Source organism: Pseudomonas sp. PB120 (genome assembly GCF_009761815.1).
In the GTDB taxonomy this organism is placed as follows: Bacteria; Pseudomonadota; Gammaproteobacteria; order Pseudomonadales; family Pseudomonadaceae; genus Aquipseudomonas.
In genome coordinates this window covers 1-115,343 of sequence record NZ_RWIN01000038.1, presented here as the reverse complement: position 1 = coordinate 115,343, position 115,343 = coordinate 1, and the positions used below count along the sequence as shown (strand labels likewise).

Annotated in this window: 80 protein-coding genes and 1 tRNA gene (1 of these 81 running past the window's edge); 25 read left to right on the top strand and 56 right to left on the bottom strand. The window is 61.0% G+C overall.

Annotated elements, in window-relative coordinates:
- Nucleotides 1-183, top strand: the 3' portion of a protein-coding gene (locus EJA72_RS06880) for an efflux RND transporter permease subunit (RefSeq protein WP_157710737.1). The gene continues 3,027 nt to the left of window position 1, outside the view; 183 of the gene's 3,210 nt are visible here — the last part of the coding sequence; its start codon lies beyond the left edge, outside the window; its stop codon occupies nucleotides 181-183.
- Nucleotide 184: 1 nt separating this feature from the next.
- Nucleotides 185-1,615 (top strand): efflux transporter outer membrane subunit, encoded by a 1,431-nt coding sequence (locus EJA72_RS06875; protein ID WP_157710736.1) that lies wholly within the window; start codon nucleotides 185-187, stop codon nucleotides 1,613-1,615.
- A gap of 175 nt (nucleotides 1,616-1,790) precedes the next feature.
- On the opposite strand, the gene EJA72_RS06870 is transcribed toward EJA72_RS06875, so the two are convergent.
- The 3 genes from EJA72_RS06870 to EJA72_RS06860 all read right to left on the bottom strand — a co-directional run bounded on the left by EJA72_RS06870 (nucleotide 1,791) and on the right by EJA72_RS06860 (nucleotide 5,180).
- Nucleotides 1,791-3,581: a SulP family inorganic anion transporter gene (locus EJA72_RS06870; RefSeq protein WP_157710735.1), complete on the bottom strand. Its 1,791-nt coding sequence runs from the start codon at nucleotides 3,579-3,581 to the stop codon at nucleotides 1,791-1,793.
- 30 nt (nucleotides 3,582-3,611) lie between these two features.
- Complete coding sequence (gene ppk2, locus EJA72_RS06865) at nucleotides 3,612-4,433, bottom strand: polyphosphate kinase 2 (RefSeq protein ID WP_157710734.1); 822 nt, start codon at nucleotides 4,431-4,433, stop codon at nucleotides 3,612-3,614.
- A gap of 84 nt (nucleotides 4,434-4,517) precedes the next feature.
- The gene (locus tag EJA72_RS06860; RefSeq protein ID WP_157710733.1) at nucleotides 4,518-5,180 is read right to left on the bottom strand and encodes a hypothetical protein; all 663 of its coding nucleotides are present in this window, start codon (nucleotides 5,178-5,180) and stop codon (nucleotides 4,518-4,520) included.
- 282 nt (nucleotides 5,181-5,462) lie between these two features.
- Here EJA72_RS06860 and EJA72_RS06855 point away from each other — a divergent pair, with 282 nt between their 5' ends.
- Complete coding sequence (locus EJA72_RS06855) at nucleotides 5,463-7,187, top strand: monovalent cation:proton antiporter-2 (CPA2) family protein (RefSeq protein WP_157710732.1); 1,725 nt, start codon at nucleotides 5,463-5,465, stop codon at nucleotides 7,185-7,187.
- Between the two features lie 22 nt (nucleotides 7,188-7,209).
- Here EJA72_RS06855 and EJA72_RS06850 read toward each other — a convergent pair whose 3' ends face one another.
- The 7 genes from EJA72_RS06850 to EJA72_RS06820 all read right to left on the bottom strand — a co-directional run bounded on the left by EJA72_RS06850 (nucleotide 7,210) and on the right by EJA72_RS06820 (nucleotide 18,512).
- Nucleotides 7,210-8,856, bottom strand: a complete 1,647-nt coding sequence (locus tag EJA72_RS06850; RefSeq protein ID WP_178129149.1) for a fatty acid--CoA ligase — start codon at nucleotides 8,854-8,856, stop codon at nucleotides 7,210-7,212.
- Between the two features lie 51 nt (nucleotides 8,857-8,907).
- Nucleotides 8,908-10,686, bottom strand: a complete 1,779-nt coding sequence (locus EJA72_RS06845) for an acyl-CoA dehydrogenase C-terminal domain-containing protein (protein WP_157710829.1) — start codon at nucleotides 10,684-10,686, stop codon at nucleotides 8,908-8,910.
- A gap of 61 nt (nucleotides 10,687-10,747) precedes the next feature.
- Nucleotides 10,748-13,237, bottom strand: coding sequence for an RND family transporter (locus EJA72_RS06840; protein ID WP_157710730.1), 2,490 nt, complete (start codon nucleotides 13,235-13,237; stop codon nucleotides 10,748-10,750).
- A 30-nt stretch (nucleotides 13,238-13,267) separates the two neighbouring features.
- Entirely contained in the window at nucleotides 13,268-14,341 is a 1,074-nt protein-coding gene (locus EJA72_RS06835) for a YCF48-related protein (RefSeq protein WP_157710729.1), read from the bottom strand.
- 68 nt (nucleotides 14,342-14,409) lie between these two features.
- Nucleotides 14,410-15,768 carry a DUF1329 domain-containing protein gene (locus EJA72_RS06830; RefSeq protein WP_157710728.1) on the bottom strand — a complete coding sequence of 453 codons (1,359 nt, stop codon included), beginning with the start codon at nucleotides 15,766-15,768 and terminating at the stop codon, nucleotides 14,410-14,412.
- A 39-nt stretch (nucleotides 15,769-15,807) separates the two neighbouring features.
- A complete protein-coding gene (locus EJA72_RS06825; protein ID WP_157710727.1) occupies nucleotides 15,808-17,817 on the bottom strand; it encodes a DUF1302 domain-containing protein in 2,010 nt (669 codons plus the stop codon).
- Nucleotides 17,818-17,945: 128 nt separating this feature from the next.
- Nucleotides 17,946-18,512, bottom strand: a complete 567-nt coding sequence (locus tag EJA72_RS06820) for an alpha/beta hydrolase (protein ID WP_178129126.1) — start codon at nucleotides 18,510-18,512, stop codon at nucleotides 17,946-17,948.
- Nucleotides 18,513-18,761: 249 nt separating this feature from the next.
- Here EJA72_RS06820 and EJA72_RS06815 point away from each other — a divergent pair, with 249 nt between their 5' ends.
- A complete protein-coding gene (locus EJA72_RS06815; RefSeq protein ID WP_157710726.1) occupies nucleotides 18,762-19,790 on the top strand; it encodes an AraC family transcriptional regulator in 1,029 nt (342 codons plus the stop codon).
- Between the two features lie 663 nt (nucleotides 19,791-20,453).
- Here EJA72_RS06815 and EJA72_RS06810 read toward each other — a convergent pair.
- The 7 genes from EJA72_RS06810 to EJA72_RS06780 all read right to left on the bottom strand — a co-directional run bounded on the left by EJA72_RS06810 (nucleotide 20,454) and on the right by EJA72_RS06780 (nucleotide 26,852).
- A complete protein-coding gene (locus EJA72_RS06810; protein WP_157710725.1) occupies nucleotides 20,454-21,464 on the bottom strand; it encodes a YeiH family protein in 1,011 nt (336 codons plus the stop codon).
- Nucleotides 21,461-21,787: a Rieske 2Fe-2S domain-containing protein gene (locus EJA72_RS06805; protein ID WP_157710724.1), complete on the bottom strand. Its 327-nt coding sequence runs from the start codon at nucleotides 21,785-21,787 to the stop codon at nucleotides 21,461-21,463. The genes EJA72_RS06810 and EJA72_RS06805 overlap by 4 nt, the downstream gene beginning before the upstream one ends.
- Nucleotides 21,784-22,455, bottom strand: a complete 672-nt coding sequence (locus tag EJA72_RS06800; protein ID WP_178129124.1) for a DsbA family oxidoreductase — start codon at nucleotides 22,453-22,455, stop codon at nucleotides 21,784-21,786. Before EJA72_RS06800 ends, EJA72_RS06805 begins: the two co-directional genes overlap by 4 nt.
- On the bottom strand, nucleotides 22,452-23,780 hold the full coding sequence (locus EJA72_RS06795) for an MFS transporter (RefSeq protein WP_157710723.1): 1,329 nt from the start codon (nucleotides 23,778-23,780) through the stop codon (nucleotides 22,452-22,454). The genes EJA72_RS06800 and EJA72_RS06795 overlap by 4 nt, the downstream gene beginning before the upstream one ends.
- Before the next feature lie 90 nt (nucleotides 23,781-23,870).
- Nucleotides 23,871-24,923 (bottom strand): 3-keto-5-aminohexanoate cleavage protein, encoded by a 1,053-nt coding sequence (locus EJA72_RS06790; protein WP_157710722.1) that lies wholly within the window; start codon nucleotides 24,921-24,923, stop codon nucleotides 23,871-23,873.
- A gap of 87 nt (nucleotides 24,924-25,010) precedes the next feature.
- Nucleotides 25,011-25,859, bottom strand: coding sequence for a TauD/TfdA family dioxygenase (locus EJA72_RS06785; protein WP_157710721.1), 849 nt, complete (start codon nucleotides 25,857-25,859; stop codon nucleotides 25,011-25,013).
- 12 nt (nucleotides 25,860-25,871) lie between these two features.
- Nucleotides 25,872-26,852, bottom strand: a complete 981-nt coding sequence (locus tag EJA72_RS06780) for a quinone oxidoreductase (protein ID WP_157710720.1) — start codon at nucleotides 26,850-26,852, stop codon at nucleotides 25,872-25,874.
- A gap of 200 nt (nucleotides 26,853-27,052) precedes the next feature.
- On the opposite strand from EJA72_RS06780, the gene EJA72_RS06775 reads away from it, so the two are divergent.
- From EJA72_RS06775 to EJA72_RS06760, 4 genes are all read left to right on the top strand, one after another.
- Nucleotides 27,053-28,591, top strand: a complete 1,539-nt coding sequence (locus tag EJA72_RS06775) for an efflux transporter outer membrane subunit (protein ID WP_157710826.1) — start codon at nucleotides 27,053-27,055, stop codon at nucleotides 28,589-28,591.
- Nucleotides 28,584-29,723: an HlyD family secretion protein gene (locus tag EJA72_RS06770; RefSeq protein WP_157710719.1), complete on the top strand. Its 1,140-nt coding sequence runs from the start codon at nucleotides 28,584-28,586 to the stop codon at nucleotides 29,721-29,723. The genes EJA72_RS06775 and EJA72_RS06770 overlap by 8 nt, the downstream gene beginning before the upstream one ends.
- On the top strand, nucleotides 29,713-30,738 hold the full coding sequence (locus EJA72_RS06765) for a DUF2955 domain-containing protein (protein ID WP_157710718.1): 1,026 nt from the start codon (nucleotides 29,713-29,715) through the stop codon (nucleotides 30,736-30,738). Before EJA72_RS06770 ends, EJA72_RS06765 begins: the two co-directional genes overlap by 11 nt.
- A 75-nt stretch (nucleotides 30,739-30,813) precedes the next feature.
- Entirely contained in the window at nucleotides 30,814-33,201 is a 2,388-nt protein-coding gene (locus EJA72_RS06760) for a DUF3772 domain-containing protein (RefSeq protein WP_157710825.1), read from the top strand.
- Between the two features lie 110 nt (nucleotides 33,202-33,311).
- Here EJA72_RS06760 and EJA72_RS06755 read toward each other — a convergent pair.
- From EJA72_RS06755 to fdnG, 7 genes are all read right to left on the bottom strand, one after another.
- Nucleotides 33,312-33,407 (bottom strand) — tRNA-Sec (locus tag EJA72_RS06755).
- 6 nt (nucleotides 33,408-33,413) lie between these two features.
- Complete coding sequence (selB, locus tag EJA72_RS06750) at nucleotides 33,414-35,321, bottom strand: selenocysteine-specific translation elongation factor (RefSeq protein WP_178129122.1); 1,908 nt, start codon at nucleotides 35,319-35,321, stop codon at nucleotides 33,414-33,416.
- The gene (gene selA / locus EJA72_RS06745) at nucleotides 35,318-36,748 is read right to left on the bottom strand and encodes an L-seryl-tRNA(Sec) selenium transferase (protein WP_157710717.1); all 1,431 of its coding nucleotides are present in this window, start codon (nucleotides 36,746-36,748) and stop codon (nucleotides 35,318-35,320) included. Before selA ends, selB begins: the two co-directional genes overlap by 4 nt.
- A 233-nt stretch (nucleotides 36,749-36,981) precedes the next feature.
- Nucleotides 36,982-37,908: a formate dehydrogenase accessory protein FdhE gene (fdhE, locus tag EJA72_RS06740; protein WP_157710716.1), complete on the bottom strand. Its 927-nt coding sequence runs from the start codon at nucleotides 37,906-37,908 to the stop codon at nucleotides 36,982-36,984.
- Between the two features lie 4 nt (nucleotides 37,909-37,912).
- Nucleotides 37,913-38,566, bottom strand: coding sequence for a formate dehydrogenase subunit gamma (locus EJA72_RS06735; RefSeq protein WP_157710715.1), 654 nt, complete (start codon nucleotides 38,564-38,566; stop codon nucleotides 37,913-37,915).
- A complete protein-coding gene (fdxH, locus tag EJA72_RS06730; RefSeq protein WP_157710714.1) occupies nucleotides 38,563-39,498 on the bottom strand; it encodes a formate dehydrogenase subunit beta in 936 nt (311 codons plus the stop codon). Before fdxH ends, EJA72_RS06735 begins: the two co-directional genes overlap by 4 nt.
- A complete protein-coding gene (fdnG, locus tag EJA72_RS06725; RefSeq protein ID WP_157710713.1) occupies nucleotides 39,499-42,564 on the bottom strand; it encodes a formate dehydrogenase-N subunit alpha in 3,066 nt (1,021 codons plus the stop codon).
- A 298-nt stretch (nucleotides 42,565-42,862) separates the two neighbouring features.
- Between fdnG and EJA72_RS06720 the strand changes: the two genes are divergently transcribed.
- The 4 genes from EJA72_RS06720 to EJA72_RS06705 all read left to right on the top strand — a co-directional run bounded on the left by EJA72_RS06720 (nucleotide 42,863) and on the right by EJA72_RS06705 (nucleotide 47,121).
- On the top strand, nucleotides 42,863-44,008 hold the full coding sequence (locus tag EJA72_RS06720) for a MalY/PatB family protein (RefSeq protein WP_157710712.1): 1,146 nt from the start codon (nucleotides 42,863-42,865) through the stop codon (nucleotides 44,006-44,008).
- Nucleotides 44,009-44,082: 74 nt separating this feature from the next.
- Complete coding sequence (locus EJA72_RS06715) at nucleotides 44,083-44,940, top strand: SDR family oxidoreductase (protein WP_157710711.1); 858 nt, start codon at nucleotides 44,083-44,085, stop codon at nucleotides 44,938-44,940.
- Nucleotides 44,941-44,967: 27 nt separating this feature from the next.
- Nucleotides 44,968-46,305, top strand: a complete 1,338-nt coding sequence (locus tag EJA72_RS06710; protein ID WP_157710710.1) for a sodium:proton antiporter — start codon at nucleotides 44,968-44,970, stop codon at nucleotides 46,303-46,305.
- A 339-nt stretch (nucleotides 46,306-46,644) separates the two neighbouring features.
- Nucleotides 46,645-47,121 (top strand): hemerythrin domain-containing protein, encoded by a 477-nt coding sequence (locus tag EJA72_RS06705; RefSeq protein WP_157710709.1) that lies wholly within the window; start codon nucleotides 46,645-46,647, stop codon nucleotides 47,119-47,121.
- An 80-nt stretch (nucleotides 47,122-47,201) separates the two neighbouring features.
- Here the strand turns inward: EJA72_RS06705 and EJA72_RS06700 are convergent, their stop codons facing one another.
- From EJA72_RS06700 to EJA72_RS06685, 4 genes are all read right to left on the bottom strand, one after another.
- The gene (locus EJA72_RS06700; RefSeq protein ID WP_157710708.1) at nucleotides 47,202-49,124 is read right to left on the bottom strand and encodes a PAS domain-containing sensor histidine kinase; all 1,923 of its coding nucleotides are present in this window, start codon (nucleotides 49,122-49,124) and stop codon (nucleotides 47,202-47,204) included.
- Between the two features lie 104 nt (nucleotides 49,125-49,228).
- Entirely contained in the window at nucleotides 49,229-50,137 is a 909-nt protein-coding gene (locus tag EJA72_RS06695; RefSeq protein ID WP_157710707.1) for a zeta toxin family protein, read from the bottom strand.
- Nucleotides 50,138-50,263: 126 nt separating this feature from the next.
- Entirely contained in the window at nucleotides 50,264-52,543 is a 2,280-nt protein-coding gene (locus EJA72_RS06690; protein WP_157710706.1) for an ATP-dependent DNA helicase, read from the bottom strand.
- Nucleotides 52,540-54,207: a VRR-NUC domain-containing protein gene (locus EJA72_RS06685; RefSeq protein WP_157710705.1), complete on the bottom strand. Its 1,668-nt coding sequence runs from the start codon at nucleotides 54,205-54,207 to the stop codon at nucleotides 52,540-52,542. Before EJA72_RS06685 ends, EJA72_RS06690 begins: the two co-directional genes overlap by 4 nt.
- 212 nt (nucleotides 54,208-54,419) lie before the next feature.
- Between EJA72_RS06685 and EJA72_RS06680 the strand changes: the two genes are divergently transcribed.
- A complete protein-coding gene (locus tag EJA72_RS06680) occupies nucleotides 54,420-54,644 on the top strand; it encodes a YgdI/YgdR family lipoprotein (RefSeq protein ID WP_157710704.1) in 225 nt (74 codons plus the stop codon).
- Nucleotides 54,645-54,766: 122 nt separating this feature from the next.
- Here EJA72_RS06680 and EJA72_RS06675 read toward each other — a convergent pair whose 3' ends face one another.
- The 5 genes from EJA72_RS06675 to EJA72_RS06655 form a co-directional block, all read right to left on the bottom strand.
- Nucleotides 54,767-55,225, bottom strand: coding sequence for a transposase (locus EJA72_RS06675; RefSeq protein ID WP_157710703.1), 459 nt, complete (start codon nucleotides 55,223-55,225; stop codon nucleotides 54,767-54,769).
- Nucleotides 55,226-55,315: 90 nt separating this feature from the next.
- A complete protein-coding gene (locus tag EJA72_RS06670; protein WP_157710702.1) occupies nucleotides 55,316-56,401 on the bottom strand; it encodes a polyamine ABC transporter substrate-binding protein in 1,086 nt (361 codons plus the stop codon).
- A 45-nt stretch (nucleotides 56,402-56,446) separates the two neighbouring features.
- Nucleotides 56,447-56,788: a cupin domain-containing protein gene (locus tag EJA72_RS06665; protein WP_157710701.1), complete on the bottom strand. Its 342-nt coding sequence runs from the start codon at nucleotides 56,786-56,788 to the stop codon at nucleotides 56,447-56,449.
- A 42-nt stretch (nucleotides 56,789-56,830) separates the two neighbouring features.
- Nucleotides 56,831-58,237: an FAD-binding oxidoreductase gene (locus tag EJA72_RS06660; RefSeq protein WP_157710700.1), complete on the bottom strand. Its 1,407-nt coding sequence runs from the start codon at nucleotides 58,235-58,237 to the stop codon at nucleotides 56,831-56,833.
- A 50-nt stretch (nucleotides 58,238-58,287) separates the two neighbouring features.
- A complete protein-coding gene (locus tag EJA72_RS06655) occupies nucleotides 58,288-59,103 on the bottom strand; it encodes a nuclear transport factor 2 family protein (protein WP_157710699.1) in 816 nt (271 codons plus the stop codon).
- Nucleotides 59,104-59,357: 254 nt separating this feature from the next.
- Here EJA72_RS06655 and EJA72_RS06650 point away from each other — a divergent pair, with 254 nt between their 5' ends.
- Nucleotides 59,358-59,630, top strand: a complete 273-nt coding sequence (locus tag EJA72_RS06650; RefSeq protein ID WP_157710823.1) for a DUF1652 domain-containing protein — start codon at nucleotides 59,358-59,360, stop codon at nucleotides 59,628-59,630.
- A 173-nt stretch (nucleotides 59,631-59,803) separates the two neighbouring features.
- Here the strand turns inward: EJA72_RS06650 and EJA72_RS06645 are convergent, their stop codons facing one another.
- Nucleotides 59,804-62,275, bottom strand: a complete 2,472-nt coding sequence (locus tag EJA72_RS06645) for a UvrD-helicase domain-containing protein (protein WP_178129120.1) — start codon at nucleotides 62,273-62,275, stop codon at nucleotides 59,804-59,806.
- 236 nt (nucleotides 62,276-62,511) lie between these two features.
- Between EJA72_RS06645 and EJA72_RS06640 the strand changes: the two genes are divergently transcribed.
- Nucleotides 62,512-63,207: a pirin family protein gene (locus tag EJA72_RS06640; protein WP_157710698.1), complete on the top strand. Its 696-nt coding sequence runs from the start codon at nucleotides 62,512-62,514 to the stop codon at nucleotides 63,205-63,207.
- Nucleotides 63,208-63,432: 225 nt separating this feature from the next.
- On the opposite strand, the gene pgm is transcribed toward EJA72_RS06640, so the two are convergent.
- From pgm to EJA72_RS06620, 4 genes are all read right to left on the bottom strand, one after another.
- Complete coding sequence (pgm, locus tag EJA72_RS06635) at nucleotides 63,433-65,079, bottom strand: phosphoglucomutase (alpha-D-glucose-1,6-bisphosphate-dependent) (protein WP_157710697.1); 1,647 nt, start codon at nucleotides 65,077-65,079, stop codon at nucleotides 63,433-63,435.
- 109 nt (nucleotides 65,080-65,188) lie between these two features.
- Nucleotides 65,189-66,589, bottom strand: a complete 1,401-nt coding sequence (locus EJA72_RS06630; RefSeq protein ID WP_157710696.1) for a PLP-dependent aminotransferase family protein — start codon at nucleotides 66,587-66,589, stop codon at nucleotides 65,189-65,191.
- A 34-nt stretch (nucleotides 66,590-66,623) separates the two neighbouring features.
- Complete coding sequence (locus EJA72_RS06625; protein ID WP_157710695.1) at nucleotides 66,624-68,087, bottom strand: hypothetical protein; 1,464 nt, start codon at nucleotides 68,085-68,087, stop codon at nucleotides 66,624-66,626.
- Nucleotides 68,088-68,648: 561 nt separating this feature from the next.
- Nucleotides 68,649-69,671, bottom strand: a complete 1,023-nt coding sequence (locus tag EJA72_RS06620; RefSeq protein WP_157710694.1) for a zinc-dependent alcohol dehydrogenase family protein — start codon at nucleotides 69,669-69,671, stop codon at nucleotides 68,649-68,651.
- Nucleotides 69,672-69,939: 268 nt separating this feature from the next.
- Between EJA72_RS06620 and EJA72_RS06615 the strand changes: the two genes are divergently transcribed.
- Together EJA72_RS06615 and EJA72_RS06610 are read left to right on the top strand one after the other, a co-directional pair.
- Nucleotides 69,940-70,854: a LysR family transcriptional regulator gene (locus tag EJA72_RS06615; protein ID WP_157710693.1), complete on the top strand. Its 915-nt coding sequence runs from the start codon at nucleotides 69,940-69,942 to the stop codon at nucleotides 70,852-70,854.
- Between the two features lie 152 nt (nucleotides 70,855-71,006).
- Nucleotides 71,007-72,551 carry a Fic family protein gene (locus tag EJA72_RS06610; protein WP_157710692.1) on the top strand — a complete coding sequence of 515 codons (1,545 nt, stop codon included), beginning with the start codon at nucleotides 71,007-71,009 and terminating at the stop codon, nucleotides 72,549-72,551.
- A gap of 23 nt (nucleotides 72,552-72,574) precedes the next feature.
- Here EJA72_RS06610 and EJA72_RS06605 read toward each other — a convergent pair whose 3' ends face one another.
- The 15 genes from EJA72_RS06605 to EJA72_RS06535 form a co-directional block, all read right to left on the bottom strand.
- A complete protein-coding gene (locus EJA72_RS06605; RefSeq protein ID WP_157710691.1) occupies nucleotides 72,575-73,834 on the bottom strand; it encodes a type II toxin-antitoxin system HipA family toxin in 1,260 nt (419 codons plus the stop codon).
- Complete coding sequence (locus EJA72_RS06600; protein ID WP_157710690.1) at nucleotides 73,827-74,144, bottom strand: helix-turn-helix domain-containing protein; 318 nt, start codon at nucleotides 74,142-74,144, stop codon at nucleotides 73,827-73,829. Before EJA72_RS06600 ends, EJA72_RS06605 begins: the two co-directional genes overlap by 8 nt.
- Before the next feature lie 167 nt (nucleotides 74,145-74,311).
- On the bottom strand, nucleotides 74,312-75,295 hold the full coding sequence (locus EJA72_RS06595; RefSeq protein WP_157710689.1) for a LysR family transcriptional regulator: 984 nt from the start codon (nucleotides 75,293-75,295) through the stop codon (nucleotides 74,312-74,314).
- A gap of 57 nt (nucleotides 75,296-75,352) precedes the next feature.
- Nucleotides 75,353-76,300, bottom strand: coding sequence for a peptidylprolyl isomerase (locus tag EJA72_RS06590; protein ID WP_178129118.1), 948 nt, complete (start codon nucleotides 76,298-76,300; stop codon nucleotides 75,353-75,355).
- On the bottom strand, nucleotides 76,297-76,776 hold the full coding sequence (locus EJA72_RS06585) for a YbjN domain-containing protein (RefSeq protein WP_157710688.1): 480 nt from the start codon (nucleotides 76,774-76,776) through the stop codon (nucleotides 76,297-76,299). The genes EJA72_RS06590 and EJA72_RS06585 overlap by 4 nt, the downstream gene beginning before the upstream one ends.
- Before the next feature lie 19 nt (nucleotides 76,777-76,795).
- Nucleotides 76,796-77,437: a DNA repair protein gene (locus EJA72_RS06580; protein WP_157710687.1), complete on the bottom strand. Its 642-nt coding sequence runs from the start codon at nucleotides 77,435-77,437 to the stop codon at nucleotides 76,796-76,798.
- Between the two features lie 17 nt (nucleotides 77,438-77,454).
- Nucleotides 77,455-79,158, bottom strand: a complete 1,704-nt coding sequence (locus EJA72_RS06575; RefSeq protein WP_157710686.1) for a putative porin — start codon at nucleotides 79,156-79,158, stop codon at nucleotides 77,455-77,457.
- A gap of 39 nt (nucleotides 79,159-79,197) precedes the next feature.
- Complete coding sequence (locus EJA72_RS06570; protein WP_157710685.1) at nucleotides 79,198-79,905, bottom strand: energy transducer TonB; 708 nt, start codon at nucleotides 79,903-79,905, stop codon at nucleotides 79,198-79,200.
- A gap of 2 nt (nucleotides 79,906-79,907) precedes the next feature.
- On the bottom strand, nucleotides 79,908-80,333 hold the full coding sequence (locus EJA72_RS06565; RefSeq protein ID WP_157710684.1) for a biopolymer transporter ExbD: 426 nt from the start codon (nucleotides 80,331-80,333) through the stop codon (nucleotides 79,908-79,910).
- 11 nt (nucleotides 80,334-80,344) lie between these two features.
- Nucleotides 80,345-82,144 carry a DUF2341 domain-containing protein gene (locus tag EJA72_RS06560; protein ID WP_157710683.1) on the bottom strand — a complete coding sequence of 600 codons (1,800 nt, stop codon included), beginning with the start codon at nucleotides 82,142-82,144 and terminating at the stop codon, nucleotides 80,345-80,347.
- Between the two features lie 18 nt (nucleotides 82,145-82,162).
- The gene (locus EJA72_RS06555) at nucleotides 82,163-83,752 is read right to left on the bottom strand and encodes a ShlB/FhaC/HecB family hemolysin secretion/activation protein (RefSeq protein WP_372240685.1); all 1,590 of its coding nucleotides are present in this window, start codon (nucleotides 83,750-83,752) and stop codon (nucleotides 82,163-82,165) included.
- A gap of 446 nt (nucleotides 83,753-84,198) precedes the next feature.
- Entirely contained in the window at nucleotides 84,199-96,681 is a 12,483-nt protein-coding gene (locus EJA72_RS06550; protein ID WP_157710682.1) for a filamentous haemagglutinin family protein, read from the bottom strand.
- A gap of 310 nt (nucleotides 96,682-96,991) precedes the next feature.
- Nucleotides 96,992-97,933, bottom strand: coding sequence for a FecR family protein (locus tag EJA72_RS06545; RefSeq protein ID WP_157710681.1), 942 nt, complete (start codon nucleotides 97,931-97,933; stop codon nucleotides 96,992-96,994).
- Between the two features lie 37 nt (nucleotides 97,934-97,970).
- A complete protein-coding gene (locus tag EJA72_RS06540; RefSeq protein ID WP_157710680.1) occupies nucleotides 97,971-98,516 on the bottom strand; it encodes an RNA polymerase sigma factor in 546 nt (181 codons plus the stop codon).
- Entirely contained in the window at nucleotides 98,513-99,151 is a 639-nt protein-coding gene (locus EJA72_RS06535; protein ID WP_157710679.1) for a secretin and TonB N-terminal domain-containing protein, read from the bottom strand. Before EJA72_RS06535 ends, EJA72_RS06540 begins: the two co-directional genes overlap by 4 nt.
- A gap of 237 nt (nucleotides 99,152-99,388) precedes the next feature.
- Between EJA72_RS06535 and EJA72_RS06530 the strand changes: the two genes are divergently transcribed.
- From EJA72_RS06530 to EJA72_RS06515, 4 genes are all read left to right on the top strand, one after another.
- Entirely contained in the window at nucleotides 99,389-99,733 is a 345-nt protein-coding gene (locus tag EJA72_RS06530; protein WP_157710678.1) for a hypothetical protein, read from the top strand.
- Nucleotides 99,734-100,017: 284 nt separating this feature from the next.
- Nucleotides 100,018-101,271 (top strand): multidrug efflux RND transporter periplasmic adaptor subunit MexE, encoded by a 1,254-nt coding sequence (mexE, locus tag EJA72_RS06525; RefSeq protein ID WP_157710677.1) that lies wholly within the window; start codon nucleotides 100,018-100,020, stop codon nucleotides 101,269-101,271.
- Between the two features lie 15 nt (nucleotides 101,272-101,286).
- Nucleotides 101,287-104,469, top strand: coding sequence for an efflux RND transporter permease subunit (locus EJA72_RS06520; RefSeq protein ID WP_157710676.1), 3,183 nt, complete (start codon nucleotides 101,287-101,289; stop codon nucleotides 104,467-104,469).
- Nucleotides 104,466-105,887, top strand: a complete 1,422-nt coding sequence (locus EJA72_RS06515; protein ID WP_157710675.1) for an efflux transporter outer membrane subunit — start codon at nucleotides 104,466-104,468, stop codon at nucleotides 105,885-105,887. The genes EJA72_RS06520 and EJA72_RS06515 overlap by 4 nt, the downstream gene beginning before the upstream one ends.
- Nucleotides 105,888-106,100: 213 nt before the next feature.
- Here the strand turns inward: EJA72_RS06515 and EJA72_RS06510 are convergent, their stop codons facing one another.
- The 3 genes from EJA72_RS06510 to EJA72_RS06500 are packed head-to-tail and all read right to left on the bottom strand — an operon-like array spanning nucleotide 106,101 to nucleotide 109,402.
- The gene (locus EJA72_RS06510) at nucleotides 106,101-107,060 is read right to left on the bottom strand and encodes an HlyD family secretion protein (protein ID WP_157710674.1); all 960 of its coding nucleotides are present in this window, start codon (nucleotides 107,058-107,060) and stop codon (nucleotides 106,101-106,103) included.
- A gap of 4 nt (nucleotides 107,061-107,064) precedes the next feature.
- A complete protein-coding gene (locus EJA72_RS06505) occupies nucleotides 107,065-107,265 on the bottom strand; it encodes a DUF1656 domain-containing protein (protein ID WP_157710673.1) in 201 nt (66 codons plus the stop codon).
- Nucleotides 107,255-109,402, bottom strand: coding sequence for an FUSC family protein (locus EJA72_RS06500; protein ID WP_157710672.1), 2,148 nt, complete (start codon nucleotides 109,400-109,402; stop codon nucleotides 107,255-107,257). The genes EJA72_RS06505 and EJA72_RS06500 overlap by 11 nt, the downstream gene beginning before the upstream one ends.
- A 338-nt stretch (nucleotides 109,403-109,740) precedes the next feature.
- Here EJA72_RS06500 and EJA72_RS06495 point away from each other — a divergent pair, with 338 nt between their 5' ends.
- From EJA72_RS06495 to EJA72_RS06480, 4 genes are all read left to right on the top strand, one after another.
- Entirely contained in the window at nucleotides 109,741-110,640 is a 900-nt protein-coding gene (locus tag EJA72_RS06495; RefSeq protein ID WP_157710671.1) for a bestrophin family protein, read from the top strand.
- 75 nt (nucleotides 110,641-110,715) lie between these two features.
- Nucleotides 110,716-111,771, top strand: coding sequence for a tetratricopeptide repeat protein (locus tag EJA72_RS06490; RefSeq protein ID WP_157710670.1), 1,056 nt, complete (start codon nucleotides 110,716-110,718; stop codon nucleotides 111,769-111,771).
- A 305-nt stretch (nucleotides 111,772-112,076) separates the two neighbouring features.
- Entirely contained in the window at nucleotides 112,077-113,579 is a 1,503-nt protein-coding gene (locus EJA72_RS06485; RefSeq protein WP_157710669.1) for an ATPase domain-containing protein, read from the top strand.
- Nucleotides 113,579-115,237, top strand: a complete 1,659-nt coding sequence (locus tag EJA72_RS06480; RefSeq protein ID WP_157710668.1) for an ATP-binding protein — start codon at nucleotides 113,579-113,581, stop codon at nucleotides 115,235-115,237. The genes EJA72_RS06485 and EJA72_RS06480 overlap by 1 nt, the downstream gene beginning before the upstream one ends.
- Nucleotides 115,238-115,343: the final 106 nt, after the last annotated feature.

Here is a 115,343-nt window from a genome sequence, read left to right as displayed (position 1 = left end):
GTGATTGGCGGCATGCTGGCGGCGACCGTGATCGCGATCTTCTTCATCCCGCTGTTCTACTACCTGGTGGAAAGGATGTTCGGCGAAAAGGACAAACCCGACACGGTCGTTCAACCGAAAGAATTGCCATCGCCAGGGCAGCTTCCCGACGGTGCTGCGCAAAACCGGCATGAGGGGGATTGAGATGTACAGATCCCCTCTCCCGCTGTTGCTGTGCCTTGGCCTCGTGGGTTGCATGGTCGGCCCGGATTACCAACATCCTGAGATCGACACCCCGGCGGCGTATCGTTATGCGGACAAGGAAGCGAAGAATCTTTCCAATACGCTGTGGTGGGAGCAGTTCCAGGACCCGGTGCTCAATGACTTGATCCGCATCGCGCTGCAGGAAAACAAAGACATCAAGATTGCGGCGGCACGGGTCGAACAGTTCCAGGGCCGCTATGGCGAAACGCGTTCGCTGTTGTTTCCGCAAGTCGGCCTCGGCGCGCAAGGCCAGCGCACCCGCTCGCCTCGGGACAACGGCCCGGTCCCGCTGGACCCGTCCGTCGACCCGGTGTTCAACAACTACCAGGCCGTGCTTAATGTGAATTGGGAGCTGGATGTCTGGGGTCGCCTGCGCCGGCTGAACGAATCTGCACGCGCCGATCTGCTGGCGTCGGAGGAAGGCCGCCGGACCGTGATCCTTAGCCTGGTGTCGTCGGTGGCCTCAAGTTACGTCACCCTGCGTGACCTTGATCGGGAACTGGAAATTGCCCGCACGACTGCCAAGGTGCGGGGCGATTCCTACGAGATTTTCAAACTGCGCTACGGGGCCGGCACCATTTCCGAGATGGAGCTGGCGCAGAACCAGTCGGAGTACGAGCGCACCCTGGCCTCGGTTGCGCAATTCGAACCTCTGGTGGCGCAACAGGAAAACGCACTGGCCGTGCTGCTGGGCCGTAATCCAGGACCGATCATTCGCGGACGCGATCTTGGCCAACTGGCGCTGCCATCGGTGCCGGCCGGGTTGCCCTCTGATTTGCTGGAACGACGTCCCGACCTGCGCCAGGCCGAGCTGAATCTGATTTCAGCCAACGCGCAAATCGGTGCCGCCAAGGCCCAGTACTTCCCGACCATTTCCCTCACCGGGCTGCTGGGTTCCGTCAGCAATCAACTCTCGGACCTGTTCACCGGGCCCGCCGCTACGTGGTCTTATGGCCTGGCCGCAAGCATGCCGATCTTCACCGCTGGTGGAATCGCCGGCCAAGTGCAACAGGCCGAAGCCTTCCAGAAACAAGCCTTGCTGAGCTACCAGCAGTCGATTCAATCGGCGTTCAGGGACGTGGAAAACGCCTTGATCGCCTCCACTAAATCCCGCGAGCAAATGGCCTCCCAGGACCGGCAGGTCGAGGCACTGCGCACTTACGCGCGGTACGCGCGGTTGCGTTATGACAACGGCTACACCAGCTACATCGAAGTCCTCGACGCCGAGCGCAGTCTGTTTGATGCCGAGCTGAATTACACCCGCACCCGAGCCACGGTGTTTACCTCGATGATTGATTTGTACAAGGCCACTGGCGGCGGTTGGGTGGCCGAGGCGGACCAGCTGACGGCGGTTGAAAAGCCTCGGCAATAAGGATTTTTGGGCACATCCCCATTGTGGCGAGGGAGCTTGCTCCCGCTGGGGCGCGTAGCGGCCCGCTTTTCCCTGAAAAATGGGGCCTGCTACGCAGTCCAGCGGGAGCAAGCTCCCTCGCCACAGAGATTTCGACTGCTTTCAGATTTGCTGAGGTGAACAGTCATACGGCTGTCTAATCGCGATCCTCGTCCTGCACTTTCGCCCCCTCCACCGGATGCAACTTCAGATAACGATTGACCGCGACGCCAATCGTTGGAAAAAACGCCGCTTCGCCCAACCGCTCGAATACACCGAATCGCTTCAACTTGTCCTTCACGGGGTCTTTCATCTCGGCCACGCACAACTTGATACCGGCTGCGCGCAGGGTTTCGTCCAGTTCCATCAGCATGTCGGCGGACGTCACGTCCACGCTGGTGATCGGCTCTGCTGCAACCACCAGCCATTTCACGGGCGTAGGCGATGTCGCGACCGCGTTAAGCGCTTGATCATTGAACAGCTCGGCGTTGGCGAAAAACAACGGCGCATCCCAGCGAAACAGCACCAGGCCAGGCATAACGCGAGCGTGCGGATAACGCTTGAGGTCGTGATAGCCCTGCACACCGTCAGCGCGACCCAGTACCGCCGAATACGGACGCCACGCATCCCACAGGAACTCGATCACCGCAATCACGATGGCCAGGCCAATGCCCTGAATGGCGCCCAACACGGCGACACCGACCGTACACACGATAGACAGCCAGAATTCCCAGCGCTGGATGCGATAGATCCGTCGCAGGTCCGCGACCTCGATCAGGCCAATGGCCGAGGCGATCACGACAGCCGCCAAGGCGCTGGTGGGCAGGTTTTGCAGCAGGTCCGGTGCGACAAGCAGCAATATGGCCACCGCCAACGCGCCGACGACTCCGGTCAGTTGCGTCCTGGCGCCGGCCGCCTCAGCCACCGGTGTGCGCGATGAACTGCTGCTGATCGGGAAGCCCTGGAACAACCCGGCGGCCAGGTTGGCGACGCCAAGTCCGACCATTTCCTGATTCGGGTCGACATAGGTTCGGGTGCGTGCCGCATACACCCGGGACAGCACGCTGGTGTCGGCAAACGACACCAGCGCCACCGCACAACCGCCAAGCACGACCGGGACGATATCGTCGAAGGTGATCAGCGGAATGGCGAACGCCGGCAGGCCTTGTGGCAGCGAACCGAGCACCGCCACATTGTGCGCCGTCAGCCCCAGCACACCCACCGCGACCGTGGCACCCGCCACCGCAATCAGGATGCCCGGCACGCGTTTTTTGTCCTTGAGCAACAGGATCACCGCCAGTGTGGCGGCACCGATCGCGAACGTGACCCAGTTGGTTTTTCCCTGCATCACCGCGGTGGCAATGGCCCACAGGTTTCTCAGCGGGCCGTCAGTCTGGATCGAAAAGCCGAAAAACTTCGGCAGCTGGCTGATCAACACGGTCAGCGCAATGCCGTTCATGTAGCCGTAGCGGATCGGCTTGGACAGCAACTCGGTGACGAAGCCCAAACGCGCCACGCCAGCGAGGATGCACACAGCCCCCGAAACGATCGCCATCATGCCGGCCAGCGCCACCGCGCGTTGTGGATCACCACCGGACAGCGGCAAGACCACCGCCAGGATGACGGCGGCCAGCGAGGAGTCCGGCCCCAGCACCAGAATCCGGCTTGGCCCGAACAGCGCGTAGGCCAGCAGCGGAATGATGGTTGCATAGAGGCCATAGATACCCGGTACCCCCGATGCCACTGCATAGGCGATACCGACCGGCACCAGCATCGTGGTCAGCACCAGCCCCGCGACAATATCGTGCTGCAACCAGGCGGCTTTGTACCCGCGCAGCGTTTGCAGCCCCGGCAGCCAACGAACCCAGCCGGTTTGCTCGTTGCCCTTCGCCCTGTGCGCAATCCGGCCAGCTTCCGGGACGGACGGCGACGTATCCGAATCACTCATGGGTTTCGAGCTCCTTTGGGGAAGCGTCCGTCAGAATTTTTCAGGGATACGCCGGAACGGATAATCCGGGTCACGATAGCCACCCGGTTTCTGCCGCTTGGGCAAGATCACTTTTTCCCGTGGCACATCTTTGTAGGGGATGCGGCTGAGCAAGTCGGTAATGATGTTGAGGCGGGCCCGGCGCTTGTCGTTCGAGTCGGCGACCAGCCAGGGCGCGAATTCGGAATCGGAGGCCTTGAACATCTCGTCTCGTGCGCGCGAGTAGTCATACCAGCGGCTGTAGGACTTGAGGTCCATGGGGGTCAGCTTCCAGATTTTGCGGCCATCCTTGATGCGTGCTTCGAGCCGGCGGGTCTGTTCCTCGGGGCTGACCTCCAGCCAATACTTGAGCAGGATGACGCCCGAGTTGACGATGGCGTGTTCCACCAGCGGCAAAGACTTGAGGAAAGCGACGGCTTGTTCTTCGGTGCAGAACCCCATCACACGTTCAACGCCCGCGCGGTTGTACCAGCTGCGATCAAAGATCACCACTTCGCCAGCGGCAGGCAGGTGCGGCAAGTAGCGTTGCACATACATCTGGCTCTTTTCGCGGTCGGTGGGCGCCGGCAAAGCCACCACGCGAAAGACCCGCGGGCTCACCCGTTCGGTAAGGGCCTTGATCGTCCCGCCCTTGCCGGCACCGTCGCGACCCTCAAAGACAATGCAGATCTTGATGCCTTTGAATTTGACCCACTCCTGCAACTTGACCAGCTCGACGTGCAGCCGGCGCAACTGCTCAAGGTAGTCCTTGTTCTTCAGTTTCGCGCCTTCCGTGGAGCGCCCCTTTGCAGTGCCCTTTTTTTCCTTTGCCATGACCAGACCTCACGCATGTTGTCACTGATTAACGACAGAACGACCTTAGAGCGCCGGTTGCAGGCGCTTCGAGATGCAGGCTTTTTATCCGCCCAGCGCGATGATCGCGGCGATCAGCAGCGCACCGGTGATGGTCAGCACAATCGCCCCTTGCCACGGTTTTGCGCCGGCGTAGCGCGCCAGCATCCAGCCCGCCACAAACAGCACCGCGAGGCCAATCAGGTTGGAAATGCGCACGGCAAGGTTTGTGTCCTCGAGCAACAGAAACGGCACGACAAGCGGAAACGTGGCGAGCACGACCAACAGAAAAACACCGAGTGCCCCTTTGAAATCGTCCAGCGTCAGGCGCGGCAGCCTCGGTGTAGCGGGTGCCTCGACCAGGCGGCGGCGCAGCAATTCGAGCCCGTCGGCGCCGGCCGCTGACGCGAGACGCGCAGGCAGTGCATCCGCAACGAGCGCCCGCCCGGTGGCCTCGTCCGCGCCGCTGCGCACCGTGGCGAGCAGCGTACGGTTGCGGGTGCGCTCGATCAGCGCTCGTAACAGGTACATCACCGCGTCGGCGAGCCCCCAGGCGAGGTTGCAGCCGAGGGCGGCGATCATCATCAGGCGTTCCGCTTCCCGGTCAGCGGTGACCACGCTGATCGTTCCGGTGAAGGTCATCGCCATGAGGAGGCCGAATATCACCTCCGTGACGCGCTCGACCGGGTCGAGCACTCGGGCAGGTTTCTGTTCTTCACTACTGTCCATGCGTCCAACCCTGGCAGGTCAAAAGCCGCTGTTGTGTCCTTTGAGGCCGGGGTCATGAGTCGCCACCCGGCGAATTTTTGAGGCTGTCTTTTCCAGCCCCCTATGAGTGTAGTTTGAAACGATTTTGCTGCTGCGATGTCGCGCACAAACCTGGCCCTGCCATCTGTGCCGACTACACTCCTGCCAGTACCGACGCAGAACGTTCGCCTTGAACCTCATTCGCACAGTGTTTGCGACTGGCTGTCGCTTCGCTTGAGCGATCAGCGCCGCCACGGAGCTTTTATGTTCGTCAGCCTGTTGATCATCCTCACCGCTTCCCTGGTCGTCATTTCCGTGTTCCATCGTCTGCGCTTGCCGCCGGTGCTGGGCTATCTCTGCGTGGGGCTGATCGTTGGGCCGACGGCCTTCGGCTGGGTACACGACAGTGAAGCGTTGCCACTGCTCGCGGAACTGGGCGTGGTTTTTTTGCTGTTTTCCCTGGGGCTGGAGTTTTCGTTGTCGAAAATGATCGCGCTGCGGCGTGTGGTGTTTGGCCTCGGCAGCCTTCAAGTGGTGGTGTCCGGTGGCGTGCTGGGCGCCATTCTGATGCTGATCGGCATGCCCCCCGCGCCTGCGTTTTTACTCGGTGGCGGCCTGGCGTTGTCATCGACCGCCATTGTCAGCAAAGAACTGGTCAGCCTCGGCGAGATTTTCAGCAGCCACGGCCAGAACGCAATCGGCGTGTTGCTGTTCCAGGATGTGGTGGCGGTGTTGCTGCTGACGATGGTCCCCGTGTTTGCCGGCAACAGCGAGCAAGCCTGGTATTGGGCGTTGCCCCTGACGCTGGGCAAGACCGTGGTGTTGTTCGTTGGCCTGTCATTGGCCAGTCGCTGGGTGTTGCCACGGCTGTTCCATGAAGTGGCCGCGGCACGTTCCGCTGAACTGTTCGTACTGCTGGCGCTGGTGATCGTGCTGCTGACGGCCGGGCTGACGCACTTGATTGGTCTCTCCCCTGCCCTGGGCGCCTTTCTCGCCGGCATGCTGCTGGGGGAAAGCCATTACCGGCACCAGATCGAGGCAGACCTGCGCCCGTTCCGCGACATTTTGCTTGGCGTGTTCTTCATCAGTATCGGCATGCTGATCGACTTGCGATTGTTTGTCAGTCACGGCCTGCTGATCCTCGCGCTGACCGTGGGTTTGCTGCTGATCAAGGGCTGTGTGGTCGCCTTGCTGGTCAAGTTGCGCGGCAGCGACAGTGAAACCGCCTGGCGCAGCGGCCTCGCATTGGCCCAGGGCGGCGAGTTCTGTTTTGCCTTGATGTCGCAAATGCAGCTGAACAACCTGCTGCCCGTTGACCTGGGTAAATTGTTGCTGGCAGCGACGTTCTGCTCAATGGTGGTCACGCCGACACTGCTGCGCGCCGCGCCCGGCATCGCCACACGCCTGCATCGCAAACCCAACGAAGAGGCGAAACTGGAGGAAATCAGTGCCCTCAACGCTGAGGCGCAGGGGCATGTGGTGATTTGTGGTTATGGTCGTGTGGGGCAATCCATTGGCCGCATCCTGCTCAAAGCCAACCAGCCTTATATCGCGCTGGATAACGACCCGGTGCGCGTTCGGGAAGCCGCGGTCGCGGAAAGTTGCGTGCACTATGGCGATTCCCACCGGGGCGAACTGCTGGTCGCGGTGGGGCTGGAGCGCGCGAGTCTGATGGTCATCGCCGTGGACAAGCCCGACATCGCCTTGCAAGTGCTACAGGAGGCGCGCCGAATCAACCCGACCGTGCCGATCCTGGTCCGCACCCGGGACGACAGCCTGATCCCCGAGTTGAAAGCGGCCGGTGCCAGCGAAGTGGTGCCCGAATTGCTCGAATCCAGCCTGATGCTCGCCTCCCATGCGCTGGTGCTGTTGGGGTTCCCCGGGCCGCAGGTGCAGGAACGAGTCGCTCAGGTGCGACTCGATCGCTATCGCCTGCTGCACGGTTTTTACCCCGGCGCGGAAGACGAAGAAACGGGCGACGCAAAGTAAACCGCCGCCCCTGCCCGCGCTCCTATTGGCTCAGCGCCTGTTCGCGGATCAGCCGCTTGTTGATTTTGCCGACGCTGGTTTTGGGGATTTCGGCAACGACCTGGATCTGCCTGGGGATTGCCCACTTATTGATCCGCCCGCTCTCGACGTACTGCTGCAGATGGGCCTCCAGCAGTTGCCGGGTCACGCTTTCGCCCGGCGCACAGACGACCAGCGCCACTGGACGCTCGCCCCACTGCGGGTCAGGGATGCCGACAACCGCCACAGAGGTGATGGCGGGATGCTCGCTGATCAGGCTTTCCAGCTCCAGCGAACTGATCCACTCGCCGCCCGTCTTGATCACGTCCTTGATCCGGTCCTTGATCTCCACCACACCCATGGCGTCGATGGACGCGATATCGCCGGTGTGCATCCAGCCGTTTTCCCACAGCTGAGCCCCTTGATCGGGCTCTTTCAGGTAGCCCTGCGTCAGCCACGGCGCACGGACGACGATCTCGCCCACGGCCTCGCCATCCTGAGGGGCCTCGTTGCCGTTGGCGTCGATGATTCGCAAATCCACCATCGGCACCGCCACGCCTGTCTTGATGCGGGCGGCCACCTGCGTGTGCGCCGGTTGTTCGAGTTCGGCGTCACTCAAATGAGTCAGGCAGAGCAACGGGCAGGTCTCGGACATGCCGTAGCCGGCATGCACGCGCATGCCCCGGGCCGTCGCCTGGGCGGCAAGGCCATGGGTCAAGGCACTGCCGCCGAGGAGCATTTTCCAGCCGCCAAAATCGGTATCAGCCGCTTCATCACACCCCAGGAGCATTTGCAGAATCGTCGGCACGCAATGGGAAAAACTAACCTTTTCTTCGCGGTACAACCGGACCAGACTGTTGGGCTCATAGCGGCCTGGGTAAACCTGCTTGACCCCCATCAACGTGGCGACATAGGGCACGCCCCAGGCATGCACATGAAACATCGGGGTCATGGGCATGTACACATCGTCGGAGCGCAATAACGGCGAGCTGTGGTACACACCGAGGGTGCCCACGGCGTTCAGCGTATGCAGCACCAACTGGCGGTGGGAAAAGTACACGCCCTTGGGATTGCCGGTGGTGCCGGTGGTGTAGAACAGCGTGGCGACCGAGTTCTCGTCAAAGTCCGGGAAATCGAAGTGAGGCTCGGCGTCCGCCAACAGGCTTTCGTATTCACCCAGCACCGGTAACGAGGTCGATGGCGCCACGGCGTCACTGAGCTGAATGTAGCCTTTGACCGTCGTCAGCTGGTCATGAACCTGCTCGACCAAGGGCAGGAAATCATCATGCACCAACACCAGATCATCCTCGGCGTGGTTCATGGTGTAGACAATCTGCTCCGTCGAGAGCCGGATGTTGACTGTGTGCAACACCGCGCCAATCATCGGCACTGCGAAAAAACACTCCAGGTACCGGTGGCTGTCCCAATCCATCAGCGCCACGGTATCCCCGGGCTTGACGCCTGCTTTGGTCAGCGCGTTGGCCAGTTGCCGGATGCGAGCGTTCAACGTTCGATAGTCGTAGCGCAGCTTGTCCGCGTAAACGATTTCCTGATCGGGTGCGTAGCGCGCACCCGAGAGCAACAGGCTCTTGATCAACAACGGATAGCTGTACGCCCCCTGTGCGGGGGGAATTATTTTTGTGGTTGCCACGGTGAAGTCTTCCTGATGCTGTTGACTGGAGATCATCTCCGGTTCACGGGGTCAGAACTGTGATGCATCGAGCAGGTAAAGCGATTCGCTCCCCGCCCGAACCGACGCCGCCAGCGAATGAACGCGGGGCAACAGACGCGCAAAGTAGAACCGTGCGGTACCCAGCTTGCTGGCGTAGAAATCGTCCTGCGCTTCCTTGCCCTGCGCGGCCTGGGCCATCAACGCCCACATGTAGGCGTAGGCCGTGTAACCGAAGGCGTGCAGGTACTCGACCGAGGCCGCGCCGATTTCGTTGGGGTTGTTTCGCGCACGGTCCAGCAACCAGGCGGTGAGTTCATCGAGGTTGTGCAAGGCACTGTTCAGCGGCTGAGTGAACTCGGCCAGCTCGGCGCTTGCGGTGGCGGTGAACTGGCGGATTTCATCGGCAAACAGCTTGTAGAGTTCACCGCCGGTGCCGACCACTTTGCGCCCGGCCAGGTCCAGCGCCTGGATGCCGTTGGTGCCTTCGTAGATCTGGGTGATGCGCACATCGCGCACCAGTTGCTCCTGGCCCCACTCGCGAATGTAGCCGTGGCCGCCAAACACTTGCTGGCCATGGATTGTGGCCTCCAGGCCCAGATCGGTCAGAAACGCCTTGGCCACTGGCGTCAACAAGGCGACCAGTGCTTCGGCGCGCTTGCGTGTTTCCAGGTCTTCGCTGTACTTGGCGGTGTCGAGTTGCATCGCCACATAGGTAGAAAACGCACGACCGCCTTCGTTGCAGGCTTTCATGGTCAGCAGCATGCGGCGCACGTCAGCGTGCACGATGATCGGGTCGGCCGGTTTTTCCGGGGCTTTCGGCCCGGTCGCCGAGCGACTTTGCAAGCGGTCGCGGGCGTAGGCCAGCGCATTCTGATAAGAGCGTTCAGCCGTGGCCAGCCCCTGAATGCCGACGCCCAGGCGCTCGTAGTTCATCATGGTGAACATCGCCGCCAGGCCCTTGTTCGGCGCATCGACGATCCAGCCCGTGGCGCCGTCGAAATTCATCACGCACGTCGCCGAGGCCTTGATCCCCATCTTGTGTTCGATGGAGCCGCAGGACAGCGAGTTCTTCTGACCCAGGCTGCCATCGGCATTGACCATGACTTTGGGCACCAGGAACAGCGAGATGCCCTTGGGGCCGGCCGGCGCATCGGGCAGCCTGGCCAGCACCAGGTGAATGATGTTCTCGGTCAGGTCGTGCTCGCCGCCCGTGATGAAGATCTTGGTACCGCTGATGGAGTAGGAACCATCCGCCTGAGGCTCTGCACGGGTGCGGATGATGCCCAGGTCCGTGCCGGCGTGCGGCTCGGTGAGGCACATCGAACCGGTCCAGACGCCGGCATACAGGTTGGGCAGGTAAGTCACTTTCAGCGTTTCGCTGGCATGCGCATTGAGGGCCAGGCAGGCGCCGGCGGTCAGCATCGGGTAAAGGCCGAACGACAGGTTGGCCGCATTGACCAGCTCTTCGACCTGGGCGCCGATCACTTTGGGCATGCCCATGCCACCGTACTGCGGGTCACCGCCGACGCCGACCCAACCGCCTTCGGCGAAGGCGCGATAAGCCTCGGCAAAGCCGCTGGGCGTGCTGACAGTCCCGTCGTGCCAGGAACAGCCCTGCTCGTCGCCACTGCGATTGAGCGGCGCGATCAGCTCGGCCGTGATCTTGCCCGCTTCTTCAAGGACGGCATTGGCGGTCTCTTCATCCACCACCTCGGCCAGGGCCGGCATGGCCGCCCACAGCCGGGAAACGTTGAACACTTCGTTGAGTACGAACCGAATGTCGCGCAGGGGCGCAGTGTAGTCAGACATATTGAAATACTCAGGCAATGTCAGGGCCTGCAACAGGCCCTGGTCAATGGAAATGCCACCCTTACGAGTGAGCACCGACAAGCGCCGTCTCACGTTCAACGGGGCTTGATGGAACGGGGGCGATGTTTCGCAGCAGGAAGCAGGACAGTGCCGGGATGAGGATCAAGGCACCGAGCATGTTCCAGATGAACATGAAGGTCAGCAGGATGCCCATGTCGGCCTGGAACTTGATCGGCGACCAGGCCCAGCACACCACGCCCGCCGCCAGGGTGATGCCCACCAGACCCACCACCCGACCGGTGAACGACACCGCGTTGCGGTAAGCCTTGGCCAACGGCATGCCCTGGCGCTGGTAGTGCAACTGCACGCTGAGTAGGTACAACGCGTAATCCACGCCGATCCCGACCCCCAGCGCAATCACCGGCAAGGTCGCCACTTTCACGCCGATGCCCATCATCACCATCAGCGCCTCGCAAAGGATCGACGTCAGTACCAGCGGCAGCAGCGCCACCAGCGTGGCGCGCCAGCTGCGGAAGGTGATCAGGCAGAACAGCGTCACCGCCGCGTACACGTAAAGCAGCATCGTGTGGTTGGCTTCACGCACCACAATGTTGGTCGCCGCTTCAATGCCGGCAGTACCGGCGGCCAGCAGGAACTGGCGATCATCGGTGCTGTTTGCCTTGGCGAACTTGTCGGCGATGGCGACCACCGCGTCCAGGGTTTCAGCTTTGTGATCCTTGAGGAAGGCGATCACCGGCATCACCGAACAGTCGGTGTTGAACAACTCCGGCGCGTTGACCGACGCCTGCTGCGCGGCATAGTTCAGGACGTTCTGGTTGCGCTGGATGCTGTTCAGCTTGGGATTGCCCTCGAACGAACCGGCCGTGATCTGCCGAACCGCGTTGACCAGCGATGAAGTCGCTTGCACGCCCGGGTACTGTTGCAGCTCCCACGCCAGGCGGTCGGCGAGGATCAGCGTCTGATAATTCAGGCAGCCTTCGGGCGCCGTTTTGATCATGACCGCAAACAGGTCGCTGGACAGTGCGTAGTGGCTGGTGATGTAGGCGTTATCGCGGTTGTAGCGAGAGTCCGCGCGCAACTCCGGGGCGCCGCTGTCGAGGTCGCCGATTTGCAGGTGCTGGCTGACCGCGAAACCTGCGATGCCCAGCGCCACCGCGCCGAGCACGATGCCCGTGGCCCATTTGCGCGTGGTGAAGCGGTCGAGGAAATCCCACAGTTTGCCGAAACCGCGGCTCTGCGCGGCACGGGTGTCGATCTTCAGCGCACGCTCGGCAGCCTTGGCGCCCACGCCGATGTACGACAGCGCCACCGGCATCAGCAGCAGTGAAGTAAAAATCAGCACCGCAACGCCAATACTCGCGGTAATGGCCAGGTCCTGAATCACCGGGATGTCGATCAGCATCAGCACCATGAAGCCGACCGCATCGGCCAGCAACGCGGTGACACCAGCAATGAACAGGCGGCGGAAGGTGTACCGCGCAGCCACCAGTTTGTGGGTGCCCCGGGCAATGTCCTGCATGATGCCGTTCATCTTCTGCGCCGCGTGGGACACGCCGATCGCAAAAATCAGGAACGGCACCAGCACCGAATACGGATCGATGGCATAACCCAGCCAGGCCACAATGCCCAGTTGCCAGACCACCGCCGTCAGCGAGCAGAAAATCACCAGCAGCGTGCTGCGCAGGCAACGGGTGTACAGGTAAATGATGACGAACGAGGTGACCACGGCCAGGCCGAAAAACATCATCACCTGGATCAGGCCGTCGATCAGGTCGCCGATCAACTTGGCAAACCCGATCACGCGGACCTTGTATTTGCCCTTGCCCTCCTCTCCGGCCTTGCGTGCCTTGCTGTCGCCGGCAAATTCAATCTTGTCGCGCAGTTTTTCTTCCAGCTGCTGCGCGAACTGGTAGTAATTGATGCTGTGACCGGTCGCCGATGCCTTGTCCATCAAGGGGACGATCAACATGCTCGACTTGAAATCGCTGGCCACCAGGCTGCCGACGATGCCGGCGCGGTTGATGTTCTGGCGCAACCGTTCGATGTCAGCCGGCGAACCGCGATACGCATCGGGCATCACCGGGCCGCCCTGGAAGCCTTCCTCAGTGACTTCATTCCAGCGCACCGCCGGGCTCCACAAGGACTTCATCCAGGCGCGGTCAACGCCCTCGCTGAGGAACAGTTCGTCGTTGACCTGTTTGAGCACGGCCAGATAATCGGGATCGAAAATGTCACCCTGGGTGTTTTCCACCACCACCCGCACCGAACTGCCCAGGCCCCGCAGGGATTTGCGGTTCTCCAGGAAGTTCTGAATGTAGGGCTGACTCTGGGGAATCATTTTTTCGAAGCTGGGGCGCAGCTCCAGGCGAGTGACCGCCATATAACCCAGCACCAGCGTGACCAACGCCATGACCAGCATGAACAGCGGGCGATAGTTGAACACCCAGCGCTCCAGCCGGTTGCCGGAGCAGCGGTCGAAGTCACGCAAGTGGCAGATCACCGGCATGGTGTCTTGCTTGATGTTGCCCATGTCTGGGTACTCGCTCTATTGGATGCGTTCTTATTGGATGTGCAGTGCGCGTGCACCACGGCTGCCGACCAGCACCAGCCAGCCATCGGGGCCGAAGATGGCGCCGGCGGACGGGGCGAGGTTTTGCTGCGGCACCAGCGTGAGCGCGTTGCCGTTGTCGGCGTCGACCAGCATTTGTCCCCCCTGGCTGAACAACAGGAAACGACCTTTGGCGTCCGCTGTGGCCGCGGTGATGCTGACTTGCAGGCCGGTGCTGAGCTCGGTCCAGCTGGCGCCACCATCCTTGCTGCGAAACACATGCCCGCGCAGGCCGTAGACCAGCACTTCGCCCGGCTTGCCAATCACCCCGAAAAAGCTGCCCTGATAAGGGGACTCGACCGCCGCGAAACGCTGCTCGGCGTCGTTCCATTTGAGCAGCAGCCCCTGCTCGCCCACGATGAAGAGCGCATCGCCGGTGGCGGCGATGGCATTGAGGTGCAAGCCTTGCGGGTTATCGACGCGGTCCTGAAAAGGGGTCCAGTGTTGACCGCCGTCTTCGGTGCGCAGGATCAGGTTGAACGCACCCACTGCATAACCGAACCGCTCATTGGCGAACCACACGTCGAGCAGCGGTTTGTCAGCGCCCTCCTCGATCAGTCGCTGGCCATCAGCGGCGAGCTGCGCCCATTGTTCGTTGGCCGGTTCGGCACTGGCCAACGCACCGTAATGCTTGACCAGTAAGGTACCGATCTGGCGGCCGTCCAGTTGTTTGGTCCAGGTCTCCCCGCCATCATTGCTGTGCAACACCACACCGTCGTTACCCACTGCCCAACCCTGGCTGGGTGACGGAAAGTTCACGGCATTGAGGTCGGCACTGACCGGCACGGCGGCCTGCTTCCAGTCCTTGCCGTGATCATCGGAATAAAGAATGTGGCCACGTTGTCCCACGGCGACCAGTCGGTCACCCGCACGGGCGGCACCCAGCAACGGGCTGCTGACCGCCAGCGCGCTAGGCTTGGCCGGCAGGTCCAGCACGTCGACGTAGCTGGCCGCCTGAGTGATGCCCTGCAGCAGAACCAGCAGGCTGCCGAGCGCCAACGTCAGGTACTTCTTGTACGAACACATACGGCGTCCTCTCGAAAAAACTGCGCCGGGCACACGTGATGTGCCACCCGGCGTTGAAACACGGCGTTTTAACGAATGCCGGCGCCCGCCAGGGACTCCGGCGACCACTGCGCCTTGGACAGCGAGTCGATGTAGCGGATACCGCCGTAAGGGCCTACGACACCATTGATGTTGTAGGAACCGCCGACCAGGTCGTAGATCATGAACGGTGTGGAGTCCGGCACCTGCTTGTCATAGCTCTGGCTCAAGAAGGCGAACGAGCCACGGTAAAGCTGACCGCGCGCGTCGTACTGGTCAGAGGCCAGTGCGGCCCAGCTGTCTTCATCGAGGTAGAAGCGACGTTTCTGATAGACGTGGCGTGCGCCGGCCTTGAGGTTGCCCTCGACGACCCAGACGCGGTGTTTCTCCCAGCGCACGAAATCAGGTGCCAGGTGATTGGGAGTGGTCAGGCTTTTCGGGTCCTGCACGTAGGTCAGCTTGTAGGTGTTGTACGGCACGATCATTTCCTGCTTGCCGACCAGCTTCCAGTCGTAGCGATCGAGGGCGCCGTTGAACACAAACACATCGTCATAAGTGCCCGCACCGGCCGTGCCCGGGTTAGGCGTGTCGTAGGCCAGGTTCGGCGCCAGCTTCACGCGACGTTGACCCGGCAGGTACTGCCAGGCGCGGCGCGGTTGTTCCAGCGGGTTGGCGGCGTCCTTGAGCATGATCGACTCGCCGGCCCGGCGTGCGGGTCCGGTGTAGTACAGCTTCATCTGGTAGTAGACGTCGGAGCTGCTGATCGGCTGGGCCAGGTTCTCGTAGATCGGGTAGGTAATGAACGCCTGCCCGGTGGTGGCCAGGCTCGCCACGCCGGCGGAATCGACGTTCCACGAGTCGTACTTGGAGTTGATGTTGACCCCTTGGTAACGCAGCAGGAAGTTCCACATTGCCTCGCTGCCCGATTGCGGAATCGGGAACGGTACGCCGGGCAATACGTTGTCGATGGCCAGGCCACCTTCAAGGGACTTGGCGCCCGTGGCGTTTTTCACGCCGTTGTCCAGCACGGTTTGCGGCAGTGCCACGGTGCGGTGAGTCGGGTAAACATCGACACGGAAAGTCGGGAAACGCTTGGCCAGTTCCGCGGTGGTGGCTGTAAGCATGCCTTTGTATTGATCAACGTTTTTGCCGTCGATCACCAGCAGCGGTTTTTCACTGGCAAATGGGTCCGGGCGCATGCTGTCGCCGGACTTGAAACCGGCGGGGGCCGTGGTCAACCCTCCCGCATAGGCGGGAATGGAGCCGTCGGCGCTGGCGGCTTTTTCAGCGCCCACCAGGGTCAGGCTGCTGCCCAGTTTGGCCGCCTCCTGAGTTGAAACAGCGGCCTGCGCATGGGCGGCAATGGCCAGGGTCAATGACGCGGCGAGCAGAGTCTGCACAAATTTCATGGGGTCGTACTCCTGCTTAGTGACTAAGCATTGGGTGAATCAAAAGGTGGTTTTCAGCGTCAGGTACAGCGCGCCACGGTCTTCCGTGGTCGCACCGCCGCCCGAGAAGGATGAATAACCACCGGCGTAGCACGCATAGTTTTCGTTACCGCTGAAGGCATTCGGGGTGGAACCGTCGCCACCGTTTGGACCGGTACTCACACCGCTGACATTGCACTTTTCGGTTTTGCCGAAGGAGTCCACGTACTTCAGGTCGACAAAGTATTTGTTGTACACAACCGCGCCGACACCCACGGCATAGTTGCCGGTGTCCTTGGCACCACCACCAGAGACCGGCGAGACACCCGCCAGACCCACGTTGAGCGAAGCCGGAGCGTTCAGATCGACACCCGGGAAAACCTGGTACCAGGTCGGGGTGAAGTTAACGGCGATACCCCAGTTGTCACGGGTGGGTGCATCAATGCCGCGATAGGAGTCTTTGCCCTTGTAGAGCGCCGCGTTCTTGTCATCGAGCTTGAGCAGATTGCTGTAATACAGCTCGCCCAACAGGGTCGCTGAATCGAACACCGGCGTTTTCGGCAGCGTCATCAGACCGTTGAGCGTCCAGTGCAAGGTGTCACCGGTGGCGCTCATGCTGTCGCCACGGCGCGGGGTGTCATAGACCACGCCGGTGGAGGCGGTACGTGCCGGCAACAGACCGAGGCCTTGACCCAGACCCAACGGATCGGTCGAGCTGACGATTGCCGGAATACTGGCCAGCGGCATGTTGTGACGAAAGTTCAGGTCAGAACCGACGCTCACACCGCCGACATCCTTGGACAGACTCAAACCAAAGATCTGAATGTCGTCACCGTAGGCCAGTTGATAGCTTGCGGTGTTCAACGAGTTGAGCGTGTTGACGACCGTGCCCAGGGTGCCTGGCCTGGTTCCGTTGGCATTGGCCGCCGAAATCCCGGTTGCCGTCAGGTAAGCCTGAGGCAGGATGTCTGACGTATTGCGGAAGTAAACGCCGAGGGTGCCGTCCAGCCAGGCTGGCGACCACTTAGCCATGACACCCCAGTCGCCACTGCTGTGCGGCGTCAGGTCTTTGCCACGGATAACGTTGGTCAAGCCGTTGCACGGTGCCAGGCCGCAACCCAGAACAGCAGGACCTGAAGGGCTGTTGGTGTTGCCCAACAGGAACGACTGCGCACCGAAACCGATCAGGTCGGAACCACCGTAGTAGGTGCCCGCTTCCGGCAAACGCGCCGCATCCCAATTGAGGAAATATTGCGCACCCACGGTCAACTCAGGGTTGATGGTAAATGTCATCGACACCTGTTCACGCGGTACGAACAGTTCCTTGGCTTCAGTACCGGGCGACGCGGCGAGCTTGGCAAGGTCGAGGCCTGACTGGCCGTAGCTGATCGAGTGCACCGGGTTGAGAATGGTCTCGCCCCAGAACACGTTGTGCTGGCCGGCCTTGACGCTCAGCAGTGATTCCTCACCCACTTCGGTGCTGTAGAACACGAAAGCATCGAGGATTTCACCGGACGGACCATTGTAGTAGCGCTGGGCATAATTGCTCAGGTGCGGGCTGCCATTGCCGACGTTGTCACGGGTGACACCGGCGAAGTTGGGGCGGGTGTCGTTTTGGACCAGGCCCGACACATCGCCGTTGCCGTTGACGAACGGGTTGGAGTTGGAACCGGTATTTTCATACGCCTTGTCGTACCAGCTCGCGGCACTGACGCGAAAACCCATGTTCTGCTGGTAAACCACGTCCATCTCGGTCAGGAGGTCGACACGGTTAGTGATGTTGGTCCCGGCTTTGCGAAAGTTGTAGTCGCCGTCGTTGTTGTTCGGCGTCCCCAGCATGCGTTTGTCGGCACTTTCGGTGCGCACGCCGTAGTTGTATTTCACGGTGTTATCAAAACGCACCGACCAGTCAGGGTTGCCGGTATCCAGCTCGACGGCATGGGCGACCGGCACGGAGGCCGCGAGGATGGCCAGGGCCAATAGACTACGAGGTGAAGGCAGTGTGTGGCCGTGACTCTTATTGTTATGCATTACGTTGTCTCCGCCATGTTGTACTTGTTTTTGAGCGCAGCTTTCCTTGCACAGGCCTGGTGAAGGGCCTGAGTTTTTTCACGCGTTAGAGCAATTGCCGGGCATGTTGCGACCGGCCAGGTGCCTGACTAGCGATCCAATTCCAGAATGAGTGCTTCGGCCTGTGGCCAGTGGCCAAAGCCCGAGGCGGGATTGAGGTGGCCGACCTCGCCGAGATTGACCAGTTCGCTGCCCCAGCCTTCGGCCATGTGGGTCACGGCTTCAAGACTGGCCAGGTGGTCGTTGGTGCTGGCTGCCACGATGCTGCGAAACGGCAGGCCACGGGCAGGAAGCGGGTCCCAGCCGTTGGCACGAAGGGATTCCGGGGACGGATAACCCTGTGGCCATGTGGCATTGAGGTCAGGCGGTGCGGCCAGCAGAGCGCCCTTGATCGAAGCGCTGTGTCGGGCAGCCCAGTGGGCGACCATCAGCACACCGGCGCTGTGCGCCACGAGAATCACTGGCCCGTCGATTTGCTCCAGTTCATGCTGGATGGCCCGGACCCTGGCAGCGCAGTCGAGTTTGTCGGTTTCAAGCGGAGGGACGCTACGCACTTTGCTCAATCGGGCTTGCAGCAGGGTTTGCCAATGTTCGGCAACGTGGTCGCGCAGACCCGGTACGATCAGAACGGTTGCAGCTGTTTGCAGTTTGTCCACTTGAACACCTCAGAGGCACGACTGGCTGTTTCGCCAGAATCTTTTTGTAGTGCCGACATTAAAGAGCCCCTCCCCCCTGCGCTTTTCATTTGACGACAGTGACTTTTCTTTTCATGACAGCTCTTGGGCCCTCGTCTGAACCCGTGTGAAAGCAGCACACCCCGCTATAAAAACTTTGCATTTCGTGATGTGCTGGCTATATTCCGTCCCGCTAAACTCCACCGAGACCTTCCAGGAAAGCCCCGCATCATGACCAAGCTTGTGCGTGCCGCCGTCTTGACCAACTACCTGGAAGTGGCCCACTACCTGGCGCTCGACACTCACGATTTGTTGGCGAACGTGGGCCTGAGCAAGGCCCGGCTGCAGGCGCCCGAGCACCGTATCCCGATCGATTCGGCGGTGCGTTTGCTGGAAGATTCGGCAGTCGCCAGCGGTTGCCAGACCTTTGGCCTGAGCATGGCCGAGTCGCGCCAACTCTCGGATTTTGGTGTGGTGAGCCTGCTGCTGTCGCACCAGCAGACACTGCGCGATGCGTTGCAGGTGGTGGTGCATTACCGCCATCTGATGAACGATTCGCTGGCCATCTTTGTTGAGGAGGCCGGCAAGATGGTGATCATCCGCGAGGAAGTGGTCACCGATACGCCCATGGCCTGCCGCCAGGCCAATGAACTGGCGATCGGCGTGATGTTCCGCCTGTGCGCCGCCCTTCTCGGCGCGCACTGGCACCCCTACAGCGTCAACTTCACGCACCAGCCCCCGGACAATCTGCAACTGCATCGTCGCCTGTTCGGCTGCAACTTGGAGTTCGGCAGCGAGTTCAATGGCATCGTCTGCCCGGACGCCAGCCTCGACATCACCAACCCCCACGCCGACCCGGCCATGGCGCGTTACGCCCAGCGTTACCTGGACTCGCTGCAGAGCCAGGACGGGCCGTCGATCCTGTTTGACGTGCGCAAGGCCATCTACCTGCTGCTGCCCATGGGCCGCGCCACCATCGAGCAGATTGCCCAGACACAAGGCATGAACGTGCGGACCCTGCAGCGGCGCTTGAAAGAAGATGGCTGCGCCTTCAACGACCTGATCAACGACGTGCGTCGCGACCTGGTGCTGCGCTACCTGGAAAACCCGAATTACTCGTTGAGCCGAATCGCCGACATGCTCGGTTATTCCATGGCGAGCTCGTTTACCCGCTGGTTCATCGCCCAGTTCGGCATGCCGCCGGCAACGTGGCGCAGCACGCAAAAGCCCGGTACTTCCAAACATCCGAAAGACACCTGACATCGGTGCAAAAAAAACGGCGACCGCTGGGACAGTCGCCGCAAACACCGGTGCTTTGACACCGGTCGAGTGCCGCACCGCGTCGGAGTAAACGCGATACGACGCTGCTCAAAAAATCGTACACCGCCCCCCTGTACGCCTCGGGGTGTCAGGCTTCCAGCGTTATCGTTAACGACCATCGCGAGCAAGCTCGCTCCTACAGGTGCGCGACATGTGTAGGAGCGAGCTCGCTCGCGATTAACTTGAGGACGCCACGGGGTACCAGGCTCCCAGCTTCATCGTTGACGACCATCGCGAGCAGGCTCGCTCCTACAGGTGCGCGACATGTGTAGGAGCGAGCTCGCTCGCGATGGACTTGAGAACGCCACGGGGTACCAGACTTCCAGCGTTATCGTTGACGACCATCGCGAGCAGGCTCGCTCCCACAGGTGAACGACATGTGTAGGAGCGAGCTCGCTCGCGATGGACTTGAGGACGCCACGGGGTACCAGGCTTCCAGCGTTATCGTTGACGACCATCGCGAGCAGGCTCGCTCCTACAGGTGCGCGACATGTGTAGGAGCGAGCTCGCTCGCGATGGACTTGAGGACGCCGCGGGGTGTCAGACTTCAAGCGTTACCGTTAACGACCATCGCGAGCAAGCTCGCTCCTACAGGAACCCTGTTCACATCCCCCAATGCAGCAACAGCAGCACCAGCACGGCAAGGAATACGGTCTCCCCGACCATCAGCAGGATCGGCTTGATGCCGACGGCCGCCAGTTCCTTGAGCTGGGTTTTCATGCCCAGTGCACTGATTGAAATCACCAGGCACCAGCGAGACAGTTCGTTGACCGTCCCCTGCACCACCGGGGCGACCCAGCCAGTGCTGTTGAGGCAAGCGAGTGCCAAAAAGCCCACGGCAAACCATGGCAGCAGTGGCGGCCGTTTACCGGTCGGGTCGGCGCCTTGCATTCGGGTGATCATGGCAGCGCTGACGATCACCGGCAGCAGCATGGCGACACGCATCAACTTGACCACCGTGGCCGTATCGCCCGTTTCGGTGGACATGCTGTAACCAGCGCCGACCACCTGAGCCACATCGTGAATCGTCGCGCCAAGGAATATCCCGGCGACCTGCGGCGACAACGACAACCACTTGGCAATCATCGGATACAGGATCATCGCCGTCGTGGACAGTGCCGAGACTCCAATCACCGTGAACAGCGTCGCACGCTCTTTCTGCGGGTGATTAGGCAACGCCGCCGCCAATGCCAGTGCCGCCGAGGCCCCGCAGATCGCGGTGGCGCCGCCGGTAAGCATGCCGAACAGACGCTGAAAACCCAGCGCCTTGGCCGCCAGAATCGAGACACCAATCGTCACCACCACCAGAATCACCACCAGCGCAAAGGGTTTCCAGCCCAACGCGGCAATCTGCTCCAGGGTAATGCGCATGCCCAGCAGCGCCACGCCGATACGCAGCACCGTGCGCGCCGTGAACTCGATGCCGGCCTTGCACGTGCCTTCGCCAGAGAGGAAGTTCAGCGCCATGCCCAGCAGCAGCGCGAACAGCATGACCGGCGCGCCGTAATGTTCGGAAAGAAAGGTGGCCGCCGCCGCCACGATCAGGCTGACGATGATGCCCGGCGCCAATTCACGGGTGCGGCTATGGATACGGGTGAGTGCAATGGCGCTCATGGCGCGGACTCCTGAGGGACAATAACGATAAATGCCTGGCCGTCGACGACCTCCACCGGGTAGTTGGCGACCTTGAGCTTGTCTGAATTGAGTAAATAGCCGCTGGCCAGATCGAAGCGCAGGCCATGGGCGCAGCACTGGATCACCCGCCCGTCGAGGCGCCCGCCACACAACGAAGCGCCCTGATGTGGGCAGCTGTCGTCGATGGCATACAGTTGCCCCTGGACGTTGAACAACGCGATGCTCTTGTCATCGAATTCGAACAGCGCACGACTGCCTGCCTGCGGGAGCTTTCCGGCAGGCACAGGAACACGTGAACTCATGCCGGTAACCGCTCGCGACGCGCACGCTGCTTGTCGGCCATCGCTTCGATCATGGCACCGGCCAGCGCCTCGGGTGGTTGCGCCCCCACCACCGTGAGGTGACGGTCGAACTGAAAACACGGCACGCCGCCAACCGCGCCGGGGCTGCCGACAAAGGGACGTCCGTCGCCAGTCAGGCAGTCAGCCACGGCGTCTGCTTCGAAGCCGCACTCCCGGGCGATGGCGAGCAGGGTTTCACTGCACCCCAGATCCTCGCCGTTCTCGAAATACGCCGCGAACAGACGCTCGAGCAACGCCGTGCGCTGGGCTGAATTGCCCAGCACGTTGCCACGCTCAAGCAGGCGATGGGCGTCGGCGGTGTTGGGCATGGTGGTGATGCGACTCAGATCGATAGCCAGGCCAACGCCGGCAGCGGCCTGCTGCACCTGGGTCTGACGCATTTGAACAATGTCGGCACCGCCCAGGCGCTTGAGGTAAAAATCAGCGAAGGGTTCACCCTGCAACGGCAGTTTCGGCAACAGCTGCACCCCGTGCCAGACCGTGGTGATTTCCACGTCGGGCTGCTTGATGTGCAAAAAGTCTCGCGCCTGTTCCAGTTGGCGTTTGCCGATCAGACACCAAGGGCAGATAAAATCGAAAAACACATCTATACGCAAACGACCACTCACAACTTCACCTCTAACCCTGTTTCGCTGACAACGTCAGGCACGCTCTCGCCCTTCAGCCGGGCAATATCTTTGTGGTAGTGGCACATGGCGTAAAAAAACACCGCCGCCGCCGCGACACTCACAAGGGGCACGAGCTGGAAGGCACCGTGCAGGCCGATCGCGTCGGACAGGCGCCCCGTAATGAACGGCCCCGGGGCAAGCCCCAGCATGTTGTTGGCCAGCGTCAACGTGGCGAACGCCGTGCCGTGGACCGAGTAATGGGTCAGGTTGGCGACCATCGCCCCGGCCGGGCCGGTGGTGCCTGTGGCAATCAGCATGCCCAGGCAGATCATTGCCAATTGCACAGGCCCGGCGGTTAATGCGAATGCCAGCGACAGCAGCGCACAGCTGCCCAGGCAATAAGCGATGGCCAAGGCAACCTTGCGTTCAGGCGAATGACGGCACAGACGGTCGCTGAGCATCCCGCACAAAATCATCCCGGCACCGCTGCACAACACAATGATCGCCGCCATGGCCCCGGCTTTGTCCGTGCCCATGTCGTAGTAACGATTCAGGTAACTGGGCATCCACACAATCACCGTGCCGCCGACGAACAGCTGCAAACCGCTGCCCACATACGTCGCGATCACCGAGCGGCTGGAAAACAGAGTGCGTAACGGCTGCTTGACCTTCGCCGTCGCCTTGCCCAGGGCATTCGCCGCCCGTTTCGGAGCGATGCGTGCCTCCTTGACGATCAGCGGATACAGCACCGCCAGCACCAGGCCAAACAGCGCCATACCGGCAAACGACCAGCGCCAGCCCAGCTTGGCGGCGATTGCACCGCCCATGGCCATGCCCAACACCGAGCCGAACATGCCGCCCGCCATGAAGGCACTGGCCAGTGTGGCCCGCATGTGTTTCGGAAACACCGAAATCACCACCGCGATGCCGACACTGCCGTACGCGGCTTCGCCGACACCGACCATGAACCGGGCAATGAACATCTGCTGATAGTCCTGCGCCAGCGCACATCCCAGGGTCGCCAGACTCCACAACAGCGCCATCAACGCCAGGCTTTTGACCCGCCCGAAACGGTCGGCCAACAGCGACAGCGGAAACGTCAGCAGGCCGACCATCAAGGCGACGATGCCACTGAGCAGGCCGAGCTGGCCGTCGCTCAGTGCCCATTCGCCCTTGAGCATCGGGAACACGGCGTTCAGCACCTGGCGCGACATGTAATCGGAAATCAGCAGGCCGAACGTCAGGGCGAAGACGATCCAGGCATATTTGCGCGCAACAACGACCGTACCGTCGTCATCGTCTGCGGCAATCGGGTGAAAGGCCATGCAGCCTCCTCGGAACTTTATTTTTGTTGTTATCGAGCTTTATGTAGAGCAGCGAGCGAGAGGCCAGCGGCCTCCCGCCCCAACGGCCGGTCAGCCGCGTTGCGGTACACCTTTTTGACCCGGTTTGCGGTTGGGCGACATGCCGTTGGCCAACAGGGTTTCTTCGATACTCTGGTACTGCACACCGATACGATAGATCTCGCGGGCTTCTTTGCCGGTGGCGATTTCACGACCCAGTTCATGGGCGATGCGCACGGTCTGCTGAATCTGCGCCACCGAGCTGAAACGGTCGCCCTTGTGATCAATGATAGTGTCTTCATTGCCCACGCGCGGGTGCATGCCCATGGCCATCGACATGGTGTTGAACGGCATGACGTTTTTCAGCAGCGATTCGGAAGTCAGGGTGCAACCGTCCGGCGCGCGGTGGATGAAGTTGAAGAAGTTGAACGGGTTCGGGCCGTCGAAACCGCCGCCGATACCAATCCAGGTCAGGTTCAACGGCCCCATGTACAGGCCCTTGCGCACCAGGCGTTCCAGGGTTTCCATGGCATGCATGCCGGTCAGCTGGAAATGCGGCTGGATGCCGTTGTCCATCAGGCGCTTGAGGTGCTCGATGACCCAGGCCGGGCCGGCCGGTACGGTCATTTCACTGTAGGCGGCCTGAATAGCCGGGTTGGCCAGGGACGTGCCTTCCAGGTATTCCGGGTACAGCAATTCCATGATGTTCATCTGGGTGGTGTTGATCGCCACCGTGACCTGATCCGGTTTTGGCGTCAGCTCGGCCAGCATGTGGCGCGTGTCGTCGGACAGCCACTTGGCCGCCTCGCCATCGCTTTCAGGGGCGAAGGAAATCGAACCGCCGACCTGGATGATCATGTCTGGCACGGCTTCGCGTACGCCGGCGATCAGTTCGTTGAACTTGGACAGGCGCTTGGAGCCCTTGCCGTCCAGTTCACGCACGTGAAGGTGCAACACGGTCGCGCCTGCTTCGTAGCAATCGACCGCTTTCTGGACTTGCTCGTCCATGGTCAGCGGGATGTCTTCGGGGAAGTCTTCAGGCATCCATTCCGGGCCGTACGGGGCCACGGTAATGACCACCTTTTCCATGTTTTCCGGGTGCAGGGAATCGTCGAAGAATTGCATGGTTTACTCCAGTTCTTATGATTGTCCCGCCCACCCGGAGTCGTGCCGGGCAGGCGTGTTTACGAGAGCGAATGCAGAAGGGGTGAATCAGTACGTCTTGTCGCCAATGATCCCGGCGCGTTCCATCTTGCGATGACACGGCGGGTAGTCCATGACGGCGTAATGCTGGGTGCTGCGGTTGTCCCAGATCGCGATGCTGTTGGGCTGCCAGCGCCAGCGCACCTGGTATTCCGGGATGTACGCCTGGCTGATCAGGTAACGCAGCAGTTCGCCGGCACCCGGGTTGGCGTCCTGGCCGAAACGGACCCGTTCAGGGGTGTGGTAGTTACTGAAGTGCGTGGTGAAGGCATTGACGAACAGCACCTTCTCGCCGGTTTCCGGGTGGGTGCGCACCACCGGGTGCTCGGCATCCGGGTACAGGGCCTTCAGCCCCAGGCGTTTTTCGATCGGCATGGCCGCACCGAAACTCGCCTCGATGCTGTGCCGGGCGCGCAGCTCGGCGATCTTCACTTTCACGTCATCCGGCAAACCTTCGTAGGCTGCGACCATGTTCGCCCACATGGTGTCGCCCCCCACGGGAGGGCATTCCACGCAGCGCAGCACACAGCCCATCGGCGGCGCTTCGCGCCAGGTGGCATCGGTGTGCCAGGCGTTCTCATAGCGGTCCATTGGCTGGTCTGGTCGCTTGTAGATGCGCACCAGGCCCGGATGGTCGGGATCGCTGCCGGCCACCGGGTGATCCTCCAGCTCGCCGAAGCGCCGGGCAAAGGCCACGTGCTCGGCGCGAGTGATGTCCTGATTGCGCAAGAACACCACGCGATGGGTGAGCAACTGAGCACGAATCTCGGCAAAAAGACCGTCGTCATGGACCGCGTCGGCGAGGTTGACGCCGATCAGTTCCGCGCCGATGTTGCTGGTCAATTGTTCGACTTTCATGACCGGACTCCCTTAAATGACGAAAATCGACGAGCCGGTGGTCTTGCGCGATTCCAGGTCACGGTGGGCCTGTACCGCATCCTGCAACGCGTAATGCTGGTTGATCTCGATCTTGATCCGACCGCTACCGACGTGGTCGAACAGTTCGCCTGCCAGCGCGGCTTTTTCCGCCGGGTCGGCGATGTAGTCAGCCAGGGCCGGACGGGTCAGGAACAGCGAGCCCTTCATCGCCAGCATGACCGGATCGAACGCCGGGATCGGGCCGGAGGCCGTGCCCACGCAAACCATCAGGCCACGTCGTTTCAGCGAGTCCAGCGACCCCATGAAGGTATTTTTGCCGACGCTGTCGAACACCACGTTGACGCCGACGCCATCCGTCAGCTCGCGGACACGCTGGGCAACGTCTTCATGGCTGTAATTGATGACATGGTCGCAGCCATGGGCCTGGGCGATCTCACCCTTAGCCTCGGTCGACACGGTGCCGATGACCGTCAAGCCCAGCAGCTTGGCCCATTGCGAAACGATCAGGCCCACACCACCGGCGGCGGCATGCAGCAAGATGCTGTCGCCGGCCTTGAAATCATAAATGCGCCGCATCAGGTACGACGACGTCAGGCCGCGCATGGTCATGGCAGCGGCGGTCTCGAAACTGATGGTTTCCGGCAGCTTGATCAGCGGCGCAGCGGCAATCAGGCGCTCGGTGCTGTAGGCACCCAGGGTGTTGAGAAAACCGGTGTAGGTGACGCGATCACCCACTTGCACGTTGGTCACGCCTTCGCCGATAGCCTGGACCACACCGGAGGCCTCAACCCCCATGCCATTGGGCATCGGAATCGGGTAAGTGCCGTTGCGAAAGTAGGTGTCGGCATAATTGAGGCCGACGGCCACGTGACGAAGACGAACCTGGCCCGGACCCGGCTCGCCGACGTCGACCTCTTCGTAACGAAGCACTTCGGGACCACCGGTTTCATAGAAGCGAACGGCTCTGGCCATGTTTTCTTATTCTCCACTCTGCAATATGGGCGAGTTGCGTCGAATTGCGCTGATTGGACTGTAGGTCGCGGGCCTATTGATCGCTTCTCATCAGACGACAATGGCTTTTCATTTCATGACAAAGTTGCTGATGCGCGCGGGCGTCTATGCTCCCACTGATCATCCTCAGTGGATTGCCAGTGATGCATGCATGCTTCGCCCTGTTGATTCGCTCGGGCCCCCTGTTGCTGCTTGGCCTACTCGGCCTCAGCGGCTGCGTGCGGCTGGGCCCGGACTTCCAGCCCCCCGGCGAAGAATGGGTCGCGCATTGGGACTCCCCTGCCCTTGAGCAATCCAGCCAGCGGGGCGAGAGCCCGGACATCCGCCAGTGGTGGCATGTGTTTGCCGACCCCGTGCTCGACCGCCTGATCGCAGAATCGGATGCGCACAATTCCAGCCTGAAAATCGCCGGCCTGCGCCTGATGGAAGCCCGGGCGCAACTGGGCATTGCCCAGGCCGGGCTTTACCCGCAACTGCAACAAGCCAGCGCCGACAGTTTGTACGTCAACCGCCGGCAATCCGGTGGGGCCAACCCGCAGGACAGCCATTTCTGGCAGTACAGCGCGGGCTTTGACGTCGCTTGGGAACTGGATTTCTGGGGCCGTTTCAGCCGTGCCATCGAGTCGTCCGATGCCAGTTACTTCGCGGCCCAGGCCAACTATGAAGACGTGCTCGTCCTGCTGCGGGCGCAGGTGGCCGATACCTATTTTTCGTTGCGCACCCTTGAAGCCCGCCTCCAGGTCGCACGGGAAAACGCCAACCAGCAGAAACGCAGCTTCGAGATCACCGAAAAGCTCTTCCGCAGCGGCCAGAGCGCCGAACTCGACCTGCAACAAGCCAAGACGCAGTACCTGGGCACGTTGAGCACCATCCCCAACCTCGAAGACCAGTTTTTGCGCACCCGCAATGCCTTGGCCGTATTGATCGGCCAGCCCCCCGGCGCGTTGCCGCAACTGGCGGAGAATGCCGGGTTGATCCCGCTGGTCGACCGCGCCGTGCTGCAAGACGTGCCGGCCAGTTTGCTGTTGCGTCGACCGGATGTGCGCGCCGCCGAGTTGAATGTCGCCGCACAGTCGGCGCTGATCGGCGTCGCCGAAAGCGATTTCTATCCATCGCTGACCTTGCTGGGCAGCATCGTCTGGTCGGCCGACACCCTGAACGGCACGTCCCGGAGCCTGGACCTGATCGGTGGCCCCAGCCTGCGCTGGAACCTGTTCGACCATGGCCAGATCAGCAACAACGTGCGCGTGCAGGATGCGCGATTGCAGCAGCTGATCGAGGCCTATCGTGACAAGGTTCGCCAGGCTGCCCGGGAAGCGGATGACGCGGCCAGCGGCCTGATCAAATCCCTTGAACGCGAACGCATCCTGCGTGAGGCCGAAATCGCCGCCAAGCGTTCGCTGGTGCTGGCCAACACGCAATACCGCGAAGGCTATTCAGATTTCCAGCGAGTGCTGGACGCGCAGAGTGCATTGCTCGATCAACAGGACAACTACCTGATTGCCCGCAGCAATGCGGTGAGCAATGTGATTGCCTTGTACCGGGCCCTGGGCGGCGGATGGTACAGCGCCTTGCCGAAAGTCGATCCGGCCACCCGCCAGCAAATGGAAAAACGCACGGACTGGGGCGATTTACTGAAGGAACCTGAAGCTGCGCCACCCGCCTACCCTATTCCCGACAAGGTAAACGCCCATGAGTGAAGCCGCGCAGCCCTCCGCCAATGCGCCCGCCTCCCCACCGCCTGCGCCGGCCGCCGACCCGTCGAAAAAAGGCGTCAAGTGGGTGGTGTTGCTGATTGTCCTCAGCCTGGCCTGGTACGTGTTGGCCGACCGATTCACGCCCTATACCCAGCAGGCTCGAGTGGGTGCGTTTGTCATTCCGGTCGCATCCGAAGTGGCAGGCCGGGTGACCCGGGTCAACGTGCGCAACAACCAGGACGTCAAGGCCGGCGACGTCCTGTTTGAAGTGGACCCGCAGCCCTATCAGATTGCCGTCGACCGGGCACGGGCAGACCTTGAATCGACCCGTCGGCAGATCGGCGCCAGTACCGCCGGCATCGCCTCGGCGCAAGCCAACCTGCGAGCGGCGCAAGCCAACGAGCTCAAGACTCGGCAGGACAATCAACGGCTTGAAGGCTTGTACCGCGAAGACCCGGGCACCGTTTCCGTGCGCCTGCTGGAAGTCTCGCGGGCCAACCGCGAACAGGCGGCCAGCAAGGTGGCCGCCGCCATTGCCGAAGTGCAGCGGGCGCGCGAACAGGAAGGCGGCAGCAACGAAGACAACGCGTCCCTGCGCAGCGCGGCCACGGCGCTGGCCAAGGCCGAACTGGACCTGAGCAATGCGCAGATTCGTGCCCGTTCGGCGGGGCTGATCACCGATCTGCGCACCGACGTCGGCCAGTTCGCCGCCGCCGGCAGCCCGGTCATGACCCTGATCGCCATTCACGATGTGTGGATCAGCGCGGACATGACCGAGAACAACCTGGGGCGGGTCGACGTCGGCACGCCGGTGCGGATTGTGCTCGACGCGTTGCCGGGCGAGGTGTTCGAAGGCCGGGTGCGCAGCGTCGGTTATGGCGTCAGCGTCGGCCAACCCACCGCACCCGGCAGCCTGCCCACCGTGCAGAACAGCCGCGACTGGCTGCGCCCGGCCCAGCGCTTTCCGGTGATCATCGAATTTTCCGAGGACGCCAGACGCGTGCTACGGGACAGCACCGCCGTGCGTGCCGGCGGGCAAGCCGAAGTCATGGCCTTCCCGACCCAGGGCAATCCGTTGAATGTGCTGGGCCGACTGTTCCTCGGGTTCATGAGCTGGTTGTCCTATGCCTATTGAGCGAAACCCCCGGGCGCAACGCGCATTGCGCTTGGCCACTGGTACGGCGGTGTGCCTCGCGGTCAGCTTCGGGCTGGCGTTTCCGATCCCGTTTCTGGCGCCGGTGCTGTGCGTGTTGCTGCTCGCGAGCCTGAATCGGCCGCTGCCCTTCAAGGCCGGGCTGGTGCTCGCCGTGGCCGCGATGTTGACCACGGGCGTCGGTCTGTTGTTGATTGCCATCTTGCGTTATTACCCGGTCAGCGGCGTCCTGCTGATCGGCGTCTGTCTGTTCCTGGCCTTCCGTTTTGGGCTGAGCGGCGGCAATACCTTGATCGTCACGTTCCTGGTGATCGGCCTGACCATGATTTCCTCGGCGGGCGTGGCCGATTTCGATCTGGCGCTGACGGTCATCGGCGCGCTGGTCAAAGGCTTGCTGCTCGCCGTCCTGATCGTGGCCTTCAGTCATTGGCTTTTTCCAGAACCGGTCAACGCTCCATCGCCACCGAAAGCCCCGACCTTGCCGGTCGATGAAGTCGCCCGGGTGGCGCTGCGTGCAACCCTGATCGTGTTACCCACGTTTTTGCTGGCGCTGATTGACCCGGCCAGTTATCTGCCGATCATTCTCAAGGCCGTCACCCTTGGCCAGCAATCCTCGACCACCACCGCCCGCACCGCCGGGCGCGAATTGGTCGGTTCGACGCTGCTCGGCGGCCTGCTGGCGATCGTGTTCTGGAGCGCCCTCAGCCTGTTTGTGCACGTGTGGATGTTCTTCCTGTGGATGCTGCTGTTCGGCCTGGTGCTGGCGCGCAAGCTGTACGCCTTGAGCCCGACCCGCTTCGGCCCCGGGCTCTGGCTCAATACCCTGATCACACTGATTATCCTGCTGGGCCAGTCAGTGCAGGACAGCGCGGCGGGCAAGGATGTCTACACCGCGTTTGCGGTGCGCATGGGGTTGTTCGTCGCCGTGACGTTGTACGCCTGCCTGATGGTTCATCTGCTCGATCAGCGGCAAACCGGTGAAGCTCGAGAGCAATAGGCCATGCAGCACATTTTTTCGCACCGATACACACCATGGCCTAACCTCAATGGCTAAAGCCGCTGGGTCATGCCAATGCGTCCTGCACTGAAATTCATCCTGCTGTTCGTGATCGCACTGTCGGGGGCGAGCTTCGGTGCGCTGCCGGCAGTCGGGGCTGCCTCGGCCATCTCCTCGCAGGGCACTTCGTCTTTTGCCGTGTCACAAAGTGACCTGCAAGGCCTGCAAATCAGGCTCGACCAGATCAAACAACAGGTTTCGCTGGCCAATAACCTCACCCAGATGGTCGGCCTGCAAGATTCCCTGCAGTTGTTTATCAATGATGTGGACCTCCTGCAGTCATCGCTACTGCCGGAACATAAACAACTGCAAGCCCAACTCGATGTGCTGGGTCCAGTACTGCCCGCCGAAGTCGTGTCGGAAAAATCGGAAATCGCGACACAAAGAGAGTCCCTGTCCCGACAGAAAAGTACCGTCGATGCCAACTTGAAGACCCTGGCGACACTCAGGCGAAATGCGGCCGACCTGATCATCCAAATTGCGGGGATTCGGCGCAGCCTTCTGGAATCTGAAGTCACATTGCGCAGCGGCAGCATTCTGGCCCCGGTGTTCTGGGCGCCGTTGTTCAACCCCCCATTGGAAGACCGCCAGCGACTGCGCGACTTTATCGAGCAGGCCAGCAGCGCGATCAAGGTCGCATGGCAACCGGGACAGCGTTTGTATGGGGTTGTACTGATCTTGCTCGCGCTGGCGATCTGGACCTGGGGCCGACGTATTGCAGAACGGGTGTTTACCTGGTTTTGCATCCATCGCATGCCTGAAGGGCGTTTGCGTCGAAGCACGCTGGCATTGGCGTCTGCGGCGGCCACCGTATTGACGACCGCTTTTGCGATACACCTGCTGTTTTATGCACTGACGCGTCAGGTGCCTTTGACGCCCATGATTCAGAACTTCGCCGACGAGTTCGAAAAAGTCATTTATACCTGTGTGCTGATCACCGGGTTGAGTCGGGCGTTGTTGTCGACTCAACATCCTTCGTGGCGCCTGCCGTCGATTGCCGACCCCGTCGCCCTGGCGATGAAACCCTTTCCCCGTTTTCTGGCCTTCGCGCTATTGCTGCTGGTGGGATCGGCGCAAGTCACCAATGTCACCGGCATGAGCAGCGAAACCATACTGTTCAGCCGGGGTGTCATTGCGCTGGTGGTCACCCTGATTTTCGCCGCGTTATTCCGCCGCGTCAGCAAAGCCCGGAGAGCCGTGGCGGCGACCGGTGAGGCCCCCGAGTCGAGAACGACCCTGGCGGGCCTGATCTATTCTCTGGCCAGCCTTGCGATCGTTGTATCAATGGCTGCGCTGTTGATCGGTTATGTCTCCCTGGCACGGTTCATCACCTATGAGCTGGTATGGGTTTACATCATCCTGTCCGGTTTCTACTTGCTCATTCAGTTGTACAAAGATGGCTGCGAGCATCTGTTTTCACCCAAGAGTTCCAGCGGCAAGGGGTTCAAGCAGTTGCTGGGGATCGGCGATGAGCGCCTTGAGCAAGTGTCGGTCGTTTTATCCGGGGTGGGTCGCGCGACTTTATTGCTGCTCGCCATCATTTCGATGTTTGTCGGCGGCGTCGGCACCACGCTCGGGCAACTGGTGACCCAGACCTTCGCCATTCTCGGCGGCGATGGCTTGCGCAAGTTGAACATCATCCCGGGGCACTTGCTGAACGCCGTGCTGGCATTGTTGATTGGCATCTACCTGATTCGATCGCTGCGCCGATGGCTGGATAACGAATTCCTGCCGAAAACCAATATGGACCCCGGGATGATTGCGTCCCTCAGCACACTCTTCGCCAATATCGGCTATGCCTTGGTGATTTTACTGACGCTGTCTTCGATGGGGATCAAGTGGACGAACCTGGCGTGGATCGTCAGTGCCTTGTCGGTGGGGATCGGTTTCGGCTTGCAGGAGATTGTCAAAAACTTCGTCTCGGGGCTGATTTTGCTGACAGAGCGCCCGGTCAAGGTTGGCGACCTGATCAGCATCAGCGGGGTTGAGGGTGATATTCGGCGCATCAACGTCAGGGCCACGGAAATTCAGCTCAGCGACCGCTCGATCGTCATCGTGCCGAACTCACAACTTATTTCGCAGAACCTGCGCAACGTGACCATGGGCGGCAGTGCGCAAGGGGTGGCGACACTTGAACTGGTGTTCCCGCTGGACATCGACCCCGAGCAAGTGAAAAGCCTGTTGCACGACACCTATTGCGAACATGAAACCATCCTCGACAAACCTGCGCCTTACGTCCGCTTCAGCAAACTCAACTCCGACGGCATCACCTTGACGGTCACCGGTTACGTCGACAGCCCGAGAATCGTCGGCAAGACCAAAAGCGATCTGTTGTTCGAGATTCTCAAGCGCCTGGGGGCGGCGGGGATTGAACTGGCGAAGCCGGTTTCGCCTGCAACATAGAATCTCCCACAGGTGTCAAGGGTGCTCACAAATGTCGTGCCCACCACCGCCCCCTGTAGGAGTGAGCCTGCTCGCGATGGCGTCGGATCAACCACCGCGGATGTTGAAAATGGCGGAAGGCAGCCGGAGTCGAACCTGCCCGGGAACGGATGCCGTCCCCAACCGGGTTTGAAGCCCGGCCGCGCCACCGGGCGCGATTGCCTTCCTTGAAATCAGTGCCCTTCTTCTCGGGCCAATGCATTGTCGTAGCGAATCTGGCGCTGGTCGCCCACCCGCCGGGTCAAGCCGAGCCGGTCGAAGTATTCGAGGATCTGAATACTGCGCTTGCGCCCCAACCCCACCGCGTCGCGAAAGTCCGCCACCTGAATCACCGGGTTTTGCCCCGCCAGTTGCAACAGCATAGCCGCCAACCGATGGATCATCGCCTCGGTGTAAAACAGGTCGCGCACCACCTGATGCAGCAACCCCAACCGCGCCATTTTGCGCAACAGCAATCGCACCACCGCCTCGTCATGCCCCAGCGCACGCACCCACGGCGGATCGAAACCCGCCTCATCGAACAACGGCTGCAATTGTTGCCAAAGCGCTTCGTCCTCAGCGCTCAAGCGCACCTGATGCTCCGGCAAATGCAGCCAGGGTCCGCTGGCCACGATGACTCCGCTGGCCAGCAATTCGTCGAGCAAACGGATGAATGTCGGGCGATCCAGCGCGGTCCCGGTGAATCGTCGCAGGCGATCCCGGTCCGGGCCCATTTGATCCGGTTCCAGCTGATGAAATCGCGCGAGGTCCTCCAGCACTGGCGCTTTCAGGGACTCCCAGCGCACCGCACTGAACAACAGCGGCCCTTGGCGGGTGTCAATCAGGCGCACATCCGGCGGTAGGGCCCAAGTGATGCGCGGGCGATTGAACTGGCGCTCAAGCTGTCGGGGATCGAGTCCGCTTTCGCTACTGGCCAGCAGCGCCGGCAGTGCGGCCTCCAGACTGTCCGTCGCCGCCAAAGCCTGTAGCTGCGCCAATCGTTCGGGGCTTCGTCGCTGTCGGGTCGGCGCAAACGGATCGAGTACCCGGCCACCGCCGAGGGTTCGCTGTGCGCTTTGATCACGAAGAATCAGCGGATCGCCCTTCACGGCGTGTATCGGCGAATTCAGCAGCAACTGAGCGAACATCCGCCCACCCGGCGCGAGGCTGGCGCCCTCCAGCAATGCCACTCGGCCAACGACGTCCTGAGTGCCGAGGTGCACGTGCACCGGTTGAAAATGCTCGAACGCCTTGGGCTCGCTGGTCAGTAAATGCATCTCGATGTCCAGCCGTTGCGTCGGCGCATACAGCCATTCAGCCAGCAACCAATGCCCTCGGTGAATCTGCTCGAGGGCCAGGCGTTCGGCGCTCAGGTTGAGCGCCACGCGCTGCCCGGCCATTGCCATTTCGGCGGACTGATTCTGCGCATGCAAACCGCGTACACGCACCGGTTTGCCCTGCGGGCCGAGCAGCAGCGTATCGCCCACCGCCACCTGCCCCGACAGCGCGGTGCCGGTGACCACGATGCCGGCACCGGCCACACTGAAAGCGCGGTCAATCCCCAGCCGGAAACCACCACCGCTGTTGCGTTGCAGGACCTTTTTTTGTGCGTCGAGCAATGCCTGGCGCAACGTCTCCACGCCCTCGCCCGTCACGCTCGACAACGCGATCTGCGGTGCGCCGGCATAGGGGCCCGGCGCGAGCAATGCTTCGATTTGCGCCCGGACATCTTGCACACGGGCGGATTCGACGCGATCGCATTTGCTGATCGCGATCAGCGCCTGGGGAATGCCCAGCAGTTCGACAATCGCCAGGTGTTCCCGGGTCTGTGGCATGACGCCGTCGTCGGCCGCCACCACCAGCAACATCAGATCTATACCCTGCGCCCCGGCCAGCATGTTGTGGGTGAAACGCTCGTGACCGGGTACGTCGATGAATCCGGTCAGGACCGCACCCGGCTCCAGCGCCGCGTAGAGATAACCGAGGTCGATGGTCATTCCGCGCTCGCGCTCTTCGCGACGACGATCCCCCGCCTGGCCGGTCAGCGCCTGGAGCAACGCGGTTTTGCCATGGTCGATGTGCCCCGCAGTGCCGACGATCACGCGTCCTGACCCTGCGGTTTCAGTTGATCGAGTTGCGCCAGCCACGCGGCTTCATCGTCCAGTTGCCGCATGTCCAGCCACAGGGCGTCGTCGTCAATGCGACCGAGCACCGGAATATCGAGCCGGCGAAAAGCCGCTTCCAGCCCCAGCAACCGCCGACCGCGCAGGCGCTTGCTGGCGTCGGGGCGCAAGCACAATGCCGCACTGGGCAGTCGCGCCACCGGCTGGCTGCCGCTGCCGATCATGCCCAGCGCCGGCACCGCGCTGACGTTCCAGCCCTCGCCCAACATACGCGCCAATGAAGGCTGCAGGCGTTCGGCCTGGGCCAGCATGTCGGCCCGGGATCGGGTGAGCAGGCGCAAACTCGGCAAGCGTTCGGCCAGCCGTTCAGGGTCGCGATACAAGCCCAGCACCGCTTCCAGCGCGGCCAGGGTCAATTTGTCGACCCGCAGCGCACGCTTGAGCGGGTTCTTCTTGATCCGTGCGATCAACTCCTTGCGGCCGACGATCAGCCCGGCTTGCGGACCACCGAGCAACTTGTCGCCACTGAACGTGACGATGTCCGCGCCGTCCAGCAACGCCTGGCGCACCGTCGGTTCGGCGGGCAACCCCCAGCGGGTCAAATCAAGCAGGCTGCCGCTGCCGAGGTCTTCGAGCAACGGCAAGCCGTGGCGGTGTGCCAGTTGCGCCAGTTCGATGGTCGGCACCCGGGCGGTGAAGCCTTCGATGCTGTAGTTGCTGGCGTGAACGCGCATCACCAGGCCACTGCGTGGGCCGATGGCCGCTTCGTAGTCCTTGGCGTGGGTGCGATTGGTGGTGCCGACTTCGTGGAGCTTCACCCCGGCCCGGGCCATGATGTCGGGAATGCGGAACGCGCCACCGATCTCGATCAGCTCGCCCCGGGAGATGATGCCTTCCTTGCGCGCGCCCAGACTGTTGAGTGTCAGCAGCACGGCGGCCGCGTTGTTGTTGACGACGGTTACCGCTTCGGCGCCGGTCAGTTCGCGGATCAGGCCCTCGATCAAGTCGTCGCGGTCACCGCGCTTGCCGCTGTGCAGGTCGAACTCCAGATTGAGCGGGTAACGCGCGGCCAGTTGCACCGCCTCGATCGCTTCCTCCGGCAACAAGGCGCGCCCCAGGTTGGTGTGCAACACGGTGCCGGTGAGGTTGAACACGCGCCGGATGTGACTGCGATGCTGGATGGCCAGACGCTCGCCCGCCCTGCCCGCCAGGACTTCGGGCGTCACTTCGACGGCTTGGAGATGGCCCGCACGCAGCGGTTCGCGCAGGTCATCGAGCAATTGCCGCAGACTGGCCAGCAGCGCTTCGCGGCCAAAACGCGAGGCCAACGGCTGGCACGCCGGATGGCGCAGCAAGCTGTCGATAGAGGGCAAACGCAAGGGTTGGCTGGCGGGTGACGAGGGCATCAGGGGATTCCCGAAAACGGCTGACCGCCTGAGTGTAGCCGCTGGGTCTTACTGTAGGAGCGAGCTTGCTCGCGAAGGTGTGTCAGGCAGATTTGTGTCGACTGACACACCATCGCGAGCAGGCTCGCTCCTACAGGGGTCCGTGGCGGACACGACACTGGTGAACGCATTGAACACCTGTAGGAGCGAGCCTGCTCGCGATGGCAATTCATCAAACGCCGCAAAACGCTGATTCAGTCACCTCCGGGAGCAAACAACAGATTCGGCGCCGGCCGCTGGTAGCCTTCCTGATCGAGGCGCATGTCCAGCATCAGACTGGTCAGGTCGGTCGACAGCGCTTCGGCGTCGGCGTCATTTTCCAGATAGAGCAGCTTGAGGTAACTGTTACAGCCCGGACAGACCTCTGCGCGCAACGGCGCTTGATTGGCGGCGTGCCGATCATCATCGAGGCTGAGGTATTCCAACCCTTTGCTCTGCTCGCAATACACGCACTTGACCCGTACCACATGCCACTCGCAGGCGCACAGCGAACACACCAGATACCGCAAACCGTTGAACTTTCCGCGATGGCGAATCACCCCGGCCATGGCCGGCGAACCACAGGCCGGGCATTGGTGGAGGCTGTCACCGGGTTTCAGCACCAGGTCGGGCATGTCCAGCAGCCAGTGGCTCCAGGCTGCTTGCAACGCCGCGCCGAGAAACGGCACCACGGCGGCCGGCAGCAGTGAATACTGGCCGCTGATCAACGCAATCGCCCAGGCTTTACGCTGGCCGCTGTCGGCATGGCGCAACATCGCGGCGGCTTTCGCCACCCCGGAATCCGGCTGCGGCGGGTAATGCTCGAGCAGAGCATCGAGGTACGCCAACCAATGATGTTCACGCACCAGGGTGTCAGCGGACAGCGGCGGCAAGCCGTGTTGCTGGCACACACGTAAACGCTCGGGGTCGAGTGGTGTTGTCAGCGATGGATCGTCCATCAGGCGCTGCTGGATGTGACACAGCTGCGCCACCAGCCGCAGGTAATCGGCCAATGGATGACCGGCCGCCAGCTGTTCCAGGCGTAACGCCCGCAACGCAAACAGGTTACGCGGTGGCAGGTACAGGAACTGCGGTGAACTCGCCGCCGCTTCAATTTCGTCCGGTTCAAGAATCGTCGCCAAATGCTTATCCTTTTTTGCTGATCGGCCGCTCGGGCGTGTCGTCGCGCGTCACTTCGCGGTACCACAGTTCATGGTGTTTCTTTGCCCACGCGCGACTGACCCAGCCATGCAGCATCGCGCTGACCGAGCCCTTGATCCAGATGCCAGCATAGATGTGCACGATGATACTCAGCACCAGCACAAACCCGGCCAACGCGTGCAGCAGCATCGCCCAGCGAATGGCGGTGATGCCGAAATAAGCACTGAAATAGGCGCGCCAAATCACCAGACCCGTAAACAACAGCGCCAACATGCAGGCCAGCAGGGTCCAGAACAGCAGCTTCTGCCCCGGGTTGTACTTGCCGATCGGCGGCACGCCCTCCTCTTCGTTTTTGATCACCCGCCCGACGCGCCGCAGCCACAAACCGTCGTTATGGATAAAGAAGTTAGCCTGCCAGAAGCGGATCACCAGACCGAGGAACAGCACAAACATCAGCACACCCATGAACGGATGCAGGATGCGCGTCCATGGCCCGCCGCCGAACAGATTGCTCAGCCAGAACAGCGCGGGATGAAACAGCGCCAACCCGGACAGAGCGGCCATGAAAAACAGAATCGCCACCAGCCAGTGATTGGTGCGCTGGTTGGCGGTGTAGCGAAGGATCTGCTTGCGGATCATGGTCTGTTCTCCCCGCGCGGATCGAAGGTGTGCACCGAGGGATCGACCTCATGCACCGCCTGATCCTTGAGCGGCGGCAGTTCGTCTTCCTCAACCACCTGCGGCCCGATGCGCACGTAGTGGAAGAACCCGGCCAGCACCGCCAGGCCCATGGCCAGCAATCCCAGGGGTTTACTCACCCCTTTCCACAATTCCACCAGCGGGCTGATCGACGGATTATTGGGCAAACCGGCGTACAGCACCGGCGTGTCCGCATGGTGCAACACGTACATGACGTGCGTGCCGCCAACACCTTCCGGGTCGTACAGGCCGGCGTTGTCGAAGCCACGGCTTTTCAGGTCGACGATACGCTCGGCGGCGTGTTCCTTCATGTCTTCCTTGGTGCCGAAAACGATGGCGCCGGTCGGGCAGGTCTTCACGCAGGCTGGCTCCAGCCCCACCGCGACGCGGTCCGAACACAGCGTGCATTTGTAGGCCTTGTGGTCCTTTTGCGAAATGCGCGGGATGTTGAACGGGCAGCCAGTGATGCAATAACCGCAGCCGATGCAATGGTCCTGGTCGAAATCGACGATACCGTTCGCGTGCTTGATGATCGCGCCCGGGCTCGGGCACGCCGCCAGGCAACCGGGTTCGGCGCAATGCATGCAGCCGTCCTTGCGGATCAGCCATTCAAGGTTGCCGGCATCGTTTTCATGCTCGGTGAAGCGCATCAAGGTCCAGGTTTCGGCGCTCAGGTCCTGAGGGTTGTCGTAGGTGCCGAGGTTGTGGCCGACCTCGTCGCGCAGTTCGTTCCATTCCGAACAAGCGACCTGGCAGGCCTTGCAACCGATGCATTTGGTGGTGTCGATCAGCTTCGCGACTTCCTCCTGATGCCGCGCTGAAGACGGGACGGTCGTGGTGGCCGAACGGGCAATGATGTCTTGGCTGGCCATTTAGACTTTCTCCACATTGACCAGGAATGACTTGGATTCCGGGGTCTGAGAATTGCCATCGCCGAGGAACGGCACCAGGGTGTTGGTGAGATAGCCGTGGCGCGTGAGCCCGGTAAAGCCCCAGTGCAACGGAATACCGATGTGGTGCACCACCTGGCCATTGACCTGCAACGGACGAATCCGCTTGGTCACCACGGCCACCGCTTCGATGTACCCGCGCTTGCTGCTGACCCGGACCTTGTCGCCAGCCACGATGCCCTTTTCCTTCGCCAGCACTTCGCCGATCTCGACAAACTGCTCGGGCTGGGCAATCGCATTGAGCTTGCAATGCTTGCTCCAGAAGTGGAAATGCTCGGTCAGCCGATAACTCGTCGCGGCATAGGGATAATCCTTGGCCACGCCGAGGGTGTCCCACACCGAATCGAAGATCCGGGCCGCCGGGTTGCTGGTGGCTTTCTTGTTGTCCGGGTGCAACGGGTTGATGCCAATCGGCGTCTCGAACGGCTCGTAGTGCTCGGGGAATGGCCCTTCGTTCATCTTGTCGACGGCGAAGAACCGCGCCACGCCTTCGGGGTTCATGATGAACGGATTCATTCCGGCCTCCGGCGGTGAATCGACCTTGAAGTCCGGCACATCGGTGCCGGCCCAGGCCCTGCCGCTCCACCACACCAGCCGTTTGTTGTCGGCCCATGGCTTGCCTTGCGGGTCGGCGGACGCGCGGTTGTAGAGAATCCGCCGGTTCATCGGCCAGGCCCAGGCCCAGCCCAGATGTTGCTTCATGCCGAACGGGTCGCTGTTGTCGCGGCGCGCCATCTGGTTGCCCGCCTCGGTCCAGCTGCCACAGAAAATCCAGCAGCCGGAAGCGGTACTGCCGTCGTCCTTGAGCTGGGCGAAACCGGCCAGTTGCGAGTTGCCCTTGATCGCCGCGCCCGTGGCGTCGGTGAAATCGGTGGTGGCGTTGCCGTTGATTTCCTTGGCCAGCTCTTCCGGCGACGGCTCGTCAGGCATTTTGTAGGGCCACGACAACTTGAGGATCGGGTCGGGATAGGCCCCGCCATTGGCCTGATAACGCTGGCGCAGGCGCAGGAACAACTCGCTCATGATCCTGATGTCGGTCTGGGCTTGTCCCGGCCCGTCGGCGCCTTTCCAGTGCCATTGCAGCCAGCGGCTGCTGTTGACCAGCGAGCCGTCCTCTTCGGCGAAGCAGGTGGTGGGCAGGCGGATCACTTCGGTCTGGATATTGGCGCTGGTCACGTCGTTGTACGGCCCGACGTTTTTCCAGAACTCCGACGTTTCGGTGGACAGGGGGTCCATGACCACCAGCCATCTGAGCTTGGCCAGCGCCGCCATCACCCGGTTTTTGTCCGGCAACGCGGCAATCGGGTTGAAGCCCTGGCACATGTAGCCGTTGACCTTGCCCTGCCCCATCAGGTCGAACATTTTCAGGATGTCGTAGTTGGGGATGTCGAGCTTGGGCAGGTAGTCGTAGGCCCAGTGGTTCTCGGCGGTGGCGTTGGCGCCGTACCAGGACTTCATCAGGCTGACGTGGAATTTGCTGTAGTTCTGCCAATACGACAATTGCCCCGGCCGCAGTGGTTTTTGCGTGCGTTTGTTGATGTAGGCGTCATAGTCCTGTTCGGCGTCCACACCGAGCGTCAGGTAACCCGGCAGCGAATTGGAGAGCAGGCCGAGGTCGGTCAGGCCCTGGATGTTGGAGTGCCCGCGCAAGGCGTTGACGCCCCCGCCCGGCATGCCGACGTTGCCCAGCAGCAGTTGCACCATCGCGGCGCTGCGGATGATTTGCGAACCGATTGAATGCTGCGTCCAGCCCAGCGCGTACAGAATCGTCATGGTTTTGCCCGGTTGCGAGCACGTGGCGATTTCGTCCCAGATCTTCTGCATGGCGTCGACCGGCATGCCGCAAATCTGGCTGGCGAGGTCGATGGTGTAGCGGCTGTAATGGGTTTTCATCAGCTGGTAAACGCAGCGCGGGTCCTGCAGGGTCGGGTCGACCTTGGCGAAGCCGTCATCGCCGATTTCATAGCCCCAGCCGGACTTGTCGGTGTAGCTGCGCTTGGCCACGTCATAACCGCTGAAGATCCCGTCTTCGAAACCGAACCCGGCTTTGACGATAAACGACACGTCGGTGTACGCCCGCACGTACTCGTGCTGGATCTTGTCTTCGGTCAGCAGGTAATTGATCAGCCCGCCCATGAAGGCGATGTCTGTGCCGGTGCGGATCGGCGCGTAATAGTCGGCCACCGAGGCGGTCCGGGTAAAACGCGGATCGACCACAATCAGTCGCGCCTTGTTGTGCGCCTTGGCTTCGGTCACCCATTTGAACCCGCACGGGTGCGCTTCTGCTGCGTTGCCGCCCATTACCAGGATCAGGTTCGCGTTGGCGATATCGGTCCAGGTATTGGTCATGGCACCACGGCCGTACGTCGGGGCAAGACTTGCCACCGTCGGACCGTGTCAGACACGCGCCTGGTTATCAAACCCCAGCATGCCCAGGCTGCGAATCACCTTGTGGGTGATGTAGCCCGCTTCGTTGGACGCCGCCGAGGCCGCCAGAAAACCGGTGGTCAGCCAGCGATTCACCGTTTGGCCTTGCGCGTTCTTCTCGATGAAGTTGGCGTCGCGGTCGGCCTTCATCAGGTCGGCCACGCGATCCAGCGCTTCATCCCAAGAAATGCGCGTCCATTCGGTACTGCCCGGCTTGCGCACCTGCGGGTATTGCAGGCGGTTGGGGCTATGGATGAAGTCCAGCAGGCCCGCGCCTTTGGGGCACAGCGTGCCGCGATTGACCGGATGGTCGGCGTCGCCTTCGATGTGGATGATGCTTTGCGCGACGTTCTTGGCCTGATCGCCCTGGCTGTACATGATCAAGCCGCACCCGACCGAGCAATACGGGCAGGTGTTGCGGGTTTCATGGGTGTGGGCGAGTTTGAAATGACGCACTTGCTCGGCGAAGGCCTGCGCCGGGAGCATGCCCAGCGCCCCAAGGCTCGAGCCCGCAAGGCCGATGCCGGCGACCTTGAAGAATTGACGACGGTTGAGGTCCATCGTGCACTCCTGATCAGGTGAAACCCGGTACTTTTGCCGGGTTTCTTTGGGCAAACACGGTCGCGGCAGCGTGGCTGCCGACACTTCAAACTTTAGTCAACGCAGCGTCGCCCCGTATGAAAACCGACCGTCGGCGGTATCAGCGTCTACACACAAAACCTGTAGGAGCGAGCCTGCTCGCGATGGAGTGTCAGCGAAGGTGATGTCGACTGACACACCATCGCGAGCAAGCTCGCTCCTACAGGGGTTTGGCGATTATCATGGCCGGCATAACCAACCTGCTGTTACGAGACCGCGCATGACTTTCAATTTTGATCAGGTGTTCGACCGTCACGACACCGGCAGTACCAAATGGAGCCGCTACCCGGCCGACGTGTTGCCGATGTGGGTCGCGGACATGGACTTCGCCGCACCGCCGGTCATCCTTGAAGCGTTGCGCAAGCGCCTGGAACACCCAATGGTCGGGTACAGCGTGCCGCAGGACGATTTGCGCGCCGCCGTGGTTGCCGACCTCTGGAACAAATACGCCTGGCGGGTATTGCCCGAAGAACTGATCTTCCTGCCGGGCGTGGAGTCCGGTTTCAATATGGCGCTGAAGGCACTGGTCGAACCGCAGCAGAACGTGGTGGTTCAGGTGCCGAACTACCCGCCGTTGCGTCACGCGCCCGGGCATTGGGGCCTGAACAAGGTCGAACTCGAATTCGACGCCCTGTCTGACGGCACTTACGCCACGCAACTCGATGCCTTGAACCAGGCCCTCAAAGGCGGCGGCGCCCTGCTCCTGAGCAACCCGCACAACCCGTTGGGCAAAGTCTTCCCACGGGAAGAATTGCAAGCCGTGGCCGATATCTGCCTGGAACAGAACGCCTGGATCATCTCCGACGAAATCCATGCCGAGCTGTGCTTCGACGGGCGGGTTCACATTCCCACCGCCGCGCTGAGCCCGCAGATCGCGGCCCGCACCATCACGCTGATGTCGGCGAGCAAGGCGTACAACATCGCCGGCCTGAAAACCTCCTTCATGATCATTCAGGACGCGGCATTACGCGCGCGGGTCAACCACGCCCGTTGCGGCATGGTCGACAGCGTCAACCCCCTGGGCATGGAAGCGACCCGCGTGGCTTACAGCGAAGGCGGCCCGTGGCTGGCCGGGTTGAAGGCGTATCTGCAAGGTAACCGCGATTATCTGGTGGAAGCGGTACGCACGCGTTTGCCGGGCGTGACCATGAACATCCCGCAAGGCACTTATCTCGCCTGGCTCGATTGCTCCGCGCTGGGGCTGGAGAATCCGCAGCAGTTCTTCCTCGACCAGGCCAAGGTCGGGTTGAGCGCGGGGCTGGATTTTGGCGATCAGGCCCGGCAGTTCGTGCGCCTGAACTTCGGCTGCCCACGGGCATTGCTAGAAGAAGGCATTGCGCGGATGGAGCGCAGTCTGGCTCGCTGAAATCCAACCGAACTCGGGGCAAAAGGATGGGGTCCACCTTTTGACGCTTTTGCCTTGAGACCGGAGATTTCACGATGAACACGTATCCGAAACCACCCTTCAAGAAACAAAGCCAGCCCGTCCCAGGGTCCCAGAAGAAGATGGATCCGCTTCCTGACTGCGGCGAGCACAGCTATAAAGGCTCGGGCCGCCTCGACGGCAAGATCGCTCTGATTACCGGCGGCGACAGTGGCATCGGCCGCGCGGTCGCCATCGCTTTCGCCCGTGAAGGCGCCGATGTCGCCATCGCTTACCTCAATGAACACGAGGACGCCCGGGAAACCGCGCGCTGGGTCGAACAGGCCGGACGTCAGTGCCTGCTGCTGCCTGGAGATCTGGCGCAAAAGGCTGAGTGCCAGGCGCTGGTAGACAAAACCGTTGAGCGGTTTGGCCGTATCGATGTGCTGGTCAACAACGCCGCTTTCCAGATGACCCACGAGCACTTCGAAGACATTCCGGACGAAGAATGGGTGATGACCTTCGACGTGAATATCACGGCCATGTTCAGGATCTGCCAGGCCGCACTGAAACATATGAAGGCTGGCAGTTCGATCATCAACACCAGTTCGGTCAACTCGGATATGCCCAAACCCACCCTCCTCGCTTACGCCACCACCAAAGGCGCGATTGCCAATTTCACCGCGGGCCTGGGGCAGATGCTGGGGCCGAAAAGCATCCGCGTGAACTGCGTGGCGCCGGGGCCGATCTGGACGCCGCTGATTGTCTCGACTATGCCTGATGATGAGGTGCAGAACTTCGGCGCCCAGACTCCGCTGGGAAGGCCCGGCCAACCGGTGGAAGTCGCACCGATCTATGTGCTGCTAGCCTCGGATGAAGCCAGCTATATCACGGGCCAGCGGTATGGAGTGACCGGCGGCAAGCCGATTCTTTAACGTCGCACCACACCCGGCGAGAACGACATGAGTTTTATTGTATGGGTCGCCGTGTTAGGCGCGGTACTGCTGGCGCTGGCGCTGACATCGTCCTATCTACGCTGGATGCCGGTGACTACGTCAGCAGTTTGCCTGGTGCTGGGCGTGGCCATTGGGCCCGCCGGTCTGGGCCTGTTGAAGCTGGACTTGGACGACGCATCATTCTGGATGGAACACCTGACAGAAGTCGCAGTGCTGTTTTCGTTGTTCGTCTGCGGATTGAAATTGCGCCTGCCACTCAGGGACAGGAACTGGCGGATCGCGTTTGGCCTGGCCGGGCCGGTCATGGTGCTGACCATCGGCGGTGTCAGCCTGCTATTGCATTTCGGATTGCAGCTTTCCTGGGGCGCTTCGGTGTTGATCGGTTCGATTCTGGCCCCTACCGATCCAGTGCTTGCTGCGCTGGTGACGGTCAGTGACGCCAGGGATGTCGACAGCGTGCGCTTCGGGCTCTCGGGTGAAGCCGGGCTCAATGATGGCATTGCCTTCCCCTTCGTGATCCTCGGCCTTCTGTTGCTGCAACATGACGGCGATCCTGGCTGGCTCAGCGATTGGGCGCTGAAAAGCCTGCTTTGGGCTGTTCCTGCGGGGGTGTTGACCGGTTACTGGATGGGCCGCGGCATTGGCCGAGTGACGTTGTCTTTGCGCATCAGGAATGATGACAGCACGTTGTCTCCCAATGATTACCTGGCCCTCGCGCTCATTGCCCTCGCCTACGTCGGTGCCGAATCCATCCACGCCTACGGGTTTTTATCCGTGTTCGCCGCAGGCCTGGGTCTACGTCAGGAAGAAGTGAAGTCCGCAGGCATTGCCCAGGAACCTGCCGAACATCTGGTTCAGCCGGTGGTCGGCCATCAGAACGTCGAACCGCAACATGCGGTGCACGGTGATACCGATAACCTGGAAGAGAGCCAGGTCGCGGCGGGGATCATGATGGGCGACATGCTGGCCTTCGGCGGCCTTGTGGAGCGCGCGATGGAAGTGTTTTTGGTAACCCTGCTCGGCGTGGTGCTGATCGCTCATTGGGATTGGCGTGCGCTGTTAGTAGGTGGGGTTCTGTTCTGCCTGATTCGCCCGCTGTGCGTCATCGCCATGCCGTGGGGCGGGTTGCTTGACGGTCGGCAGCGGGTGTTGATCGGGTGGTTCGGGATTCGGGGCATCGGGAGTTTGTATTATCTGTTCTATGCATTGAACCATGGGCTTGGGGTGTCGGTGGCTGCGCTGTGCACCGACCTGACGTTATCGGTGGTTGCGCTGAGCATTCTGGTTCACGGGATGAGTACTCAACCGGTGCTTGCTCGGTATGAACGGCGCAAAACGCGATGATTGCGGGCGACCGCCGTGTAGGAGCGAGCTTGCTCGCGAAAAATGCCCAGGCAACGCGTTCATTCAGATAGCCCGCGTTATCGTTGACGCCCATCGCGAGCAAGCTCGCTCCTACAGGGGAAAGCGTGCACTCCATCCACTACCGCGAACTGCATGAGTCAATGTACCCACTCATGCAGCCTGCATGAAAGCAGCTCGCCACCACCGCATCTATTCGTTTGATTTAATAGAAAAATATTCAACGCACCAAACCGGCACGACAAATGCTCAAGGACTATAAGCGACCTACGGCCTAAGACCGTTTGCGCTCATCCCCGTGACTATTTGAGAGACTCGACCATGAACGCCATCGACCTGTTGCAAGCCGATCATGAACGCGTAAAGGGCATCCTGAGCCAGTTGAGTGAATCCACTGAGCGCGGTGTTAAAAAACGCACCGAGCTGCTGGCCAAGCTGGAAATGGAAATCGCCATTCATACCCGTCTCGAGGAAGAGATCTTGTATCCGGCGTTCAAAAAAGCCGGGAGTAAAGAACAAGACATCATGTATTACGAAGCCAAGGAAGAGCATCGAACCGTTGATTCACTTGTGCTGCCGGACCTGAAAGTCACCGATCCCTCAACTCCGGAATTCGCGGGTCGAGTGAAAGTGGTGAAGGAATTGTTGGAGCATCACATTGAAGAAGAGGAAACAGAAATGTTTCCTCAGGCTAAAAAACTGCTGGGCAAGGCAACCCTGGATGAACTGGGCGCCCAAATGGAAACCATGAAAGCCCAGTACAAGAAGGAAATGAGCGCCGCTAATATCGCGGCTTGAAATGCCACATAGTAAAAAGGCCCGCCATGACTGCGGGCCTTTTTACGATTGCGATAACTCTAGCAACCCCAAGTCCTCTTTCACTTCATGGTCGACGCAATTATTTCCACCAGGTTGAGTTGAGTAAAGGGTTTCGACAGCCGTGGCAGTTCCAGTGCAAAGCCGTCCAGTCGCTCGGCGTACCCTGTGGCCAGAATGATGGGCAGGCTCGGGTTCATGATCCTGATCGCCTGCGCCAGTTGCGCACCATTCATCTGCGGCATCGCCATGTCGGTGATGACCAGGTCGATACCGGGCTCGGCGTCGAACAGTGCCAGCGCTTGCGCCCCCGATGGGGCACTGACGACGCGGTGCCCCAGATCCTCCAACAGCAAACTGGTACTGGTCAGCACAAGATTGTCGTCGTCGACGACCAGGACGCACAGTTGGTGGACAGGTGGCGCTTCAGCCTCCTCGGTGGCAAGCGCGTCGACGGATGTGGCCGTAGCCACCGGAATCCAGAGCTCAGCTCGCGTGCCTTTGCCTTTTTCACTTTTGAGGATGAATTGCCCGCCCAGCTGTTCGAGAAAACCGTGGACCATCGACAACCCCAGTCCCGTACCTTTACCGACGCCTTTGGTGGTAAAGAACGGATCCATCGCCGACGCCAGCGTGGCGGCGTCCATCCCGTCGCCTGTGTCAGTCACACTCAAGCAAACGTACTGCCCTGCCCCCGCGGGTAACGATGGTTGATCGCACACTTCCTGGGCAGTGGCACCGATAATGATTTTACCGCCATCAGGCATGGCGTCGCGGGCATTCGTGACGAGATTCAGTATCGCCAGCTCGAGCTGATTGACATCGGCCCTGACCGGGACGAGGCCGGGAGGAAAGCGTACGTCGAGTATCACCGATGGCCCGAGCGAACTGCGCAAAAGGCCACTGATGCCCTGCACCAACGCAGGTATCTCCACCGATTCGAACTTGAGCTCCTGACGCCGGGCAAACGCGAGCATGCGTTGGGTCAGGGAGACCCCGCGCAACGCGCCCTGGGTGGCGTTGTCGACTAATCGGGTAATTCGCGAGTCATCCCCCACGCGCTTACGCACGATTTCCAGATTGCCGAGTATGACCGTCAGCAAATTGTTGAAGTCGTGGGCAATACCGCCGCTCAGTTGGCCGATGGCCTGCATCTTCTGCGCCTGGAACAGCGCTTCGCGGGTTTTCTCAAGTGCTTGCTGTGCTTCAGTGGCTTCGGTGATATCGCGAGTGATCTTGGCGAAACCGAGCAATGTGCCGGTCTCCCCCCAGATCGGGTCGACCACCACGTGCGCCATGAACCGCGTACCGTCCTTGCGCAAGCGCCAGGCCTTGTTTTCGAATCGGCCCTCGCGCTTCGCCGTTTCCAGCGCCCGCTGCGGTTCGCCGGCTTCGCGGTCCTCAGGTGTATAGAACAGTGAAAAATGCTTGCCAATGACTTCTTCGGCCCGATACCCCTTGATACGTTGAGCCCCCGGGTTCCAGTTGGTCAACCGGCCATCCGGACCCAGCATGTAAATGGCGTAGTCCGTGACACTTTGCACCAGTAGGCGGAATTGCTGCTCGCTTTGTTTGAGCACCTCTTCAGCCATCTTGCGGTCGGTGAGATCCCGGGTGATTTTGGCAAAACCCAGCAATGTGCCCGACGCGTCGCGAATCGGATCGATCACCACGTGGCACCAGAAATGCGTGCCGTCCTTGCGCACCCGCCAACCTTCACCCTCGAAACGCCCCTCCCGGATCGCCGTATCCAGCGCGCGCTGAGGCAGTCCGGCCTGGCGATCCTCGTCGGTGTAAAAGCGCGAGAAGTGCTGCCCGAGAATTTCTGCTTCTTCATACCCCTTGAAGCGCCGGGCGCCAGCGTTCCAGCTGGTGATGATGCCATCGGGATCAATCATGTAGATCGCGTAGTCGATCACTGCATCGATCAACAGGCGAAAGCGGCTGTCCTCTACGGCGCTGGTTCCGGACCGTACATCACTCATCGATCACACCTGTGGTTTGTCTTATGCGTGAAGTATGCGACAAACCACGGGTTTGGAAAGGCACAAAACAGCCCGACGTTAAAGGTCAGGGCCGCAACCGCTCACTATCGGTACACGTACTTCACGATGTAGGCGTACAGGTCGTTGTAGACAAAGTCGGGCACGTGCTGCAAGTAAGCCTGGGATTTGTGCAGCGCCAAGTGACACTCCTTGACCATTTCGTCGCGATCACTCATGGCGTAGACGTGATTGTTGATGATGTCGCCATAGGCGTTGTAAGAGAAAGGCAGCGTCGGCGCCGTGGTGGTCAGCACGCCTCCGGCCGCGATGGTGTAGGTGCTTTGGGCACGCAAGGTGCGCTCTTTCAATGCACCGAATCCCCGCTCGTACAGACTTATTTGCGAGCCGCTGATCGTTTTCGCCGCCGTCTCGCACGCCAGGATGATGGCTTGCGCGTTACTCATGCTGGCTTCCATGGTTGCAGTCGTGACAAACCGTTCCAGTTCCTGGTTTTCCAGGCTTTTGAGTGCGCGCTTGATGCTCGATAGATGCGCGAATGCCTGGGTGCAGCCCACGATGTGCACTTCGAACTGATAGCCGGCGTTTGTTGCCAAGGGCGGAAAGGTCGCGAATTCAATGCCGTCGAAAGCACATTCCATGATGATGTTGTAGTTAAGCGTGAAGGCTTCGGTGAAGATCTTGGTGCTGACTTCACGGACAAAGGCTTCTGTGTGTTTATAGGCGTACAACACGCCGTGTTTGATCAGCTCTGAGTAGTGCGGGTGTTTTTCCCGGTATTCGGGCTTGTACAGGCGAATGTACCGGTCATAGCGCTTGGTCGGCAGTAGGCTTTTTTCCAGCAGCCAGGTTTTACCGGAGCCCTGCAATCCGGCGACCATCAACACTTTGGGAATGGTCTCGGCGGTCACACCGCTGAACAGCGTGGCTTTTATTTCATTGAATGCAGTCGTCACTTGAGCTTGGGTGTACGCGTATTCCGATGCTTGGGGCATACCGTGATGTCCTTATCAAGAATCAAACCGAAAGTGGTCTGGTCCTTTGAATAAAGTCGGCATTCGCGGTTTGTACAAATCCCGCTGTCTTTCAAGGTATGTCGATGTTTTTTAAAGTAATAAATCCTACTGGGCTGGATGAACATTCGTCGGACTGACCGTCCACCAACGAGGCAGCAGCTGCTTCACTTTGCTGTCACCAAACCGGTCATCGATCAACATCACTACACCTTGGTCCTGTTGAGTCCGGATCACCCTTCCCGTCGCCTGGACGACTTTCTGTACGCCCGGATACAGGTAGGTGTAGTCGTAACCAGCGCCAAAAATCGCCGCCATACGATGTTTCAACTGTTCGTTGACCGGGTTGAGTTGAGCCAGACCAAGGGTGGCGATAAACGCGCCGATGAGGCGCGCGCCCGGCAAATCGATACCTTCGCCAAAGGCCCCGCCCAGCACCGCAAAACCGACGCCTTGGCTATCGGCGGTGAATTGATCGAGAAACGCCTGGCGTTGCCCTTCCCCCATGCCCCTGGACTGCGACCACAGATTGATCTGCGGATAGGTCTGCGCCAATAACTGCGCCACTTGTTGCAGGTAATCGAAGCTGCTGAAAAAGGCCAGGTAGTTGCCGGGACGTTCGCTGAATTGCCGGGCAATCAGCTCTACGATAGGCATCAGGGACGACTGGCGATGGACGAAACGTGTGGAAATCTGGCTGACGATGTGAACCTTCAGCTGGTCAGCGTGAAACGGCGATTCGACGTCGATCCACACCGTGCTGTCCGGTGTCCCCAATAAGTCGGCGTAATAGTGACGAGGGCTCAGCGTCGCGGAAAACAGCACGGTGCTGCGCGCGGCAGTCAGGCGTGGGCGGATGAATCCGGCCGGCACCACGTTGCGCAGGCACAGTTGCGAGAGCTGGCGTTTACGGTCGAGGTCACGTTTGCTGATATCGAACAGGAAATGTTCGTCGAAGAGCTCCGCGACCCGGCCAAACTGCAGCATCTCGAAATAGAAGTTCTGTAAAGCAGGGTCCAGGCCTTGCGGGTGATCGTTAAGGTAGTCGCCAATACTTCCTGCGCAGGCCGACAGCGCCTGCAACAGTTTTTCCGGGGCCTTGTCGTAGGCCTGATAGGTTCCGGTTTGCAGATTATGCAGCGCGTTCCACTCACGATTGACGCGCTGCAGGGACTTCTTCAAAGCCTCAGGGGCCGATTTTCGCACGTCATTGAGAGTCGATTGGTCCAGACTGGCGCTGTACATCTGCCGACCGCGCTCGACCAGGTTATGGGCTTCGTCCACCAAAACCGCGACCCTCCAGTTATTGGCCTGGGCCAACCCGAAGAGCAGCGCGCTGAAATCGAAATAGTAGTTGTAGTCGGCGACCACCACGTCCGCCCACCGGGCCATTTCCTGGCTCAGGTAATAAGGGCAGACATCGTGCTTCAGGGCTAGCTCGCGCAATGCACTCTGATTCAGCAGCGTCAGCTCGCTCGCGGCCTGGCGCGCGGCCGGCAAGCGATCATAGAAACCACGGGCCAGTGGACAGGACTCACCGTGACAGGCTTTGTCAGGATGTTCGCAGGCTTTGTCCCGGGCAATCATTTCGAGTATTCGCAGCGGCGGCGCGGCGGCGCTCTCCAGAATGACCTGTGCCGCGTCCAGCGCCAGTTTGCGCCCGGGCGTTTTCGCGGTAAGGAAGAACACCTTGTCCAGCTGCTGCGGCGCCAGGGCCTTGAGCATTGGAAACAGCGTGCCCACGGTTTTACCGATCCCGGTGGGTGCCTGGGCCATCAGACAACGACCGGTGCTGACAGCCTTGAACACCGATTCCGCCAGATGGCGTTGCCCCGGTCGAAAATCGGCATGGGGAAACGTTAATTGCTGTGCCGCGCTGTTGCGTGCTTCGCGATGGGCCATTTCCTGCTCGGCCCAGTGCAGGAAAAGCGCGCAATGGTGCTCAAAGAATTGCCCCAATTCTTCGGCGCTGAAGACCTCGACCAGGCAAGTTTCCTTTTCGCTGACAATGTCGAAGTACACCAAGGCCAGGTTGATCTGCGCCAGTGCCAGTTTCTGGCACATCAACCAGCCGTAGATCTTCGCCTGCGCCCAGTGCAACTGACGATGGTTGGCCGGTTGCTTGCTCAGGTCACCGCGATAGGTTTTGACTTCTTCCAGGCAGTTTTGCGCGGGGTCGTAGCCGTCCGCCCTGCCCTTGACCTTCAACGCTTTGTAAAGTCCCTCGAGTGCCACTTCACTCTGGTAACCGTCGCTGCGCCGGGAGGCCACCGTGCGGTGCCCGACGATGCCTTCCAGGGCGGTAGGCGACGGCGTGAAACGCAAATCCAGGTCACCGACCTTGGCGGTGAACTCGCATAACGCCCGCACCGCAATGTTGTAGCTCAAGCGCTCTGCTCCGCCCATTGCACGTAGCACACCGCAATCGGCATCTGGTGTTCATGGCAGAACTCCAGCCAGCGCACTTGATTGTCTTGCAAGCGGTCGCCGGGGCCTTTCACCTCGATCATTCGGTAAGCCTTGTCCCGCGGCCAGAACTGGATCAGGTCCGGCATCCCGGCGCGATTGGCTTTTATGTCCAGCAACAAACGGTTGAACCAGTGCCTGAGGTGCGCGGCCGGCAGGCAAGCGAGTGCCTGATCGAGCAACGCCTCGCTCAACGCGTCCCAGAACACGAACGGCGATTGCACGCCCCATTTAGCGACATAGCGTTCCCGAATCGTCTGGACATAGCGACCATCGTCAAGCTCGGCGAGGCACGCCTGAAACAGGTCCGCCCGGCGAGCGTGGAAGTCCTCATTCAGGAGGTCGACCGGCCCGCGTTGGAACGGGTGGAAAAACGCCCCCGGCAAGGGTGCAAAAATGGCCGGCCAGCACAGCAGGCCAAACAATGAATTGATCAGGCTGTTCTCGACGTAATGCACCGGCGCGGACTCTTCCGTCAGGTGGGCCTGAACGTAGAATTCCACTGACAATGCCGGATCGACCTTGGGCAGTTGCAAGTCCAGGCGCAGCATTTCCCGAGGGGGCGAGCGCTTGATAGCCGGACCGCCGAGCTTGCGTCGCAGCCGGGGCAACATCCGCAACAACTGCTGCTGTTCGGCGGCACTTTCCGGTGCTTGCTCTGCCTGCATGGCCAGATCCATCGCCAGTTGATACTCGGCGCAGCGCTCCAGCACACGAATCAGGCGCAGACGCGCACCGGGATAGTCGCAATGACGGTAGATAGAGAGAGCCGAGGAAAACTCAGCGATGCGCTCGCAGTACTGGCCCATCTGAAACAACAGTTTAGCGCGACGCCTTTGCAGCCAAGGGTTGGTCAGCACTAGCTCTTTGATGCGCTCGACAACCTCGTCCACCGCGGCACCGGCCTCAAAATGCTGCTGACACTCGTGCAGAAACAGGCAGGCGTCGACGTCCTCACGGCTGCGCAAGCCTCGGGAGTCGGCGCAGAACTCTACTTTTTCGTAAATGAAGATGCCGAGGTCAGCCAGCACGAACTCGGACCAGTCCTGATAAAGATTGCCGAAAAACATCAGGCGCAGACGATCACACAAGCCCATGATGGTCAGGCTGAACAGGCGGTCGCCCAGTGCAGGGCACCAATCCGTGAATGCCTGAACCTGGGGAAATTGCTCGCTCAATGCTGGCAGCCAATCGGTCTTTTTACCCTTGGGTTGATCGATATCACCGCCAAAACACTGGAGGATTTCGTCCTTGAGCAAGACCTCGAACAACGTTTCGATCGACAGCGGACAATGCTCATCAATCCATCCGTGTTCAAGCAACGGGCCAGCCGCCAGCGCGATAACGCCTATCTCGACATAACGCAGTTTGCTTTCCCGAAAATGAACGCCCTTACGCATGACCATCCGCACCAGCAGCGCCTTGGGCTCCCGGGGCAGTCGATTGAAGTCGCGGATGAATTGAAGCTCCTCGGCGCTTAATACATCGGCATAGCGATGTTCAAGCCAATCAATCACTTGCGTGAAGTTGTTCAAGTAATAGAACGGGTCTTCGAGAGGATTTTCGGTCACAGGAAAAGGAGCCATGAAAAACGAGTACTGGTTATGCGTACAGATACCAGTTACACCCCGCTCGGTGCAAACAGAAAAGGATCAGCGGCGGCGCTATTCGGTTTTTTTTCGGGGGACTGCCGAACTTTCTGACCCGCCATCGCACCTAATCGCGTTAGAGCTACAGTGAAGATGAAGCCAGTTCGAGGCCGTCGCGCTGTTTTTTTTTAAAGTAGTGAGAGGTGGACATGAATATCAAGACCCTGGGCTTTCCCCTGGCGGTAGCGGCTTTTTTGACCCTGGCCGGTTGCTCGACACCCACGGTGGTGACCCTGCAGAACGGCACCCAGTATTTGACCAAGGACATGCCGAAAACCAAGACCAAGGACGGATTCTTCGAGTTCGAGGATATTTCCGGGGCCAAGGTCAGGGTCAATGCGAACGACGTGTCGACGATTCGCAAAGAAGACTGAGGCATAGCGACCGCTACGCGCTCGAACGCAGGCTGCGCCAGCTGCTACAAAAAGCACGGCGCACGCGATCCCTGTAGCAGCTGCCGAAGGCTGCGTCCGGCTGCGCAGCAGTCGCTAAACCCTCACAACCAACACGCATCCCACAAAGGATAATCATGGACTCGCGTAACGAGTCCTGCCCGGATTGGGTTGGCAACCACATATCGAGCAAGCGCTTTGACGTCCTCCTCCCGACGCACCGCGCGATCATGGTAGCCCTTCTGCCACAATCGCCCTCTCCGCCCTAAAGCACGATTGACCGCCTGGCCGCTTCTGGATTTTATTCGACACATCAGCTCAGCCAGCGTTTTATCCCGCAATTGCACCAGGCAGTGCATATGATCGGGCATCACCACCCACGTTAAAAAATCGGCCAACCCGTCGTCTTGCGCTTGGCGCAACTCACTGACAACCAATCGCCCCACCCGCGAATCGGCAAAAAACGGCTGCCGTTGGTTAACGACAGCCGTTAGTAGATAGACACGCCCGGGGTCCGAATATCGACCAATGCGTAGATGACCCGCATTTAAGCAAAAAGGCATTCCATTGCCTCCAAATCAACCGAAAGAGACTTCGACTTTACAGCGCGTCGAGCTCAGCGACTGAAGCTAACGATTACCAGATATGAGCCCTCAACTCCCCGTCCGGATCTTGTTCCACACCCGCGTACGTATCCGGTCAATGTTCAGCGGCATCGCTTCCAGCGCAAACAGTTTCCCCATCATTTCCGGGCTCGGATACACCTTGGTGTCGTTCTTGATCGCTGGATCGATCAGGCTGTCGGCCTGTTCGTTGCCGTTGGCGTAGTGCACGTAGTTGCTGATGCTGGCCATCACGTCCGGGCGCAGCAGGTAATTCATGAAGGCGTAGCCCGCTTTTTCGTCCGGGGCATCGGCTGGCATGGCAACCATGTCGAACCAGATAGCCGCGCCTTCCTTGGGAATCGAATAACCGATGTCTACACCGTTCTTGGCTTCCTTGGCGCGGTTCTCGGCCTGGAGGATGTCGCCGGAGAAGCCGACCGCAACGCAGATGTCGCCGTTGGCCAGATCGCTGGTGTACTTGGATGAATGGAAGTAACTGACGTATGGCCGGACTTTCAGCAGCAGCGCTTCAGCCTTTTTGTAGTCTTCAGGGTTCTTGCTGTGATGTGGCAGGCCCAGGTAGTTCAGCGCGGCCGGCAGCAGTTCCGGGCCGTTGTCGAGGATGGCGACGCCGCACTTTTGCAGCTTGGCCATGTTCTCGGGTTTGAAAATCAGGTCCCAGGAATCCACGGGCGCGTTATCGCCCAACACAGCCTTGACCTTGGCGATGTTGTAGCCGATCCCCGTGCTGCCCCACAGGTACGGGAAACCGTGCGCGTTGCCCGGGTCATTGGACTGCAACGCCTTGAGCAATACCGGATTGAGGTTCTTCCAGTTCGGCAGCTGACTCTTGTCCAGTTTCTTTAGCGCCCCGCCTTGAATCTGCCGCGCCATGAAGTGGTTGGACGGGAACACCACGTCGTAGCCGGATTTGCCGGTCATCAGCTTGCCGTCGAGAGTCTCGTTGCTGTCGTAGACGTCGTAGCTGAAGCCGATGCCGCTTTCTTTCTGGAAGTCTTTGGTGGTGTCGGGGGCGATGTAGTCGGACCAGTTGTAAATCTTGACGGTCTCGGCGGCGTGGCTGAGGGTCGCGACGAGTGCAAGTGGAGCCAGAGTCAGCGTCTTTCGGATCATGAGTCGATTCCTGAATGGTTTTTTTGTTGGCAGGCAATCAAAGGATCAAAAAATCAAAACGTAAGTCTTGCGCACGGTTTCCTGGATATCCCAGATGCCGAGGCTGTTGGCAGGCAACATCAGTGCGTCACCGGCTTGTATGTGCAGCGTTTCCCCGTCGTCCGGGGTGAAGGTGCAGCGGCCCTGGATGAAATGACAGAATTCCTGAGCCATGATCTGCCGCCGCCAGCGTCCTGGTGTGCATTCCCAGACGCCGGTTTCGACGCCGTCGTCGCGCTCGACGCTGGTGGTCGAGGCCACGGCGATGGGTGTGCCCAGCGGAACCGCGACCGGGTTCGACTCGTCCAGCTGCATAGTTGCGGTGTTCTTGAATTGCGTGATGCCCATGGGAGTACCTGTCGATGAAGCCTGTCGATGAGAAGCACGTGTTTACTGCATGAAACCTTCCATGAAGCCCGCCACCCCACTGGCGAGCTTGCGGCGCCATGGCGCGGTGGCCGGATTGGCCAGTGTCTGGTCCTCATGGACGAAGCTGCGGATGATTGCGTTGTAGCCAAGCCAGCGACATGGTTCCGGCTCCCAGGCCCGTAGCGCGTCGAGACCGCCTTGGGGGATGACCCACGGTTGCCGGACCAGCTCGGTATCGCGCTGCAGAATCAAGTCCGCCAGGGTGCGCCCGCCCAGGTTGCTGGCACCGACGCCCTCCCCGCCATAACCGCCGGACAAGGCAATGCCGCTGGCCTGATCGCAGAGCATGTGGGGCTTGAAGCGCCGGGACATGCCCAGGTTGCCGCCCCAGGCATGGGTAATCCGTACGTTCTTCAGTTGCGGGAAAAGTTCGCCAAACAGATAGCGCCGCAGCTCGACTTCGTTCGTGGTCAGGTTGAAGTCATGGCGCAACTTGCCCGCAAACTGGTAACCCCCTCGCGCACCGAACACCAGACGGTTGTCCGCCGTGCGCTGACCGTAAGTCACCTGGCGACTGCTCTCACCGAAAGCCTGGCCCTGATTCAAGCCGATTTCGTCCCAGGTCGCAGCCGACAACGGCTCGGTGGCGACGATCAGGCTTTGAACCGGTAACTGATAACGCCCCAACGGCGGCAAGGCGCCGGCATAACCTTCGACCGCGGGCACGATCCAGCGGCTGCGAACCTGGGCCTTGGCGGTGCGCAAACCGCCCGATCGCCAATGGGTCACCGGGCTGTTTTCGTAAATCTTCACGCCCATGCGCTCCACCGTTCGTGCCAGTCCTCGCACCAACTTTGCCGGGTGAATGGTTGCCACGTGCGGTGCATAGATACCGCCATAAGGCTTGGCGATTCTGATGTGTTGCGCCAACTGCTCGGGAGTGAGCCACCGGTAATCTTTTTCCGTCAGGCCCTGGCGGTGGAGACTGTCCAGATAATGACGCAGGCTGGTCTCCTGTTCGGGATAGCGTGCGGCGCAATACACCACCCCGCCTTTTCGATAATCGCAGTCGATGCCTTCACGTTCAATGACAACTTCGACTTCATCGGGAATGCTGTGCAGTAAGTCGTAGGACGCCCGACGCTGGTCTGGCGACAGGTCGGCCAGCAGGCGATCTTCGCCCAGCACGTTGCCCATCAACCAACCACCATTGCGCCCGGAGGCGCCGAAACCGGCGGTTTGCGCCTCGACGATGGCGATGTTCAAGCCAGGCGCAAGGCGCTTGAGGTAATACGCGGTCCAGAGGCCGGTGTATCCGGCACCGATGATGGCGACGTCAACGTCCAGATCCTGCTCCAGCGCCGGACGCGCCAGCAACGGCTCGTCGAGCTGGTCCATCCACAAACTGATAGTGCGCCACGCCGACATGCAAGACTCCGCCACTCAAACTTCGATGGCGTCGATCCTAGTGCGTGACCTCAAAGGCTGTCTTGCGCGCGTGCACGCAAAGAAATTTGTTTGACGTAGGCCTTGGGCGAGAGCCCGGTGTGCTGGCGGAAACAGCTGTAGAACGCTGATAACGAATTGAACCCGGCGGCAAAGGCCAGCTCGTCGATGCGCAGCGGCGGCGTGGCCTTATCCAGCGCCGCGAGCAAATGCCGCAACCTCGCCTGGTTGACGTAGCGATAGAAGCTCTGGCCAAGCACCTGATTGAGCAAGTAGGAGATCTGATTGCGGCTGTATCCACACTCTTTCGCCACCCGCTGCAAATCCAGTTCAGGGTCCAGATACGGCTGCTGGCGCTCAAAGTACTGTTGCAGGTCTTCGGCCATGAAGCTCAACTGGCGGGGTGAAAGCCCAAGTCTACTGACGGCAGGCCGCGCATTGGCCGTTGCGCTGCAAGAGGATTGCTCGCGCACCAGAGACGCATATTCGTTGACGCGCCAGATCAAGCCGTCGCGCACGGTGATCGCTTCACTGGAACGGAACGACACGAGCCCCTCACCGCCGCGTAACGTCATCTTGTATTGGATGAACGCGGTGTTGCCGTCCAGGCGAATGCGATCCGAATGTTCCAGCGCTTCATCAGGGTTGCGCGGCATGCTATCGCGTACGTAGTCGCGCAACTCGTCCAGCCCCATGACCCGGTTCTGAAAAAAGTCGTTGTACTGAATCTCCGGGTGATAGAGCGCCATGACGCCCTCCAGGTCCCGGTATTTCCAGCACAGGTGGTAACGCATGACCGTCTCGCCCGTGGCCTGGGTTTGCAACGGCCCATCATCATCGGCGTGCATAAGGGCCTCGACGAAAAAAGGCCGAGCTTGCCGAAGTTCGGTCCTGGCTTCAATGGTCAATCAACGCCGGACCCGCGGCGTTCAGTGATCCGGATCAAAAAAATCACAAGCAATCGCCAAACGGACTGAATAAATCCACATTCTTTTCACATCTGGATGCTACTTTTAATGGCAGTCACCGGTTGAGCCAATGAAGGCTCTTCCCCCCCTAACATGAGCTAATGGAAGCGCTCGATGAAGAAGGCGGGCAACATATGAATAAAGGGTTCAGCAAGGTTACTTTTCCAAACGCCTGCCAGCTGATGCGCTGGCATTTTCATCCCATGGGATTCGAGGCGAGCATGGACGCGCCGGGCAGCATGATTGCCCGTCTTTTTGATCGTGCAAGCGGCGAGACCATGATCGCCATCGCCGGCATACCCTGCGCGACCGTGATGAATGCCGCGGACGTCGAACGAATCATTGAAGCGGTGGAGGACGAACTCGAAGCGTTCATTCCGCCTTTTGCCCTCAAGAGCTATGCCTGAATTCAGACACCTACAAAAAAACCCACAAATTGTGGGTTTTTTTGTAGGCTGCGCATACCTGTAGGCGCGAGCTTGCTCGCGATGGGCGTTAACGATAACGCGGTCCTCCAGGTTCCCCGCGTAGCTCTTGAGTCCATCGCGAGCGAGCTCGCTCCTACAGGGTATTTAGGCGATCAGGCCTTCTGGCTCTGCCTGTAATCCGCGAAGAACGGCTTACCCTTGCCCACCCGGTCCGACGCCTTGGGCATGTTGGCCGCCTGGGTGTCCTGCCCCTCGACATACCAATAGCAATGACTGACGGCCCGGGTAATGCCAACGTACGCCAAGCGCAGAATTTCGTCTTTCTGCGCGTTGTCATACGCCTCGGTGTCGCCCGCCTTGCCCAGGCCCGCCATACGGTACACCTGGTTTTTGTAGGGCGAACTCGTCAGGTGCTGACAATCGCCGAGCAAAAACACCGCATCCGCCTGAAGGCCCTTGGCACTGTGGTATGTCAGCTGCTTGAGGCGGCGGGCATCGTAGGGCAAGCTCGAATCAACATTAACTACTGACTGAATATGCTCTTCTATCAATAACTTATCGCTGCTTTTTCGATAAAGCATCAAGATTGAATCGCCCTGCCTGTAGTGCTCGATCAGGCGCTGGGCCATGCCCTGATCATCCCTGTCCAGGACGTTGACGGGCAGCAATGCCTTCGGCTCGCCACTGGCCTTGGCCTTCTTGCCGGCAATGGCTGGCGCGGCGCGCACGATGTGTTCGGCGGCATCAATGATGTGCTGGTGGCTGCGATAGTTGTCGCTGAGCATGACCCTGGTGGTGCTCGGCGACGGGAATTCCTTGTTGAACTCCATGAAGAAACTTGGCGAACTGCCCCGCCAGCCATAGATCGACTGCCAGTCATCGCCCACGCACAAGAACGAAGAACGCTGGGCGCCGCGCCCAACATGCATGGCCGGGCCGCGACTGCGAATTTCCCCCAGGCTGGCACGTATCCAGGAAACAATTTGCGGCGATACGTCCTGAAATTCGTCGATCATCAAGTGCGACAACGGCCTGAGCAACTCATCGCTCAGCAGCTTGAGGTTTTCAGGGGAATGTTCGCTGAACAAGGCGAACATCCGGTTGTACGTCATTACCGGGGGCTTCTGATCCAGCAAATGATCTTCCAGCGCGCGCCAGAACAGGCTCAAGGCTTCGAAGAAAAATCGGTCTGGATCGTCCTTGGCGAAACTCATCTGGGCCACGGCATTGGGTACATCCAGCCCCAGGTTCTCGATAAAACCGGCCGCCGCGACAAAACAGTCGAGTAATGGCGCAGCACCGAGTTCGCCTTTGACCTTGTAATCAAAGCCCGGGCCCGCATTGGCATCGCCGGCAAGCGAGGCTAAAACGCGTTTCGATGACTCGTAACTATCTAGCCATATCAAAGGCTTACGGCAGAAAGCTTGAAACAGGGTGCGCTTGACGGCCCACTCTGCACGGATGCTCAATTTCGCATTCGGACGGCTGAGCTGCGGGTTTTCCCGTGGGTCAAAACCCAGCACGACCCAGGCGTCGAGGCTCGGGATGTAGCCATGACAATGGAACGTCGAACCGTTGATCTCAAACGACTGGCGATTGGGCTCGATGCCCTTGATTGGCCAAGCACCCGCGCGAAACCACAAATCTTCCACCGCATCGCACAGCTCTTCATCTCGCTTGGCCGCCAGTTCGGTTACGGCCATGCGTTTCTGCACATCAGGGTGATCACGCTCCAACTCCTTGAGTTGCAGCGCATGCCTCGACAAGGGCTGGATCACTTCGCGGAAGCGCGCATCACGGGTGTACAGCGCGTGGTAACACGCGTTGAGTTGTCGGCGCTGGGTGTCGTTGATGCGCAAATCGAATGGATTGCTATCGACGTCCTCATCGCCGTTTTGCGTGCGGTCGCTCAGGTTTTCGAACGCTTGCAGGCGTTCGAAGCCCGGCAAGCTGCGCACCATCGGCAGGATGCGCGAGTGGAAGGTGCGCACCAGGTCCCGCGCCTCTTTCAAGCTGATTGCCCGCCCCCAGAGTGCAAACAACTCGACCAGTTTATTGATGAAGTCCTTGCGCGACTCCCGGGTAAACGTCACCACGGTCATCGAACTCAGCTCGAACCCCAGATAATGCGACAACAGCAAAATGCGCAGGACCAGGGTGGTCGACTTGCCTGCACCCGCACCCGCGATCACCGAGGTTGAAGGCGTCTCGCTAAAAATCATCTTCCATTGCGCCGCGCTGGGCTGAGCGTGCGGTGCCAGAAGGCGAGCGACATCGGCCTTCATGCGTTTCTTCAGCTCGGCCGTCAAAGGCAGGCGCCAATCATCGAACAGGTTTTCATCCACATTGGGCGGCCGGTGCTCGGTGGAGCGCGAGTCGCGAATCAGCAGAACTTGCCGACCTTCCTCCAACCCCTCGAGTTTGCCTTCCTTATAGCCGTAATCCACACCGGCGCTATGACCACTGCGAAAGCCGTCGGCCTGTCCGTGCAGCCAGGACGCACGGTGTTGCGCGCGCAAGCGAGTCAGGCCGTGGCCGAAAAATCGGGCGGCCAGGCGCTTGAGCAGCGGCATCTCGGCCAACGGACGCAATTCAGGGGGAAGATCGGGGGTGTGTTGCGGCACGCGGACTGTCTCCAGGGTGTGAGGCTGTTGAAGGCTATGGTGTCTGCATTTGCCGTTGAGTTCTAGTGAAATGCTTGCACGTCATTGGCTTAGGCGATGAAGTGAAGGTTGGGTGAGAATGTTTCGAGGCTCAAAATCATCAACTTATTCGATCATGATGCAGCAGTTTTTACGCTTTTTATCGATTAGTGCTTGATAGATGATGCTCGGCATTCCCCCTTCTTCAGGAGACGATCATGCTCGAACTCAGACCTTTCAGCTCCCTGGGCGGCGCCAACCATGGCTGGTTGGACGCACATCACCACTTTTCGTTCGCCGAGTACCATGACCCGAAACGGATGAACTGGGGCAACTTGCGAGTGTGGAACGACGACGTGATTGCCTCCGGAACCGGCTTCCCGAAACACCCGCACCGCGACATGGAGATCATCACCTACGTTCGTGAAGGTGCGATCACCCATGAAGACAACCTTGGCAACAAGGGTCGCACCGAAGCAGGCGACGTGCAGGTCATGAGTGCTGGCACCGGGATTGCCCACAGCGAGTACAACCTGGAAGCGACCGAAACCCGGATCTTCCAGATCTGGATCATCCCGAACGAAAGCGGCCTGGCACCGTCCTGGGGCGCCAAGCCGTTCCCGAAAGGTCAGCGCGAAGGTTTCGTGACGCTGGCCAGCGGCAAGGCCGGTGACGATCAAAGCCTGCGCATTCGTGCCGATGCGCGACTGGTGGCGGCCAACCTGAAAGCCGGTGAGACGGCTGAATATCACCTCGACGGTGGACGTCGTGCCTACCTGGTGCCGGCCACTGGCGTCATTGAAGTCAATGGCTTACGTGCACAAGCTCGAGACGGTGTTGCGGTTGCCGATGAGCAGGTGTTGCGGGTGACGGCCATTGAGGACAGTGAAATTGTGTTGGTGGACCTGGCTTGATCGGGTAAACGCAGGGCAAAAAAAGGGGCGACCGTAGTGGTCGCCCTTTTTTTACGTGCAGTCCATTGTGGCGAGAGAGCTTGCTCCCGCTGGGCTGCGTAGCAGCCCTAAAACCGATGAACGCCGTTTTCCTGATGCGCTTCGCATACTCGGAATTACGACTGCTGCGCAGCCGAGCGGGACGGTGCGGCGTTCCGACAAGCTCCCTCGCCACAGGGCCCTCAACTACTTCGCGGAAATAGCGCCATCCACGAGGGTCTGGGCTTCAGCCACCAATTGCTTGAGGTGGTCGTCACTGACGAAGCTCTCGGCGTAGATCTTGTAAATGTCCTCGGTGCCCGACGGACGTGCCGCGAACCAGCCGTTCTCGGTCATGACTTTCAGGCCGCCGATGGCCTGGTCGTTACCTGGGGCGTGACTAAGAATGCTAGTGATCGCTTCGCCTGCCAATTGAGTCGATGTGACCTGAGCCGGCGACAGCTTGCTCAGCAGGGCTTTCTGCTCAGGATTGGCCTTGGCGTCAACGCGCACCGAGAACGGCTCACCCAATTCGTCTGTCAAGGCGCGATAGGCCTGGCTTGGATCGCGACCAGTGCGTGCGGTCATCTCTGCCGCCAGCAATGCCGGGATCAAACCATCCTTGTCGGTGCACCAGACGCTGCCGTCCTTGCGCAGGAACGACGCACCGGCGCTTTCTTCGCCACCAAAGCCCAGCGAACCATCGAACAAGCCATCAGCAAACCATTTGAAGCCGACCGGCACTTCGTACAGACGGCGCCCCAAGCGTTTTGCCACGCGATCGATCAGGCCGCTGCTCACCACGGTTTTGCCCACGGCCGCATCGGCGCGCCAGTGCGGACGGTTCTGGAACAGGTAGTCGATCGACACCGCAAGGTAGTTGTTCGGTGCGAGCAAGCCACCGGACGGGGTCACGATGCCATGACGGTCGTGGTCCGGGTCGCAGGCGAACGCTACGTCGAAACGTTCCTTGAGGCCGATCAGGCCTTGCATGGCATGGCTGGACGATGGGTCCATGCGGATCTGGCCATCCCAGTCGACGGTCATGAAGCGGAAGGTCGAGTCGACCTGTTTGTTCACCACTTCCAGGTCCAGCTTGTAGTGCTCGGCAATCGCCGACCAGTAGCGCACCCCTGCTCCGCCCAATGGATCGACGCCCAGACGCAGCTTGGCATCACGGATGGCGTCGAAGTCGATCACGTTGATCAGGTCGGCGACATAGGTGTTCAGGTAATCGTGGCGATGCGTCGTGCTCGCTTTCAATGCCTGCTCATAGCTGATGCGTTTGACACCGGCGAGTTTGGCGGCCAACAATTCGTTGGCCTTGGCTTCGATCCACTTTGTGATGTGGGTATCAGCCGGGCCACCGTTGGTAGGGTTGTATTTGTAGCCACCGCTTTGCGGCGGGTTGTGAGACGGCGTGATCACGATGCCATCCGCCAGGCCCGAGGTGCGACCGCGGTTGTAGCAAAGAATCGCGTGGGAAATGGCTGGGGTCGGCGTGTATTCGTCGCCTTCGGCGATCATCACCGTCACGCCGTTGGCGGCCAGCACTTCAAGAGCGCTGGCGCCGGCCGGGGTGGACAGCGCATGGGTGTCGATGCCGACAAACAGCGGCCCGTCAATGCCCTGGGCTTCGCGGTACAGGCAGATCGCCTGGCTGATGGCCAGAACGTGCCATTCGTTGAAACTCAAGTCGAACGAGCTGCCACGGTGCCCGGACGTGCCGAAGGCGACGCGCTGGGTAGAGATGGCGGCATCAGGCTGGCCAGTGTAGTAGGCCGTTACCAGTCGCGGAATGTCGACCAACAACTCTGCCGGTGCCTGCTTGCCCGCAAAAGGACTGAGTGTCATGCAAAACCTCTGAATTAGAGTGGTTCAGGAATTGGAACGCAGTTTACTGGCAGTTTGACCGTAACGCGATGGGATCGATCCACGGGCGCTCGGAGTTTTGCGGAGAGACTCAATCCACCGCTTCGAGCCGCAAAACTGTTCCCAGAAGACCCAGCGCGGCCGCAAGGTCATGTTCGCCGGCGAACGTATGACTCAGGCGCAAATGCTGCGTATGCAGTCCCTGAAGGCTGAACAGCTCCCCCGGTGCGATCACCACCTGATGCTTGAGCAGTCGTTGAAATACCCGGCGCACATCAACCTGGCGCAATGAACGTACCCAGATCGTTGCACCACCCTGGGGTTCTACGACCTGCAAGGCATCGCTCAGACGATCCTGCAGCAGCTGGATCATCTGCCCCTTGCGATCCCTGAGCAACCGCCGCAATACCTGAAGGTGCTGGTCGATACGTCCGCTGCTGTACAAGCGGGCAATGGCTTTCTGGCGTATCGGCGACAAGCGGAACGAGCGCAGCAAAAAGTGTCGCTGCAATTCAGTGCGCAGCGGCCGTGACAGCAAGTAGCCAAACGGCGCCTCCGGCCCGATGATTTTTTCGAAGGTAGAAAACACCAGCAGCCGATCAGGGTTCAGCAAGTCCCGAAAGCGCAGGCTGTCCGACTCAAACCCGAGCTCGCCGTAACAATCGTTCTCCAACACCCAGCAACCCGCTTGTTCAATGAGCTGCGCAACGGCTTGCCGGTTGGCATCGGACGCCAGGCTACCTCGCGGCATATTCAGCCCGGAGGAAAGCATCACCAGGCGCACCGGCTCCGCTTCCAGCATTTTCCTGAGTCGCTCAAGGTCCAGGTCATGGTTGGCGAGTACCGGCAACTCGAGCACCCGGACACCCGCGGCCTGGAGCAAACGCAGGATCGTCCAGTCGCAAGGGGATTCCACCACCATTGTGGCGTCTTTGAGGCCTAACACAGTGATCAGAATTTCCAGCACGCCACGCAGGTCAGCACCGACATAGACGTCGTCCGCGTGCCAGCATCGCATGGGAGATGTGGTGTAGCGTGCGGCCAGTGCGGTGCGCAGTTCCAGTTCGCCGCAGGGCTGCGAAGTCGGTTGCGGCTGGCGTGGATACTGACGCAGCAATTCCCTTTCAAGTAGCAACAATGGACTGTCGAGGGGTTGCAACAAGGCCGGCTCATCAGCGCTCAAGACCAGCATGCCTGGGCGCCTGGCATTGACGTACACCGTTTCGAGCAGGTCATTGCCGCTGCTGAGCGGGTGGATACAGGACACGGGGAATGCGAAATAGCCTGACTTGGCCACCGAGTAGACGCGCCCTTCCTTCTCCAGCAGCGAATAGGCGTACTGAATGGTCGAAATCGACACCCCCAGACGTTCCGCCAGTTGCCGCAGCGATGGAAGGCGGATTCGCTCTTCGCTTGCGGGCTGGCTGATCAGATGGTTCAGGTATCGATACACCGCCTGATAGGCAAAGTCAGATTCTCGCGGCCCTTTCATGGGTGATGGCCAACGCTAGTCGAACCCCGCACCGTTAGTGCCCCGCGGACCATTCGCCCGCCACGGCGCGGGTATCGCTTGCATCTGCCGTGAGCGCATCAGATCGCCCGCTCTCATCCATCACCACCGGGCCCATGCGATAAAGCCTGCCAATCAGGCTGACAGGCAAACCGCTGACATCGACCATCCATTGCAGCACCTGTTCCGGAACCGGATTGCCTTGCATTGCCCGGTGCAAGTCAGGCATCGCCACGAGCATGCCGGGGTGGCAATGGCGCAGAAAGCGCTCCAGGGTTGCGCCCTTCTCGACAAAAGGCGAAAACAACAGACACACCAGCTGGGCTTCACTCAAACCCAGATACTTCTGGGCGTCGGCAGATGCCAGTGCACGCTGATCGGCCTGTGTCGCCGGGTTGCCAAACATTTCCACCGCCTGCTCGCACAAGCGTTCCGGCAGCCGTTTGCGGCGCATTTTCACCAATGCCCGCTGAAGGAATTCGGCGACACCGGCCTCGTAGCTCCGGCCATGGGCGAAACACGCCTGCAAACCCCGAAGGTGGGCGCAAACAGAGAGGCTGACGATGTCGTTGTCGCGGAGCTGTGCCGACAGCTCGTCCGGCTGAAACCCGAGAAATTCGGTGAGCAGCGGCCAACGCTCCTCCAGATTGCTGACCAGCATGTCGTGAATGTCGATGAACGTGGCGCGGCGACAAGCTTCGAATTGTTCGGCCGGACGCCATTGAGCGCGCTCATGCCCGCCATAAAGTACGTGATAGCAGTCGCGTCCCAGGTCATCGAGCAGCGCAAACAGCTCCTCGTATCCCGTTTCATTGCGAACCTGTGGGTTTAGCCCGGCCTTGGCGGCCGCGCGCTTCAAACCGTCGAGGTATTGCTTCTGCTGTCGAGGCGTATCGCCGCTGACAAAGGCATCGACACCGCCCTCCCAACGAGCGATTTGCCCCAGGAACTCGCCGGCGGCCAGGTACCCGTCATCCCACAGGTCGAGCGGACCGTTCCATACCCGACGATGCCCAACCATCAGCAGGTTCAACCGATTGGCATCGTGACCGGCGCTGGACATCGGGGCAAGATGATCGAAGGGCAGCACCTCTCGATCATCGACCATCAAGACTTCGACCCGTGGATCATCGTAGAGAAACAGTGCGCTGTAGCTGCGATGGATGTTTTCACGAGCCTTCGTGCTGGTGCCGTTGAGGCACAGGGACGCCACACGCAACTGGAAAGTGGCAGGCGACCGGCCGGCGATACTCAACTGAGCGGCACGCAGCAACGCCAAGGTGTAACAGCTGTCCCGGGACCCGGACTGAATCGCCAGCACTTTGTATTCGCCAATCCGTTCCATGCCCCCGGCGGCCACCACCAGCCGCTGGATCATCAATTGCAATGCCGTGCGCTCCGCCCGGGAAAAAAAACTCAGCAGCCGCTGCAATACTTGCTGATAGACATAGGTCATCGCTTGATCATGGATGTTGGTCATATTTGTTTACCTGAGACTCGTAAGTTCGATATCGCACAAACAACGACAGCGACACCTTGAAGGCGAGCTGACGCGCTTGAAGCACTGGACTTTATTGTCAAATGCTAACACTTAAGTTTTTGGCAGTTATTTGAAATGTTCGGAAATGGCCGTGCATCTTGATCAAGGTCTGATCATCGCAAAGCCCCGTAGCGCCAGCGTCTTGAACCCGAAAGGTCCGTCCTAGGAAATGTCCGACAACATCCCACAGACAAAGCGCACAAGAAATAAAGAAAGAACTTGCCCATGATTTTTTGGCAAGCGCGCAACTACACACTATTTGTTTGAGATATATCAACGGCAAGCATTGAAAAGTATCAACCTGATACCCAGCCATGACTCGTTCCTTGAGATGAAAGTAATCATCCAATTATCAGGGCTTACAAGCTGATTAGAAGATACAGATCGAGAGCAAAAACCAGTTCAGTTGCTGAACGGCCCCATTGACAAGTCTATGGGTGGTCTCAGGGCGTGGGTGCTGCAAAAAAAAGTCCGTGCGGGGCACGGACTTTTGGAGTGGATTCAAGCCGGTTCGACTTGAAGCGCAACCCGTTCGCGACATGGGCATTCGTCCATGTAGCGGTGTGCTTCGACGAACTCGGAAAACGGGAAGACCCGAGTCTTGAGCGGCAGCAACACACGGTCGGCAGTCATCTGATTGATATCGCGCAAGGCACGTTGCAGCGCGACCTGGTCCTGGATGATGCCCAACTCCGGCTTGCCGGTGAAGTTGCCGATGCAGTGCACGAAGAACTGGATGTTCTTCTGGAACGCTGCGCAGGCCGGGAACGGCGTCTGGTTGCCGCCTTGCAGGCCGTAGAGCACCAGGCTGCCGCGAGGCGCAAGCACATCGCCGAGCAACGACATCTGCGGGCCACCCAGGCCATCGAACACTACGTCGACACCGCGGTTGTCGGTGATTTTGTTGATCCGCATCAGCAGATCTTCTTCTTCGGTGACGATGACTTTCTCGGCACCCAGCGACAACAGGTATTCCCGTTCTTCCGCTGTCTTGGTGGCGGCAATCACTCGAACACCCAAGGCTTTGCCCAGTTGTACGAACGAAGGGCCGGCGCAGTGACTGGCGTCAGTCACCAGGGCAAATTGCCCGGGTTTGACCCGCGCCAGGTCAGCGTAAGCGAAGTAAGCAATCAATAACGGCGTGTAATGCACGCTGGCTTCGATCGGGCTGAGCACGTCCGGATACCGGGTCAAAGCCGAGCGAGGCAGAACAATCTGCTCGCCGTAGACCGGATAGTCGTTCGGGCTTTCGGCCGGGAAGCTGGCGACCTTGTCACCGACTGCCAGGTCATCGACGCCGTCACCGACCGCGGTGACGATACCGGACATTTCATGACCCAGGCCCGAAGGCAAGCGAGCATGAGACGAGGCCAGATTCTGGCGCCAGAGAATGTCGTACCAGCTGATGCCGATCGCTTCGACACGCACCTGCACTTCGCCCGGCGCAGGCAGAGCGGCCGTATGCTCTTCGCATTTGAGCACCTCGGCTGGACCAAACTTGTGAAAACGGATCGTGCGGGACATCGCAAACCTCGTCAAAGTAACCTCTAATGCCATGAACTCTATCTGGGCTTTCTACCCAAGACCATCAGTGGCTATTAATAGTCGACATGCCTGTCATTGATTCCGCCGCGACGCCAACCTTGTCGAATGTGGTAAAAACGGCAGCATCCTTTCAGGAAAAAATGAATTATGCGGTGCAGAGTAGCAGCCTTTCCCCGTAAGATTCATGCCGGTCATTGTTCTCATATGGCCGCTCTCGTCAAGCTTGATGACTCTGCCAGGACTCCAGATGAATCGTAATGACCTGCGTCGTGTCGACCTGAACCTGTTGATCGTATTTGAAACATTGATGCACGAACGCAGCGTGACCCGCGCGGCGGAGAAGCTGTTCCTTGGCCAGCCGGCCATCAGTGCGGCGCTTTCACGCCTGCGCGGGCTGTTCGACGACCCGTTGTTCGTGCGCACCGGCCGCAGCATGGAGCCGTCCGCCCGGGCGGTGGAAATCTTCGCCCTGCTCTCCCCGGCGCTGGACTCGATTTCCACCGCCGTCAGTCGTGCGGCTGAATTCGACCCGGCCACCAGCACCGCCGTGTTCCGCATCGGCCTGTCGGACGACGTCGAGTTTGCCCTGCTACCGATGCTGCTCAAACGGCTGCGCGCTGAATCGCCAGGGATTGTGCTGGTGGTGCGTCGGGTCAACTACATCCTGATGCCAGGGTTGTTGGCGTCCGGCGAGATTTCCATCGGTGTCAGCTACACCACCGACCTGCCGGCCAACGCCAAGCGCAAAGTGCTGCGTCGCAGCTCGCCGAAGTTGCTGCGCGCCGACACGGTACCAGGGCCGTTGAGCCTCGACGACTTCTGCGCACGGCCTCACGCGCTGGTCTCATTCGCCGGCGACTTGAGCGGCTTTATCGATGAAGAGCTGGAAAAACTCGGGCGCAAACGCCATGTGGTGCTGGCCGTTCCGCAGTTCAACGGCTTGAGCACCCTGCTCAGCGGCACCGACATTGTCGCCACGGTGCCGGATTACACGGCCGAGGCGCTGACGGCCGCAGGCGGAGTGCGTGCGGAAGACCCGCCATTGCCGGTGCGCAGCTTCGAGCTGCACATGGCCTGGCGCGGGTCGCAGGATAATGATCCGGGCGAACGCTGGTTGCGTTCGCGTATCCAGATGTTTTTTGGGGATCCGGACAGTCTTTGAGAAATCGTCCAGGATTATCGTTTTCATCGCGAACCGCTGATTTGTTATCAAATTAAAGTCCGCTTTAGCGTTTTCGCCAGCGCAGTGTTATCGTTTTTGCGTACTATCCCCTTCTGGTTAGCATTTTTTAGCGCTCGTTAGGGGATTCGACAATGCAAGCAGGCTTCAAGGTACTCGCCGATCGCTACGGTATCGCGCTAGCACAGCCCCTGCGCGTCGAATCGGTGATCGGTACGACGCGGATGATCCGCGAGAGCAACGGGCATATCGAGCGCAAGTATCCCGCCAGTTACCGGCCGGCGGATGACTTCGCGGGGCATTTCGAGTTCGGGCTCAAGTACGAAGAAATTCACCTCGAGTTTTTCGCCCGTCTGTTTGCAGCCACTGGCCCTGAGCCCATCGAGGCCTGGAGTCGGCAAGCGCCCTTTGGTCAATACGCCCGCCGCACCGGATTCCTGTACGAGTGGCTGACCGGACAACAGCTTGATGTGCCAGATGTCACCAATGGCGGTTATGTCGATGCGATTTCGTCGCAGCATTACCTGACCCGCGTTGAACCTCTGCGAGTACGGCGCTGGCGCATCAACGATAATCTTCCCGGTGTGCCGGCGTTCTCCCCCCTGATCCGCCGTACCGAGGCCGTGCAGCAAGCGCTGCAATTTGACCTTGATGCAGCCCTTCGCGAGCTGAACCAGACCTTTGGCGCCGACATCCTGATGCGTACGGCCAGCTGGCTGACGTTCAAGGAGTCGCGCGCGAGTTTTCTGATCGAGAGAGAGGCAGACAAGGCCGACAGGATCCAGCGCTTTGCCCACGTGATCGCCAAGTACTGCGGCCACATAGAAGATCCGTTGAGCAGCGACAGCCTGCACATGTTGCAAGCAGGAATCCTGGGGCATGAAGCGCTCGGGCTGGGCCTGCGACGCTCGCCGGTCTTCGTGGGTCAGGCAACCATGCGCGAGGACATCGTGCACTACATCGCGCCGCCATTTGAGGCACTGACGCAGCTGCTCGATGGCCTGAACGCATTCGAGCTGGCAACACGGGGCGCCGAACCGTTGGCCCGGGCGGCGGCCATCGCCTTCGCCTTTGTGTATATCCACCCCATGCGGGACGGCAATGGCCGGATCCACCGTTTCCTGATCAACGACATCCTGATCCGCGATAAGGCGGTGCCTGATGGCGTGATTCTACCGGTATCGGCCACCATCACCAGTTCGATTGATTTCCGGGCACGTTACGATCGTACGCTGGAGGTGTTTTCGCGGCCATTCATGCAACGCTACGCAGCGTCTTCCCGGTTTGGCGAACTCGTCGTCTACGAGGACGGCACCCCGAGCAACCTGGTTTTCGATGACTACGACGACGCGCAATTCGCCTGGCGTTATCCCGACTTGACCGAACACGTCCTGTACACGGCGCAGGTTGTCGAGCATACCGTCCGTAACGAAATGGCCGATGAAGCCCGGGTGCTGATCACGTTCCAGCGCGCCCAGGAGCAGCTCAAGGAAGTGCTGGAAATGCCGGACCAGGACGCCAACCGCATTATTCGTTCGCTCAAGGAAAACGGCTGGCAGGTATCCGGCAAATTGAAGCAAGCGTATCCGCAACTGGAAGACGCTCACCGGGCGAAACGTGTTGTGGAAGCCGTGCGCTCCGCCTTCGACGAACGAAAAATGGCAAGCGGTGAAGAGTGACCCTCACCCCAAACAATCTGGCATTAGCGCAGCAGCGCGACGTTATCGTTGATACGGCCTTGAAGGATATCAAGGGTGTCCTGGGTGACTGCGCCCGGGCACATGACCTCGGCGATGGCGGCAAACTGGCTCGCGACGCGGCACATTCTGTCGATGATGCCGCTAGCCGTCTCCACTGAGACTTCTGCTTCTTGCGCAAGTTTGAGCATCGCACTCCGATCTATCTCCAAGGCCTCGCCCATCACGTCCATCTGGTGATAACCGCCCGGTCCCTCGCAGAATGTCACGTCGTAGGCCGGCGCCAACTGCCAGGTACCGGACGGCGACATAAGGTAAGCGAAGTTTTTGGGGTGGTCGTCCCGGTTGTTGAATGTGACATTGAAGACGACACGCTCAAAGGCGATAGCTTTCTCTCGCACATCGTTGGTGCACATATGTGTCGCACGCAGGAAATTGACATAGTCCAAGGATCCCGGTGACTGGTAGTCGGCACCCGTAAAAGCGGCCAGGCTTTGCATGGGGACGCGCTGACCGTCCATACGATCAAAGCGCTTACTGGCGAAGGCTGCCAGTCCATTGGGCAGATTGAAGTGCTGCGTGTCCGGTGTCTGGATGCCGCACCGGCGCAAGCACTCGGCGTAGACCATTTCGATGGCACACACCTCGGGATGTTCTTCTTTTGCCGGAAACTTGATCAACCAGGCTTCAAGACCCGGCTTGGCGGCGGTCGTGAAGCCCCCAGATTGAGGGTCGCGATAGACCAACGCCTTGGGCCTTGCGCCTTGAGGCGAGCCACCCACCAGCAGCAACGTTTGCAGGAACTCTCCACCCTCCCCCTTGAGAACCTCTTGAACCTCGGCCGCAAGCATCTCAAGGGGGATGTGCGCTTGCGGCTCCTGTCCTTCAGGCGCCATAGGCTCGAACGACATTGCCCCCATGGCAATGTTGCCAATATAGGCCAGCCGTTCCAAAGGTCCGACGCGCGCGGCGTTGAGGCCGCGACGCCGGAACAACCGATCCATCAGCAGCATGCCCCAACCGTCAGGCAGCGAGTCGTAGACAGGCCCTGGCAAACCGAGCTGATGGGAGGGGAAATCTCGACGCAATTTGAGGCCCTTCAGCGGAAGCGTGTAGGACGACAGTTCCAGGCCTCTACGCTTCGCTTCATCGCTGTACTCGAATACAACGTGTGGGCGACCGGTGACAGCCGTCGTAGACACAAGCGTGCCCCACAGCCAATGTTCACCCCAGCCTTCGTAGTAGACGCGAACTTGCTCAAGCATCGGCGGACGTCCTCCTGATGCGATGACGATTGGCAGTGTCTTCGTATCGGCGAATGTCTTCAAGGCTGTCCAGCTTTGGCAAGAACAGCTCTTCGAATTCCTGGGCGCGCCCTAGCACCATGGCCACGCGAACCACATTCTCGAACCCGACATTACGCCCGGCTTCGAGGTTGGACACGGTATTGGTCGCGATCCCGGCGCGACCGGCCACTTCGGCTTGTGTCATTTGTTGCGCCAGACGCTCCGTGCGAAGGCGATCGCAGAGACGCTTGACGATTTCGCTCGGCTTACTGAAGCTTAAATCCAACATAACATGCCTTCTGAAGACTTTATCGGCTTAACACACAACATGAGGGAATTAAGCATACTCTCTCTCGAAAAAATCTAATTCCCTTATTTTGTGTCTTTAGCGATTATTTCATTATTAACACACAACATACTGGAATTAACTCAGACTATCGGTGAAGCCTTCCCGCTTCAACGCCCCTCAAACCAATCCCGCCGCTCTTCGAACGTACGACGTATCAACCGGGCAAGCATCTGCACTTGCGGTTCACTCCGGGTCCGGGCATTGATCGCCATCCACACCTGCCGCTGCATGGGCAAATGGAACAGTCCCGGCAAGTCAATCAGGCCGCGATCAAAACGGCCCATGTAATGCGGCAACAATCCAATGCACGCGCTGCAACGGACCATCTCCAGCATCAACTCATACGAATGTAACTGCACCACCCCGGCCAGACGCTGGTCGACGAGGGCATTCCATGGCCGGAAGCTCTCCACCTGACGGTCATGCTGCCACTGCACCAGCAGGAAGTCGGCCAGGTCGTCGAAGGTGTCCGGTCGGGCGGTCACCCGGGAGTAGCGCTTGGCAATGTGCGGCAGGTAGTCAATTCGCGCCAGTGGCTGGTGTTCGCTGACGGCGAAACCAGGGCTGGGCAGCGACGACTCGACGCTGCCCAGCCACACCACCACATCGGCGTGGGCGGCTTGCAGCGACAAATCGCTGTCCAGCGAAATGATGTCCAGGCGCACACTGGCGTTGCGCCGCACCAGCGACACCAAATCCCGTCCGAGGATGTCATGCAGGATGGTTTCGGCCACGGCCAGGCGGATCAACGGCCGCTCGATCACCGGCAACTTGCGCTCGTGGACCCGGGCAATCAATTGCGCATGAAACTGCTGACCGTCCCGATTGAGGGTCAGTGCATTGCCCTGGAACTGGAACAAAGTGCGCTGCACCTGCTCCTCCAGTTGCGCCAGGTGTTTGCGCAGCAAGGTCGGCTGCACGTCCAGGCTGCGAGCGGCCTGCATGAAACAGCCACAGCGGGCACTGACCATAAAAAACCGCACGACTTGTTCATCGATCCTGGCGGCCAGTGCCAGCCAGGATGCAGATGGTTCAGGTTGCGCCCGGTACTCGGTAACTCCCTCTCGTCCGGTGGGTTCTATCAATGACATCAAAGACTCCCTGTCGATCTTGTTATGGGTTTGCCCTGTCCTTTTTGAAAGCGGCGGCTAGCGTTTTTCCTCCAGCACCTTATTGAGCTCGGCCCCATCGATACTCAAGGTTGCGGTCGTGAGCATGCCTTCCAGATAGGCCTTGGCGATTTGCTCCTGACGCTGGGCACGCAAGGCTTGGGTCAGCCGTTCTCGCAGTTCGTCCAGCGTGGCCACGCCGGCCGGTTGCAGCGCGGTAAGTTTGATCACGTGAAAACCCGCCGGGCTCTGTACCGGCTCGGACACGGCACCGACCTTGAGTCGAGACACCGTCACACGGACTTCAGGCACCAGTTGCTGCAAGGGTTGCAGACCAGTGTCGCCGCCCCGTTCGGCGCTGATGCGATCCTGTGAATACTGGCTGGCCAACGTGGCGAATTCCGCCGGGGTGGCCTGGGCCTTGCGGCTCAGTTCCTGGGCCTGCTTGCGCACGGCGTCCAGGTTCTGCGGATCGCTCACCCCGAGGAAAATCTGACTGACCCGGTACAGGGCGGGCGTCACCCATTGCGACTTGCCCGCCTCGTAAGCCTGTTGCAACTCGGCGGCACTGGGGTAATCCGCCGGCACCTGGCTGACCGATTGCAGGTAATTGCGAAAGACGATCTGTTCGGTGGCCGAGCGGGTTTGCTGTTCGACATCCGGGCGCTGGCGCCAGCCTTGAGCGTCGGCCTGTTCGAGCACGGCTTTCTCCGCAAGCCGCGAGCGAATCCAGCTTTCCAGCGTGGCGCGATTGGCCCGCAGTTGTTCGCGGGACTCCGGCGGCAAGGTGTCCAGCAATGCCTTGAGCTCTTCGGGCGTTACTTGCTGGTTACCCAGCCGCGCCAGCGCCGGCTCACTCATTGCCGCCATCGTCTTCACCGGTTGCGGTGCCGCGACCGGGTCGTTACCCGGCCGTACACTTAACGCCACTGCAATCACCAATACGGCCAGCGCGCCGGCGCTGGCCACTACCGTGCGCTTTTTCACAGGGCTTCAACCTCTTGCTGCAGCGTCGTGGTGCTTTCAGCCTGCGCCTGCAACTGCGCCGCGTTCTGGCTGTAATCGCGCAGGTAAATGATGAATTCCTGCAGCAGGCGATCCCACAGTTCGAGGTTGCCGCGCAGGAAGTCTTCGCTGACACCGGCGGCCACCACCACGTCCATTTCCATCACCAGAAACTCACCCTGCACCGACAACCGCGCAAAACGCCGCGACGCATTCCACAGTTCCGCCAACCCGGCCGGTAGCTCGCCCTGTACCCGCAGCGCACAGCTGAACGTGAAGTCGACGTAACGGCCCGATTCCGCCGCCGGATTGCCAAAACGCACGGCATAACCGATGCCCTGGCTGGCGCTGAGTAACTGCACGATGCCGTTCTGATCGGTCTGGTTGACCCGATAGCCAGCGGCCTGGAGCACGTCGGTGAGCGATTGTGGCGATACGTGAGCAATCAATTGAGTCATGTGAAGTTCTTCCCTGTTTTCAGTGAGTGATCGCAGCCTGGGGCGCGTCGAATTGAGTTTTGTACAGTTCATCGCCAAAGCCCTGAGCCAGCTCTTCGAACTTGACCCTGGCGCTGCCGGCGAACGGCTGGCGGATGTTCACGACGTCACCGACGCTGATTTTTTCGTAGGCGGCGAGGATGTCTTTTGCGATGCCATACATCTGCTGATTCTTGACCGAACATTGCTGCATTTGTGTGTCGCGCTCGGCCAGTTGAGTCTCAAGCCGGGCGCGTTCGGCTTCTTTGCCGCGCGCCATGACCAACAGCTCTTCGTAGGCCTTTTTGAACTTGCCGATCTGCTCGTTGCTGGCTGCGGCCTGAGCCTGGGCCTGGCTTTGCAGGCTGTCGTGCTGGCTGGCCAATTGTTCGGCCGCGCCTTTGTACCTGGCCAGTTCCGCCGTCAGCTGCTTGATTTGCGCCTGCGCCGCCTTGGCCTCCGCTTGCACCGCCACCTGCGCCGCGCTGGCCTGGGCTTGCTGGCTCTGCAAGGCCTGCAACTGTTGGGTGGTGCTGCGCAGTTGCGTGCGCAGGCGTTCCTCCATGCCTTCGGCGCTTACCCCCTGGGCCAGCATCAGCCCCATCGCCACGAGCCAGAACCGGGTCGGGATTCGTCTGTTCATCAAGCTCTCCCTGCGCCTTAGAAGCGCGTGTTGATTTCCAGCTGCAAGACGTCGATGTCAAACGGCGCGCCATAGACCGCTTCGGAGCTCAACCAACGGCCTGTCGCATAAACGTTCTTGGCCAGCCCGTAGTTGCCGCCCAGGAAGTAGCCTTTGGCATTGGTGCCACCCAAGTGGAACGACGAATCGTTGAAGCCGTCCGGCAACGCATCCGGCTGGATGTACTTGTAGCCAGCGAACAGGTTCCAGTCGCCCTGCTTTCTCAGCTCCAGCGCGCTGCCGAGGGTGAACTGGACCATCCAGGCATTCGCGCCGCTTTCGATGTCGCCACTGCTGTCGAGGTTGTTGACGATTTGGCCGGCTGAACGCTTGCGCATGTCGCCTTCGTCGAAGCCGAGGTTGTGGATGTAGTTGGCCTGGCTGCGCAGCTTGAAGTCTTGCGGCATGTCGGCGTCCCACACGAAGTTCAGGTCCAGCAAGTTGAACTCCGAAGCCAGGCCGACAAACTGTGGTTGTGGCGTGGTCGCGGGGTTGAGCGGGTTCGGCGTGATGTCGCGCAGCAGGAACACGGTGTTGCCCTTCTGCATGAACGCCGCGCGCGTACCGTCCGAGTCGCAGCCCGGCGCGCCGGCCCAGGGTTCGCAGGGGCTGGAGCGCTGGCCCTCGATGTCGTCGAAGCGGTAGTAGGCCAATCCGGCCTTGAGGCGGTTGTCGGAATTGACCGCCCATTTCGCGCCGATCTGCGCGCCGTACAGCCATTTGTTGTCGCTCGATTCCTTGTCGAAACCATTGCTGGTGGTGCTGTCGTTGGTGTACTCCACCGGGAATGCGCCGACGGTACCGAACAGACCCCAGTCGCGGTTGAGCTTGTGGTCGAACATCGCCGCGATGCCATCGAAGTTCAAGTCGTTGGAATAGAGCATGTCGGTGGAGAAAAACGGGTTGGTGAACCGGCCTCCGGTCAGGGTCAACTGATCGGACGGCTTCCAGGTCAGGTAACCCTGATCGAGCCAGATGTCTTTCTTGGCAAAGCCACCGCCGAGGGTCTGGGTGGTTGAGACCGGGTTGTTGTCCGAGCCGGTGCCGATCCGGATGCCGGCGGTCCACTCAGGCGCGATCTCCGCTTTCATGCCCAGGCGTGCGCGCAGGCGGAACAGGTTTTCGCGATCTTCACGGGTATTGAGCAACGGCGGCAAATTGGTGCTGCTGTTGGGGTTCACGTCGTACGGGCCGTTGTTGTTGAGCTTGGCGAAGTCGACGATTTCGTTGCTGTTGGTACCCGAGTAGTAGCGCGATTCGTCCCGCAGGCGGATGTCGCCGTCGAAGCTGATGCGCGAGACCCAGTCCGGGAAAGTGTTGGGCTGGGCCCAGTTTTCCTGTTTGGCCGTGGCCATGACTTCGGCCTTGACCTGATCGCGGATCTGGTCACGAACGGCTGCCGGCACGTATTGCACCCGCACATCGCCCGGTGCGGCGGCCGGACCGCTGGCGGCAACGGCGGTGGGCGCGGTGGCGGCTTTGCGCGCCTGGTCCGCTTCACTCTGGGCCTGGGCAATCAGTTTGTCGGCCTTGTCTTGTTTCAACACGCCTTGTTCCACCAGCAAGCGGATCAGATTGATCGTGGCGTTTTCCGAGGGCGCAGGCGCTGCCGCCGCTTGCCCGACCAGGGTGGCAATGACCATGCCGACCGCCAGGGACAATCGATTCACGTTCGAAATCATTTGCACACAACTCCTTTTGGCAAAACTTGAAGTATTCGGTTAACCCGGACGCCGTCCCTGCAGGGACACGCGCATGGGTGTTGAGTAAGTCGCGGGCGGCCGTTGCTCCAGGCGTGGCGCACTGCGCAGCACCGCGAGCACCTGGCTATCGACCTCGGGATTGCCGCTGGACTTGGCCAACTCGACCCGGGAGATTTCCCCCGAGGTGCTCAGCCACACATCGGCCTGCACCTTGTAGGCCTGGCTGCGCAATTCCGGGTTCTCGCGCAACAAGCGCTGAAAACTGGCGGCCAGGAACTGGCTGTACGTGCCGTTGCCCAGTCGTCCACCGCCGGCCCCCGCCATGCCGTTGCCCTTGCCGACGGCTACGCCGCCCTCGCCCGCCTGGGCATCGGCGTCCATGCTCATCGGTTTGGCGAGGTCGTCGGCCGGGGATGGCGGCGCCTCTTCGGCCGGCTTTACGTCTTCGGGCTCGGGGGTGGGTTCGGGTTCGACGATTTTTTCTTCCACCGGGGTTTCCGGTTCCGGAGGTTTCTCCGGGGGCGGGGGTGGCGGCGGAGGGGGTGGCGGCAGTGGAATGATGGTCGGCACCTTCGGCGCTTCGCGGCGGATGCCGCTCATGTCATTGGCCCACTGCCAGAGAAACCACGCGGCCACACCGGCGATCAGCAACCCGACGCCCCACTTCACAAAGCGAATGGGCGACGGCTTGAGCGCTGACGGTTGGATCGGAAGTTTGGCGGTCATGATCAGCCCTGCGTCGCTTTGCCGGTGACGAGCCCGACCTGGAACAGTTCCAGTCGGCGCAACAGGTCCAGGACCTCGATGACCTTCTGGTACTGAACCGTGGCGTCACCGCGCACGATCACCGGCAGGTCCGGGTTCCGGGCCTTTTCAATGCGCAGGCGGTCCTCCAGTTCGGCCAGGGTGACCGGGTACGCATCAAGGAACACCTGGCCGCCATCGTTGACCGAGATCGCCTTGGTCTTGGCTTCGGACAGCGACATCGAGGCGCTGGCCTTCGGCAGGTTGATCTGGATACCCGAGACCTGTGCAGTGGCCGTCAGGATGAACATCACCAACACCACCATCAGCACGTCCACCAGGGGCGTGATGTTGATGCTGTCCACCGCCGCGTCATCGTCATCGTCGTGGGAGGCATTTACGGAAGCCATGTCAGTGCTCCTCAGGCCGGTACGGACGCGTTGGTGTGGTTGCCCCGGCGGTGCGCCGATTCACTGAACTGGCTTTCACCGTGCATCTCCGCCAGGCGGGTGATGAACTCGTCGACGAACACGCGCATGTCGGCGCTGACTTCCTTGTTGCGGGTGATCAGCCGGTTGTAGCCAAACAGCGCCGGGATCGCGACGAACAGGCCCATGGCGGTGGCGAGCAAGGCCGCGGCCATGCCCGGGGCGATGGCGTTGATGTTGACGTCGCCGGCCATGGCCGTGCCGAGGAACACCACCATGATCCCCAGCACCGTGCCGAGCAGGCCGATGTAAGGCCCGCCGGCAATGGCGTTGGACAGGGTCGAGAGTTTCGAACTCAGTGCCTGGTTTTCACGGGTGCGCACGCCGTCCATGGAGCAGCGGATGGCTTCAATGGTGGCTGCCGACACCGACGAGGTATCAGCGCCCTGCTCCCGGCGAGTACGGATTTCCTTCACCGCCACCTGATACAGGCGCCACAGCGACGAGTGCTGCAAACGCAGGGCGAGGTTCTGATCGTCCGCGAACATCTCCAGGCGGGTGCCAACCTTGGCGAATTGCTCGCGAAAGGCTTCGTTGGCGGCGGTGACACGGCTGATCATGCGATTTTTGCGGATCATGATGAACCACGACTGGAACATCATCAGCACCAGCACAGCGATGATGACCCACGCGTCCACCGGCACGGCATTGAGCAGGAAGCCCAGGCTGCCGAAGCCATAACCCGATTGCTGTTCGTCGACGCCGTAGGCCACCAGTTTCGACTCGGCGTCCTGGGCGTTGGCATCGGCCAGCAGTTGTGCGGCGGGCCGAGCGACTTTCGACAGGCGCAATTCGTCGATGGCACCGGCGAACGGCTGGTAAGCGCCGGCCGACAGATCAGCACCAATGGCGATCACCGAATTGAACGCCGGCATCGCCAGCGCCAGGTTCGCGGTTTCGCGGCCATCAACGTAGAGCGCCACTTTGCTGCCTTGTGCTGTCAACGCCAGATGCTGCCATTGGCCGGGGTTCAGCGCTTGGGTCGAGACCGCGCGCTGACCGTCGATGTCCACGAACGGCAGGCCCTGGTTCAAACCGATCAGCAAACTGTGCTCGCCTTCGCGCCTTGCCAGCACCAACTGCTCGCCAGTGGCCTGGTCCAGCTTCAGCCAGGCGCTGACGGTGAATGCGCCGTCCGCGTTGTGTTGCAGCGACGGGCTGGCCGGCAATACCAGCGGCTGCCCGCTGAACTGCAAGGCGCGGCCGATCACGCCGTCGATGCTCACGCCGGTGGCGCTTTGCGCAGTGTTGCCATAGGCGGTGGTGTCCTTGGCCGGCAAACCGTTGGCACCTTCGAAGTGGTACAGCGCGGTGTAGTTCGGGTCGAAGGTCAGCTGACCGTTGCCGGTGGCCGGGGCTTTCGGGTTGCCGTAGTACATCCAGATGTCCTGGCGCTGAGCACCCTCGACTTTCGGCACATCGACCCACACCAGCGCCATGCCCATCAGCGCATCGAAACTCTCGATCTGGTGGTTGAGCACGGTTTTGTCATCGGCGGAAACGAAGCGCAGGTCAGACCCGTCTTCCTTGACGCCGTCGAAGCTGAAGTTGCCGGTGTGCAGGCGCACCAGCAGCGCGGTGCGGCCCAGGGCCTCGTTGATCGCCGCGCCTTGGGGTGTGGTGTCGACGGAGATCTGTTTGCGGTAATGCCAGTCGTCCTGCCACCACGCGTGGGCGGTCGCCGGGAGCACGAAGCCCAGGCACATCAGAAAAGCGATGAATAAGCGCTGCATGAAAATGTCTCCGTAGGTTCAGAATGTCGCTTGCAGGTTGAAATGCAGGCGCGATTCCTGTTTCGAGGTGTTCGGCCCTTCGAGCAACGGGTAGCCCCAATCCAGGCTGCCGGATAACCATTTGTTCAAGCTCGCGCGAGTGCCCAGGCCCACACTGGCCAAGGCGTAATCGGCGTCCTGATCGGGAAGTTCGTCGCGCAGGTACAACTGCGCACCTTCGGCAAAGGCGTAGAAGCGCCACTCCTGGAGGTATTTGCCCAGGTACTTGGCGAGGGATGGCGTGCGCAGTTCCTGGCTCAGCAGCACGCCGTCGTCGCCGGTGCGCTCGGCCGCCAGATAGCCGCGCACCGAAGTGGCGCCACCGGCAGAGAATTGTTCGTTCGATACCAACGGCCCGGAGGCTAGCTGGAATGCCGCTTTGCTCCCGGTCTGCCAGTCGTTGGCGAAGGTGTAGGTGAAGTTACTGTCGCCCTTGAGTACGGCAAAGCTCGGGCTGGCGCGAAAGCGCTTGTAGTCGAACTCTTCATCCGAGCTGCCGTAACCCAGGAAACTGCGGGTACCGGCCACCAGGCTCAGGCCGAGACTTAGCTGGGACGTTTCGGTGTAGCGAAAACCGTTGTAGGCAAAGGTGAACGGCGCGTACTTGAGTGGCACCTTGTCACTGGCGCCGCCCAGGTCCATTTGCTCGTCGAAATCCTTGAAGTCGATCCCGGCCGACAGCGAGTTCGCCCAGATGCCGCTGGAGGGCAGCGTGTAGATCGCCGACACGCCGTAGGAATGGCCCTTGCCCAACACGTTGCTGCCGCCGATGGTCGCGACGTTGCTGTCGGACTGGTAGCCGGAAAACTGCACGCTCCAGCGTTCGCTCAACGGCGCCGTATAGGAACCTGACCAGACCTTGGCATTCGAGGTGTCCTGCGGCGCGGTAAAGAACGTCAGCGACACGCTGTGCCCCAACTGCCACAGGTTGTCGTAACCGAGGCTGGCGACGCTGCGCAGCTTTTCGGTGTCGGCGCTGTAGTCGTTGTTCAGGCCGAGGGTGGCGTGCCACGGGTTCTGGTCTTCAACTTGCAGGTCCACGTCCATGGTGCCCGGGCGTTGTCCCTCGCGTACCAGTGGCATCACTTGGCGGCTCGGGGTCTTGTTGAGTTGCGCCAGCTCCGTCTGGACCTGGGCAAAGTCCGGCACCTGGCCTTCCTTCAGCGCCGGGACGTCTTCGCGGATTTCAACGGGTGAATAGTGCTTGGCTCCGACAACCCGTACGCGGCCGACTTTGGTTTCGCTGATGTGCAGATAGACGATGCCGTTCTCGACTTTTTGCTCCGGCAATTCAACGAACACCGATTGATAGCCGCGTGCCTGATAGGCCTTCTGCAAGGCATCGCGGGCGCCTTCGATATCGGTCAGGGATTTTTGCGGGCCGAGAAACGGGTACACCGCTTCTTCGATGGCCCGGGCATCAAGCACGGTGTTGCCGCGCACGAAGTACTCGTTGACGTCCACCTGCTTGCCCGTCTCGGCGCCCTCCTCGGCCCATGCCGGCTGCACGCCCGCCGTCACCAGCAGCCAGCCCCACAGCGCCAGCCGTGACTTGGAAAAATGTTCCACAACACCCCCTGAATTCGAAATACCGATAACCGTCTGCACTACGGCAGGCTGGTTCAATTGCTTGTGGTCGATGTCGCCGCGTGTGTGCCCAGCCAGGTGCGCAACCGCGCGACGTTCAGGCATTTGCAGCAAGAAAAAGTCGCCTTGCGGCCCCCTCAAGCGCGTCACATAGGCTTGACCGGGCTGGCGATGTGCTACCGAACTTTTGTCATGAAAGCTTCATTGAACAGTTCGGTTTGGGGGGGAAGTTGCAGGGCAAAAAAAGGGCGACCCGAAGGCCGCCACCAGTCAGAAGAGATGCAACAAACGACTCATACCCTGTGGCGAGGGGGCTTGCTCCCGCTGGACTGCGTAGCAGTCCCATTTTTTGGGGGGCCGCTTCGCGCCCCAGCGGGAGCAAGCTCCCTCGCCACAAGTAAGGTGTGACCCAAAAGCCCCCCGTTGACTTACAACGTCAGGTTCCCCCGTTCTTCATCCGTCAACTGCCCCCGCGCCCGCTCATCCAGCACACCCGCACCGAGCACCTGCACCGCGCTGTTGGCGTTGTAGGTCGGGGTAGGCGCTGGTGTGGGCGCGCGGCTGGCGCCATCGCTGCTTGGGGTCAACGGTTCGCTGCCCAGGCTCAGTACCTGGACGGTCACGATCGACGGCTGGTTTTTACGGGCCGCGGCCTGTTGCTGGCGGGACATGTCCTCGGCGGCTTGCGTGGCCGAGGTCGCCGCGGAACTGGCCGAAGAGATCGCGCCGGTGTTGACCGAGGCCGTCACCGGGATCCCGGAGGACTTGCCCTGCACCTGGATGTTCGCTGCGTTGACCACCCGCAACGCGATGATGTTGATGTTGCCCGATACACGAATCCCCGCCTCGCCAGCATCAATGGTGCCCAGCGGTGCGATCAGGTCGATGTCCCCGGGCGGCACTTCGGCAATCGGGTTGAGCGTGGCGATACCGGCGCCAGTGCTTGGCACCGTTGGCGACAGGGTCACATTGCCCCAGGTGTCGTAGACACGTTTGGGCGGGGTGAACACCACGGTGGTTTTCGAGCCCCGGCCGGCGTTGATGTCGCCCTCGGCCGACCAGCCGAGAATCCCGCCGCCAAAGGTGGTCATGATCCGGCTTTGACCGAGCAGGATGCTGCCCTCGGAATACAGCTGGATGTCACCCTCGCCCTGCGTCACGATCCCCGCCGTGGAGGGTGGCGCCGCCCCTTCGACACCGAACACCTGGCCGCCGCCCGGGGTCAGCATCTGGATATCCCCCCCGAACAACGTCTTGACCCCGGCGCCGCCGTACAGGGTGATGTCGCCGTCATAGCGGATCGCGTTGCCCGCCACATCACGGGTCGGGAACAGCGCGGCAATCGCATTGCGACCGCGCAGGTAACTGCCTTGGCGCGGACCGTTCTGGTCGCTGTACTCAAGGCCACCGGCGCGCAATTCAGCGAAGTACACTTGCCGCGCGAAGACCGCTTGCTCAGTGCCCGGCAGTGAAGCGTAAAACGCTCGCGCCTGTTCGTCGTTGCCACTGAATCCGTAGCCGAGGGTCAGCCAGGCTTGCAGTTCTTCACCGTAAGTCTTGACCACTTTGCCCGGTTGAGCGCTCAGTGGCGCGCTGTTCAGGGCCAGGTTGCTCGGGTCGAGGTAGCGAGCAATGAAGCGCCCGTAATCCGGACCTTGCGCGCCCGCGCCGGCCTGCAACACCAGGCTTGCGCCCGATCGCTCATCCCCAGCCCTGATCGGCCCGAGGCTGGTAATCGCGGCTTTGTCCTCCATCAGGATATTGCGCCCGGCATTGATCTCCAGGGTGCCGGGGCCACCGACGTTGAAGCTGCTGTAGAGAATGTCGCGACCTGCGGACACCCGCGACAGATCGTTTGAGTTGTTGTGGATGAACAGGTTACCCGTGGAATAAACCGTGTCGTTGTTCCGGCCCATTTCTCCCGGCGCATACGTTGGCTGCCCCAGATAAGTACCCGACGCGACGATGTCGCGACCGGCGAGCATCCAGACCGGCCCCGCGGCCTCATACCAGGTGCGCTGGGTCTGGCTGAACGTCAACGTTTCACCGCTGCGAACACCGACCAGGTCACCGGTCAACGCATAAAACCGCGCAGGCCCTTGTACGCCGCTGAGCCCCGAGTAACTGTCGGCCCCGAACGCGAACAGCGGGTAACGCCGGTTCAGGTCCGGGGCAATACCATCACTGCCACTGTTGGTCATGAGCGTCCTGGTCGCATCGTAACTGCCATAGCCGCTGAAGGCAGGTGCAAACGGCGTGGCGATCGCCAACGGGCTGGCTCCGGATTGATTGATCGCATAGCCACCGGCGTAAATCGAGTCACCCGCCAGCAGCTCGAGCTGGCCGGCCGTCGAAGGTGCCAACACCACGGAGTAGCCCACCGCGGGGGCATCTTTGCCGGGTCCAAAGCTTGCCGATGAGCCGGCATAGATGGAGCCTTGCGCGGCGACGGCGCGCAGGATCGATGGGTAGACGAATCGGCCATCCGTGGGCGAGGTATTTTTTCCGACACTTGGAGCATTTGACTCGATGTCCGCCAACTGCGTGCTTGGCGTGAGGTTGCCGCCGGCCGAGAACAGGTCAATGGCCGTGTGGTCGGTCCACAACGAGAAACTGCTCAGGCCGCCACCGGCATGGACCACGCCATCAGGGGTGGTGAAGGCTGAGGAGTTCTGCAACCGCACCCGGCCCGGGTCCGCAGCTCCACCCAGCACCAGATCACCGCGGGTACTGATCCGCATGCCCGAATCGCCCGGAATCAGCACCAGGCCGCCGGTCGCGCTACTGGTCGTGGCGTTGAATGGATCGTAGGCACGGGTTTCGCGCAGGTCTTGCAGGCTGGCATCGGTGCCATACCGCAGGTTGATACCGCCCACGGCGCCCCCGGTCAGCTGGGCCGAACCGCGCAGGTTGATCAGCGCGCCTTGCAAATCGTGATCCGGGTTTTCGGTGCCGGTCTCGCCGGCACGTGCATACAGTGACGGGTTGAGCGTGCCGCCAATGCGGATATCCATATCGCCGCCGCCGGTCAATTTCAGGCTGCCGTCGCTGCCCACCCGGCCGGTACTGCCAACGGCCACGATCAGGCCCTGGCCGCGTGGGTAACGGTTGATCCGCTCGTCACCCATGACTTTAAGCATGCCGCCATCGGTTCCTGCGCGCAGGCTGACATTGCCACCGCCCAAGGTGCCAAAACCGGTGAAGCCCACGAGGTACGGCCTGGTGTCTCGTTGTTGATCGGGCAGCGGCTGGGTGGCGTAGCTGCCAAAGTTGATCCACCAGGCAGTCGGAACATCGCTGCTGCCGGTTCCCTGTCGCCATAGCCAGTTACCCACGGCCACGCTCGGGATTTGCTCGCGGGTGGTCACGCCGTTAAGGCCCCTGCGCCCCACCGTATCCCCTGAAACGGCGCCCCCGGCGTTGACCGTCAGGTTGCCGCCCATTTGCGGGAACCAGGCCTGATAGAGGCTATCGCTGCCGCCATTGACCCATTTTTCATTGTCGCTGCCGGCACTGCCCAGCACCGAACCATCGTCCGACAGCCGTCCGCGTGGCTGGTTGAAGCGCGGATCGACGTCGTTGGACTGAGTGCCGGCGGTGTACACGCCAAAGGGTGAATCCATGCTCAGGTTGCCCGAGGCGATCACATCCAGGTCGCCGGTACCGGTGCGCAGCACGCTGAACATCTGGGTGTGGGTCTTGGCCACCTTACCCGCCTTGCTTTCGGTACAGAGTTCCGGAATCGCCAGGCAATAGTCCACCATGTCGTCGGTGACCGGCTCGTAGTCCGGCATGCCCAGCCAGTTGCCGGGTGCCCACGTCCAGTGTTCCATCGGTGCACAGGCGGCAGGCTGCTCGTCACATTTGGCCAGGAGGTCATCCGGGATCGGCTCATACGCCGGCATGCCGAACGGGTTGCCCACGGTCCATACCAGACGCGAGCCGTTTTCCACTTTCATGCCGTAATGGGTGTCGGTCAGCCGCAGGTTGCCCTCGGTGCCCAGCGGTTTGATCGCGCGGCTGTCCGCGGCTTCCGTATCGGCACCGGCCACGACACGCATCGACCAGGACGCACTGCCCGAAGGCAACATGCTCGCCAGGGCCCAGTTGCGACCTTGCTGAGTACCGATCTGCGGACGCAGTTCGATCATGTCGATGCCGTCGGCCAGCACCACATTGGTCATGGAAGGAATCAGCGAACCCCGCAGCAACGCCAGCGAACCAGCGAGGCGTACGCCGGTGGTGGTCTGGTCGTCCGGGTTGAAACTTCCGGGCAACGGCACGCCTTTGGGCCAGAGCATGCCCTGCAAGGCGGTGAGTTTGTTCAACCGGATACCGGCCCCCAAACGGCTGCCGGCCGGCAGCGTCAGTCCGTCGCTGAGCAAGGTGCCTGCGGCGTAGAGCAGGTTTCCCGCCGCGTCGTGCACGGCACCGGCCAACACGGTGCCCGCGCTGAAGGTGTACGGTTCGCCCAGAATGGCCTGGGCCGGAAGTAAGGTGCCGCTGGAAAGGCTGCCTGCCTGGATCGGCAGATCGTAATTCAGTACGGCTCCCACCGGGAATTGCGTGCCTTCCGCGAGCTCCACTCCGGTCACCGGTACCAACAGATCGCCGCCAAACGGCTGCACACCCGGCAGCAGTTTCCAGCCGTTGTCGTCCGAGGTTTGCGGTGGCGGTGCGAAGCCATCGTTGATGCTGCCCTGGACATCGAGGTTGCCCCCGGCACGAATCACCAGGCTACCGGCCTCGCCGGAACCGTAGACCGAGGTCATGCCGCTGTGCGGGTTGAGGCTCGCATAGCGGTAGCCGGACAGGTCCAGATCACCCTGCACCACGAGATCGCCATCGGCGGTTTTACTGGCGATTTCCACGCCTGGGCGCAGGTGGAACGCATCGGCATATTGCGCGTTGTTCAGGCCGGCAAGCTTGCGGTTGAGTAAGTCGGTGTTGGCCAGCGCCGCGTTGATGAACGCGCTGCTGTCCAGGTGAATGTTATCCAGGTACGCCTGGTCGATGACCTGGTACGGACGCCCGCTGACCACCGGGTCGATACCGTCGGCGGCATCCGTGTAGCGCCGCGTGGCGTTGAGGCCGATGGATCGAGCGCCCTGAATGTACAGGGCACCGCTGGCGTCGATCGCAATGTCATTGGCACCCAGACGCGGCGCGTTGAGTTCAAGGGTGCCGCGCAGTTGGCCATCGTGCTGGCCCGGCAGATTGCCGGTGGCGACGTCGGTACCGTGGCGCAGGTCGATCCGTGCGCCGGAGGCCAGGGTCAATTGGCCGTCACCGGAGCTCAGTTCGACCATGGCGCGGTTCGGTGCGTCGATGATTTTGCCGTAGCTGTCGACCCGCAACATGCGGCCATGGGCATCGAGCACCGCAGCACCACCGAGGGTCAGACCGTTCTTGCCCGACAGGCGAATAGACCCGACCCGCTCGCCACTGGCATCAATCAGACCAACCACCGTGAGGCTGCCGTTGTCCACCGACACATTGACCTCACTGGCCTTGAGCCCGTCACCGATCACCAGGCTGCCCTGCTTGAGCTGAAAGCTACGGCTGCCGAACACCTGCCCGGCGTTCAGGCGCTGGTTGAGGGTGGCGAATTCCTGGTTCAAATCGCCGCTGCTGCCCAGTTGCCGGGCACGAATATCCACGCCGGCCGCCTTATAGGGCACCCAGGTGCCGCCAGCGTCGTAGTAGCCGCTGCTGGCGCCGAGGATCTCACCCTGCAAATCGACCACACCCGCCCCGGCCGCCAGCGCAACGGCGCTGAGGTTACCGGCCTGGTTGTTGGTCGCCGACAGGTCGATGCGCGAACCGGCGGCCTGGCGGATGCTGCCGTTATTGCTGTAGAGCGCCACATCGCCGCCCCAGCTGTATTTCTTCACATCGTTGAACGGCAGCGTTCGTCCGGTCATGTCCAGATAAGCGCCATTGCCCAGGGTCAGGTCGTCTTCGGTCTTGACCACCAGTTTGCCACTGGCCAGGGCGATGCGACCGTCGAGCGCAACCGTGCGTGCTTGCAGGTTCAATTCCGCGCCCAAGGCATCCGCCACCGTTGCCTCGACGCCAGTGGGCGACGTCAGGGACAGGCTGTTGCCGGCCTTGAGCACGTTGACCGACCCCGCTTCGCCGGTGAGCAACGGCGTGCGCAGGTTCAGGTTGCCGCCGCTGTAGGCAAAACCGCTGACCGGGTCGTAGACGCCTTGCTGTTCGTAAACCGACAGGCTGCCTTTATGGTTGGCGGTGATGCGTTCGCTGGCATTCAGGTTGACGTTGGCAAAGCCCAGCGCCAGGCGAGCGTTCTGGTCCAGCCCGTTCGGCTGCGGGTTCGGGCCGTAGCCGAACTCGATGCGTTGTGCCTGGATGTCCAGGGTGCCATGACCCGAACCGGCGCCACCGGTGACCATGGCGCCGGGTTGCTGGGTCGCGCCGTTCCAGATCAGGTTGGCGGTACGAATGGTCGCGACATCCTGAGCATCGCCCAGGCCATAAATGGCCGGTGTGGCCAAAACCAGGTTGTCCAGACGGCTCTTGCCCGTCTGTGGGTCCAGGGTGTCGAGGGTGACGTTGCCGAAGAAGTTGAACGACTCACGGGTGGTCAGGCTCAAGGTTTCCAGGGCCGGTGCGCCAAACTGGGTGTCGCCGCGCAACAGGCGATCGAGCACGTTCTGGTTGAGGGTCATGCCGAGCGGCAGGCGATCACCCACCGCCGCCAGCGCCTGAGCACTGCCGGCGTTCACGGCGCCCACCGCCAGGCCCAAGTGACGGGTGCCGAAGCGAACCGCTTCGTCGAGTTCGAACTGGTTGTCGGTGGAAGCGATGATACTGCCGTTGGAATAGAGCAACGTCGGGTTGCTGCACGCCCCGGTTGCACAGCTGCCGATACGAATGCTGCCGGCGCCATCCCTGTCTGTCGCTATCTCCGGTGCCAGGACGTTGGTCCAGCCGTTGGACACCACCAGCAAGCTGGCCTTGCCGGTTTGATAGATGAAGCCGTCCGTTGAATCGAAGGGGACGTTGCCATAGCCCAGGGTATTGATGCCCGCGCCCGCTTCGAGGGTGATGCCGCCCGCAGTGGCTGACGTCCTGAGCACCACCTCCGGCGCCGACAGCGTCGCCCCCTCGCGCAGGATGATGTCCCGGGCGGTACCTCTGAAATCGATAATGTTGCCGGCCGTGCCGTAGAACACGGTGGGCGATGCGCCGATGGCCAGGCGGCCGGCGCCCAGGCTGTTGAGGGTATCGGCGTACACCGAGACACCGTCGAATCCCGCCGTCCGGGAATGCCCCGCACCGAGAATTTCAAGGGCCGCTCCGGGGTTGCCGCGCAACACGGTCGTCCCCGCGACACCGCCCGGGGCCGGGGTGGCCAACACCTGGCCGTTGAAGTCCAGGGCGATGTCATGATCACCGCCGACGTTCAACATCAGTTGAAGGGTCTTGGCGTCCATCGGCGCCAAGGCGCGCGGGATGCCTCGGCGCGCGGCGTCACTCTGGATGAATTGGCTGAAGCTGGTTTCGTTGTATTGGGAATAGCGGCGCAACACGTCCGCCGAAGTCAGGATCACTTGGCGGGCAACGCTGTCGCGCAACCCGGTATTGGCGACGGACATCTGGCCGCTGCCGGTCCATGAACCGTTGCGCATTTTCAACGCGCCGCTGGTTGCGCCCGGCGTTGCCTGGCCATTGACCTCGACCCGGAACGCACCGGGCAACAGGGCAAAGGTCGATGGCAACAAGGTGTAAGTACCCGCCGCCAGGCCAGGCACGCCGGTACCAAGGGTGATCTGTTGGCCAATACGCGGGTCGACGGCGCCGGCTTCGGCGAGCATCGGTGAATAGGCGCTCTGATTGCCGGGGACGATGGCGTACACCGGGTTACTGCTCAGGCCCGGCAGGCTGAAGGTGCCATCGCTGGCATTGCGCACCAGTGGGTTGAAACGCGCATCGGTGGAACCGCCGCGCCCGGAGACGAACCCGGCGCCGCGCAAGTCGCCGCCACCGGACAGGTCAATCAGCGCACCGTTCTGCACATCAACGTATTTCCCGTTCAGAATCACCCCGTTCGTTTCGTTGACAATACCGTTCAGCACCACCGACTTGCCGTTGTACTGGTAATCGATGCCATCGGTGGTGCCGCCGTACGGCATGACCAGGCCGGCACCGCTGACTGACGTCACGCTGCCAGGCAACAGCCGGATTCGATCGCTGCGCACAAACGCATCATTGCCCACTGAAATCATCCCCAGCGGCGCGCGAATCACGCCACCCTGCTCGATGGTCCCGCCCCCCAGGTCCAGCCGGCCGAACACCGAATACGGCAATTGCGTCGGCGCCGGTCCGTGACTGCTGACGCGCAAGGTCCGCTCAGTCCCGGGAACCTGTATCGGGGCTTGATAACCGGCTAGCACTTCGGCCCATACATGACTGGCCGGGTAGATTTGTGCGGCGCGCAGGTGAATGTCCCCGCCTGTCCACAGGCGCGACCGCCCCGCATCGTCGGTTGGCGCCAGGAAGCGCATGTCGCCACTGCTGTCGAGCGTGACCTGATCAAAGCCACGGCGACTGACGGCCAGGGCCGGACCGGTGAACTGGCGGATCGAGCCTTCGTTGCCGAACGACAGTGTGTTGCCCAGGTCCAGCAGGTTCGCACTGGCGCTGAACTGCGCAGAAGACAGTTTCGCCGTCGGATTGCTCTGCAACCTTGGACGAAGACCTGTCTGGATGTAGTACTTGCCCACGCCGGACAGGCGCAGATACGGCGCGGACAGGTTGATCCGCGCTGCATCTTTCGACGTTTCGGCCAACGACAGCGAGTCTGCGAACAGGCTCAGGCTCTGGTTCATGTGCAAATCGACGTCGCCGTCGAACGTCATCAAGCCGTTGCTGAACAGGTTCAGGTTATCGAAGCCGCCGGACATCAGGCTGTCGGCGCTCAATCGCGCACGGCCATAGCGCAACGGCTCTGCCGCCTCGCCGGGACGCAGGTCCGCTGGCAAGAGCACGTCAGTCGGCCCTTGGCCAATGATCATTTCCCTGGGCAGACGTACCGCGTTGACGGCCTGGAACTCGTTGTAGATCGGCGTATCGAGTGCAATGTCCAGGCGACCGCCCGCGGCGCCTGCGCCACCGGCCGCCGCGTGCAGGTTGCCGTCGATAAACAGGCCGTTGTAAGAGCTCAGGGCAATCTGCCCACCGTCCGTTGCGACCAGGGTCGGCCCTTGCCCTGCGATGTCCAGCAGCGCTTGTGCGCCGGACGCTTCCAGTCGCGCGCCGTTGCGCACGATCACATACGCATCGGCTGACAGCGCCGTCGACTTCTTCGTGTTGATCTCACCGCCAACGATGATGCTGCCGCCCTTGCCGACCTGACCGTAGACCCGGCCCAAGGCATCCACCGCCGTGGTGGCGCGCCCGGCGACATCCAGCACCGCGTGTTCACCGATCCAGATAGAACGGTTGTGCGCATTGGGGTCTGGCGGCAGATAGGAAGTGGCCACATCAATGTCGGCAAATCGTTGCTGGCGGATATCGATGGTGCCGCCCCAGGCATTCAACTCGCCGTCGAGGGTGATCTGCCCGTCACTGCGCAATGTGATGCGTTGGCCGGGGTCGACGCTGACGCGCGAACCCTGGCCGAACGTCAACAGGTTGCTCGACGGGTCGTATAGCCTGTCCTGGGTGGCACCGGCCCGCATCGACAGGCTCGCGCCGCCACGCTGGGTCAGCACGCCCTTGACCGGGTTTTCCTGAAACAGCGTCGGCGTCCACAGTTCCAGCGCGGCGAGCGGGTCATCGCCGCCGGGCTGGTTCGGCGCCGAATCGGTGAAGCGGTAGACCGGCATCGTCACATCGACCACGGTATTGTCCGCCACCTGCAGCGTCGTCAGGCCGACGACGTTGTAGGCCGAGAAGCCTTTGCTGAACAATTCCGGCGCCAGCTGGAGCGTGTGGTCGGCAACGGCACCGTCGGGCTGGCCGATCAGTACCTTGTTGGCCTGGACCGTCAGCGTCCCGCCACCCGTTACGCCGTAACCGCGAACGTCGCCGTCCATGACCAGTTGCGACTGGCCCGGCACCGTGTCGGCACTGGACTCGAGGGTGACGTCGCCGCCCTTGCCGCCACGGGTCTTGCCGTTGGCCAGCACCGCAGCGCCGGACGATACGTCGATCAGACTCCCCGTCGCCAAGCTGATGTCGCCGGTGCTGCGGATCGAAACCGATCCGCCATTGAGGTAGGCCAGGCGATTGATATCGGCCGGGTCGTTATGCACGTTGCTCCACAGTCCGCGAGTGTCCAGGTGCACCCCTTCGGCGACGGTGGTGCGTGTTGGCTTGGCTGTTTCTGCCAGCGCGGTGCCAAGGTGCAGGCTGCCGGCACGTGCGATGAGATCGGCGCCGACTACCACTTCCTGCCCGTACAACGTGATGTCACCCCCGCTGTCCACGGCCAAGGCTTCCTTGACGTCAACCTTGTCCTTGGCCGCAATCTTCAAGGCGCCGAGGCGGAAACCATTGACCGTATCGGTATCGAGGAACAGCTTGCCCTTGCGCGCATCGGACACCGCCCCTGTCAGGTCCAGATCGGCGCCGTCCACCGGGCGCTCGCCGCCGAGCTGAACCGAATTCAGCGCCGCCGTGTGCAAGTACACCAGGCCGCCAGTGGTAGCCGACCAGCTCGGTTCGTAATTGCCGACGATCAACTGCGCCCGGCGCGCCATGGCGGTCTGCGCCTGGGCATAGCCGTCGAGCCCGGCGCGCGGTGCCTGGTTCTGGCGCTCACCCTGGAACACCTCGCCCAACAATTGGCCGTCCAGCACTGCGTTACCGGTTGAGATCACCAGCTGCCCGGCGTCGCGACCGACCGAATAACCGCTCTCGAACCGTCGAGTGGGCGCGATCAACGGGTTGTAGAAATAATTGGTCTGGCCCCAGCGTTCGCTGTGCTCTTCATAGCCTTTGTAGAGGCCGGTGTAGAGCACGTCGCCCGGTGCCCGCGACACGTCATACAAACGCCCGTCCGCGCCGCGCAACCAGCTCTGGCGGATGAAACCGCTCTGCACGTCGAGGGTGCCGCCGGACAGATTGATCAGAGAGCCTTTCTCGGTCACCACATCGTTGCCGGCGAAACTCACCGTGCCGCCCTGGGCCATCCACTCGCCAATGCTGTGGCCCTGGGTGCCGAGATAACCGCCGACTTCCAGCAAACCCCCGGCGGTGTACCAGCGGTCGGAGACGTAGCCGTTGGTGCCCGCCGGCACGTACACCAGCTCGCGCACGTCAACCCACACGTCATTGCTGTTCAGCGCCCCGCTCTCGCGGTTGGCCGACGCATCGCGTTGCTCGTTGCCCTGGACGTTGACCTTGATGTTGTTGGCTTCCATCGCCACTTTGACGCCGATTGCCCCGGACACATCGATCAGCGCTCCGTCACGTACCACGCTGCGGCGCGCTGCTGTGACGGCGACCTGACCGCCCGTGGCGAGCGTGATCGAGCCGTTCTGGAATTCGACGCTGCCGCCGCTGCCGATGTCGATGCGCGACTGATCGCTGCGGATACGGTTGTTGGCGTTGACGCCCATCAATGCCGCGTCGTGCTGGCTGTTGAGGGCCGTGAGATCGCTGCTGTCGAGCATGATCGCGCTGACGCCGCCCTGGCCGAGGGTCACGCTGCCGGTGGTGTCCGTCGCGGGGTTGAGCAGGTGGATCGTGCCGCGCGTCGAGACCGAGGTGCTCGCCAGCAGCACGCCGTTTTGCACCACATCGTGGCCTGTCAGGGTGATGTCGCCGGTGGCCACCTGGACCAAACCGGTGTTGCTGACTTTGCCGGAACCGCCAACCTTGAAGCCGGGAATGACCTCGTTGCCGAAGGTGGTGGAATAACCATTGCCTTCGGTGCCCGAGCCTTTGCGGATGTAGAAACGGTCACCGGCACCGAGGACAGTCTGGCCTTTGGCGGTGCTGATCGTGCCGGCGTTGTCCACTTCATTGCCCAGCAGCAAGGCGTAGCCGCCGGAGTCTGTCGAGAGTGTCGGTGCCTGGGTTTCAATCCGTGCGCCCTGCGCCACCAGCACATTGCCGGCCGCTTCGGTGAACGTCGGCTGGCTGCCGGTGCTGTCGTAATACAGGCCACGGTCGCGGAACTGGACATCGGTGATGTTCGCGGCGGCCGCTACCAGGTTGCGCACGTTGACCTGACTGGTGCCGCTGAACACGATGCCGTTGCGGTTGACCAGCATCACCGTGCCGTCACCCTTGATCTGGCCCTGAATCTGGCTCGGCCGCGCACTCGGGTCGTTGACCCGGTTGAGGACCGCCCAGTTGGCTTGCTGAGCGAACTCGACGCTCGTGTTGCGCCCGACGTTGAAGGTTTCCCAGTTGAGAATGGCCTTGTCGGCGGTCTGCTCGATTTTCACCGTGGTCTTGCCGCCAGCCTGCGACTGTTGCGGCCCTTTGGCGTTCTGCCAGCCCTGGGTCAGGCCGGTATCGACTTTCAGGCCACCCTCGCCCATGCCGTCCGGGACAAATTGCACGGTGGCGAACGCGGCGGCTCGCCCGGCGGCTTGCGCGGCCTGTTGCGCGGCGATGGCGGCCACGGTGTTGTTGAGCGTTTGCACCGAGCGCTCCAGCTGTTGCCGGGCGCGCTGTTGCTGCGCCAATGGCGGTGTCATCCCCGGCAAGCCACCACCGGGCCGTGCTGCCGCGGCCTGTTGCGCCGCGCCCTTGGCGGCGAACCAGCTAGAACTGAAGGGCGTCGCCGCCTCGGCACTGCCGGCCACCAGGCACAGCGCAATGGCGTGCGCCAACGGCTTGAGCAGCCACAGCGCGGGGTCCGCTGAACGAACGGCGTCACGGCGGACAGACAAGGGAGGGGTATGGCGACGGGCTTGGCGAGCGAGCATCACTACTAGGTCCTTTTCGATTGGCGCAAGAGGCCGCAGGTCAACAAGAACCTGCTGTTACGACATAGGCAGTTGGCGAAAGGCGCGACCGAACGGATGTCACACAAACTTCATGATTGAGGAGTAACCAGACAAACCTTGCAGGAGCGAGCTCGCTCGCGAAAAACCCGAGGGCGCCGGGGGGTGTCTGGTTTCAGGTGTGATCGTTCACGATTTTCGCGAGCAAGCTCGCTCGCGAAAAACCCGAGGGCACCGCGGGGCATCAGGTTTGAGGTGTGATCAGGTGGCGATGCTCGTTTTTTTGATACCCCTAACTCAGCACCACCACCCCACCCGGCAGCTCGGTGCACTTGGCCCCATACGCATCGCGAATCAACAACGCAACCCCCGCCAACTGATCCAGGCTGAACCGCGCCTGCACCTTGCGCTTGCCCAGTTCGCTGTTGAGCAGCAGCAACATGCCCGGGCGGTAGCGGTTGATTTCATTGATCACTGACGCCAGCGTGGCGTCGTTGAACACCAGGATCTGCTGGCGCCAGGCGACAACGGCCGAGCTGTCGACCGCTTGCGGGGTGCCGACCGTGCGGCTGTCATAGGTCAGTTGCTGCCCCGGTTCCAGACGAATACCGCGCCCCAACACTTCTACCTGCACACTGCCATCAAGACAGGTCACGCACACGCTCTGGTCGATATTGCGCAGGTTAAACCGGGCCTGGCTGGCACTCAGCCAACCGCTTGCGGCCTGCACCTTGAGCACGCCCTGCGCTCGTGTCTGGACTTCGACTTCACCACTGAGCAACTCCAGCTGTTGTGCACCCTCGTCGCTGTCCCGACGGTTAATGCGTGTCTGGGTGTTGAGCTCAAGACTGACGCCGTCCGCCAGATCGAATCGACGCTGCTCGCCCACCTCGGTGATGTAGTCTGCGCCCAGACCGGATAGGCCACCCGGCACCGTCGCACGAATCAGGAAAAATGCCGCAGACGCAGCTACGGCACCGCCGAGAAATGCCCGTCGGCCAAAATGCCGGGGTGCCTGCAATTGCATTACAGCCGGCTGCAATTGATGCCACAGCGCTTTGGTTTGCTCAAACGCGAGAGCATGACCGGGGCTTTGAGCACACCACTCGCGCAGGGCTCGTGCATCGGCCACGGTCGCCCGGCCCGACGTCAAAAGGACCAACCAGTCCTGGGCTTCGCGGTTGATCCGGTCCTGGGGCGTTACCTCAGGCGGTGAAATACGGAAGATGTTCAAGCGCGGGGATACTCACGGATTAATCTGGGCTCTTCTATCAAGACGGTTTTCCCGCGCCGGGACCGAACCGCTGAATGACTTTTCTTTCAAGACGCCCGGCACAATGGTTCAGGGCGGCCTTGATTTCCTTCTCGACCATCCGGGTCGAAATGCCGAAACGCTGGGAGATTTCCAGGTGCGGCGCCTCTTCCAGGCGTGCCGCGATAAAGATCTTGCGGCGGCGTGCCGGCAATTCGTACAGGGCGTGGAGCAGCAACTGAATTTCTTTCTGCCCACCCACCACCCGTGCCGGGTCGAGCGCTTCATCGGAGACCTGAAGCAGTTCCTCAACCTCAGTACCGGTCAGCAACCGGGCGTCCGACTGGCGCCTATCCGCCGCGATGTTCAGCGCCATGCGGTACAGATACGCATTGGGCTGGGCAATATTGGGCGGTTCTTCCATGCGGTCGACCCGCAGGTAGGTTTCATGCAGGACGTCGTTGGCCAGATCCTCCGAACCCAGACGCCGGCGCAGCCGCGCCTTGAAGTCGTCATAGGACGTCAGGAACAGTCTGACCATCGAACTTTTCCCGGTGTCTTTCATTGCCCGGAAACTCCTTTCCACTGTTGGCATTCCATGCGCTTTCCTGAAGACTCCGGTAGCAAAAGCAGCGTGACCGGCTGGCCAAGCGAGCTTGGTGCCGGGCGTTCGATGTCGAGATTGCGTAAAGCTTCCACCAGCGCCGCGTCACGCTGAACATCCCCCGTGGAGGTGACGAGGCGACTATGCTGGACCACCCCGTCACGACCGATCCACAGTTGCAGCAAGGCCCGAAAACTGCCTGGCCGAATCGACAGCGAGTGGCACATCCGACGTTCGATCGCCACTTGAATCGATGTCGCATAACTACTGCCGACCAGCGACACACTGTTGGCCTTCGGTGCCGCTGCAGAAGGCACCTGCGCCACCTGTGCCACTTGCAAGGTGAACGCATCCGCTCGGGTATACCGGGCCATCAAACCGCTGCCGCTAAGCAACAGGCTCAGGGCGTCGGTTGCGCTTAAGCGCCCTTTCACCGCGATTGACCGCCGGCCGCGCGTCAGTTGGCGATCCACCAGAACGGCCATGCCGGTGTCACGACTGAAGCGTTCGAGTGCACTGGCCAGTTCCTGCGCCGGAATATCCAGGTCTTGCGTTCCGCCGGCGTCAACCTGACCGCTCACCGCCGCAGAAGCCATTAACCAAAGCAATAACGCCAGGCACGCCCTGCGAACACATGACGCTAAAACCTGGCTCCCCTCCCTGGCGCTGCCTCGCTGCACGGCTGACGTTTCCCTGAAAACCGTCATCCTGATGGCTGTTTATGAATCTGGTGTGACGGGCGGTGCAAAAAAAACATCACGAGGCCATCACGCGTGCTGCTCTAGACTCAGGTGCATACGCGGCCCGTTCCCGGGTCGGCCAGGAGGCCTTGAATGAACTATCTGTCTAATGTTGCAGCAGGCTTGCTGCTGATTACACTCCCCATCATCGCCCAGGCCGAAGAACCGCTGGGTTGTGTCGACGTATCAGTGGGAGGCTACAAAGCGCCGGATTACAACTGCCTGAGCCAGCAGATGGGCAACAACCCGGAGGGCGCCGCGGCCGCGCAAAAGAACAGGGCGGGCATGAACGTACCGGTCGACAAACGCCCGCCCAATCAGGTTGGATTGGCAACGCCGGCGGCCACCAGTACGCGCATGGGCAATACCTTCGGCACCTCGGTCAAACCCCAGCGCCCTGCGCCCACTACCGGGACTTCGCCGTTGATGGGTAAATAAGCTGGCGGCTCCCTGAATCGATTTGGCGCCGCTGGCTCGCTCCCTGTAGGAGCGAGCCTGCTCGCGATGGCCACGGCTCGATTCCCAGCTCAAGCGTTGCATTTACCGCAACACTGAATTTCCATAATTTACGTTGATCGATTTCCAACCAGAGGCGCATGCTAGAGAGCTCGCCTGGTTCTTATATCATTCCGAATGATAGTTACCTTTGGTTCATTCGATTCGTGGGATCCCCCCTCGCCGAGCATCATCCGTCCATTCTCAATACATTGGCGGATGCATCCATGGAACAGTCACTCAAACATTTGCGCTTCCCGTTGGCCTTGTTGGCCGTAGTGGTGATGAGCGCTTGCGGCAAGGCTCCGGAAACTGCCGCCACCGCGCCCGCAGCCAAAGTCAGCGTGGCCAAGGTGCTGGAACAACCGGTCAACGAGTGGGACGAATTCACCGGTCGCCTCGAAGCGCCGGAAACCGTAGAAATTCGTCCACGGGTCTCTGGTCAGATCGATGAAGTGGCCTTTATCGAAGGCGCCTTGGTCAAGAAAGGTGACTTGCTGTTCCAGATCGACCCGCGTCCGTTCCAGGCTGAGGTTCGCCGCCTCGAAGCCCTGGTCGCCCAATCCCGCGCCAACGCCACCCGCAGTGAAAACGAAGCCCAACGTGGCGAGCGTCTGCGCACCAGCAACGCGATTTCCGCCGAGCTGGCCGATTCGCGCACCAGCGCTGCGCAGGAAGCCCGTGCCGCGGTAGGTGCCCTGCAAGCACAACTCGACCTGGCCAAACTGAACCTGAGCTTCACCCGCGTGACCGCGCCAATCAGCGGCCGTGTCAGCCGTGCGGAAATCACCGCCGGCAACCTGGTGACCGCCGACACCACGGCGCTGACCAGCGTCGTTTCCACCGACAAGGTCTACGCCTACTTCGACGCCGATGAGCGGGTGTTCCTCAAGTACACCCAGCTCGCTCGCCAGGGCAAACGCGGCGCCACGACTCCGGTGTACATGGGCCTGTCGAACGAAGACGGCAACCCGCACCTGGGTCAGATGAACTTCGTCGACAACGCAGTCAACCCGAAAACCGGCACCATCCGCGGTCGCGCCGTGTTCGACAACAGCGACGGCAGCTACACCCCGGGCCTCTATGCTCGCCTGAAACTGGTCGGCAGCGGCACCTACTCCGCCGTGCTGATCAACGACGAAGCGGTCGGTACTGACCTCGGCAAAAAATTCGTGCTGGTGATGGACGCCGACAACAAGACCGCCTACCGCGCCGTCGAATTGGGGCCGAAAATCGAAGGCTTGCGCATCGTGCGCAGCGGCCTGAACAAGGACGACACCGTCATCGTCAAGGGTCTGCAACGGGTTCGCCCGGGTTCACCGGTCACCCCTGAAGTGATCCCGATGGCCAGCGAGCAAACCCTCGCCGCTCTGGCTCAACAACGACAAGCGCTGGAAGCCAGCAACCTGCCCCAAGTCGCGCCTGCCAAGGTCGCGCCGGGTTCGGTTGTGAAACTGGCTGCTGCGACCCCACGCGGTTAAGGGACGACAACTTCGATGAATTTTTCCCAATTCTTCATTTCACGGCCGATCTTTGCAGCGGTGCTGTCGCTGCTGATCCTGATCGCCGGCGCCATCTCGCTGTTCCAGTTGCCGATCAGCGAATACCCGGAAGTGGTGCCGCCGACCGTTGTGGTCCGCGCCAACTTCCCGGGTGCCAACCCTAAAGTCATCGGTGAAACCGTGGCAGCTCCCCTGGAGCAAGCCATCACCGGCGTCGAGAACATGCTGTACATGTCCTCGCAGTCCACCGCTGACGGCAAAATCACCCTGACCATCACCTTCGCCCTGGGCACTGACCTGGACAACGCGCAGGTGCAGGTGCAGAACCGTGTGACCCGTACCGAGCCGAAACTTCCAGAAGAAGTGACGCGCATCGGTATCACCGTGGACAAGGCTTCGCCCGACCTGACGATGGTTGTGCACTTGACCTCGCCGGACAAACGCTACGACATGCTCTACCTGTCCAACTACGCGATCCTCAACATCAAGGATGAGCTGGCTCGTCTGGGTGGTGTCGGCGATGTGCAGTTGTTCGGCATGGGCGATTATTCGCTGCGTGTATGGCTCGACCCGAACAAGACCGCTTCGCGCAACCTGACCGCCACCGATGTCGTGACGGCCATTCGTGAACAGAACCGCCAGGTCGCGGCCGGTCAGCTGGGCGCGCCCCCCGCCCCGAATGCCCAAAGCTTCCAGCTGTCGGTCAACACTCAGGGCCGCCTGGTCTCCGAGGAAGAGTTCGAGAACATCATCATTCGCGCAGGCGACAACGGTGAAATCACTCGTCTCAAGGACATTGCCCGCGTCGAACTGGGTTCCAGCCAATACGCCTTGCGTTCGTTGCTGAACAACCAGCCAGCCGTAGCCATTCCGATCTTCCAGCGTCCGGGTTCCAACGCCATCGAAATCTCGAACGAAGTTCGCGGCAAGATGGAAGAGTTGAAAAAGAACTTCCCGCAAGGCATGGACTACAGCATCGTCTATGACCCGACGATCTTCGTGCGCGGCTCCATCGAGGCGGTGGTTCACACCCTCTTCGAAGCGCTGATCCTCGTTGTTCTTGTAGTAATCCTGTTCCTGCAAACCTGGCGCGCCTCGATCATTCCGTTGGTGGCGGTGCCGGTGTCGCTGATCGGTACGTTTGCCGTGATGCACCTGTTCGGCTTCTCGTTGAACGCCCTGTCGCTGTTCGGATTGGTACTGGCCATTGGCATCGTGGTGGATGACGCCATCGTGGTGGTGGAGAACGTCGAGCGAAACATCGGACTGGGACTCAACCCGGTCGAAGCGACCAAGCGCGCCATGCGTGAAGTGACCGGCCCGATCATCGCGACCGCGCTGGTGCTGTGTGCGGTGTTTATCCCGGCCGCATTCATCTCCGGGTTGACCGGGCAGTTCTACAAGCAGTTCGCCCTGACCATTGCGATTTCGACGGTGATCTCGGCCTTCAACTCGCTGACCCTGTCGCCTGCACTGGCTGCCGTGTTGCTTAAAAGCCACGATGCACCGAAGGACCGTTTCTCCAAGGTTCTGGACAAGCTCTTCGGCGGCTGGTTGTTCCGTCCGTTCAACCGCTTCTTCGACAAGGCCAGCCATGGTTATGTCGGCACCGTGGGCCGGGTTATCCGCAGCAGCGGTATCGCCCTGATGCTGTACGCAGGCCTGATGGTGTTGACGTTCTTTGGTTTCTCCAGCACCCCGACCGGTTTCGTACCCGGCCAGGACAAGCAATACCTGGTGGCCTTCGCGCAATTGCCGGATGCCTCGAGCCTGGACCGTACCGAAGACGTGATCAAACGCATGTCCGACCTGGCCCTGAAACAGCCTGGCGTGGAAAGTGCGGTGGCCTTCCCTGGCCTGTCGATCAACGGTTTCACCAACAGCCCGAACGCTGGCATCGTTTTCGTCACTTTGAAACCTTTCGACGAGCGTAAAGACCCGAGCATGTCTGCCGGTGCGATTGCCGGTGCGTTGAACGGCCAGTTCGCCGGGATTCAAGAAGCCTACATGGCGATCTTCCCGCCGCCGCCGGTACAAGGCCTGGGCACCATCGGTGGTTTCCGCCTGCAAATCGAAGACCGGGGCAACCTGGGCTACGACGAGCTGTACAAAGAAACCATGAACATCATCACCAAAAGCCACAGCGTGCCAGAACTGGCCGGCCTGTTTACCAGCTACACGGTGAACGTGCCGCAGGTCGATGCCGCCATCGACCGCGAGAAAGCCAAGACCCACGGCGTGGCCGTCAGCGACATCTTCGACACCCTGCAGATTTACCTGGGCTCGTTGTATGCCAACGACTTCAACCGCTTCGGTCGCACCTATCAGGTCAACGTTCAGGCCGAGCAGCAGTTCCGCCTCGAATCCGACCAGATCGGCCAGCTGAAAGTGCGTAACAACAAGGGCGAGATGATCCCGCTGGCGACCTTCATCAAGGTCAGCGACACCTCGGGTCCGGACCGCGTGATGCACTACAACGGCTTCATCACCGCTGAAATCAACGGCGCGGCCGCCCCGGGCTACAGCTCCGGCCAGGCGGAAAAAGCCATCGAAAAACTGCTCAAGGAAGAACTTCCGAACGGCATGACCTACGAATGGACCGACCTGACCTACCAGCAGATTCTGTCCGGCAACACCGCGCTGTTCGTGTTCCCGCTCTGCGTACTGCTGGCGTTCCTGGTACTCGCGGCGCAATACGAAAGCTGGAGCCTGCCGCTGGCGGTGATCCTGATCGTACCGATGACCCTGCTGTCGGCCATCACCGGTGTGATCGCGTCGGGTGGCGACAACAACATCTTCACCCAGATCGGTTTGATCGTACTGGTGGGACTGGCCTGTAAGAACGCGATTCTGATCGTCGAGTTTGCCAAGGATAAACAGCAGGACGAAGGCCTCAGCCCGCTCGCCGCGGTACTGGAAGCGTGCCGCCTGCGTCTGCGGCCGATCCTGATGACCTCCTTCGCGTTCATCATGGGTGTTGTGCCTCTGGTGTTCTCCAGCGGTGCCGGTGCCGAAATGCGTCACGCCATGGGTGTGGCGGTGTTCTCCGGGATGCTCGGGGTGACCTTCTTCGGTCTGCTGCTGACCCCAGTGTTCTACGTGTTGATTCGTAACTTTGTGGAGCGCGGTGAACAACGCAAAGCGGCCAAGGCCCTGAAACTGGAGTCGCAACAATGAGCCTGAAAGCCTTTTTGCCAAGCCTGCTGGTACTGGCCCTGAGTGCCTGTGCCGTCGGCCCGGACTACAAGACCCCGGCCACGGAGCCGGCGAACATCACCACCGCCACCGATGGCGCTGCCGGCCAGAAAAACTTCGACCGCTCGCATTTCGAAGGCATTTGGTGGCAGCAGTTTGAAGACCCGACCCTCAACCAGTTGGTGACCCAATCGCTGCAAGGCAACCGGGATTTGCGCGTGGCGTTCGCTCGCTGGAAAGCCGCCCGGGCGATTCGCGACGACGTCAGCAATGACGCCATGCCGACCATCACCAGCCGCGCCAGCAGCGATCTGGCCAAGGGACAAATTCCCGGCCAGACCACCAAGCGGGTCAACAGCGAACGCTATGACCTGGGCCTGGACATGGCCTGGGAGATCGACCTGTTTGGCCGCATCCAGCGCAATCTGGAATCGGCGGACGCCGAACAGCAAGCGATTGAAGCCGACCTGTACCAACTGCAAGTCACCATGATTGCCGAGCTGGTCGACTCGTATGGCCAACTGCGCGGTGCGCAACTGCGCGAAAAAATTGCCCTGGCCAACCTGAAGAATCAGCAGGATTCGCGCAAGATCACCGAAAGCCTGCGTGATGCCGGCGTCGGCGATCAACTGGACGTGGAGCGTGCCGACGCACGCCTCGCGTCGGTCGAAGCCAGCGTGCCTCAGCTGCAGGCTGAACAGGCCCGGCAGAAAAACCGTATCGCAACCCTGCTGGGCGAGCGCCCGGACAAGTTGACCGTGGACCTGAGTCCAAAAGACTTGCCGGCGATCGCCAAGGCATTGCCGATCGGCGATCCGGGTGAATTGCTGCAACGTCGTCCGGACATTCTCAGCGCCGAACGCAAACTGGCCTCCGCCACCGCCCGTATCGGCGTGGCCAAGGCTGATTTGTTCCCGCGGGTCAGCCTCAGCGGCTTCCTTGGTTTTACGGCCGGGCGTGGTTCGCAGATCGGTTCCTCGGCGGCCAACGCCTGGGCACTGGGCCCAAGCATCACCTGGGCCGCGTTTGACCTGGGCAGCGTGCGGGCCCGTCTGCGCGGCGCCGATGCCGAAGCCGAAGGCGCCCTGGCGACTTACGAGCAGCAAGTGTTGCTGGCCCTGGAAGAATCGGAAAACGCCTTCAGCGACTACGGCAAGCGCCAGCAACGGTTGATCTCGCTGATTCGCCAGAGCGAAGCCAGCCGTGCCGCCGCCGACCTGGCGGAGATTCGCTACCGCGAAGGCACCGTCGACTTCCTCGTGTTGCTGGATGCCCAGCGTGAGCGTCTGGCCGCAGAAGACACCCAGGCCTTGGCCGAAACCGATCTGTATCGCGGCATTGTCGCGATTTACAAAGCCCTTGGCGGTGGCTGGCAACCGGAGACCGTCGCCAGCAAGTAACGTTTTATAGAGCTCAGTTGGTCGACCCAAACCGACCAACTTTTTCAGCCCCGCGCCTCATTCGGTCGCGGGGCTTTTTTTTTTTCGTAAACGCAATGCCCCTGTAGGAGCGAGCTCGCTCGCGAAAAACGCCTAGACACCGCGTTCATCCAGACAGCCCGCGTTATCGTTGGCGTCCATCGCGAGCAAGCTCGCTCCTACAGGGGGTTATCGTTAATTTTGAGGGGTGCGGGTTTCCTGGACGGTCACGGTGGCCGTGGTCCCGGCACGAAGTTTGGCTTTGCCCGCATAGTCGGCATCGATCAGTATCCGCACCGGCACCCGCTGCGCCAGCTTGACCCAGGTGTAGCTGGGGTTGATGGTGGCCAGCAGGCGACCACCCGGCAGGTTTTCCCGGTCGGCGATGGCGAAGGCGATGCTTTGCACCGTGCCGCCGAAGGTCTCGCCGCTCATCAATTCGATTTTCACGCGATCCCCCTCCTCGATGCGCGGCAGCTTGGTTTCCTCGAAGTAACCGCTGACGTAGAACGAATCGCTGTCCACCAGCGCCAACAAGGCGCCACCGGCCGATGCGTAGTCGCCCTGACGGGTCAGCAGGTTGGTCACGTAGCCACTGACGGGGGATTCGACCCGGGTGCGCTGCAAGTCCAGTTCGGCCTGGGTCAGCGCCGCGATTGCCAACTGCACATTGGCCTGGGCCAGGCCGAGGTTGGCCTGATTGCGCAGCAATTCGGCCTGGGCGACGGCGACCTCGGTGCTGGATTTTTCCCACTCTTCCCCCGAGATCGCGAACCGTTGCTTGAGGGTCCGTCGCCGGACCTCTTCACTCTGGCGCTGCCTGAGCAGTGCTTCGCTGGCAACAATCGAGGCCTGGGACTGCCCCAGCGTGGCTTTGGCCACTTCCACCGAGCGTTTGGAATGTTCCACCGCCAGCGTGTAGCGCGCCGGATCAATCTCCAGCAGCAATTGCCCCTTGTCGACGTGCTGGTTGTCCTGGACACCGAGGCTGACAATGCGCCCGGACACATCCGCTGACAGGGTCACCACATCGGCCCGCACCCGCGCATCCCGGGTCCACGGCGCGCGGGTGTAATGTTCCCAGGCGAACCAGCCCAGGACGAACGCCAGCACCACTACCGCCAAGGTCGTGAGTCGGGGAAAAATCTTTTTCAAGAGGTCAGGCTCCCATCAGCAGGATCAACGTCGCGCAGACACAGGCGTACAAGGCGCCTTCAAACAGCGCCTCGTGCCAGACAAAACGCAGCACGCCGACGCGCCGCAACAACCAGTCCAGCAACAGGAAAATCGGCAAGGCCAGCAGCAGGGCCTGGGCGATGGGTGGCAGGTAGACGCCACCGACTTCCAGATCAATGGGCAAGGGCCGGTACTCCTTCCACGTCTGCAGCTTGAAAGTAGTCGCGGTAGCGCTCAAGAAACGACACCACGATCAGCAACGCAACGCGCATTCTGAACACCGACCACAGGTGTTCATGCACGTCTAGGTGCAGGTCGTCCAGTTCATCGCCCAGGCGTCGCATCTGTGTGAGCAACGATTGAAGGTCGATTCCGGGTCGCCCGGCGATCAATCGACCTGTTTCACGGACGGCCGTCAGCAAGCGGTTTTGTTGTTCAGTACTGAGTAAGGTGTTGCTTTGCCCCTGTTGCCGGAGTTGATTCAGCGCCACGCCCAGCGCCATGCAGCCGAGGCTGACTTCGTACAGGTCGCGGGATTGGCGGTCACTGGTGGCGGGCAGCAATCCGAGCATCATGGTCAGGCGGTCGACCATACGACTTTCAAACGCAAACTGCTGCTCGTCGGTAGTCGGCGTTTTCAGCAACGCGTAGACCTCCTCACAGTTCTCCTTGAACAGTCGGCGCATTCGCAACACCGGCCTGAACGGGAAAATCAGCGCGTAGACACTGAGCGCCAGCGTGGCAGCGCACATATACGCACCGGCAAACTCGAACCACTGAATGGCCGTGTTCTGGCCGCCCCCCACGTTTTGTAGACCAAGCAGCAACATCGTCGTCAGTCCCAGACCAATGCCAGTGCCTGTGGTGGGTGGGCTGGAGAGCCCCACCGCGACGGCGTACAACAACGGAACGAGCAACAAGGCGAGCAGCTCGAATTCACTGATCAGCGGTATCAGCAGGAACAGATACAGGCCCGACACCACCAGTGCCAACGCCAGCCCCCTGGCAAAACTCTGGCTGGCCAGCAACGGCCGTGGAAACGTCGCCATCAGCGAACAGAGGATTCCCACCACGATCATCCCGCCTCGGGCTCCGTCCCAACCGGTTTCGATCCAGATCATTCCGGCCACGACCAGTGCCGTAAAAGCCCGGATCGCGTTCATGGCCGCCAGGGTGAAGTCCAGATGCAGCGGGTTTTCCTGCCCGCGGTACACGCAACTCGCTTCACGCCCTTCCTGGATCGCATCGCCCAGTTCCAGAATCTGCCCCAGTTGCTCCAACATCCGCGCCTGTTCCCAACGCAGTGACCAGGCCAGCGAGCGCAGGGTGGCCGGCATCGTTTCGGTGAGTTGTTCCGCCTTGTAGGCCTGGTCATCGAAACGCTGCTGCAACGCCAGAAACGGTTTGCGCGCCTCGGCCGAAAGCGAGCGCCCTTTCACCGCCAGTTCATCGAGAAAGGCCAGTTCCTCGGCGCGCAGATGTTGAATCTCTGGAGGCAACGCGCCTTCCCAGCGCTCGGCCAGCAGTTGTCGTTGATGGCGCAGCGCGGTCAGCCGCGAGGTCAGCAGCACCAACTGATTACCCAGCAGTTGCACCAGCCCATTAGCGCTGCGCAACCGAGGCGCATCGAAATACAAATGTCGGCGCACGCCCTCCAGGGCGCTGATCGCACCGAGCAATTGCATCTGCCGCTGCTGAAAATCGGCCTCGCTCTCTTCGGTTCGAATGACAGCGGCGGAGTGGGTCGCCAGCAGTTTGATCACTTGGTCGATCTTGGCGAAGTAGTCCCGGGCCACGGCTTCCGGCCGCGCAGTGAGCAGGCTCACCACGCACACGCAAGCTACCGCCAGCAGCGTTTCAGTCACACGGGTAACGGCCAGAAGAAAGGTGCCGTCCTGATCGGGTACTGCCAGCAGCGCCACGACCACCGCCGTATAGCCGCTCAACACAAAGGCCTGGGAACTGGTGTAACGCAGCAAGGTGCCGCCGGCGGTACACAGCGCCAACCACAACGCCAGGGTGACGATGAACGGCAGCGGCGCCTGGGGGAATATCGCCATGATCACCACCGCAACGACCGCCCCCGCCGTGGTGCCGATAACCTGGCCAAAGCTTCGGGCCAAGGCCATGCCACCCAGCGGCTGGCTGACGATGACCACCGCCATGATCGACCACTTGGGCTGGTCCAGGTCGAAAAGGAACGCCAGGTACAGCGTCAGAATGCCCGCCGCGATGGTTCTCAAGGCGAACAACAACACCCCGGGGCCGGGGTTGAGTATCGCCTTGAAATATTGCAGCAGCGGTTGCATGGGAACACTCATCGAGTCATCTCCAGCAAGCGTAGTCACTGCATGGGTGCCTCGACAGCTTTCGGTGTCGACGCGACCTGTAGGAAAAAGCACCAAACCTGTGGCGAGGGAGCTTGCTCCCGCTGGATTGCTCAGCGGCCCCAAAAGTGTGCCTGCTCCTGAAATTTTGTGAGTGCTGCGCACTCAAGCGGGAGCGAGCTCCCTCGCCACAAGTTTGCGTACAACTCGATGATTAGGGACATATCGATAGATCCGCTCGATGACCCCGTCAGCCATAGCGATTGGACAGACACCTGCCCTCCCCCTAGGCTGAAACCGCTGCGAAAGCGTCATTTAAAAAGCCTCTGACCATGATTGTGCGTGCCAAGCCGAACCTGATCGGCATCCTGTTTTCCCTCAAGGGCTCGATTGCCAAGCGCATCGCGCTGCGCAGTCTGTTGGTCACGCTGCTGGCCTCGGTGATCGTGCTGGTCGAGACCTGGCACCCGGCGTATTTTTCCAAGGTCAACGCCACGCCGTTCACCTTGCTGGGCCTGTCGCTGTCGATCTTCATGAGCTTTCGCAACAACGCCTGCTACGACCGCTGGTGGGAGGGCCGCAAGCAACTCGGGCAGCTGATCATTGAGGTGCGCTCGCTGATTCGGCAGACCCAGGGGTTGATGGACGAGATCGAACGGGCTCATGTGTTACGCGAGCTCTGCGGCTTTGCCCACGGTTTGATCGCTCGCCTGCGCCGGGAAGATGAGTCGGCTGCCATCAACCCCTGGACGAAATCAGCTATAGAGGCCAGCCATCCCAACCTGACCGACGCCCTCCTCCAGCGCATTGGCGCTCACTTCTCGACGTTGGCCCACAGCGGCCGGATCAGTGAATGGCGGTACACCCAGCTTGAGGCTCGACTGGTCAGCCTGAGTCAGGTTCAAGCCAGCTGCGAACGGATCAAAAGTACTCCGCTGCCTTTTCCGTACACCTTGTTGCTGCACCGCACGATTTACCTGTTCTGCATCCTGCTGCCGTTTGCCATGGCCGAACCACTGGGCTGGTTGACCCCCGTGTTCACGGCCATTGTCAGCTACACCTTTTTTGGCCTCGATGAAATCGGCGACGATCTGGAGGACCCGTTCGGCTTCGATGAAAACGACCTGCCTTGTAATGCCATCCTGCGCACCCTGGAACGTGAAGTGCTGGCGGCATTGGGGCAAACCGATTTGCCGCCGGCCCTTGAACCCATCGAATACGTGCTGAACTGAGTCAGGATTTGACTCACGGCCCTGCCTGACCGAAGCTGGCGCCTTTGCAAAAGCTTGCCAGCAACGGATTCCTGCATGCCCCTGTCCCGCCGTTATTTGCTCATCTGCGCTTGCGCCCTGATTGCCATCGGGCTTGCCTGGGCGTTCCTGCGCACCTCAACCCCCGTGGTCCCGGAGGCGATCAAGCGCGGTTATAGCGAAGCGCTGAACCAGGCTCGCAACGGTCAACCAGGCGCTGCGCGGGTCCTGTACCAGCAATTGGGTCGTCCCGACATTTCACCCAAACGACGCATCTGGCTGCACGCCGAGCTGCCCAACTACCCCAGCCCCCAAGCCTTGAAACTGGCAGATGCGGACCTGCAGCACGCCGACCCCGAGGTGCGCATTGCCGCGATCAGAAGCATCAGCGGGCTGGTGCCCAACGGCCAGCGCAGCCTGTTGCTCGGGCCCTTGCTCGACGACAGCGAGCAGAGCGTGCGGCTCGCCGCGGTCAATGCGCTGCTCGGGCTTTCGCCGGATGACCTTGGCTTGTACTTCGGGCCGTTGGAGCAAGCCATCGATGCTTGGGAACAGGTTCTGAAAGCCGCGCCACCCAGCGCCGCCAACTTCTATCAACTGGCACGATTGCACCTGCACAACGCCGAATTGAAAGAAGCGCAACAGGCACTCGAGGAGAGTTTGAAACTGGACCCCGGCAATTTGCCCGCGCTGGTGATGCAGATTGATGTGCTGGACAGGCAGGGACAAAGCGACGCGGCCCGGCAGTTGCTGGCCAAGCAACTGCAAACACAGCCCGACTCCGCTTATCTGCAACATGCCCTGGGCCTTTGGTTGCTGCATCACGGTCAAAGCGAGTTCGCCCTGCTTGGCTTGTCCAAAGCTGTAGAACTTGAGCCGGACAATAAGGATTACCGCTACGACCTTGCCACCACGCTGCACGGCGAGGAAGAACTGGAGGCGGCGCAAAAACAATTGCAGGAAATCGTCCAGCGTCACCCGTCCGACCGCAAGGCTCGGGTGCTGCTGATCAATTACTGGAAGGAAAGCGGACAGTTGCAGAACGTGCAGATTCTGTTGGCGGAGCTGGAACAGCTCAATCCCGACGATCCGGCGTTGCAGCAAGGTCTTTGACGCTCACCGGGCGACCGCTGCGCGCTCGGACGCAGCCTCGCAGGCTCGACAGCTGCTACAAGCATCCCCCGCGCGCGCCCTATGTAGCAGCTGTCGAGGCACGAGGCTGCGTCGGGCTGCGCAGCGGCCCCCGAGGGCGGTCCTGCGAACGCGCAACGCAGCTTCGCAGGCTCGACAGCTGCTACAAGGGTGCGAAAGCAAAAAGTGTTGAACGCTCATCGCGGCTAAAGGTCAAGTGATCAGGCAGTCCATTCAGGCACATACGGCCTGCTGCCTCGCTTCCCCTAGTCATGAGAGGGCATTTTTTGTCTACATCAAACGAGTTGTTCAGTGCAAAAGCCGCCACCGGCATCGAAGGTCTGGATGACATCCTGGCCGGTGGACTGTCCCGCGGCCATGTATTTTTGCTGGAAGGCGAACCCGGAACCGGCAAAACCACCGTTGCCTTGCATTTCCTGTTGGCCGGCGCGAAAGCCGGCGAGCGCTCGTTGTACATCACCTTGTCGGAAACCGAGCGAGAGTTACGCCAAGGGGCGCTGTCCCACGGCTGGGAGCTGGATGAAAACATCCATATCTTCGAGCTGACGCCGCCGGAAAGCCTGCTCAATGCCGAACATCAGCAGAGCCTTCTGTACTCCTCCGACCTTGAACTGGGTGAAGCCACCAAGCAGATTTTCGAAGTGGTCGAACGGGTGAAGCCTACCCGTGTGGTACTCGACAGCCTTTCGGAAATACGCCTGCTGGCCCAAAGCTCGCTGCGCTACCGGCGCCAGATCCTCGCGATCAAACACTACTTTGTGCGGTATGACGCCACCGTGGTGCTGCTGGACGACCTGACCACCGAGTCCCTCGATAAAACCGTGCACAGCGTGGCCCACGGTGTTATTCGCCTGGAAGAGCTGACCCCCAACTATGGCGCCGAACGCCGGCGGATCCGCGTGGTGAAGTACCGTGGGCAAAAATACCGTGGCGGCTATCACGACTTCACCATCATGGGCGACGGCGTGCACGTGTTCCCCCGCCTGGTCGCCGCCGAACATCGCGGCAAGTACGTTCGCACGCAACTCACCAGCGGCATTGCGGAAATGGACGCCCTGCTCGGTGGCGGTATCGAGACCGGTTCGAGCACCTTGATCCTCGGCCCGGCCGGTACCGGCAAGTCGCTGATCTCGATGATCTTCGCCGCAGCAGCCGTGGCCCGTGGCGAAAAAGCTGCATTATTCATTTTCGATGAAGACCTCGGCCTGCTGTTCGAGCGCATGAAAAACATGGGCATCGACCTGAAAGCCCTGCAAGAGACCGGCAATCTGTTGATCGAACAAGTGGATGCCGCCGAGCTCTCCCCCGGCGAATTCACTCACCGGGTTCGCCGCTGCGTCGACGAGGGCGGGATCAAAACCGTGGTCATCGACAGCATCAACGGCTACCAAGCTGCTATGCCTGAAGAGAATGCGCTGATATTGCACATGCACGAATTGCTGCTGTACCTCAATCGCCAGGGCGCCGCGACGTTCATGACCGTTGCCCAGCACGGGTTGGTCGGCGACATGCAAGCGCCCGTGGACATTACCTACCTGGCCGACTCGGTCATTCTGCTGCGTTACTTCGAAGCGGTGGGCAAAGTTCGCCGAGCGATTTCAATTATCAAAAAACGTACGGGCAGCCATGAATCGACCATCCGCGAATACCGCATCAACGGGCGCGGCATGACCATCGGCGAACCGCTGGACGCCTTCCAGGGCGTGTTGCGTGGTGTGCCGACCTACTTGGGCGCGAGCAAGCCGCTGCTCGGGGACGAGAGTCCGTGATGGCCCGGGAGGCAACGTCCGAGCGCGCGATCATTCTCGCGCCGCTGGGACGTGACAGCCAGATTGCCCTGATGATGCTTAAAGAAGCGGGCTACGAAGGCATCGTGACCCGTGATCTTGGCGGGCTGTGCGGGGAATTGGAACTGGGTGCCGGCTTGCTGCTGATCGCCTCCGAAGCCTTGTTGGGCGTTGACCTTGAGCCGCTGCTCGCCCTTATCGAGCAACAACCGGCCTGGTCGGACTTGCCCATCGTCTTGCTGACCTACCATGGTGGCCCGGAACAGAACCCGGCGTCGCGTTTCAGTCCGCAACTGGGCAATGTCACCTTTCTCGAGCGCCCTTTCCACCCGGTCACCCTGATCAGCCTGGTGACCACCGCGTTGCGCGGTCGACGACGACAATACGAGGCCAGGGATCGGCTGGTCGACTTGAGCCAAAGTGAGTTGCGCCTGCAAACCACCCTCGAAACCCTTGAGCAGCAAGTCGAGGAGCGTACTGCGCAATTGCGCCATAACGAAGAAGCCTTGCGTCAGTCGCAGAAAATGGAAGCGGTCGGCCAGCTCACTGGCGGCATTGCCCACGACTTCAACAACATGCTCACCGGCATCATCGGCAGTCTGGAGTTGCTGCGCCGGCGCCTGGCCCGCGGGCGCACCGAGGATCTGGACAGCCTGATCGACCTGGGCGTGACCTCGGCCAACCGTGCGGCGGGTCTGACCCATCGTCTGCTGGCGTTCTCCCGGCGGCAGTCGCTGGATTCCAAACCGGTGCAGATGAATACGCTGGTGGAATCCATGGGCGAACTGCTGCAACGCAGCATCAACGAAAGCATCCAGCTGGACATGCACCTGAGTGATGGCCTGTGGGTTGCCGAAGCGGACCCAAATCAATTGGAAAGCGCCCTGCTCAACCTGGTAATCAATGCTCGGGATGCCATGCCCAACGGGGGCAAATTGGTGGTCAAGACTGAAAACCAGCACCTGACAACCGAAAACCAAGGCAGCCTGGCGCCAGGAGATTACGTAGTGTTGAGCGTGACCGACACCGGCTGCGGCATGCCGCAAAGCACCATCAACCGCGCCTTCGACCCCTTCTTCACCACCAAGCCAATTGGCCAGGGCACCGGCCTCGGGTTGTCGATGATCTATGGCTTTACCAAACAGTCCGGCGGTCATGTCGCCATCGACAGCGTCGTGGGGAAAGGCACCACTGTGAGTCTGTTTCTGCCGCGTTTTGGAGGAGACGTGCCGCAGCACGAACCGGTCGATATCCCGCACGCACCTTTCGCGCAGAACGGTGAAACCGTGTTGATCGTCGAGGACGATCCGGCGGTACGGGTATTGGTCAGCACGGTGCTGAGCGAGTTGGGCTATGCGTTTGTCGAAGCGGGGGATGCGGACAGTGCGGTGCCGATTCTTGATTCCGCGCAGCGTATCGATCTGTTGATCAGCGATGTCGGGTTACCCGGCATGAACGGCCGGCAACTGGCGGAAATCGGCCGGCAGTACCGCCCTGAACTGAAGGTGTTGTTCATCACCGGTTACGCGGAACATGCGGCTGTGCGCGGGGGCTTCCTCGATCCTGGCATGCAGATGATCACCAAGCCCTTCACCTTCGACCTGTTGACGGCGAAGGTGCGGGAGATGATCCGGATCTGAGTACACGCGCACGTTTCGGGGAGCGTAGCAGCTGCCGAGGCACGAGGCTGCGTTGCGTGTCCGCAGGACCGCCCTCGGGGGCCGCTGCGCAGCCCGACGCAGCCTC

Bases quoted from the DNA above. Each gene is read 5' to 3' on its own strand.
- EJA72_RS06875 (WP_157710736.1), top strand. From the start codon at position 185: ATGTACAGATCCCCTCTCCCGCTGTTGCTGTGCCTTGGCCTCGTGGGT.
- EJA72_RS06870 (WP_157710735.1), bottom strand. From the start codon at position 3,581: ATGAGTGATTCGGATACGTCGCCGTCCGTCCCGGAAGCTGGCCGGATT.
- ppk2 (WP_157710734.1), bottom strand. From the start codon at position 4,433: ATGGCAAAGGAAAAAAAGGGCACTGCAAAGGGGCGCTCCACGGAAGGC.
- EJA72_RS06860 (WP_157710733.1), bottom strand. From the start codon at position 5,180: ATGGACAGTAGTGAAGAACAGAAACCTGCCCGAGTGCTCGACCCGGTC.
- EJA72_RS06855 (WP_157710732.1), top strand. From the start codon at position 5,463: ATGTTCGTCAGCCTGTTGATCATCCTCACCGCTTCCCTGGTCGTCATT.
- EJA72_RS06845 (WP_157710829.1), bottom strand. From the start codon at position 10,686: ATGTCTGACTACACTGCGCCCCTGCGCGACATTCGGTTCGTACTCAAC.
- EJA72_RS06840 (WP_157710730.1), bottom strand. From the start codon at position 13,237: ATGGGCAACATCAAGCAAGACACCATGCCGGTGATCTGCCACTTGCGT.
- EJA72_RS06835 (WP_157710729.1), bottom strand. From the start codon at position 14,341: ATGTGTTCGTACAAGAAGTACCTGACGTTGGCGCTCGGCAGCCTGCTG.
- EJA72_RS06830 (WP_157710728.1), bottom strand. From the start codon at position 15,768: ATGAAATTTGTGCAGACTCTGCTCGCCGCGTCATTGACCCTGGCCATT.
- EJA72_RS06825 (WP_157710727.1), bottom strand. From the start codon at position 17,817: ATGCATAACAATAAGAGTCACGGCCACACACTGCCTTCACCTCGTAGT.
- EJA72_RS06815 (WP_157710726.1), top strand. From the start codon at position 18,762: ATGACCAAGCTTGTGCGTGCCGCCGTCTTGACCAACTACCTGGAAGTG.
- EJA72_RS06810 (WP_157710725.1), bottom strand. From the start codon at position 21,464: ATGAGCGCCATTGCACTCACCCGTATCCATAGCCGCACCCGTGAATTG.
- EJA72_RS06805 (WP_157710724.1), bottom strand. From the start codon at position 21,787: ATGAGTTCACGTGTTCCTGTGCCTGCCGGAAAGCTCCCGCAGGCAGGC.
- EJA72_RS06795 (WP_157710723.1), bottom strand. From the start codon at position 23,780: ATGGCCTTTCACCCGATTGCCGCAGACGATGACGACGGTACGGTCGTT.
- EJA72_RS06790 (WP_157710722.1), bottom strand. From the start codon at position 24,923: ATGCAATTCTTCGACGATTCCCTGCACCCGGAAAACATGGAAAAGGTG.
- EJA72_RS06785 (WP_157710721.1), bottom strand. From the start codon at position 25,859: ATGAAAGTCGAACAATTGACCAGCAACATCGGCGCGGAACTGATCGGC.
- EJA72_RS06780 (WP_157710720.1), bottom strand. From the start codon at position 26,852: ATGGCCAGAGCCGTTCGCTTCTATGAAACCGGTGGTCCCGAAGTGCTT.
- EJA72_RS06770 (WP_157710719.1), top strand. From the start codon at position 28,584: ATGAGTGAAGCCGCGCAGCCCTCCGCCAATGCGCCCGCCTCCCCACCG.
- EJA72_RS06765 (WP_157710718.1), top strand. From the start codon at position 29,713: ATGCCTATTGAGCGAAACCCCCGGGCGCAACGCGCATTGCGCTTGGCC.
- EJA72_RS06760 (WP_157710825.1), top strand. From the start codon at position 30,814: ATGCGTCCTGCACTGAAATTCATCCTGCTGTTCGTGATCGCACTGTCG.
- selA (WP_157710717.1), bottom strand. From the start codon at position 36,748: ATGCCCTCGTCACCCGCCAGCCAACCCTTGCGTTTGCCCTCTATCGAC.
- EJA72_RS06735 (WP_157710715.1), bottom strand. From the start codon at position 38,566: ATGATCCGCAAGCAGATCCTTCGCTACACCGCCAACCAGCGCACCAAT.
- fdxH (WP_157710714.1), bottom strand. From the start codon at position 39,498: ATGGCCAGCCAAGACATCATTGCCCGTTCGGCCACCACGACCGTCCCG.
- EJA72_RS06720 (WP_157710712.1), top strand. From the start codon at position 42,863: ATGACTTTCAATTTTGATCAGGTGTTCGACCGTCACGACACCGGCAGT.
- EJA72_RS06715 (WP_157710711.1), top strand. From the start codon at position 44,083: ATGAACACGTATCCGAAACCACCCTTCAAGAAACAAAGCCAGCCCGTC.
- EJA72_RS06710 (WP_157710710.1), top strand. From the start codon at position 44,968: ATGAGTTTTATTGTATGGGTCGCCGTGTTAGGCGCGGTACTGCTGGCG.
- EJA72_RS06705 (WP_157710709.1), top strand. From the start codon at position 46,645: ATGAACGCCATCGACCTGTTGCAAGCCGATCATGAACGCGTAAAGGGC.
- EJA72_RS06700 (WP_157710708.1), bottom strand. From the start codon at position 49,124: ATGAGTGATGTACGGTCCGGAACCAGCGCCGTAGAGGACAGCCGCTTT.
- EJA72_RS06695 (WP_157710707.1), bottom strand. From the start codon at position 50,137: ATGCCCCAAGCATCGGAATACGCGTACACCCAAGCTCAAGTGACGACT.
- EJA72_RS06685 (WP_157710705.1), bottom strand. From the start codon at position 54,207: ATGGCTCCTTTTCCTGTGACCGAAAATCCTCTCGAAGACCCGTTCTAT.
- EJA72_RS06680 (WP_157710704.1), top strand. From the start codon at position 54,420: ATGAATATCAAGACCCTGGGCTTTCCCCTGGCGGTAGCGGCTTTTTTG.
- EJA72_RS06675 (WP_157710703.1), bottom strand. From the start codon at position 55,225: ATGCCTTTTTGCTTAAATGCGGGTCATCTACGCATTGGTCGATATTCG.
- EJA72_RS06670 (WP_157710702.1), bottom strand. From the start codon at position 56,401: ATGATCCGAAAGACGCTGACTCTGGCTCCACTTGCACTCGTCGCGACC.
- EJA72_RS06665 (WP_157710701.1), bottom strand. From the start codon at position 56,788: ATGGGCATCACGCAATTCAAGAACACCGCAACTATGCAGCTGGACGAG.
- EJA72_RS06660 (WP_157710700.1), bottom strand. From the start codon at position 58,237: ATGTCGGCGTGGCGCACTATCAGTTTGTGGATGGACCAGCTCGACGAG.
- EJA72_RS06655 (WP_157710699.1), bottom strand. From the start codon at position 59,103: ATGCACGCCGATGATGATGGGCCGTTGCAAACCCAGGCCACGGGCGAG.
- EJA72_RS06650 (WP_157710823.1), top strand. From the start codon at position 59,358: ATGAATAAAGGGTTCAGCAAGGTTACTTTTCCAAACGCCTGCCAGCTG.
- EJA72_RS06640 (WP_157710698.1), top strand. From the start codon at position 62,512: ATGCTCGAACTCAGACCTTTCAGCTCCCTGGGCGGCGCCAACCATGGC.
- pgm (WP_157710697.1), bottom strand. From the start codon at position 65,079: ATGACACTCAGTCCTTTTGCGGGCAAGCAGGCACCGGCAGAGTTGTTG.
- EJA72_RS06630 (WP_157710696.1), bottom strand. From the start codon at position 66,589: ATGAAAGGGCCGCGAGAATCTGACTTTGCCTATCAGGCGGTGTATCGA.
- EJA72_RS06625 (WP_157710695.1), bottom strand. From the start codon at position 68,087: ATGACCAACATCCATGATCAAGCGATGACCTATGTCTATCAGCAAGTA.
- EJA72_RS06620 (WP_157710694.1), bottom strand. From the start codon at position 69,671: ATGTCCCGCACGATCCGTTTTCACAAGTTTGGTCCAGCCGAGGTGCTC.
- EJA72_RS06615 (WP_157710693.1), top strand. From the start codon at position 69,940: ATGAATCGTAATGACCTGCGTCGTGTCGACCTGAACCTGTTGATCGTA.
- EJA72_RS06610 (WP_157710692.1), top strand. From the start codon at position 71,007: ATGCAAGCAGGCTTCAAGGTACTCGCCGATCGCTACGGTATCGCGCTA.
- EJA72_RS06605 (WP_157710691.1), bottom strand. From the start codon at position 73,834: ATGCTTGAGCAAGTTCGCGTCTACTACGAAGGCTGGGGTGAACATTGG.
- EJA72_RS06600 (WP_157710690.1), bottom strand. From the start codon at position 74,144: ATGTTGGATTTAAGCTTCAGTAAGCCGAGCGAAATCGTCAAGCGTCTC.
- EJA72_RS06595 (WP_157710689.1), bottom strand. From the start codon at position 75,295: ATGTCATTGATAGAACCCACCGGACGAGAGGGAGTTACCGAGTACCGG.
- EJA72_RS06585 (WP_157710688.1), bottom strand. From the start codon at position 76,776: ATGACTCAATTGATTGCTCACGTATCGCCACAATCGCTCACCGACGTG.
- EJA72_RS06580 (WP_157710687.1), bottom strand. From the start codon at position 77,437: ATGAACAGACGAATCCCGACCCGGTTCTGGCTCGTGGCGATGGGGCTG.
- EJA72_RS06575 (WP_157710686.1), bottom strand. From the start codon at position 79,158: ATGATTTCGAACGTGAATCGATTGTCCCTGGCGGTCGGCATGGTCATT.
- EJA72_RS06570 (WP_157710685.1), bottom strand. From the start codon at position 79,905: ATGACCGCCAAACTTCCGATCCAACCGTCAGCGCTCAAGCCGTCGCCC.
- EJA72_RS06565 (WP_157710684.1), bottom strand. From the start codon at position 80,333: ATGGCTTCCGTAAATGCCTCCCACGACGATGACGATGACGCGGCGGTG.
- EJA72_RS06560 (WP_157710683.1), bottom strand. From the start codon at position 82,144: ATGCAGCGCTTATTCATCGCTTTTCTGATGTGCCTGGGCTTCGTGCTC.
- EJA72_RS06550 (WP_157710682.1), bottom strand. From the start codon at position 96,681: ATGCTCGCTCGCCAAGCCCGTCGCCATACCCCTCCCTTGTCTGTCCGC.
- EJA72_RS06540 (WP_157710680.1), bottom strand. From the start codon at position 98,516: ATGAAAGACACCGGGAAAAGTTCGATGGTCAGACTGTTCCTGACGTCC.
- EJA72_RS06535 (WP_157710679.1), bottom strand. From the start codon at position 99,151: ATGGCTTCTGCGGCGGTGAGCGGTCAGGTTGACGCCGGCGGAACGCAA.
- EJA72_RS06530 (WP_157710678.1), top strand. From the start codon at position 99,389: ATGAACTATCTGTCTAATGTTGCAGCAGGCTTGCTGCTGATTACACTC.
- mexE (WP_157710677.1), top strand. From the start codon at position 100,018: ATGGAACAGTCACTCAAACATTTGCGCTTCCCGTTGGCCTTGTTGGCC.
- EJA72_RS06520 (WP_157710676.1), top strand. From the start codon at position 101,287: ATGAATTTTTCCCAATTCTTCATTTCACGGCCGATCTTTGCAGCGGTG.
- EJA72_RS06515 (WP_157710675.1), top strand. From the start codon at position 104,466: ATGAGCCTGAAAGCCTTTTTGCCAAGCCTGCTGGTACTGGCCCTGAGT.
- EJA72_RS06500 (WP_157710672.1), bottom strand. From the start codon at position 109,402: ATGAGTGTTCCCATGCAACCGCTGCTGCAATATTTCAAGGCGATACTC.
- EJA72_RS06495 (WP_157710671.1), top strand. From the start codon at position 109,741: ATGATTGTGCGTGCCAAGCCGAACCTGATCGGCATCCTGTTTTCCCTC.
- EJA72_RS06490 (WP_157710670.1), top strand. From the start codon at position 110,716: ATGCCCCTGTCCCGCCGTTATTTGCTCATCTGCGCTTGCGCCCTGATT.
- EJA72_RS06480 (WP_157710668.1), top strand. From the start codon at position 113,579: ATGGCCCGGGAGGCAACGTCCGAGCGCGCGATCATTCTCGCGCCGCTG.